The sequence below is a fragment of the Streptomyces griseobrunneus genome (genome assembly GCF_046713465.1).
In the GTDB taxonomy this organism is placed as follows: Bacteria; Actinomycetota; Actinomycetes; order Streptomycetales; family Streptomycetaceae; genus Streptomyces; species Streptomyces microflavus.
In genome coordinates this window covers 57271-172267 of sequence record NZ_CP177081.1, presented here as the reverse complement: position 1 = coordinate 172267, position 114997 = coordinate 57271, and the positions used below count along the sequence as shown (strand labels likewise).

The following is a 114997-nucleotide window of genomic DNA, read 5'->3' as shown; positions in this document are numbered from 1 at the left end:
CGCCTGGGAGACCCGCGAGGGCGCCCGGGCCGACGTCTTCCACTACATCGAGGTCGAGTACAACCGCAGCCGGCTCCGTCGGCACCCCGACCACGGATACGTCACCCCGCTCGAAACGAGAACCCTGCTCAGGCAGAACCTCACCCCCGCAGCGTAAGCATGCGCTGTCCACGGTCAGGGGGGAACTTCAACCCGACGCCGAAGTGTGCGGTGTGGGTGGCGGTCGGTGTGCGTGGGGGGAGTGGCGGGGGCACTCGTCTGAAGCGTCGTGGTGCAGTGTCGATCTGCCAGAACACGGATCGTCCTAAGTGCGTGGGGTGCGGTTGCTGAATGGCCTGGGGGCCTTCGGCGGTGGCTGCCCTGTTGCGTTGGTGCTTGTGTGGGACGCCCGGGGATCGCTCCCCGAGGGTGCCACCGGTGTCAGCCGGTGTCTTCTCGTTTCAGTGCCCGTTGCCCGGGGCCCTTGCGGGCCCTGGGACTTCCAGGGGCTCGGCGAGCGTTTTGGGTCTCCCCTGTATCGGAGGCGACCGTTTTGATTTGTCTGTGCGCTGCGTCAATGATGTTCGCGGTGGTGTTCTCGTGTCGGTGTACGAGCGCGCTGCACGAGGGGCAGTGGAACGTGCTGCACGAGGGGTCGGAGCTTGGGTTTCGCTCCTTGCACTTCGCACAGGTGCCGGTGACGGGCTCGTCCTGGTCGAGGACGACGAGCTGCGAGCCGTACCAGGCTGTTTTGTAGGCGAGCTGTTTACGCAGACTGCCCAGGCCGGCGTCCAGGAGCCGTTGGTTGGAGCGGGCCTGGGCCTTAACGTTTTTGCCGTGCTTGTTCCGGGTGCCCCCGGTCGAGGCGGTGGGATGGGTGAGGGCGTTGATGTCCAAGTCTTCGATCGCCACGTACGTGAAACTGGTAGCCAGCTCCTTGGACAGGCCGTGCAGGAACGAGGCGCGTCGCACCATGATCTGCTGGTGGATGCGGGAGACCCGGGCGGCGGCCTTCTTCCGCCGTCCTGACCCCGGCCGACAACGGGACATCGCACGCTGGGCCTTAGCGAGCTTGGCCAGGCTGTCGGCGTTTGGGCGGGGGTGCTGTACGAGGGCGGTGGCGGGGTTGGTCGGGTCAAGGGAGCTGGACCGCGCTGCCAGGTCGGGGCAGCCGAGGTCGACACCGACAAGCCCGCCGGCGTGTTGGCGGGCGGTGGGCCGGCCGATCTGCTTGACGTGTCCGCCGCTCCCGGCGGCCTGCTCCGCCCCGGTGCGGCTCAAGTAGGGGGTGCGCGTCCCGTCGTCGTGGACGTGCTCCCACAGCATGGGTACGTCCTGCTGCACCTTGGCCAGTACGGAGGCGTACCAGCGGTGGCCGCCGCGGGTGACCGTCACGGACTGGATTACGGCCTGCCCGCGGTCCACGAGCCGCGCGAGGCGCTTGCCGGAGTCGTGGATGCGGATGCTGCCCAGGCCCGGCATCACCAGGCGCCGGTAGCCCTCCAGACGAATGATCGGCCGCTTCACGTCATGGAACAGAGCAAACGATTCTGCGTGACCCTTCTTCTTGAAGCGGGGGTATCCCTGGCGCTGGCCGGCGCGGCGACCGGCGAGCGAGTCCTGCCAGCACTTCCAGGCGGCCTGGGCGCGGTCGAAGCCGGAGGTGAAGCAGTAGACGTTGACCTCGCTCCACCAAGGACTGCCGCCCTCCTCCCTGGGCAGATCCCGGTCCATCCGCCACAGGGCGCTGGTGTCGGCGGACGTCGGCGTACGGAAACCGGCACTGAACGCCCTGGCCTTGAGCGTGTTCACCCTGGCGCGGGCTTCGGTCAGAAGCTCGCGTTCACGGCCGGTACCGACAGCGTCCGCGCGGACCGCGACCAGCCGGCACATCAGGGATTCCTGCCCGGTCGGAGGCTGCATCGTGGGCAGGGGCGGTTTGCCGGCGGTGGTGAGCGCGAGACTCTTGCGGTGGTGGTCCCACACCTTGATGCGGTCGGTGAGCTCGGCGCCGTCGGCCTTGATCCGCTCCTTTGCCTCGGCTTCACTCAGCCCCGCTTCCAGGTAAGCCGTCCGGCGGTCGGCCCATGCTTCATGGGCCCGGGTCTTCTTGGCCAACGCGTAGTTGTAGGCCCACCGGCAAGCACCGGCATAACGGGACAGCGCAGCACGTTCGACCTCGGACGGGTCCAGGGCGAACCGGAACGTCCGCAACACCTCTGTTCTGGGCATAAACGTTCCCCCCCCCCGCAAACATTGGTCACTCTTGGCATGTGCGACGTCGCTCACGGTAAGGCATGGTGGTCACGGTGAGCTACCCAGTGATCACGCATATGGGCTATCCCGGCATATGTCAAAACTGGTAGCGGCGTCTTCGCGTCGAAGCGGAGCATCGATTGGTATCGCCATGTCAGGCCAGCGGCTGCTGGCGGCGCTCCTGCCAAGGCAACCGCGTAATGGGCATTCGCCGCAGGACGGGCGGTGGATTGGTTCCCGAGAGGATTCCTTACCGGTTGGCCTATCCTCCCGCTCGCGGGCGAGGCCCGGCGAGGATTTGCCGGATCAGTTCGGCGAGTGGAGACCTTGGGGTCAAGGCCCCGTCGACAGCTGACCCCAGACGCGGATCGCCACTTTGCGGCTGGTGTCTGAGCTAGGACACCGGGGCCGTGGAGGCGGCCGCCGCGGGTCAGGCGGGCGGCGACGTGCAGCAGCCGGTATCGGGTCCAGGCGAGAAGGTCGATCGCTGCCAGGCTGAGTTCGAGCCAGGCCGCGTTGACGGCGAAGCGGCGGGAGGCATGCGGCCGAATCCGGTGTCCTTGCCGCACCGAATGTGGTCTTCGACAGTGGCGTGTCCGCGGTGGCGGACCTCCAGGAACTGGGTGGAGCCCCCGCCGGAGTAGGGGGTGTCGGTCAGGAACACCTGGTGCCGTGGACCCTCGTCCGTGTCGAACAGGGAGAGTTGGGCGCCGGGGTGCGGCCGCTCGCGGCGCACGATGATGCGGGTGCCGTTCGGAAAGCCGGTCAGCTCGACCATCCCGGTCAGCTCGGCGACCTCGGCGCCGGCACGCAGTGAGCCGGGCTGGTCCAGGGCCGGATGCCAGAGACAGTCGGGCTCGACCATCTCGAACGGGGTGATCCGGTCAGCCCATCGAAATGCCTCGGCGCGAACGCCCCGGCAGTTATTGATCAGAAACTCATGGGGTTCTCGTCCAGGACGTAGCGGACGTGCGGGCCGCCGAAGTAGCCGCGGACCATGTGCGGCTGACGCTGGCGTCTGCGGAAGAAGCGGCGGGTCTCGGCGGCGAGTTCGGCCTGATCGCGAGCTCGGTGCTGCTTGGGCAGGCTGTGCTTGAGGTCCGCGTTGACCAGCTCGTCGGGGTTCAGCTCGGGCGAGTACGGGGGCAGGAAGTGCAGTTCGATGTCGTCGGAGTGGGCGGCGAGCCAGTCGCGGACCTTCTTGGAGCGGTGGGCGGGGTGCCCGTCGACCACGAGGTGGACCTTGTGGTCGAAGTGGCCGGCGAGCCGGTCCAGGAAGCGGCACATCACCTCGGCGGTGAAGCTCTCGGCGAAGACCATGAAGTGCATCCGGCCCTTCGTGCTGATCGCCGACATCGCGTTCACCGAGAACCGGTTCCCGCTCCGCCGCACCACAGGTGTCTTACCCTTCTCACCCCAGGTACGGCCGGTGACCTGGTCCGAGCGGATGCCGACCTGATCGGCGAAGAGGATCTCCCCACCGTCGGCCTTCACCTTCGCCCGGATCTCCGGCCAGGTCTCCTGATGCCAGCGCCGGACAGCATCCGGGTCCTGCTCGACGGCCCGCTTGTCCGGACGCTGGAAGGACAGCCCCCAACGCTTCAGGTACTTGCCCACCCCCACCTCGGTCAGCCGCACCCGGTACAGCTTCGCGATCAGCTCGCCCACCAACCGCCGCGTCCACAGCTGACCGGAAAGCCCCACGTCACAGGGCCGGTGATCGAGTACCGCCTGCCGCACCGCGGCCTGCTCGGCCTCCCCGAGCACCTGGTGCACCCCGACCGGCTTGCCACGCGGACGCATGACCAGCGCCTCCCGCCCGCCGGCCTGCCACTTCGCCCACCACGTGTCGACCGCCTTCAGCGACACCCCGAACACCGCCGCCACGTCCTCGCGGTCCCGTCCCGCTACCAGCGCGGCCACCGCCCGCAGCCGCAGGGCTTCCTGCGCCGACGGCGACAGATGCCGCGCGTCCCCCACCAGATCGCTCACACCCGTCCAACGACCCAGAACCCAAACCGTTTCTGATCAATACCTCGACTGTCCTTGTTATGGCAGCCTGTTTCGGCAGCGGAGCTCCTGGTACTGAGGATGTCTTGGAGGACAAACCTCTTCTGCAGCAGCTCCGCTGCTCGTTCACCAGCCTTGACGAACAGCGCCCACACCTACCTGAACGGCATTGCTCCTAGGGTGCGTTTCAAAAGTAGATCTTGATATGTGAAGATCCACTTCGTGGCGAGGCGCGATCTGACGAATACACAGTGGGCCAGACTGGAGCCGCTGCTGCCGGTAGGCAAGAAGCTCGGTCGCCCGCCGTTGCACACCAAGCGGCAGCTGATAGACGGCATACGCTGGCGCACTCGCGCTGGTGCTCCCTGGCGGGTTGTGCCCGAGCGGTACGGGCCGTGGGAGACGGTCTACGGCCTGTTCCGGCGCTGGCAGCGGGACGGCACCTGGCACGGCATCTTCGAGCAGCTGCAGGCCCGGGCCGACGCCGAGAGACTGATCACCTGGGACGTCTCGGTGGACTCGACCGTCGCCCGCGCCCACCAGCACGCGGCGGGTGCCCGCAAAAAGGGGATCTGCAGGTCGAGCCGCCAGGAGGCGTCTTCACCGAGCCCGACGACCACGGGCTCGGACGCTCCCGGGGCGGGCTGACGACCAAGCTCCACCTGGCCGTCGAGCAGGCTCAGAAGCCGATGTCACTGGTGATCACGGCCGGGCAGCGCGGTGACTCACCGCAGTTTCAGGTGGTCCTGGAGCGGATCAGGGTGCCCCGGCTCGGGCCCGGCCGCCCGCCCAGCCGGCCGGACAAGGTGCGTGCCGACAAGGCGTACGGCTCCCGCGCGAACCGCGCCTACCTGCGCAAGCGCGGCATCCGCTGCACCATCCCGGAAAAGCGCGACCAGATCGCCAACCGCAGGAAACGCGGCTCCCACGGGGGCCGACCACCCAAGTTCGACAAGGCCGACTACAAGCAGCGCCATGCCGTGGAGTGCGGCATCAACCGCCTGAAACGACACCGTGAACCGCCCCGTGTTCGATAGAGACTTGATTCCGTGAAAGGATTGAGTCATGGCGCGCCCTTCCTCCTATCCCCCTGAGCTGCGCAAACGAGCGGTCCGTATGGTCGCCGAGATCCGTGGTGACTATCCGAACGAGTCGGCCGCATTGAGAGCGGTCGCCCAGAAGCTCGGGATCGGTTCGGCCGAGACCCTGCGGAACTGGGTGAAGCGGGACGAGGTCGACTCCGGGAAGCGTCCGGGGACGACCACGGAGGAGTCCGCGCAGATCAAGGCGATGAAGAAGGAGATCGCCGAGCTGAAGCGGGCGAACGACATCTTGAAGGCTGCGGCAAGTTTCTTCGCGGCCGAGCTCGACCGGCCACACACACGCTCGTAGCCTTCATCGACGAGCACCGGGCCCGCTTCGGCGGTGTCGAGCCGATCTGCCGCGTGCTCACCGAGCACGACTGCAAGATCGCCCCCTCCACCTACTACGCGGCGAAGAAGCGCGCCGCCGAACCCTCGGCCAGGCGGGTGCGCGATGCTGCCCTCAAGGAGTTGATCACCGAGGTCCACGAGGCCAACTTCCGCGTCTACGGCGCCAGGAAGGTATGGCGCGAGCTGCACCGCCAGGGCCACCCCGTGGCCCGGTGCACCGTCGAACGCCTGATGCGGGAACTCGGCATCACCGGCGCCGTCCGCGGGAAAAAGATCATCACCACGATCCCGGACAGCGCCGTCGAGCGGGCACCGGACCTACTGGACCGCAACTTCGTCGCGGCCGCCCCCAACCGCTGCTGGGTCGCCGACTTCACCCACGTCAAGACCTGGTCGGCAGTCGTCTACGTCGCCTTCGTCGTCGACACGTTCTCCCGCCGGATCGTCGGCTGGTCCGCCGCCACGTCGAAGGAGACCAGACTCGTCCTGGACGCCCTGGACATGGCCCTGTGGCAGCGCGACCGCGACGAACAGCCCCATCAGCGGGGCGAGTTGATACATCATTCCGATGCCGGGTCGCAATATACGAGTTTCCGGCTCGCCGAGCACCTGGACGCCGCCGGCATCGCGGCCTCGATCGGCTCCGTCGGTGACGCCTACGACAATGCCCTCATGGAGTCTGCGATCGGCCTGTTCAAGACTGAGCTGATCAAACCGGGGCGGCCCTGGAGGACGCTCTCCCAGGTCGAGCTGGCCACCGCGGAATGGGTCGACTGGTACTGCCACCGCCGCCTCCACGGTGAAATAGGGCACATCCCACCCGTCGAATACGAGACCAACTACTACCTCACGACCACGAAAACCCAGGTCACAACCACAATCTGAAGTCTCTACCGAACCCGGGGCGGTTCACCGTGCGGTCGCGACGAGATACGACAAGCTCGCCGTCCGCTACGAAGCCACCGTGCTGGTCGCCGCCATCAACGAATGGCTGTGACTCACAGGTGACTGCCCGGCATTATGGATTCCATGGACACGCCGAGCGCCGACTGGATCACCATCGCGGCCTACGAAAACCTGCCGGGCTGCCTCCGGCCGATGGCGGCCGCGCGCGCTTGACTGCGCGACCGTGGCATCGACTGGACGCCCTTTGAACAGGACGAAATCCGCTGGGGACTTGCCTGCGGCATCGGTCCTGACGGCCACTGGCACGGCTGGTTCGACATCCGAATTCGGGCCGACGCACTACGACGGCTCGGACTGCATCCCGACCAACCCACCGCCAAAGTCATCGGCCCATCCCCGCCCCGCTGGTGGCATGCCGCCGCCGAACGCAACACTCACTAGGACCGCAGAAGATCACTTCTGAAACAAGCCCTAGCTTGATCTTTAACCTGTGCGGCGTGGGCGAGGAGAAGTGGACTTCTTCGCTTTCGGTTTCGTGATGCCCGTTTTGCGGGCTGTGTGGACGTCGTGGCGTGGGGTCGGCCGGGTGTTCTTGCGTCCGGGTGGTCGTCCGGGACCGGGGCGGGAGGGTTTCGGTGCTCCGGCGGGACAGGTGGCCTTCGGGCGGAGGTGCCGGAAGTCGCGGCGGACCCGGGCAGGGGTGAGCCTGTCGGTCGGGGCCGGTTTCTCCCACGGCCGGCGGAGGTCAGCGGCGAGAGGGCGGGCGAGCCGTAGCTGGGTGAAGGCCGCGAGGATCAGCCAGGTCCAGCGGTCGGCGGCTTCCGGGGTGCGGATCTTCGGACAGGTCCAGCCCAGAGTCTGCTTGAACAGGCGGAAGGTGTGCTCGATGTCGAAGCGCCGCAGGAAGGCTTGCCAGAGCAGGTCGACCTGGGCGGTGGTGGCGTCGGTGCCCGACCACCACAGCCATACCGGCTTGGGGGTGGCGCCGCTGGGCAGGCGCTCGACACAGAGAAGGATCACGGTCCCCTCGATCACCGGCAGCGTACCCAGCTGGGCGGTCCAGGCGGAGCGATGGGTCAGCCGCGGGTGGAGCCGGTCCCAGGCCCGGACGGCAGCGGCGCCGTAGAGGCGGGTCTCGGTCAGTGTCTGGGCGTCTGGGGTGTTCCAGGTGGCGGGGTCGCCGAACACGAACTCACCGCCATGGCGGTGCGGGCGGCCCCGCGTGCCGGGCTCACGTGGTGGTGCTGCCCGGCGCAGGACGCGGTCCGAGCGCATCCGGCCCAGCACCTGCACTGGCAGATCCCTGAGCAAGAAGGCCAGGCGGGCACGTCGTAGCCGGCATCGACCACGATCAGGATGTCCGGGTCGCCGTGGTGCCACTGGCCGGCGCTGACGAGCCGCTCGATCAGTTCACGCATCTGCCCGGCGGTGACCGTGGCGGCGTCGTCGCCCGGTGCGAGATGCAGTGCGTCCAGAGGAGCGGTCCACGAACTGCGACCCGTCTCCAGCGCGCAGATCATCGAGTACGGCCAGCCGGGGACGGGAATGTGCTGGTCCTTGCCGCGTCCGTAGGTGTGGCACAGGATCCGCTGCGGTGAGGTGTGCGCGTCGGGTCGCAGCCAGCAGGTGATGTCTGCGGCCAGTACCAGCCGCCCGTCCGCTGCCCGCGGCAACGGCACCGCGGCCAGTGCTCGACGCAGCCGGGCCACCTCCATCCGGCCGGCGGCCAGGGCGTCGTAGAGCCCGCCATGCCCACGACGGTGTTCGCCCACCAGCGACAGCTCCACCAGCGACCGGACCGGACCGTCCGCACACAACACGGCGTCGGTCAGCTCGAACAGAGCATCCGCACGTCTGGTCAGGCAGGAGTAGAACTCGCCCCGGAAGCGTGACAGTTCCGCGAACGGATCCTGTCGGACAGCGTGATGCAGCAAACTCATCCCCACGGCCTTCGTGCTGAGCGTGTGTGTTCCTTGGTCGGAGCACATGCTCAGCCGAAGGCCTCCTGCACGTACGGCAGCTACCAGACCGGGTGATCAAGTACGAGAAGCCGTTCGACGTCCGAGGTTAAAGATCAAGCTAGAACCCAAGGGGCCGCAGGGATGGTGTGGGTGTGTCACATGTCAGGCAACCGCGCAGGCGGTTACGGCTGCCGCGGTGGCGGCAGCTGCCGAGGTAGTGGCCGCGACCGTCGCATTGGCTGAGGTGACCGCCGCCGCGGTGGCGGCCGTTGCAGTGGCGGCCGCCTCGGCCAGTGCGGCGGGAGGGTCGCCGGCGGCGATGGCCGCCTCGACTGCCTTGGCCGCTGCCGCCGCGGCCTCCGCGTCGGTTTTGGCGGCGTCGGCGGCTGCCGCCGCGTTGGCCACGGCAGCCGCGGCAGCCGTGGTGGAGGCTGCGCAAGCCACAGGGTCGGGCAGCGCGCGGCCCGCCTGCCCGGAGCGTGTAGCTGGAGCTTCCGTGCCGGCCCATGCCACAGTGCTGCCGCCGGCCATGAGGGCAGCGGTAGCGAGAGAGACGACAGCCATACGGTGCGGTTTCATGGTGGAACCCCTGTCAGAAGAGAAGGCTGAGCCCACGGGCTCCGGTATGGTCGACCGGATCACTGGACTCACGGAGGCGGAACCGAAACGGCTCCCCCACGAAGCAGAACACCGGGAGCCACCGGTGTCCCTTCGGCAACCGGCCGTCATCCCCGACCGTGAGGACTCCGATCCCTACACCTGACTGCGTCGAAGCGCCTGGTCAGGTGCCATGCCCTCGCCACGGCCGCGCCGTTCGGCCGCCCGCTCAACGGCCCACCCGAATCTCCTCGTACGGGTATCGCCGGAGCGCCAATCTGGCGGCGCGATCGGACCGTGATCTCTCCAGCCAACGCAGTGTCGCGGGCAAAGCCCGCAAAATTGCCTTGTGTCGATGGCGATGAGGGCGGTCGTCGGCCGCTGGCGAACTTACGAGTCGGGGCACTGCTTGAGGTGAGCAGGCGGCTACCGCCGCAGTCGGACGGATCAACCGCCGCAACCGATCGAGACGTGCTCCTCGGGCGGCTCCTGCGGGGACGGGCAGCACTCGCTGGCAGGCTGGGTGCCCGCCCGGGACACCGCACGGCAGCCCTCAACCCGGCAGCTTCTATCGCCGGCGTCGTGCACGCCGCCCTCCTGATGGTGAATCCGGTCACGAACAAGGCCACGGCGTGACGGCCAAGACCACCAGTCGGCCCAGAGCCGATCCGCTGAACGATGGCGACCAGTGCCGGCGGCGCCGCTCGCCGGGGCTCGGCTCGTACAGGGCCCCACCCGCGGGCACGCACTCTCCGAGCTCCGTCACCAGCTTGCGCTCGTGCACTCGTTTGCTGGGTAGCTGGGGCGTGGGCTTGATCCGCTTTGACGGACATTCGAGATCTGGGGTTCTGCCCCGGGAGGATGTCCATCATGGAGAGCATGGGGAAGAAGAAGCCTCGCCGCCCTCGTCGTTCGTTCACGCCGGAGTTCAAGGCCGAGATCGTCGGTCTGTGCCGACGAGGTGACCGCTCGGTCGGGCAGGTCGCCAGAGACTTCGAACTGACCGAGACGGCGGTGCGGGACTGGGTGAAGCAGGCCGAGGTCGACGCGGGCGAGCGCAACGGGCTGACCAGCAGCGAGCGCGAGGAACTGGCCGCGTTGAGGCGGGAGAACCGCCGGCTGCGTGAGGATGTCGACGTCCTCAAGCGGGCCACAGCTTTCTTCGCGAAGGAGACCCGGTGACGGTGCACCCGTTCATCGAGGCGGAGAAGCGCGCAGGTCACAGCGTCAAACGGGCGTGTGAGCTGATGAAGGTCTCCCGGACCGCCTTCTATGCCCGTCGCTCCGGCCTGCCCGGACCCCGCGCGTTGCGGGATGCCGAGCTGACCGAGCAGATTCTCGAGGCCCATGCGAAGTCCCGCGGAACCTACGGGTCCCCGCGCGTGCATGCCGTGCTCAAGCGCGAGGGTGCCGGGTGTGGCCGTCGTCGTGTCGCACGACTGATGCGGGCCGCCGGGCTGCAGGGCCGGCACTGCAGACGACGGCACGTGACCACGATCCCCGATCCCAGGGCTGCCTTCCGTCCCGACCTCATCGTCCGGGACTTCCAGCCCGACCGCGCCGGGCTCGATGCCCGCTGGTGCGGCGACATCACGTACGTCCCGACGGAGGAGGGCTGGCTCTATCTGGCCACGGTCATCGACATCGCCTCCCGGCACGTAGTCGGCTGGGCAACCGCAGATCACCTGCGTACCGAGCTGGTGGCCGAGTCACTGACAGCCGCCTGCCGGCAGCGTCGCCCCACCCACCCCGTAATCTTCCATTCGGATCGCGGCTGCCAAGGCGGATTCAATCGGTCGTCGCAACACCTTCGTGAACTGGGGGTTTGTGATGGGTGTGGGGAATCGGCAGCGGGCGGTGCGGGAGTATCGCGGCCAGATGCCCTCGCCAGGGCGGCCGGGCGTTGCCTGGCGTGAGGACCGGGCCAGGTTCTGGAAGGCGATCGCGCGGGGACTGAGTTCGGTGGACGCCGCAGCCGTCATCGAGGTCTCGCCTGCGGTGGGGTCGCGGTGGTTTCGTCATGCTGGCGGGGTGAATCCGTGCCTCGCCCCGACTGTCTCCGGCCGTTACCTCTCGTTCGCCGAGCGGGAGGAAATCGCTCTGCTGCGTGCGCGAGACTTCGGGGTCCGTGCGATCGCGCGGTGTCTGGGGCGTTCGCCGTCCACGATCTCGCGGGAGCTGCGGCGCAACGCCTCCACGCGGAGTTACCACCTGGAGTACCGGGCCTCGCTGGCGCAATGGCATGCCGAGCGGCGGGCTCAGCGGCCGAAGCCGGCGAAGCTGGTGGCCGACGAGCAACTGCGCGAGTACGTGCAGGACCGGCTGGCCGGGAACGTCGTCCACGCCCAGGACGGCCGGGTCGTCGAGGGTCCCCAGGTGCCGCCCTGGCAGGGAAGGAACAAACCCCGCCGTCAGGACCGCCGCTGGGCGACCTCCTGGAGCCCGGAACAGATATCACAGCGGCTCACGGTGGACTTCCCCGAAGATGAGTCCATGCGCATCTCCCCGGAAGCGATCTACCAGGCCCTTTACGTCCAGGGACGCGGAGCCCTCAAGCGTGAGCTGGTCGCCTGCCTGCGCACCGGACGGTCACTGCGTGTCCCGCGGGAGCGCACCAGGCAGAGCGTCCGCGGCCACGTGACCGCTGACGTGCTGATCAGCGAGCGGCCGGCCGAGGCCGAGGACCGTGCCGTTCCAGGCCACTGGGAAGGTGACCTCATCATCGGCACCGGCCGGTCCGCGATCGGCACGCTGGTCGAGCGCAGTACGCGGTTCACCATGCTGCTGCACCTGCCCCGGATGGAAGGCTTCGGCACCGAACCACGCACCAAGAACGGGCCCGCGCTGGCCGGCCGCGGCGCCGAGGCCGTGAAAGACGCGATCACCGCCACCATCACGACCTTGCCCGAGCAACTACGCAGGTCACTGACATGGGACCGGGGCACGGAACTGGCCCAGCACGCCCAGCTCCGCGTCGATGCCGGACTCCAGGTCTACTTCGCCGACCCCCACAGTCCCTGGCAGCGCGGCACCAACGAGAACACGAACGGTCTGCTGCGGCAGTATTTTCCGAAGGGCACGGACCTGTCGCGCTGGGGCATCGACGAGCTCCAGGCCGTCGCCTTCACCCTCAACAACCGCCCCCGCAAGACCCTCGCCTGGAAGACCCCCGCCGAAGCCCTCAACGAGCACCTACTATCCCTCCAGGAAGCTGGTGTTGCGACGACTGGTTGAGTCCAAGCAATACACCAGCCAGCAATTCGCTTCCCTGGCAGCCCAGTTCGGGGTCAGACTCTCGGTCGGCCGCACCGGCCAGTGCTGGGACAACGCGCTCGCCGAGTCGTTCTTCTCGACCATCAAACGCGAACTGCTCGGCACCTCCGCCTGGCCCAGCCGGGCCGCCGCCCGAACCGCGATCTTCGATTTCATCGAGGGCTGGTACAACTTGCACCGACTGCACAGCAGCCTCGGCTACCTCAGCCCCGCCGAGTACGAGACCGCACTCACAGCCTGACCACCACACCAATGGTGTCCGTCAAAGCGGAACAAGCTCAGGACAGCCTGCCGCAGAGGGTTCGCCGCCACCTTCATTGCCCGGTCGTCGATGAACTGACACCCATAACGTAGAAGCACACCATCGAGGGTCTGGTCATGGGCGCCCCCTGACGGCCGACCGCACGAGCCGGTCCGCGACGGTCTGCCCGCGCCACAAGCAGGAGCAGTCCGGGCCCCGAGGCCAATTTCGCCTGCGTGCGGGTCGGGTCAGCGCAGTAGTTTCAGCGCCGCTGTTGCCAGTCTTCGGGCGATGAGGTGCTGCTCGCCTGCGGGCAGGATGAGGTGGCTGATGGTCATGCGGACGATGACGTCCGCTGCCGTCTCGAGGGTCTCCGCGTTGTGTTGTGGGTACCGTGTGGCCAGCCAGCTCTGCACCAGGCTCTGTCCGGCGTCGAAGATCGGGTCGGCCCGGGCGGTGAGGTAGGGGAGCAAGCTGTCGGAGCCTTGGCGGGCGGCTGTGACCACGGCCCGGATGAGAGGCTGATCGTCAGCCTCGCTGAGGACGTACAGGATGGCGGATTCGAGGCAGGCGTGGGTGTCCGGCAGCCCGGGGTAGAAGGTGTCGGCTACGCCGGTGAGGAACTGCTGGGTCTCCCGGATCACCAGTGCGCGGCCCAGGCCGGCTCGGTTGCCGAACTCCTTGTACACCGAGGGGCGTGAGACTTCGGCCCGAGCCGCGACGGCGGAGAGGCTGACCTGGTCCCAGCCCGCCTCGCAGGTCAGGTCGCGGGCAGCATCCAGTACGCGCACTCTCATCTGTTTGCGCCAGGCGACGCGCGGGGGGTCGGGTGCCGGTCCACCGGTGGGTGGCTCCGTTCTGCTCTGGTGCTCTGCCTCCGCCATAGCGGCAAGTCTGTTAGGAATACCCGGCCCGTTGCTGCGGAGGCCTTGAGGCTGGGTGGGCCGGACGTGCAGTGGTGCCGGTCCCTGGGGGGTGGGACCGGCACCACGTCTAGGCGCTCCTAGCAGAAGGAGAGGTCAGGAGCGCTTGCGCCGGACGGAGAAGAGAATGCTGCCGCCGATGGCGAGGACAACCGCAGCGATGCCCAGCGGGAGGACGGGGCTGGAGCCGCCGGTCTCTGCGAGCGGTTCGCTTTCGCCGTTCGCCTTCAGCCCTGTGTCACTGTCGGTGGCAACTGGGGCTTCCGCGGTCGGCGCGGCACCGGCGTCCGTGTCGGCGGAAGGTTCCCCGGGGGCAGCGCTCTCCTGGCTGGGGGAGGCCGACTCGCTCGCGGTGGGCTCGGATGCCCCTTCCTTCACGCCGTTGCCCTCCGCCGCCTTGACGCTGTAGGCGCCGCGGTCGGGTGCGCCGCCGGACCGGCGTGCTGCGGTGAGGTCGGTGGTCACGGCGGCGAACGGGGTGCCTGAGCCGATGGCGGGGGAGCCCTTGCTCAGCCGGAAGTCGGCCTCAGCCCCGGTACCCGGATTGGTGAGCTTCGGGTCGGAGACGATGTCGTGGGGGCCCTTGACCTCGGGTGCTTTGCCGCCGAAGTAGATGTTGTAGTCGTAGGTGACATCGGTGTTGCGGGACTTGCTGTTGGTGGCCTGGCCGGGGCGGCCGTAGGCGATATTGTTGAGCAGCCGGACGTCGGTGCTGTCGTGCGCGAAGATGTTGGCGTAGCTCTCCATGCGTGTGCTGCGGCCGTTCTTGTACGCCGTGTTGTTGACGATGTCGACGTGCTGGCTCTTGAAGGAGTGGATGCCTGAGCCGCCGTTGTTATAGGACAGGTTGTTGGCAACCAGGACCCTGCTCCGATAGCCGGGGCGGCCGTCGCTGGCTTTGAGGGTGTCGATGATGATGCCGTTACCGTCCGAGTAGCACTTGCAACGCTCCCACTTCACCTTGCTCTCGTTGTCGTGGACCCTGTTGTTGGTGATACGGATCCGGTGCGCTTTCACGTCGCCGCCGTCGACGTCACGTGCGGAGAGGATCGAGATGCCGCTGTTGGCGTAGACGCTGTACCAGGCGTTGGAGTAGACGTGGTTGCGGTCGATGGTGATGTGGTCGATGTCGCTCGCACCGATGCCGCCGCCCGCGCAGTCGTGGACCGTGTTGCCGGTGACTTCGATGTGATGGGGGCGGGTGCCGGAGGACCGGTCCTTGTCGATGGAGACGCAGTTGGTGTTGAACTTGGCGTTCTTGGTGCTTGCGCCGCGTTCGGCGGCGGCGAGACTGAGGTTGGCGTTGTTGCCCTTGACCTCCAGGTTCCGGATGGCGATGTGCGCGGCGCCGCTGACGCGGATGGCGTTCCACGCGGTGACGGCGTGGAGGACCGGGTGGTGCCCGGGGTGTGCCTGGTAGGTGATGGGGGCGCCTGCGCGGCCGGAGCGGGAGATGACCAGCACGTCCGAGCCGCCGGGGCGCTCGGAGTAGGTGCCGTTCATGAGCAAGACGGTGTCTCCGGGGGCGGTGCTGTCGGCGGCCTTCTGGATGGTACGGAAGGGTGCCCCGGCCGAGGTTCCCGGGTTGCTGTCGTTGCCGCTCGGGCTGACGAAGTACGTGCGGCCGGCGGCGTGGGCCGGGCCCGCCGCCATGGTGAGAAGTCCGAGCGGGGCGGACGAAGCGAGCAGTGCTGCGGTCACGGCGAGGGTGCTCGTGCGTTTCATGTGTTGCCTGATCTCCGAGATCGTCCTGGCGGCAGTGGCGAGCGTTCTGCACCGGCGTCAGCCGTGGGCAGAAGTGAAGGCGCCCATGGGCGAGTCGTCCATGGCGCGGCGCCGCGTCAGGGGCGCTGGTCGTCGCGCCCCGAAGTCCGCTGTGAGGGGAGTGAGTTGCGTGAGTGACAGTCGCAGACCCAAAAACCGAATGCAACCCCGATCTCGGTGTAAATATTCTGACGGTACGTCAGTTCAAGGCTGAGGCCCTGGCTGATTGCGCACAGGTGTCAAAGAAGTTCTGCACGGGGGTTGCGGCGCGGCATGCTGGTATACCAGCATGCCGCCATGCCGCAGATCGACTATCCAGTGAACAGCGCGGAAGCTTCGGCCCCCCTCTCACTGCCTCCGCTGCGCGAAGCCGTGTCCCGGACCGGCCGGGTGCGGGACGCATTGCGGCAGGCCATCCTCGAAGGCGTGCTCCCACCGGGTAAGGCGCTGGTCGAGCGGGAACTCGCCGAGATGTACGGGGTGTCCAAAACCCCGGTACGCGAGGCGCTCAAGCAACTTCGCTCGACGGGCCTGGTGGAGATCAACGCCTACCAGGGGGTGAGCGTCCGGCGGCCCGACAACCGCCTGGTCCAGGAGCTCTACACCGCTAGGCCCAATACCGCTGATTTAGGAGACTTTCTGGCGTCTGCTGGTTGCTTTGGTGGGTGGGACGAGTGTGATGGCCCTGGTGGGTGGTTGGGGTGGGTTGCGGTGGTGGGTGTGCTTGAGGTGCCAGTTGCTCATCTTGCGTTTGATGACACGGGGGTTGGAGCGCTGTCTGCGGGGTGGGAGGAGTCGTTCCAGCAGCTCACGGGTGGTGTCGGTCATGGCTCGGCTGAGTCGTGAGGGGGGAAAGTGCCGCTTGGTCGGTGACGTGGCGGCGGGCGATGCGAAGGGTTCGGGTGAAGGACAGCCGGTCGGGGTCGAGGCCGGCTTGCTGAGCTGTGTGGTGCATAACCTCTCGTAATGCGTGGTGCACGAGGAGGAAACCGTAGATTTCCTGCTCGACTCCATCGGGGTACTGGGATCGCAGGACCAACTGGCGGCCGCCCTGGTGGGTCTTGATCTCGTCCAGGGTGTTCTCGATCTCCCACCGCTGGTGGTAGAGGTTCGCAAGGTCGTTGGCAGGCGCCTGGTCCGGGTCGCAGATGGTCGTGATCAGCCGGTAGACCGTCTCGTCGCCGGCTCGGCCGAGGGTGTATTCGATGACGCGGACCCGGGCCGGATCACGGCGGCCACGGTCGCCGGTGCCCACGATCTCGGACAGATACGAGCCGTCCTCGAAGGCTTCGAGGAACGGCAGCACAATGTTCTTCCGGACGCGCCACAACAGGTCCGCGCCCGTGCCTGAAGCGGCCTTCCACAACTCGAAGCCGGTAATGCCGCGGTCAGCCATGAGAAGCGTTCCTGGCTCGAGCCGATCCAGCAAAGCAGGGATGAGCTGTTGCTCGTGGAGCGACAGCGGACCGGTCGCCGCGGCGAACACCGCATGCGTCCCGCACTCCACCAGGGCGGCAACCCTCACCTGCGGATATGCACTGCGCTGCTGTCCCCGGCCGGAGCCGGGACGGCCGAAGAACGTGCTGTTCGCCTCGGTGTCCGGGACGTCGAAGACGGTGCCGTCCACGGCCACCAGCCGCCACTGGCGATACCAGGCGCCTGCCGTGCCCGGGGCGGCCACCGGCAGGCAAACTCGCGCGAACAGGGCCTTCAACGGCTCCGGCCCCAGCCGTCTGCGGGCTCTGCCGATCGCCCCCGTCGTCGGCACCCGCCAGGGCTTCTCCCACTGCCGCACACGTTCCAGCCCCTGCGTCAGCAACCGGGCCACTTCCTCATAGCCCTGACCGGAGAACAGGCACATCGCGAGCACGAAATACACCACCACCCGGGCCGGCAGCAGCCGGGAACGCTGTTCCCGGCGCCCGCACTCCGCGATCACCTCATCCACCACCCCGGGTGGATACACCCGCGTCAACACACCCAAAGCGATCCGGTCCGACAACCGATCACCCGACGACTTCACCTGCCCAGGCCTCGGCACACCACATCCAACGACCAACACAGCTCAAAGTCACCGGTATTGGGTCTAGCGGCCCGACCTGCCGCGGAGAGGCCGTGGCCCTCCTTCCTTCTCCCGTCGTCCGGACCCCGGTCCGGACGACGGGCCGATCTCTTCCCTCTTGTCCCGACGGCGGCCGGAGCCGCCGCCGGGACGTAGCCCTCGCACGGACAGGTCTGCCTTCATGTCGACGTACGGGAACACCGGTCGGATCGCTGCCGTCGAGGCGTTACCCGATCCGCCTCGTGTCGCGTGGCGCAAGGAGATGCGTGAGCGGGTTCTGGGCGCGGCGTACGAGCTGGCCTGTGCGGAGGGCTGGGATCGGGTGAGTCTGTCGGCCGTCGCGTCTCTGGCGCAGGTGTCCCGCCCCTCCGTGTACAAGGAGTTCGGCAGTCGGGCCCGTCTCGGTCACGTGCTGGTGACCCGCGAGGCCCGGCGGCTCCTCGACGACGTCGCGGAGGCGCTGGCCGCCACGGACCGGCACCCCCCGGCAGTCCTGGAGGCCGCTTTGCTGGTCGTTCTCACAGCGGCCGAGCACAATCCCCTGCTTCGGTCCGTCGTCACCGCCGCGCGCCGGGGCTCGGACAGCCTGCTGCCCTACCTGACGGCGCGCACCAACCCGCTCTTCGACGCGGCGCAGGACTTGTTCCGTGCCTGGCTGGCCGAGCGCTTTCCCGCTCGGGGCGCGGAGGACGTCGAGGTGGCGGCCGACTTCGTGGTGCGGATGGCCATCAGCCATCTCGTCCTGCCCGCACGGCCGCCGACGATGGCCGCGGGCCGCTTGTCCCGTACCGCGCTCAGGGTGCTGGGGGAGACCTGAACGGCCTTCCCCGTCACCACGGCCTTCGGCAGGTGAATCCAGCCGTCGGGCTTCGCGAACAGCCGTGCGGCCTGTGCTGCCGGCGCGTGAAGTAGGGTGGCGACCCGTACGGAGGGGGCGTGTGCGTTGGCAGTTCGGGTCACCATGGCCGATGTGGCCCGTGCGGCCGGCGTGTCGTCCGCGACCGTGTCCTACGTCCTGTCCGGTAAGCGGCCCGTCGCCGAGGAGACCCGGCGGGTGGTCGAAGCCGCCATCGCTGATCTGGGATTCACCGTCAACACGATGGCGCGGAGCCTGCGGACCGGCCGTTCGAGCATCGTGGCGCTGGTCGTACCCGACCTGTCGAATCCCTTCTATGCCCAGCTCGCGGCCTCCCTGCAGAAAGAGCTGCGGCCGCTCGGCCTGCACATCATGGTCTGCGACACGAAGGCGGCCCGGGACGAGGAGCGGGCGTTCCTGCGCGAGGCTGTCCAGCAGCGGTTCGCCGGTGTGGTGATCACTCCGTTCCGGCTGGTGGCCAAGGACTTCCTGCCCTTGTCGGCTGCGGGTATTCCGGTAGTCGTCAGCGCCGATCTGCCGTTCGGAGAGGCGGATCTGGTGACGCCGGACGCGCGGGCGGCCATGAGGCAGGCGCTGACGGAGGTGACGAGTGCCGGGCGTCGGCGCATCGCGGTGATCGCCGGTCCCCGGGACGCCACGGGCGGTGATCCCCGGCTGGAACTGCTGCGGGCACTGGCCGTCCAGTTCGGCACCTCGCTCCCCGGCCGGCTGGTCGTCCGGGGCGAACACACCCGGGAGGCCGGCGCGGCAGGCTTCGGACACCTGATGGGCATGAAGCACCGGCCGGACGCGGTCTTCTGCGCGAACGACGCCGTCGCGATCGGCGCGATGGACAAGGCCGAGGAGCTGGGGATCGGCATTCCCCGAGACGTGGCGCTGGTCGGTCACGACGATGCCTCGTTCGCATCCCTCGTCCGTCCGCGCCTGACCACGGTCAGGTATCCGGCCCTCGACGTGGGCAGAGCCGCGGCGCGGCTGCTCATCGAGCGCATCGAGGGGCGAGCGGCGAGGAGGACCGTGTACGTCAAGGCGCAGTTCATCCCCCGCGGGACGGTCTGAAAATCGATTGCTCAGGGCGGTCTGGCGCCATCAGTGCGTAATCGATTACGTCAACGCCCTCGATTGCGCACACAGAGGCATCGCTCTCATATACTCGCAGGTCAGAGCGGTAATCAGCCGGTCGCGGCCCTCGGCTTCCACATCACGAAACGGTCGCGGTAAGCATAGAAGTCCACAGGAACTGTTGACTTTTGTTGATACCTGTTGTGAAGGTGGCCGCCATCGCCTCACTCACCCGTGATGGCCCGGCTCAAGGGAGAGCACCCTCATGGCAGTTCACCAGCGTGGTCCGGTCACCTCGCCCGGCTCGATCACCTCGCGCCGTTCGGCCGTCCGGCGCGGTTCCTTTCCGCGCAGTGCCCTGGTCGGGGGCGTAGTGCTCGCCCTCACGGCCCTGACCGCGTGCGGTGGCGGCTCGGACGGCAACACGGAGTCCTCGGCCGACACGGCCTGCGAGAAGGCCTCTGGCAAGGTCACGCTCGACTACTGGTCCTGGGTGCCCGGCATGCAGCAGGCCGTCGACCTCTGGAACAGCGAGAACCCCGACGTCCAGGTCAAACTCAAGACGACGCCGGCCGGCAACGCCGGCACGTACCAGAACCTCTCCAACGCGCTCAAGGCCGACAAGGCCCCCGACCTGGGGCAGATCGAGTACGACTCACTGGCCAGCTTCCGTCTCAAGAGCGGACTCACCGACATCGCGAAGTGCGACGGGGTCACCGACGCCAAGGCGAAGTTCGTCGACTGGACCTGGTCCCAGGTGGACTTCGGCGCAGGAGGCGAGGACGGCGTGTGGGCGGTGCCGCAGGACACCGGCCCTATGGCGCTCTTCTACCGCAAGGACGTCTTCGACAAGCTGGGGCTGGCCGCACCGACGACCTGGGAGGAGTACGAGGCCGCTGCCCGGAAGATCAAGGCGGCGAAGAAGGGGCAGTACATCACGCACTTCTCCCAGACCGATCCGAACTGGCTCACCGGTCTGCTGTGGCAGAACAAGGCCTCCTTGTTCGAGCGCGAGGGCGACAACTGGAAGGTCACCGTGGACCGGCCCGAGAGCCGTCAGGTGGCCGACTACTGGCAGCGGCTCATCGACGACAAGCTCGTCGCCACGGACCTCCAGGGCTTCTCGCCTGCCCTGTACAAGTCGTGGAACGACGGCGAGGTCGTCAGCTGGATCAGCGCGGCCTGGGGATACAGCACCATCCGTGACAACGCCAAGTCCACCTCCGGTAAGTGGGCCGTCGCCCCGATGCCGCAGTGGGAGAAGGGCGGGCAGCAGGCGGGCAACTGGGGTGGTTCGTCCACCGCCGTCCTCGCCGGCAGCGAGCATCCGGCCGAGGCGGCGGAATTCGCGCTGTGGCTGAACACCGATGCGAAGGCGCTGGAGATCCTCAACCGGGAGGGCGGCCTCTATCCCGCGGCCAAGGCCGGTCTGGAGCTGCCCGCCCTGAAGCAGCCCGTCGACTTCTACGGCGAGCAGAAGATCTTCGACGTCTTCGCCGAGGCATCGGCAGGCGTCGACACCGATTTCACCTGGGGGCCGACCATGACCGACACCTACCGCTTCCTCAGTGACGGAACAGCGAAGGCCACCGGTGGCGGGAGCACGCTCGCCGAAGTCCTGAAGGACACCGACTCCCAGAGCGTCGAATCGTTGCGCAAGCAGTCGCTCGACGTGACGGACTGACCTGTCCAATCGGTCCTCCTCCGTCCCTTGCCCCGCTGGTTGAGCTCGACCCGAAAGTCCTCCGTGACGACCACCCGCACCCCGGTGGCGGCGCCCGCCCGCCGCCACCGCACCCTCGCCCCGTTCGCGTTCCTCGCCCCCTTCCTGATCCCTTTCGTGCTGTTCACTCTCGTGCCCGTCGGCTACGCCTTCTGGCAGAGCCTGCACAAGACCGAGCGCACGGGCGGGACGTTCGGCCGCACCGAGACCGTCTTCGCCGGGTTCCAGCAGTACGCCGACGTCGTGTCCGAGCCGTTCTTCGCGGAGAGTCTGCTGCGCGTGGCGCTCTTCGCCCTGGTGCAGATACCCGTGATGCTCGCCCTCGCCCTGGCGCTCGCCCTCCTGCTCGACTCGGCGGTGGCCCGCCTCAAGCGGTTCTTCCGCCTGGTCTACTTCGTGCCCTACGGCATCCCCGGCGTCGTGGCCGCCCTGATGTGGGCCTTCCTCTACGACCCGCGGCTGTCACCCGTCGTCGACCTGCTCCGCTCGGCGCACCTCGACGTTGATCTGCTCGGCCCGGACGCCATCCTGTGGTCGATCGGCAACGTCGTCACCTGGACCTACACCGGCTACAACATGCTGATCATGTACGCGGCGCTCCAGGCCGTGCCGGCCGACCTCAGCGAGGCCGCCCGGATGGACGGGGCCGGGGCGTGGACCATCGCCCTGCGGATCAAGGTGCCGGTGATCCGGCCGGCGATCGTGCTGACCGGGGTGTTCTCCCTCATCGGTACCTTCCAACTCTTCACCGAACCCCAGGTGTTCCGTGCCATCTCCACCAGCGTGACCAGTACGTACACCCCGAACCTCGCCGCCTACTCGCTTGCCGCGGGTGACCGCTACAGCGAGGCGGCAGCCCTGTCGGTGCTGCTCGCGGTGGCGACGTTCCTGCTGTCGTTCCTGTTCCTCCGTCTCACTGCCAGGAGGCAGGGATGACCCTCCTCACCCGCACCGAGGGCGCGCACGCCCCCGCGCCCGGGCGTCCCCGTCGCGGTCCCGGCCTCTCGTCCGTGCCGGTGTTCGTGTTCATGGCACTGATCGCGGCCTACATGCTGCTGCCTGTCTACTGGCTGCTCATCTCCGCGACCAAGAGTCAGGGCGACCTCGTCAGCACGCCCGGCCTGCTGCCCGCCGACTGGCATCTGGGCGAGAACCTTGCCGCGCTCTTCAGCCAGCAGGACGGTGTCTACCTCCGCTGGCTCGGCAACAGTCTCGCCTACGCCGGATTCGGCGCGGCCGTGGGCACCCTGCTCGCCGCCATGGCCGGCTACGCGCTGGCCGTCTACACGTTCAAGGGCCGCGAGGCGGTGTTCTCAGTGATCCTGGGCGGTGTTCTGGTGCCCGCCACCGCCCTCGCACTGCCGTTGTTCCTGCTGTTCGCCGAAGTGGACGCCACCAACACGTTCTGGGCGGTATTCCTGCCCAGCGTTGTCAGCCCCTTCGGCGTCTACCTGGCCCGCATCTTCGCCGACTCCTCCATTCCCGTGGAGGTGATCGAGGCGGCACGCATCGACGGGGCCGGCGAGTGGACCATCTTCCGCGTCGTCGCGCTGCGCATGATGTCCCCGGCCCTGGTGACGGTCTTTCTCTTTCAGTTCGTCGTCATCTGGAACAACTTCCTCCTCCCGCTGATCATGCTTCAGGACGAGCGGCTCTACCCCGTCACCCTGGGCCTTTTTACCTGGCAGTCGCAGACCAGCCGGGCGCCGGAGCTCCAGACCCTGACCCTGGTCGGCGCGCTCGTCTCGGTGGTGCCCATCGTGATCACCTTCCTCATGCTCCAGCGCTACTGGCGTGCGGGCCTGGCCGCCGGGGCGGTGAAGTCATGACCCGTCCGACGGACATCCCGTCCGACGCCCTGGGAGCGCTCACCGAGCGGCTCGGCGGGATCGCCTACGGGGGCGACTACAACCCGGAGCAGTGGCCCGAGCACGTCTGGCACGAGGACGTACGCCTCATGCGCGAGGCGGGGGTCAACCTCGTCACCGTCGGGGTGTTCTCCTGGTCCCGCCTCGAACCCGTCCGGGGCGCGTACGACTGGTCGCTGCTCGACACCGTCCTCGACCTCCTGCACACCGCCGGCATCGCCGTCGACCTCGCCACCCCCACCGCAGCTCCTCCGCCCTGGTTCAGCCGTGCGTATCCGGACTCGCTCCCGCAGAACGCGTCCGGCGCCCGGCTCACGCACGGCAGCCGGCAAGCGTTCTGCCCGAGCAACCCCGACTACGCACGGGCGGCGGACGCCATGGTGGAGGCGCTGGCGACCCGGTACGCCGCACACCCGGCCGTCGTCATGTGGCACGTGCACAACGAATGGGGCAACCACAACGCACTCTGCTACTGCGACACCAGCGCAGACGCCTTCCGCGCCTGGCTCCGCGACCGCTACAGCGACCTCGGCCGGCTCAACGACTTCTGGGGCACCGACTTCTGGGGCCAGCGGTACGGTGACTGGGCGGAGATCGATCCGCCCCGGGACACCACGGCGTTCCGCAACCCCGGCCAGGAACTCGACTACCGCCGCTTCTCCTCCGACGCCCTGCTCGCCCGGCACCGCGCCGAGAGCGCGCTGCTGCGCGTCCTGTCACCCGGCACACCAATCACGACGAACCTGCTGGGAACCCTGGAGAAAAAGGTCGACGCCCACGCCTTCGCCCGCCACTGCGACATCGTCTCGGTCGACCACTACCTCGTGGCGGCCGATCCCGGCAACCACGTCGACCTGGCGCTCAACGCCGACCTCGCCCGCGGCATGGCAGGCGGCCGCCCTTGGCTCCTGATGGAGCACTCGACGTCGGCGGTCAACTGGCAACCCGTCAACGTCCCCAAGGCACCGGGGGAGATGCGCCGCAACAGCCTTACCCACCTGGCACGCGGCGCCGACGGCATCATGTTCTTCCAGTGGCGGCAGTCCCGGGCGGGCGCGGAGAAGTGGCACTCCGCGATGCTCCCGCACGGCGGCACCGCGACCCGCACCTGGGGCGAGGTCACTGCCCTCGGCACCGAACTCTCCGCCCTGTCCGAGGTGCGCGGCACCCGGGTGCGGGCGGAGGTAGCGCTGATCTTCGACTGGCCCTCCTGGTGGGCCCTGGAGATGGAGGCCCGCCCCTCGGAAGGCCTGCGCCACATGGATCTGGTCAGGGCCTGGTACGGGGCCCTGTGGGACCTCGGCATCACGTGCGACCTCGTCGCACCCGACGCTGACCTGACCTCGTACCGGGTCGTCCTCGCCCCCAGCCTCTATCTGATCACCGACAGGGACGCCGAGGCCCTGCACGCCTATGTGCGCGGCGGCGGCCACACCGTCCTCGGACCTTTCAGCGGGGCCGTCGACGCCCATGACCGGGTACGCACCGGCGGGCACCCCGGGGCGTTCCGAGACCTTCTCGGGCTCGTCATCGACGAGTACGTCCCCCTGCGGCCAGGCGAATCGGCGCTGCTGTCCGACGGCGCCCGCGCACCGCTGTGGACCGAAAAGGTCGAGGCACGCGGCTGCACGGCCTGGTTGCGGTTCGCGGACGGGCCCGAAGGGGGCCCCGCCCGTGGCGGCCCTGCCGTCACCCGGCACGCCTACGGCGACGGCACCGGCTGGTACACAGCGGCGGCCCTGCCCGAAAACTCCCTGCGCGACCTGCTCGGCGCCGTCTGTCAGGAGGCCGGGGCCGCCCCGGCTGCGCCCGTACCTCCCGGAGTCGAGGCCGTACGCCGAGGTACGGACGACCGCTCCTACCTCTTCCTCGTCAACCACACGGACGAAGAGGCGACCGTCCCCCTCCATGGCTACACACGACTCGACGGCTCGGCGCTCCCGGGCCGGGTGAGCATCCCCGCCGGGGACGTCGTCGTGCTGCGCAGGACGGCGGAGGGGAAGCCCACCACGCGGGAACCGGATCCGAGGGAAAGCACGAACGAACGTGCCGAACCCCAGGAGCCGGGCCGGGAAAAGGATCACTGATGTCGCTGATCGAGTCCGACCGCCGCTCGGGGACCGTGCTCCTGCACGCCGCCGATACGTGCTACGCGCTGCGGGTCGACCAGGCCGCCGGAACCGTGCGCACCCTGCACTGGGGAGGCCCCCTCACGCTGAACGACCTGTGCGCGGCCCAGGAGCCGGACGCCGAGACGGACAGCTTTCACGCGTCCCTCGACGCTACGGAGGAGCTGGCGGTCGACGGCCAGGTGCGCTTCGCCCCGCCCGCGATCGAGATCCGGTACGCGGACGGCACGAGCGCCCTCGAACCGGTCGTGAACGGCTACGAACTCCGGGAGGACGCGGACAGCGCGGAACTGTCCGTCAGCCTGAGCGACAGCGGGCGCCCCCTCGGATGGGAGCTGCACTACCGGGTTCGCCGGGACTGCCCGGTGATCGAGCGCTGGACCGTACTCCGGCACACCGGGGAGCACCGGGACACCCCACTGACGCTGCTACGGCACTCGGCCGCGCAGTGGAACCCGCCCGTGCTCCCGGAGTACCGAGTAGGTGCGGTGCACGGTCGCTGGACGGGGGAGTTCCAATTGCGGCGGACCCCGCTCCCCGTCGGCGAGACAACCCTGACCAGCCGACGCGGCCACACCGGCCACCAGAGCAACCCGTGGCTCACCCTCGATGCTGGGGACGCGACCGAGGAGACCGGCGAGGTGTGGACCGTCGCCCTCGCCACGTCGGGCAGTTGGCGCATGACAGCGGTGCGTTCCGCCGATGGCCGGTGCAGTGTGCTGAGCGGCAGTGGCCACGAGGGGGTGGAGGTCGCGCTCGCGCCCGGCGAAAGCTGGACGACCCCGGTGAGCACGGGCCAGTACGCACCCGACGGCTTCGGCATGGCGTCCCGGACCTTCCACTCCTACGTGCGGGACCATGTCCTGCCCGCACCGGACGAGTTGCGGCCGGTGCTCTACAACTCGTGGGAGGCGACCGCCTTCGACGTCACCTTCGAGGGACAGCGGAAACTTGCCGACCTGGCCGCCCGCGTCGGCGCCGAACTGTTCGTCGTGGACGACGGCTGGTTCGGCGCCCGGGACAGCGACCGCGCGGGACTCGGCGACTGGGCGCCCCGACCGGCCGCCTTCCCCGACGGGCTGCGACCGCTCGCCGACCACGTACACGGACTCGGGATGCGGTTCGGGCTCTGGGTGGAGCCGGAGATGGTGAACCCCGACAGTGAGCTGTACGGCGAGCGGCCCGACTGGGTACTGCACCTGCCCGACCGCACCGCCCACCCGCTGCGCAACCAGTTGGTGCTCGACTTCTCACGCCCCGAGGTCACCGACTGGGCCCTCGACTGGCTGATCCGTACCGTCGACACATTCGCGGTGGACTTCCTCAAATGGGACTTCAACCGGTCGTTCACCGAGGCCGGTTCCTCGGGCCGCCGTGCCGACGCACGCCGCGTCTTCGTCGAGCACGCCCTCGGCGCCCACCGGGTCCTCGACCGACTGCGGGCCGCCCGGCCCGCGCTACGGATCGAGACCTGCGCCGGCGGAGGCGGTCGGGTCGACCTGGCGAGCCTGGCCCGCACCGACCAGGCATGGACGTCGGACAACACGGATGCGGTGGACCGCCTGGCCATCCAGCACGGCTTCTCGCAGCTCTATCCCGCCCAGGTGATGGGCGCCTGGGTCACCGACAGTCCCAACCCCTTCACCCACCGGGCCGTCCCCCTGCGCTTCCGCTTCCACAGTGCGATGGCCGGGGCCCTCGGCATCGGCGGCGACCTGACGCGCTGGTCGGCAGCGGAACTGGACGAGGCGGCCGAGCACATCGCCCGCTACAAGAAGGTCAGGGCCACTATTCAGACGGGGCACCAGTACCGCCTTGGCTCCTCGACGGACGGCGGGCACGCGGTTCAGTACGTCGCGAGCGGCGGCGACGAGTCGGTGGTCCTGCAGTGGCGGCCGGGACCGGCGGACCGTGCACAGGTCCCCCGACTGCGGCTGCGCGGCCTCGATCCGCGGGCGGTCTACCGCGTGGCCGACGACGGAGGAACGCTGCCGCCTGACACGGTACGCAGCGGTGCCGCGCTGGCCGCGCACGGCCTGCCGGCGGAGCTCCCGCCCGGCCACTACACCAGCCGCATGCTGACGCTGCGCCGGGAAGGTTGAGCGGGTGGACGGCGCGGCGGACTGAGGCGCGCGGCCAGGGGCGCGGATCGTTCCGTTCGAGCGGACGACCTTGGTTATGCGGTGGCCCTGAACTGCATCCGAAGGTAGGCGTCGAAGACGCGCGCGCCGAGCAGGCGTCGGGTGTAAATGAGCATCTTCGCGGCGGGGGTGACCACGTAGCGGGCCTTGGGGCGGGGAGCGGTGATGGCGCGCTCGATGACCTTGGCGACGGCCTCGGGCGGAGCAGAGAGCAACTTCGAGTCGTAGGACCGGGCCATTTGCTGATCGGCAGCCTTGTTCTGTGCGGCATAGGGGCCGGCCGGGACGGCGGAGCCGGCAAGGCTGTGGGCAGCGGTTTCGCCGAACGCGGTGCGGATGAGGCCAGGTTCGATCAGGCTGACCTTGACGCCGAACGGCGCCGCCTCGAAGCGCAAGGCGTCAGTGAGGGCCTCCACCGCGTACTTGCTCGCGTGGTAGTAGCCGCCGACAGGGAAGACGATCCGTCCTCCCATCGAACCGACGTTGACGATGCGGCCCCGGCCCGCCCGGCGCATGCCCGGAAGGACGAGTTGAGTCATCCGGGAGAGTCCGAAGACATTGATTCCTAATGCGGTCTGTCAAGCCGCGAGCGGTGTGGGCGGTAGGGGTTCGTAGGTACGTCCGTCGCGGAGGAGGGTCCAGAGGACGTTGACTCGGCGGCGGGCGAGTGCGAGGACGGCCTGGATGTGGCGTTTGCCTTCGGCGCGCTTGCGTTCGTAAAACCGGCGAGAGTCGTCGCAGTGGCGGATGCTGAACAACGCGGAGATGTAGAAGACGCGTTGGAGTCTGCGGTTGTAGCGGCGTGGCCGGCGAAGGTTGCCGCTGATCTTGCCGGAGTCGCGGGGGACGGGGGCGACACCGCCGAAGCCGGCGAGTCGGTCTGCGGTGCCGAAGGCAGTCATGTCGCCGCCTGTCGCGGCCAGGAACTCGGCGCCGAGGATGATGCCCATGCCCGGCATGCTGGTGATCACTGCGAAGTCGCGGTGGTCGCGAAACCGGGCCTCGATCGCCTTGTCGACCTCGGTGACCTGCTGGTTGAGCGCCAAAACCTCCGCTGCCAGGGTGTGCACCATCTGGGCGGTGAGCTTCTCCCCGGGCAGGCTGGTGTGCTGGCGTGCGGCAGGCCGCCGGTCCGGTCGCGACCCGGCAGATCGGTGAGGTGCTGGGGCTGGAGGTCGGGGTGCGGGGCAAGCTGGAGCCGCTGCGCGGAAAGCTGACCAAGCTCGCCGACCGCGGCTGGCTGCACAAACGGCCCGACGGCCGGTTCACCGTCCGCCCATGACCCTGGCGGGAGCGCGAACGGCGGCGCCCGGGAGCGTAACTGCAGCGCCCCCGGTAGCCGTTGGGATTGTGTGACGAAAACCAAAGACCGGGCCGGGGGCCTGGTATACCAGTGCCGCCTGCCGCTGTCCACGCGCACCCTGACCTACCTCGCCGACCTGCTGCGACGCCATCTCAAAGCGATACGGTCGAGGTGGCGGACACTGCCACCTGGGAAGACCGCCGTGATCGTCCTGGCCGTACTGCGGCACGACCAGCGCTTGGCCGACATGGCCGGCGGGAACGACATCTCCGCCACCACCGTGCGCCGCTGGCGGGACGAGCTGATCGGCTTGCTGGCCGCGAAGGCCCCACGCCTGGACCGCGCCCTGAAGAAGATCGCCCGGCGGGGCGGCGAGGTCGTCCTGATCGACGGCACCCTCATCCCCACCCAGCGCCGCATCGGGAAGGCGAACCGGCCGAACTACTCCGGCAAGCACCACCGTCACGGCCTGCACGTCCTCGCCCTGACCGACGAGAAAGGCTGGCTGATCTGGATATCCGCTGCCCGGCCCGGCCGCACCCACGACATCACCGCCGCCCGCCGCGACCACCTGCTGGCCCACCTGCGCGCCGCCGGCCTCGGCGCCCTGGCCGACCTGGGCTTCCTCGGCCTGGACGACGATCCGGACAACCCCGTAGTCGTCACCGGATTCAAGGCCACCCGCGCCCGCAAGCTGACCCCCGGCCAGAAGGACGCCAACCGGGCACTTGCCGCCGGACGCGTCCCCGTCGAACGCGGCTTTGCCCATCTGAAGAACTGGCGGATCCTCACCAAGCTCCGTACTGACCCCGCCCGCGCCACCCACCTGTTTCGCGCGCTGCTCGTCCTGACGAACATCGAGGCCACTACCGACAATTGATCTCTACCGCAGGTAGCCCACGATCAGCACATGCCCCCGGAACCGCGTCACCGGGCCGGGATCGGCTGAGTGAGGTTCACCGGGTTGCCGTCGGGGTCCTTAATGTGGGCGACGCGCTGTCCCCACGGCATGTCGTTGGGGCCTCCGCTGACCGAGCCGCCGAGCGCCTCCACCAGGGCGAGCGTCTCGTCGACGTCGTCGACACCGATGCTGAGCAGGATCCGCGGCGCCGCCCCGGTGCCCGGGTTCGCCTTGGCCACCAGCCCGAGGTCGGTGTTGCCGATACGCAGGCCGAGGTAGAAGGCGGCGCCTTCCTCCGGTACCCGGAAGATCTCCTCAGCGCCGAACAATTTCGTATAGAAGCCGAGCAGAACGTCCTGGTCGGCAGTCAGGATCACGGGCTGGATGGTGGACATGGCACTCCTGTCGAGAACGGTCGTGTCGCTGGGTAGACCGTTCGAGGACGGTGAACTCATCGGCAAAAACCACCCCGCCGGACGATCTACAACACAGACTGCCGCCCACGACCAGCACGAGCACCCCGAAACGAGGTCACGCCACCCCGCTGACCAGCCACTTCAAGATGGCGCGGCTTCAGTGAAGACGGCGGTCACTCGCGGCGGAGCGCGGCGAGCAGCAAGAGCCCGACAACGACGGCGGCCAGGCCGAGCACGAGAACGGGCAAGCCAGGACCGGGCATCACGTAGAGCGCAACTCCGGCAAGGCACATCAGTGCTCCTGCAACGACCAAGACGATGCCAGTACGCCGTCTGGCGGAAAGAGTCACGGCGGGAAATCCTCCGGGAAACATCGAGGAACGGGCACACAGCCCCTGAAAACGCCGACCAGACTTCCCGGCACACCCACGCCTAACTTGACGCGTTCCCTACAGGCTATCTGCCACAGCCCGCCTCTGCCTACGCCGCCCTCTCGCACCCGCGCAGCTCGCCCGGCACCCGCCGGACTGCTCCACTGTCCTGGCTGACTTTTTGATCTTTTGATGCAAGTGGCCGGAGGGCACGTCGCGTTGCTCCCCGGTCGCAACCAGGGAATAGCGCAGCATCGGAATGCTGCCTCTTCACCAGTAGGACGGCGGCGCGGAGGCGGCGGAGTACCGGGTGTGGGTGAGGGTGAGGTTGCCCGACCATGTGCGGCCGGTCGACGGCGTCGACTACGACCAAGTCGCCACCGAGCACCTTCCGCCGGCGCCCGCGTCGGTGGTCCGCGAGGTACTCGGGGACCACCGACCTTCGGGCTGAGCGCTGGCGAAGGTACGCGAGGGCCGGGGTGTGCTGCACGCGCCGGACGGCGAGGAAGCACCGCAGGGCGCTCCGCTTCTCGCTGTCGAGCAGCGCTGAACGTCGCGGAGAACCCCGGGACACGGCTGTGCACGCTGTGCGGGTGCGCCCAGGAACTGTCGTGTTCGACAAGCTGTTGCAGCTTCTGCGGTTCGGCTGCTCCTACCAGGCGATCTCCGACACGACCTTCGCGTGTGCTCTGATCAGGTACGGCATAACCCGCAGTATCCCGCGGCATGAACGCCTACGGTCTCGTCGTGCGCGGCGCCACTCGTCCCCGTCGGCATTGTCGCGAGTTTCGAGGCGCCTGTGGTCAGTCCGGCCCGGCGGCTGACGTCATCGAACCGTAAGGGCACCACACCTGGCTGGTCAGAGCGGAGGATCTACAGTCACGTTCATCCCGAGCACACAGGAGATCTCCATGCGCGCCCGCACCGTCCTCCCTGCAGCCCTCGCCGCCGTCCTGTTCACCCTCGCTGGATGCGGTGCCGACAGCGGCGCCGAGGACGCGGCAGCGGACACCTCGCCCTCGAACGCCTCGTCCCCGGCACAGCCGCCTGCCTCCTCCGACGCGGGGGACACCACAACCACCGGGCCCGCGGTGCCGCAGGCGCTTCAGTTCACCGGGACCACGGTGGACGGCAAGTCCTTCAACGCCAAGACGCTGGCGGGCAAGCCGGCCGTGCTGTGGTTCTGGGCGCCCTGGTGCCCCAAGTGCAAGGCCCAGGCCGCCGAGACCGCGAAGGTCGCCGCCGATTACGCGGGCCGGGTCAACGTCGTCGGCGTGGCGGGCCTGGACAAGAACGCCGCCATGAAGGATTTCGTCGCCGACACGGGGACCGACGGATTCCCGCAGTTGTCCGACGAGACGGGCGAGGTCTGGAAGCGGTTCGAGGTCACCGAGCAGAGCCGCTACGTCATCCTCGACAAGGACGGTGAGACCGTCTACGAGGGGGTCCTGCCCGGCGGCAAGGGGCTGGCCGAGAAGGTCGCCGGACTGACCGGCTGAACCGCGATGTCCGACCTGCCCCTCGCTCTCGCGCTCACCGCCGGCATCCTCGCCGCCGTCAACCCGTGCGGCTTCGCCCTGCTCCCCGCCTACCTGTCCCTTCTCGTCCTCGGTGACGACAGCCCCACCCGCGCCGTCGCCGTTGGCCGGGCCCTGACTGCGACCGTCTCGATCACCGTCGGTTTCGCCGCGCTCTTCGGCATATTCGGCCTGGTCATCCAGCCCGTTGCCGGACAGGTCCAGGAACATCTGCCATGGTTCACCATCACGTTCGGCATCCTCATGGCCGCGGCCGGAGCATGGCTGCTGGCCGGCCGCCAGCTGCCCGCCCTGATGCCGAAAGTCCGACGGGCTCCTACCGTCACCCGCTCCGTCCCTTCGATGGCCCTGTTCGGCATGGCGTACGCCATAGCGTCTCTGGGCTGCACCATCGCGCCGTTCCTCGCCATCGTCGTCTCCGCGTTCCGCAGCGGCTCCACGGGCCAGGGCATCATCCTGTTCGCCGCGTACGCGGTAGGCATGGGACTGATCGTCGGCGTCGCGTCCCTGACCGTCGCCCTCACCCGCAGTACCGCCGTCGGCCACCTGCGCCGCGCCGGCGCGCTCGCGCCCCGTATCGGCGGCGGACTCCTGCTCCTCGTCGGCCTGTACGTCGCCTACTACGGCTGGTATGAGATCCGTGTCCAGCGCGACCCCGCCACCACCGACCCCGTCATCGACGGAGCCGGTGCTGTCCAGCGCGCACTCGCGGACACCCTGGACAGTGCCGGACCCGCAGTGATCGCCGGGCTCCTGGGCATTCTGCTCCTGACAGCCTGGGTGATCCGTCGCCTGCGAGCGCGCCACTCCTCTCGTCCCCGGACCGGGCCGACCTCCGCTTCGCGACACACCGACTGACGCTGCTCATCCCTGGCGACACCCCGCAGTACAGGGCACGTGAGCGGGCGCTCACGTGCCCTGCGGCCGTCAGGCCGTCAGTTACGGGGTGGCGCCTCTGGGACGGCGCACCGTGTGAACCAGTCTCTGGCGGGGTGGTCCCCGGGCACGGAGTGATAAAGCTCCGCGAACACGACCGCCAGTGCTCGGTCAGCCGCCTGCCAACGATCTGCGCCATCGCTGTGATGAGTTCCGTCGTTCGGTAGGTGCCGTGCGGTAGTGCGTATGGCCACGCCGAGTGCGTCGACCGCGCCGAGCAGCCGTCCCGCGATGTCGTGAGCTGAGTCAGCGCCGGACTGTTGTGTCACGGCGATGCCGGCCAGCTTCCAGCAGGCATCCGCCACCTCTTCCGCCGCGGAGATGGCGGGGCGGAGGTACTCTGCGGCGTCCGCAGGCTCTTCCGCCGGAAGGAAGACCACAGTCAGTGCCCCGGCTGCACGGCGAGCGTCCGGGAGTCCGCGCTCTCGTCGGCCGTGTCGAGAGGAGCCATGTCGTGAGGGTGGAGAACGCGGAAGCCCATACCTGCCGCCGCTCCGCCGAGGAGGGTGGCGAGCAGATAGATCCAGAGAGCGGACCAGTCGAACAGGCCCGCCATGGCTCCGCCGAGCGCCACAGCAGGGTTGAACACGGCTCCTGATATCCCGCCCACCGTGACCGCGCCCGCCAGTACGGTGAAGCCGATGGCGAGGCCGTAGAACGAGTTGTCGGGATGGCTGGAGCTGGTCGCCACGTTCAGGACGACATAGGCCAGCGCGAAGGCGAAAAGTGCTTCGACCACCAGCGCGGCGGCCAGCCCGCGTCCGGAGAACGACAAGGGTTGTACGGCATCGGCCGACACGGCCCACCGGGCGAGCGGTCCGGCTGCCAGGGCAGCCAGCGACTGGGCGCAGACGTACCCCGCTGCAGTCGCTCCACTGATCCGGCCGCGAAGGAGTACGGCGAGGGTGATCGCGGGGTTGTAGTGCGCGCCGGAGACGTGGCCTCCGGCATAGACCATGACCATCAGGATCGCGCCGATGGCCAACGGGGCTAACGCAGCCTTGGAGAGCACTGCAGTGCCCACGGTGAGGACGAGAAAGAAGGTGCCGATGAATTCGACGGCATACCTGCGCATTAGGGCTCCTCGGAACACGGGTTCGGGGCTGACTCGCAGACACGTCGCGTCCCGGCCAAACGTGTGCAAGAGCACGCTGGGGCCTGAGTGCAAGAACGCGATCGCATCGGAAACGTAGTCACCGCCAAGGCAACGGGCCCAGGGGAGTGCGTCTTACAGAAGCATGACATCGGCCGGAGGGCATCCGCCCGCCACCTACGACGGACCTGGTGCCCGTCGTGCCGACCCTCCTGGGCCGGAAGGACCTGAGCCTGCCGGAGGCCGCACTCGCCGGCTGAGCGGGCGGGTGCTGCCGGCCTGCATGCCAGCCCTGGGGTGGCACCGCGCGCGTGCCGGGGACTCGCGACAGGCGCGTCGAAAGGCCGAAGGAGAGCCGCCGCGTCGCCGCCGACGGCTCCGTTACGGCCCGCCCGCCGGGTCGCTCCTCAGCCGCCGTCCCTCAGCCCAGCTGGTCAAGTGCGGCCAGAATGTCGGCCGGTTCGGCGTGCTTGCCCCTCGTCGATCGATCTGTCCGGCCGCACCACCCTGCGTTACCCGCCCACGCGGGCTCCGTGCCCGGCAGCGAAAGACCGGCACCCGGCGTCGACGGCTGTCTGTCGACCAACATGTCCTGCTCCATCTCGCGCACCTGCAGTTCGGGGACACCTACGGACGGCTCACCGCCGGGTTCAGTATCGGCGTCGCGACCGCGTACCTGTACTCACGTGAGGTGATCGACATCTTGGCCGCCGCACTGACCCTGGCCGAGGCGACGAAGACCGTGCGGGCGAAAGCCTTCGTGATGCTGGACGGCGCCCTGCTGCCGATCGACCGGAACGCCGCCGACACCCCTTACCTACCGCGGAGAACTCCAAGGCCCCGACATGAACGTCCAGGTCTTCACCGACCCGCTCGGCCGACTGCTGTGGGCCCCACCCACATTGTCCGGATCGACCCATGACATGAACGTCGCGTGGCGCCACGGCATCATCGACTCGCTCGCCGAGGCCGACGTCCAGTGCTCGGGCGGGGAGCGGGGGGCCTTCAGGGAGACGACGCATGGTGAGCATTCGCGTACCGCATCCTCCGCCCGCCGGTCACGTGGAAGGCGAGAGCCACCACTAGATGATCGATTCCAAGGGGTCAGTGGTCATTGAAGCTTCCCCGTGATCTTGGACACTCGATGGTTATGCCGCGAGGGTGTGCCGTTGGCGGGTCTCGGTCGGGGTGAGGTAGCCGAAGACCTTGTGTCTGCGTAGTCGGCGCCGGTTGTAGAACGTCTCCATGAAATCGAAGACGTCGGCACGGGCGGTGGCCCGGTCAGGCCAGACGCGGGTGCCGATCTCTTCTTTGAGCAGGGCCCAGAAACTCTCCGCGGCGGCGTTGTCGAAGCAGGACCCGGTGCGTCCGCAGCTCTGGCGGAGTTCCAACTCCCGTATTAGGTCCTGGAATCGGGTCGAGGTGTATTCGCTGCCGCGGTCGCTGTGGATCACGCAGCCGGGTTGCAGTCCACCGCGGCCGTGGGCCATGTCCAGTGCATCGATGACGAGATCGGCGCGGTGGTGATCGGCCATCGAGTAGCCGACGACCTCGCGGGTGGCCAGGTCGAGCCAGCAGGCGAGGTAGAGCCAGCCCTCGCCGGTGGGCAGGGCGGTGATGTCGCCGACCAGTTTCGTGCCGGGCATTTCGGCGTGGAATTCGCGGCCGATCAGGTCCGGGGCCGGCCTGGCCTTCTTGTCCGCTCGTGTCAGCGAACGCCGCTTGCGGCGGGTCACGCCCTGGATGCCGTGCTCGCGCATGAGACGGGCGACCCGTTTACGGTTCACCGCCCGTCCCAGACGCCGCAGTTCGGCATGGACGCGCGGGACGCCATAGGTCTGGCGCGAGCCGACGTGGATCACGGTGATCTCGTGCACCAGGGCCTGGTCGGCGGCCCGGCGGGCGGCCCGGGGCTTTGCCTCGGCGAGTCAGGCATAGAACGAGGAACGGGCCACTTTGAGCAGGCGGCAGAGGAAAGCGACGCCGTGGGTGGTCTTCTCCGCCTCGATGAACGCATACGTCTCGTTCACCGATCGCTCTCCTTCGCGAAGAAGACCGCGGCTTTTCGCAGAACCTCGATCGTCTTGGCCTGCTCGGCGTTCTGCCGACGCAGGCGCTTGAGCTCCTCGCGCTCGGCGGTCGTGAGTTCTCCCGGGGCGCCCTCGCCACGGTCGGCCTTGGCCTGGCGGTACCAGCCGCGCAGGGACTCAGAGCTGATGCCGAGTTCCCGGGCGACGGCGGTGACCGTCTTGCCCGTGGAGTCGACGAGCGCAATGGCGTCCCTCTTGAACTCCGCGGTGTACCGCTTCGTGTACTTGCTTCCCACCTGGTGCTACTTCCTCTGGAACCTCAGGTCCCAGTCTCCAGGTGTCCACGATCAAGGGGAAGGTTCAGCCCGTCCGCGGCCCAGGTTTCAACGGAGAGGTTCAGATGTTGGGCTGCGGGGCCGAAGGTGAAGGAGCGCAGGGACTCATAGGAGTCGGCGAGGGGCGAGTTCGCCCAGACCAGTGCAAGGACGGCGGCGCCGATCAGGAGTGATCCGCTGACCGCGTCCAAACGTAGTGCAGCGGTGATGCGCGAAGCGGCAGACATGAAGGGAGGATCTCCAACGGTGCGAAGGGGCGCATGGCCGTACGCCAGCGCTTACCGGTGGGTGCTGCCGAGAGGATGCGGTGGGCTCAGCCGGAGGTCTGCGGCGGGCAGACGCTCATCATCGCGCCCCAGGTACTGACATAGCCGTTCGTACCGATGGGTCGTCGCTCCAACGACTCGGCGCGACAGAAGCGCGCACCGAGCGGTGAGAGAGGCTCTATGGCGGAACGGTCGCGCATCGTGTCCCCTACCCCTCGCTGTCCTGTGTCCTTACGCAAGCCTAACAACATGCGGTCACCGGTTGGGGAGGCTGCTTGTGCGCTGTTCGCGGGGCTGCCAGACGCGCTCCATGTGCGAGTTGGATCCGGCAGAGTCTTTCGAGCGGTCCCGCCCCTAGGATGGGGAAACGCGCTGCGGTGGGCGCTGGTGTGCCGGGAAGCCTGGTCGGCGTCGGGGGACAGCCGTCTCTCCGTCTGGGCGCACCCCGGGGAGTTCCTCCATGCACGACGATCCGCTGCATCGGCCTTCCGTACACGAGTCCGCATCGCCTTCGTGTCAGTGGCGGGCAGAGGCGAGCGAGTGAAGCCGTTCCGTGCTCGTTGGTCAGCCGTCGCGCTGGGGCTCGCCTTGGTGGTTGCCGCTTTGTGGGCCGGAACGCTCCTGCGGGAAGAGGTACTGCGCATCCTGTGTCTGTGCGGAGCTGCCGTCGGGCTGCGGATGGCTCTGGTCAACACCTGGCCGGGCATTCACCGCCGGTTGCACGGCGGACCGACTCAGAGAATCGTCGCCGGGCGGTCTGTTCTCAGAGTCCTGGCACGGGGTGAGATCACCGGGCCCAGTGGTGCGAGGACTGCCCGCAGGCTGGTCGAGCTGCTCGGTCCTGGAACTGAGCGGATCTGTATGGACTTCCATACGGTCACCGGCCTGAGCGAGGAAGGTGCCCGGGAACTGGGCGGCGTCATCCGCACTGCGCGGCACCAGGGCGTCCTGACGGTCATCAATGGAGCCTCCCCTTCTGTGCGCAGCTCTCTGCGACGGGCCGAGCTCGATGACCTTGTGACCTACGGCGGGCGCAGGCGTACCTGACATCGCCTCGCGGAGCAGGCGCAGCATGGTGAGCGGTTCAGCCAAGGGGAGAACGATGAATGAACGATGCCGTCCGTCGAAGACCTTCGCCGGTTGCGAGGCGTTGATCACGGCGGCCGCGCGGTCGGGAGAGGAGCCGGACGAGAGGCGGTTGGAAGAGCTGCGGTTCTTCGGACAGCAGGCTGCTGCCGATGGGAGGACCCTGCGGAGTCTGGTCGTGGACCACCTCGCTGTGGCGCGTGTCGCGTGGCCGGACGGCGCGGTGGATGAAGACCGGGTGCTGGCGGCGATGCAACAGGGTGTCGAGGCGCTGTGTGAGGGGCATGAGGGGGCGCAGCAGTTCGCGGTGCGGCAACAGGAGGCAGTGCGACGGGAATTCATCGATGATCTTCTGTACGGCCGTAGTGAGCTGGGCCGTCTGGTGGAGCGGGCGGAGCGGTTCGGGCTGCGTCTCTCCTATGCCCACGCGGTCGCTGTCGCTGAAGGCACCGGTGCGTATGTCGAGGGTGATGCTGTATCCCGCCGGGTGGAGCGGGCGGTGACGGGGCGCTTCGGTGAGCGCAGCGTCCTCCTCCGCACCAAGAACGGACGGATGGTCTGCATCGCTCCAGGGGATCAGCACGAGGTTCTGCTGTCTTTTGCCGAACAGACCCATGCCGCGGCCGAGGGCGGGCGAACGGCGGTCGGGCGCCCCCACGCCGGGGCGGGCGGCATCGTCCACTCCTATCAGGAAGCCCTGCAGGTTCTGGACCTGGCCGATCGTCTCGGCTTCGCGGAGCCGGTCCTGCATGGGGCGGATCTGCTGGTCTACCCGGTGCTCGCCCGGGACCGCCAGGCCATGGCAGATCTCGTGCGCATCACCTTCGGTGCGCTGCTAGAGGCGCGCGGCGGCCCGCAGCCCTATCTGGACACCCTCACCGCCTATTTCGACGCGGGCTGTGTCGCAGCGCAGGCTGCACGTCACCTTGCTTTGAGCGTCCGCGCGCTGACCTACCGGCCCAGATGCATTCACCAGCTCACCGGATCCGACCCGACCGACCCTGAGCACCGCTACACGCTGCAGACCGCCGTCATCGGAGCGCGTCTCCTGGACTGGCCTGCGCAGAGTCGGTAGACGGGCCTTCTTCTTCAGTGACCGGCCGAAGGACGAAACAAGTGACGTCGATCTACAAGAGTCCGCAGGCGCAGCAGGACGTTCGCCGTTGGTGCCTGGAGCGGATCGCTCGCTGGGATGTTCCCTGCACCCGCAGGGAGATAGCCACCTCCGCGGGACGCACCAGCACGCTCACCGCCGGCCCGGAAACTGACAGCAGGTCACCGTGCGTCGTCCTGCTGCCGGGAACGAACATGGGCGCCGCGCAATGCCTGGCCGCGGCAGAGGTACTGGCCCGCGTGCGCCGTGTGACGGTCGTCGATCTGCCGGGCCAACCCGGACTCAGCACGCAACAGCGCCCTCGCAGCCGGCGCATGGACTGGTACGGACGGTGGCTGGGCGAGGTGCTCGCCCAGATCGGGAAGGGCCCCGTGGTGCTGGCGGGACATTCCCTGGGCGGCGCGGTCGCCCTCACCGGTGACTCCCCCCGTGTGATCGGCCGAGTGATCCTTTCCAGCGCGGGCATCACCCGCCTGAAGGTCACCACCCCGATCATGGCCGCTACTCTCCCGTGGCTTCTGCGCCCTTCCGTTCCTCGCGCGGCGAGACTGCTGCGTCACATGTCCGACCCAGGGCACTGGCCGTCCAGCGACCTGTGCGCGTGGATGGACCTGGTGGCACGCTCCTGCCGCACCAGCCTCGCCCCGAGCCCCCTGCCTTCGGCTCTGCTCGATCAACGCCGTCGCCAGCCGATCCTGGCTGTCGCGGGAGGGGGTGACCCCTTCCTGCCCCCGAAGACTCTCGCGCCCGCCATCAAGCGTCGCCTGGGCACGGAACTCAGGGTGATGGACGGAGCGGGACATCTCCTGCTGGAGGAGATACCCAATGAGGTCTGCGCCCTGGTGGAGGAGTTCTGCGCCGGTCTGAGACCGCACTGAGGCGTGTGGGACCGCGCTTCCCGAGAGGTCGGGCCCAGCGCATTGCCCATGGGATCACGATGAACCGGCAACAAGATGCCCGATAAACGTAACGGACTATCCGGATAACGATCACGTCACACGCCCAGCACGCATGCCCCCGATAACCACAACTGTGACCCGCATCACTAAATCTTTGGTAAAGGGCGTGGTACAAATGCCCAACTTCGCAGGCGGGTCCACCGTCCCACCGGAGTGTCGGGCCCCGCCCGGCAGCAGGTCAGAGCGATCAGCGTCGTCATCCGTGGAATGGGACATGCCGGGTCCGACCGGATAACGTCGTCTGCTCATCCCCCCATCGCACATCGACCGGCGAAGCCCCCACTCAACCCGCCGCTCCCGCGTCTTCGAGGTAGCCAACGTGTCACTCGACTCCATAACCCAGAACATCGATGACTCTGTCAGCGGGTTCTTCGAGCCCATAGCCAAGTGGCTGGGCGAGATCGTCTTCTACTCCGTCAGTATCGGCGGGGCGGAAGTGCCGCTCATCGTCACCTGGCTGGTAGTGGCCGGTCTCGTCTTCACCGGCTGGTTCGGCTTCGTCCAGGTGCGCAAGTTCCGGCTCGCCCTCGACGTGGTGCGCGGCAAGTATGACGACAAGGACTCGGCGGGCGAGGTCAACCACTTCCAGGCGCTGACCGCCGCCGTCTCCGGCACGGTCGGGCTCGGGAACATCGCGGGTGTGGCCGTCGCCGTCTCGATCGGCGGGGCCGGGGCCACGTTCTGGATGATCCTGTGCGGTCTGCTTGGCATGGCCACCAAGTTCGTCGAGGTCACCCTCGGTGTGAAGTACCGCGAGGTCCACGCCGACGGAACCGTCTCCGGTGGGCCGATGCACTACCTGCCCAAGGGTCTGGCCGAACGCTTCGGCAAGAACGGCAAGATCTTCGGCAAGGTGCTCGCCGTCCTCGCCTCGATCATGATCCTGTTCTTCGGGCTCTTCGGCGGCAACCTCTTCCAGGTCAACCAGTCCTACGCCCAGCTTGTCTCCGTCACCGGTGGCAAGGACGGCGCGATGGGCTCCTCCGGCGGGGCGCTCATCTTCGGCATCCTGGTCGCCGCGCTCGTCGGCATCGTGCTGCTCGGCGGCATCCGCTCCATCGCCTCGGTCACCAGCCGGCTCATCCCCGCGATGGCCGGCATCTACATCGCCGCCTGCCTCGTCGTCATCCTCGTCAACGTCACTGCCGTGCCCGCCGCGATCGGCACGATCATCGAGGGCGCGTTCAACCCCGAAGGTGTCGCGGGCGGTGTGCTCGGCGCACTGATCATCGGCTTCCAGCGTGCCGCTTTCTCCAACGAGGCCGGGATCGGCTCCGCGCCGATCGCCCACTCCGCGGTCAGGACCAAGCACCCCGCCAGCGAGGGTCTGGTCGCGCTGCTGGAGCCGTTCATCGACACCGTCATCATCTGCACCATGACCGCGCTGACCATCGTCATCGCCAACCCGGCCAGCTGGGGCGAGGCCCGGGACGGAGGGTCCATCGGCGGCGTGACGATCACCTCGGACGCCTTCGAGACCGTGCTGCCCTGGTTCCCGTACGTCCTCACTGTCGCGGTGCTGCTCTTCGCGATCTCCACCGTGCTCACCTGGGGTTACTACGGCCTCAAGTCCTGGACGTACCTCTTCGGCCGCAGCCGCACCAGCGAAACCGTCTACAAGAGCCTCTACACGCTCTTCGCCGTCGCCGGGTCCCTGCTCACCCTGCAGACCCTCATCGACCTGGCCGACGCGGTCCTCTTCACCCTCGCCGTCATCAACATCATCGGCCTCTACCTTCTGGCGCCCGTGGTTAAGCGCGAGCTCGACACCTTCCTCGAATACGTCCGCACCAGGAAAGCCGGTGGAACGGACGGGGACAAGGACGACGAGCCTACGAAGGCGACCGTCTGAGGCCGTTTGCCCGGATCTCCGGGGCATGCATGCCCCGGAGATCCGATGACAGGTACGCCGGAGTCACCTTCGCCGTCCGTTGAGCGCCCGTCGTCCGGTCCTATGACGTGCGACGGGCGCCGAGCGTGCGGCGGATGCCGTAGGCGGCTGCTCCGATGGCCAGGACTGCGGCACCGGAGACCACCGAGGAAGCAGGCAAGGCGCAGGCCAGGACCAGACACCCTGCCAGGCCGATGACGGGAATGATCCGTGCGGGGCAGCCCTCGGCGGCGGTGAGTGTCCAGGCTGAGGCGTTCGCGACGGCGTAGTAGGCCAGCACTCCGAAGGAGGAGAAGCCGATCGCCTCGCGAACGTCCACGGTCGCGGCGAGGACTGCCACCACGGCACAGACCGCGAGTTCCGCCCGATGGAGCACCTGGTGCCGAGGATGAACAGCTGCCAGGGCATGTGGCAGGTGCCGGTCGCGGGCCATGGCGAGAGTCGTACGGGACACACCGAGTATCAGCGCCAGCAGCGAGCCGAGCGCCGCCACCGCGGCACCGACGCCCACGACCGGGACCAGCCACTCCGCGCCCGCGACTCGTGCGGCATCCGACATCGGCGCGGTCGCGCCCGCCAGCCTCTCGGGACCCATCACCATCAGGACGGCAACGGCCACCGCGGTGTAGACGACCAGGGTGAGACCGAGTGCGACGGGGATGGCTCGGGGGATCGTACGGGCAGGATCGCGGACCTCCTCACCGAGAGTGGCGATGCGTGCGTACCCCGCGAACGCGAAGAACAGCAGCCCCGCTGCTTGGAGCACGCCGGCGAAATCGGCATCCGAGCCGGTGTTCAGACGAACGGCGTCAGCCTCGCCGGAAGCAAGCGTGGCGACGACCAGTGCTGCCAGGACCGCGAGGACGACCGCGACGATGGCCCGGGTCAGCCAGGCCGACTTCTGCATCCCCGCACAGTTCACCGCCGTCAGCGCCACCACAGCCGCTACCGCGACCGCGTGCGCCTGACCGGGCCACAGGTATGTGCCGACCGTGAGGGCCATGGCCGCGCAGGAAGCGGTCTTCCCGATGACGAAGCCCCAGCCGGCCAGGTAGCCCCAGAAGTTGCCAAGACGTTCGCGACCGTAGACGTAGGTGCCTCCGGAGGCCGGATAGCGCGCGGCGAGCCGTGCTGAGGATGTCGCATTGCAGTAGGCGACCACCGCGGCCAGGCCCAGACCGAGCAGTAGCCCGGCTCCGGCCGCCTCCGCCGCCGGAGCCAGCGCGGCCGAAGATGCCTGCGCCGATCATCGCGCCCAGACCGACGACCACCGCGTCGAGCACGCCGAGCTGGCGCCGCAGCTGCTGCGGCATCGCCACGGCTGACGGCTGCTTGCCCACTGCCCAACTCCTCAGGTGACACAGTCGTATGCAGGCAACGGGTAGCGATATCGGTAGACGATATATGAGGATCGGGATCCGGTTCCGTCACAGGTGCACGCCTCACGACCGGGGCACCCGCTGATTTTGGTCCAGCGGCTGTGGCCGCACCATGCATGTGGTCGCTGACACCCGGTGACGTGAACGCAGCACTCGCGATTACTCTCGGGCGCACACCGAAACAAGAGGGGGCGGTCTCATGGCACGCATACGGCGAGCGAGCAGACTGATAGTGACAGGCATTGCGGTAGTCGCTGTCACCGCAGTGGCAGCGGGTTTGTATCTGTTTCAGCCGTGGAAACTGTGGCAGGACGAGACAGTGCTGGAGTCCTTGCCCTCGCCAGCAGCCACAATGCCCGCAGAGCCGGCCTCGCCCGGTGAGAGCCCGGCGGTACCTGCGGGACCGCTGACCGTTGCTGCGGGAAAGTTCATCAGTCATGAGCACACCACGACCGGGACCGTGAAGATCGTCCGGCTGGTGGATGGCACGTATACGCTGCGGCTGGAGAACCTTGATACCAGTAACGGACCCGACCTTCACGTGTGGCTGACCGATGCGCCAGTGAAAGAGGGCAGGGACGGCTGGGAAGTCTTCGATGACGGCGAGTACATCAGTCTCGGCAAACTCAAAGGCAACAAGGGAAACCAGAACTACACCCTCCCCGCCGATGCAGAGCTCTCCGATTACACCAGCGTGAGTGTGTGGTGCGCCCGCTTCAGCGTCTCCTTCGGCGCCGCGGAATTCACCAAGGTCTGATCGGCAGACGAGAGTGGTCCGGTCGGAAGGGAAGCGCGGCGGTCGCGGCCAGGCTGCGAGGAGAAGGCCGCTGTTCTTCTCACAGAAGGACGAGGCAACTCCAGCCCTCTCCGAGAGGGCTGGAGTTGCGCCTTCCTCATCACGGAGTTCTCCTCGCCGGGACTTCGGGGAGAGGTGACAGGCGGGCCCGGGGCCCGGCCAGTGTCATGACCATCGTCAGGCCTCCTCCAGGGGTGTCCTCAGCAGTGACTGTGCCGCCCATGGCCTCGATGAAACCGCGGGCGACGGCGAGGCCCAGGCCTACTCCGGCACCGCGTGGTGCGTCACCGTGCCTCTGGAAGGGTGCAAACGCCGACTCCCTGGCCTCGGCGGGTATACCGGGTCCGTGGTCCGCGACGCGCACCTCTACCCGATCGCCGACCATGCAGGCCGACACCACGACAGGGGCCCCGTCCGGGCTGAACTTCACGGCGTTCTCGACGATGTTGGCCACAGCCCGCTCCAACAGTCCTCGGTCGACCTCGATCATCGGTAGGGACTCGGGGATGCTCAGGACGACGCTGCCCCCGGGCACACCGCCCAGCACCATGGGCAACACCTCATCCAGGTCGGTCTCCCGCATCAGTGGAATGACGGTTTCCGTCTGCAGGCGTGACATGTCGAGGAGGTTGCCGACCAACAGGTCGAGGCGGTCGGCGCCTTCTTCGATGCCGGCGAGGAGCTCGGCCCGGTCTTCGCACGACCATGCGACGTCATCTGCCCGCAGCGAGGTCACCGCGGCCTTCACCGAGGCGAGAGGGGTGCGCAGGTCGTGACTGACCGCAGCGAGAAGGGCAGTGCGGATCTTGTTGCCCTCGGCGATCCTTCGTGACTCCGCGGCCTCGCCGACCAGCCGTCCGCGGTGGAGTACGACTGCGGCCTGTGAGGCGAAGGCTCCGAGAACGCGTCGGTCCTCGGCAGGGAGGACGCGTCCGGTCAGTGCCATGGCCAGGTGGTCGTTGACGTGTATGTCGACGTCCGCGTCCTCAGGGCGGGAGACGGCCAGGCCGGGACCGACGCTGCTCACACAGACCCAGGGGCCTACGGCGCTCTGCCGTTCGAGGAGAGCCACGGACTCCACGGCGAAGGTCTCCCGCACCCTGTCGAGCAGAGCCTCCAGGCTGTTGCCACCCCGCAGCACGCTGCCGGCCAAGTGCGACAGAGTTTCGGACTCGTTACGCAGCTGGGCGGCTTCCCGGGCCCTGCGTGCGGCTGAGCCCACGATCGACGCCACCGAAACGGCCACAACCAGGAAGACCGCCAAGGCGACGGTATTCTCGGGATCCGCGATGGTCCACGTGTTCAGCGGCGGCGTGAAGTACCAGCTCAGGAGCAGGAAGCCGACGGCGACCGAGGCGAGAGCAGGTGGCAGCCCGCCCAGGAGTGCCGCCCCGATGGTCAGGGTCAGGAAGAGAAGCAGGTCGTTGGCCAGCCCCGGGCCGCTGCCGAACGCAGTCAGAACACCAGTGAGCAGGAGAGGGCCGAGCACTCCGACCAGCCAGCCCGCGAGGACGCGTCGGCCGGTCAGGCCGCGTCGCTGGGGCGAGGGAGGACGCCTGCCCCGGCCGATCGCATCATGGGTGACTATGTGGACGTCCAGATCGGGACCTGACTCCCTGGCGACCGTGGCACTGGTTCCGGGGCCGGAGAGGTTCTGCCAGGAACGACGGCGGCTGGCACCAAGGACGATCTGGGTGGCGTTGACACCTCGCGAGAACGCGAGCAGCGCGGAAGGAACGTCGTCGCCGATGACGTGGTGGAAGGTGCCCCCCAGGTCTTCGACGAGGCTCCGCTGGATCGCCAGCTCCTCAGGGGAGGCTGATGCGAGGCCGTCGCTGCGGGCGACGTAGACGGCCAGTACCTTGCCACCGGCCCCCTTCTCCGCGAGCCGGGAAGCCCTCCGGATCAGCGTCCGGCCCTCGCGTCCGCCGGTCAGTCCCACGACGATGCGCTCGCGAGACCGCCACATCGCCGAGAGCTGGTGGTCCGTACGGTACTGATTCAGGTGCTCGTCGACACGGTCGGCCACCCACAGCAGAGCAAGTTCACGCAGAGCCGTGAGATTGCCGGGCCGGAAGTAGTTCGCCAGTGCAGCTTCGATCTTGTCCGGTTCGTAGATGTTCCCGTGGGCCATACGGCGGCGCAGAGCCTCCGGGGCCATGTCGACCAACTCGATCTGTGCGGCGCGCCGAACGACCTCGTCGGGAACCGTCTCGCGTTGCCGGACACCGATGATCGATGCGACGACATCCCCCAGAGACTCCAGATGCTGGATGTTCGCCGTCGATATGACATCGATACCCGCGGCCAGCAGCTCCTCCACGTCCTGCCAGCGCTTTGTGTTGCGCGAGCCGGGAATGTTGGTGTGGGGCAGCTCGTCCACCAAGGCCACTGCAGGCATGCGGGCCAGGACCGCGTCTACGTCCATCTCGGGGAACGTCCTGCCGCGGTAGTCGATCTCGCGTCGTGGGATCTGCTCCAGGCCGAGCAGCATGGCTTGTGTAAGGGAGCGGCCGTGGTCCTCGACCAAGGCAACCACGCAGTCCGTGCCCCGCTCGACTCGGCGGTGCGCCTCGGCGAGCATGGCGTAGGTCTTGCCGACTCCTGGTGCGGCGCCGAGGTAGATACGAAGCCTGCCGCGTCCCATGCGTGATCTCTCGTGCGGAAGCCGGTGAAGCCCTTTGCCTACCGAGGTTCCCGATCACTCCGTTGCCGACCTGGTTTTTCAGCGCAAGGCCGAGACACGGGAAACATCGAGGCGTACAGGCGAACCGGGGTCCCTATCGAACATCATGTTCGGCACAACTCCTACGCCTGTTGACGGAGCCCATACGGGAATCGCGGCACTCTTGACGCTTTCCATACGAGGAAGAGTTTGGAACGGTGTGGCCTGCCTCGTGTCACAGCGCTTCGAGAGGCCGACCCGGACCGCCTCTACTGGAGTTCGCTGAAGCGTTCGGTAGCCCGGGTGCGTCCGGCGACGATGATGGTGTCGTCCGCTTCCACGACGGTCTCAGGGGTCGCGTAGGTGAAACCCTCACCAGGACGCTTGATGGCGACGACGGTGATGCCGTAACGCGAGCGGACTGCGCTGTTGGCCAGGGGCAGCCCGATGATATCGGCGGGGGGGTTGGTCTTGACCATGGCGAAGTCGTCCTCGAACTCGATGTAGTCGAGCATGCGGCCCCGCACGAGGTGGGCGACGCGCTGGCCCATGTCGTGCTCGGGGTGGACGACGTGGTGGACACCGAGCTGGGTGAGAATGCGGCCGTGAGCCTCGCTGGTGGCCTTGGCCCAGACGTTCTCGATGCCGAAGGAGATCAGCAGCGAGGCGGTGAGGATACTGGCTTCGAGGTCGGTGCCGATGGCGACGACGGCACGGTCGAACTCGTGCACTCCCAGCTGGCGCAGGGCGTCCTCCTTGGTGGAGTCGGCCCGTACAGCGTGGGTGAGAGAGCCGGAGAGCGCCTGGACCACTTCGGCGTCCTCGTCGATGCCGAGGACCTCGGTGTCCTCGTCGACCAGCTCCAGGGCCAGGGCGCGGCCGAAGCGGCCGAGGCCGATGACGACGACGGAGCCCTGGGTGCCTGTACGGCGTTTCTTGGGGGCGGTCTTCCTAGCCAATGATGGGTCTCTCCTCGGGGAGGTCGTACAGGCGTACACGGCTGCGCAGGGCGAGGGCGGAGGCGACGGTGATGGGGCCGAGCCGGCCGATGAACATCAGCGCGATCAGCAAGAGCTGCAGGCCGAGGGGTAGGTCGGCGGTGATGCCGGTGGACAGGCCGACCGTGGCGAACGCCGAGGTGACTTCGAACAGCGACTGGTCCAGGTTGTGGTCGGAGAACACCATGAAGGCCACAGTGGTGCCGGCGACGGCGGCGACGGACAGCAGTACCACGGTCAGTGCCTGACGCTGGAGGTCACCGTGCAGGCGGCGGTTGAAGATGTTGACCGCGCCCTCGCCTCGGATCTCGGCGTATATGACGAAGAAGAGCACGGCGAAGGTGGTGACCTTGATGCCGCCGGCGGTGCCGGCGCTCGCTCCGCCGATGAACATCAGCACGTCCGTGCCCAGCCAGCTCGCTGGGAACATCTGAGAGGTGTCGAGGCTGTTGAACCCGGCGGTACGGGGCATGACGCCCTGGAAGAATCCGGCCAGCAGTTTCCCGGGTACGTTCAGGGGGCCCAGTGTGGCGGGGTTGGACCACTCGATCGCGGTGATGAAGGCACTGCCGCCGATCAGGAAGACACCGGTGGCCCACAGCACGATCTTGGTGTGCAGGGACCAGGCCCGCGGCTTGCGGAAACGGCGGCGCAGCTCGAACAGGACAGGGAAACCCAGTCCTCCGGCGATGACCGCCATCGCGATGGGCAGGCAGATCCAGGGGTCGGTGACGAAGCTCATGAGGTTGTCGGAGTACAGGGCGAAACCGGCGTTGTTGAACGCTGAGACGGCGTGGAAGACCCCCAGCCACGCCGCACGGGGCCAGGGCTCCTCGTAGGTGGTGGCGAACCGCAGGGCCAGCACCAGTGCGGTGATGGCCTCCAGCAGGAGGCTGACCTTGACCACACCGGTCACCACCGAGCGGACGTCGCCCAGGCCCAGGGTTTTGGTTTCCGCGGCGGCTGTCATGCGCGCTTTGAGGCCGATGCGATGGGAGATCAGCAGCACCAGGAGGGATGCGAAAGTCATGATGCCGAAGCCGCCCACTTGGATGAGCCCCAGAATCACGGCCTGTCCGAAACCGCTCCAGTACTCGGGTGTGTCGACCACGATCAGACCGGTCACGCACACGGCGGACGTGGAGGTGAACAACGCCTCCACCAAACCAGCACCACCTGGCCCCGCCTTGGCAACCGGCAGCATCAGTAGCCCGGCACCGGCGATCACGGCCGCGGCGAAGCCGGCCACGACGACTTGGGCCGGGTGCCGAAATCGCGGCCACCAAGGCCTCACCACCGCACACTCCCAGCCGCACGATCAGGAAAGCTGATTGTTGTCACTGGAGGACGATAGATAATCTTGACGTCCTTAGCGACGGCAGCCCCCGCCTTTCGTCCTCTGCGGGATCTAGGCTTGCGTCGTGCTCATCCGAATCAACCCCCACCTCCGCGACCATCCCAGCCCCGTGAGGGCTACCGGGGCGACCGGGTGAGGCGCCCGAACTTCGCCCGGGACCTGCGGCGCACGGAGTACATCCTGGTCTTGGCCGCTGTGGTTCTCATCGCGGCCGGGGCTGCCGGTGAGTCATGGTGGCTGCTGGGCGCGGGCGTGTGGGCCCTGATCGCCGGGGGCCTGATCGAAGTGATCTATCGGCCGTGACAGACTCCGCCGGGCGGTGCGCGCGGCACTGCTCGTAGCGGCGACGAGCCCGCCGCCCTTCCTCGCTTGAACAGGGCTTGATGATTCTGGTCCGCAGCCCTTGCGCCGCGTTAGACGAGATCAGGGGGTTGCTCCGCCTTCTCCTGTCAGGGAACACTGCGCCAGAGCCTCGAGGCAAGCGTCGGACCGTCACTCCTGCTGTGAGTCGTACTGGTCCCGCCATCTGTCGATCAGCGCGGCCATCTCGCGCTGCATGAAGCCGTAGAAGTCCTGCATCTCGTCGAGGCGGCGGCCGACAACCGTCTCCTTGCCCGCGATCTTGATGCCCCCGGCGGCGGCGTCCCACATGCTGGCGAGAAGCGTGTTCTGGTTTCCCATAAGGGTGGCCCAGGCGTGTTCGCGAAAGCGGTAGTGGTCACGGCGGCTGCCGGGAGCCGGTGCACGTTCGATCATGCCGGTAGGGATGAGCTGGTTGACGGCGCCCGACACTGCACCGGAGCTGATCTGCAGGGCGTCGCACAGATCGCCCGCGGTCATGGTTTCCAGCCGGCTGAAGAGCAGGGCCGTCATCACCCGGGCCGTGGTCTTCTGCATGCCGGCCTGGGACAGGGTCAGGGCCAGTCTCTCCGCTTGCTCGCGCAGCTGTGCGTCAGTGTCCCCCGTGTCGCCCACGTCCGGCCTCCTCGATGCGGCAGATCTCCATCATACATATAAACCTTAACACTCAGAGTGTTTATAGATCTCTGAAACTAGGCTATGTTCTGAGCATGGAGAATGTGATCGAGCTCCGGGAGCTCACCAAGACGTACGGCAGCCGCCGCGGCCTGACGGGCCTCAGCCTCGATGTGGTTCAGGGTGAGGTGTTCGGCTTCCTCGGTCCCAACGGGGCGGGCAAGTCCACCACGATCCGCTTGCTCCTCGATCTCATCCGCCCTACCGGGGGCAGCGCCTCCGTTCTGGGGCTTGACCCGAGGAGCGAGGGGGTCGAGCTGAGGCGGCGCGTCGGATACCTGGCGGGCGACTTCGTCTGCGACGGTCGCCAGAACGTTCGTAGTTACCTCCGCTTCCTGGCGCAGCTGCGCGGCGGAGTTCCCCAGGCGCGGATCGATGACCTGGCCGACCGGCTCGGTCTGGATCAGAGCGCGAAGATCAAGAAGCTTTCGAAGGGGAACAGGCAGAAGGTCGGCCTCGTGCAGGCGTTCATGCACACGCCGGAACTCCTCGTCCTCGACGAGCCCAGTTCCGGTCTCGACCCCCTGGTTCAGCAGACCTTCCTCGACATGGTCGGGGAGGCGGCCGCGGGTGGCCAGACGGTTTTCATGTCGAGCCACATCATGAGCGAAGTGGAGGCCGTCGCGGACCGGGTCGGCATCATTCGTGACGGGCACCTCGTGGCCCTCGACGCCGTGGCGAACCTCCGTACCGGCGTCGTCTGTGACATTCAGGTGACCTTCGGGGCGAGCGTGCCGGCGAACGCGTTCGACGGCCTGCCGGGCGGCGAACGCCTGCGGCTGGACGAGTCGGGCACGAAGGTCACGGGCCAGGTTTCGGGCAGCCCCGATGCCCTCGTCAAGGCCCTCGCCCGCTACACGGTCACCAGTCTGCGCGCGTCGGAGCCCGCTCTCGACGAGCTCTTCCACTCGTACTACGAGGGTGCCGAAGCGGCACCGCGTACCGAGTCTGCGCCCATCGCCTGACCAGGCACCAGAACGACGTTGCACTTCGGTATGGAAGGAACCACCCCATGAGCACCGCGATCCTCACCAAAACACTGTCGGACAGCCGCCGGGCGCTGATCGGCTGGGCTGTCGGCACGGCCCTGGTCGGCATGGTGTACGCCAGCACCTACCCGACTCAGCGCGAGAACACCGAGACCATTCCCGAGGCTCTCCGCCAGAGCCTCAACGTCGACGGGACTGCGGCCGGCTATCTGCAGGCGACGGTGTTCGGGATCATCGTCCCCCTGCTTGCGATGATCTACGGCATCACGATGGGAGCCCGAGCCGTGGCCGGCGATGAGGAGTCCGGACAGCTCGACCTGCTGCTCGCCCATCCGATCACCCGGACCCAGCTCGCCCTCCAGCGCTTCGGTGCACTCGTGGCAGGCGCCTTCGGCATTTCGGCCCTGGTCTGGCTCGCTGTCCTCGCTGTCCGCGACAGTGCCGAACTGACCAGTGTCACACCGGTCGACTTCCTGGCCCAGTGTCTGAACCTGGCACTCCTCGCGATCACCTTCGGGGCGTTGGCCCTCGGTATCGGCGCGGCTGTGGGCCGGCGCGCAGTCGTTCTCGTGGTCGCCGCTGTCGTGGGGGTCCTTGCCTACACGGCCAACACCTTCGCCGTCCAGCTCGGTGCCGACTGGCTCGTCCACCTCTCCCCGTTCCACTACTACATCGGCGGCGAACCGCTGAGGAACGGCTTCCAGTGGGGCGACGCGGCAGTTATGGCCGTTGCCTCGCTCGTCTTCGTCGGAGCCGGACTCCTCCGCTTCAACAACCGCGACGTGAACAGCTGACCCATCGAGACACAGGCCGTCCGGACATGTTGCTGGGGTCGAGTCTGGGGCGGACCCGGGTGTGTCTCCGGACAGGCAGCAGTCAAGCTGCCCATGACGTGCCCGACTCCTCAGGCGAGAAAGGTGATGGTGTGTCGGCCATCGACAGCGAGATAGCTCCGCAGCCCAACGTGAACGACCCGGCGATCTACGACTGGTACCGCACCATGCGGGACGACCACCCGGTACATCAGGACCCGGCCACGGGCTGGTGGGTGGTGTACCGCTACTCGGACGCGCGAAATGTCCTGACGAATCCGGGAACCTTCTCCTCGGAAATGCACCGGATGGGGTTCCCCGAATCGGGCCTGGAGAGCCTTCCGCAGATGGACCCGCCCCGTCACACCCGAGTCCGGAGGATCCTGGGCACCACCTTCACGCCGGGTTCCATCGCTGCCTATGAGCCGCAGATCGTACGGATCACCAACGAGATCCTGGACGGCTTCGGCGACCGGGACCGGATCGACCTCGTGGCGGACCTCGCGTACACGGTCCCTATCGCCGTCATCCTGGAGATCCTCGGGCTGCCTGCCGAGGACCGCCACCGGTTCTACGACTGGGCCCGGAAGGTCATGAGCGTCACGCCGGAGGAGATGGCGCAGGAGGGGTATCTGGAAGCTCTGGGTGAACTCCAGCAGGAAGCCATCGGTTACCTCCGTGAGAAGGTGCGCGAGCGCAAGAACAAGCCAGGCGACGACATGCTGACGCGGCTCGCCAACGCAGAGCTCGACGGCGATCGGCTCACCGAGGACGAGACGGTGAACTTCGCCAACGTGATGTTTGCCGGCGGGCATATCAGCACGACGATGACCGTCGCCAATGCAGTGGACCTGCTGGACCTGAACCCGAAGGCACAGGCCGAGGTACGGGCCGACCGCAGCCTGATCGGACCGGCCGTCGAAGAGGTGCTTCGCCACCGGCCACCGATCACGACCGGGCTCAGGGCGTCGACCCGCGAGGTGGAGGTGGCAGGAGTGACCATTCCCGCCAACCAGCACGTCGCCGCCAGCTTCTGTTCGGCCAACCGGGACGAGCGGCAGTTCCCCGACCCGGAGGCGTTCGACATCCACCGCAACAGCGAAGGGCGCCACTTCGGCTTCGGATTCGGCACCCACCACTGCATCGGAAACGCCTTGGGGCGCCTGGAGACACGTCTCGTCCTAGGAGTGCTTTTCGACCGCTTCAAGGACATCGGCGTGGATCGCGACGGTGATCTCGCTTGGGCCATCCCTCCCCAGATGGTCGGCTTCGACAAGCTTCCGGTTGCCCTGAGTCGTGTCTGACACCCACTCAAGAAATGCCCCCCGTGACTGAGCCTTTTCCAACCTGAAGCCGCAGGTCACGGGGGCGTGGGACGGGGCGGGGCGCTCGGGCCGGGCGGGTCCTTGATCGACAGCAGGTGACGGTTCGCCAGCGGGAGAATTGCGCTGACACCTGGATCGTGCTGCTCTTTCGTGTGCCCTACCAGTATGTGGCCGGTCCCGTGACGACCCAGCCGGCGTCGGTGGGCCTGACCCAGAAGCCCAATGCCACCTCGATCATCTGCGCGCGGTAGGTGATCTCAACGTTGACATGACTGCCGGTATGGCCCCAGCGGAAGTCCGCGAGATCGAGTTCGCCGAGCCAGGACAGGTCCTGCTCCCACTCGTCGGCAGCAGGGCTGCCGCTCGCCTCGTCCTCATCGGCGCTCGCTTCGACGGAACCGGTCCACAGCGCCTTGAGCACATGCCGGACGGGGTAGTGATCGATGAGTTGTTCGGCCTCAGGGATCCTCCCGGCTCGGAGCAGGCTGAAGTAGCGGCGAACGACCGCTTCGGCGTCGGTCCTGGCAGGGCGCTCCGTCCAGATCTTCACCGCGAGATCATACGAGTTCGCTGACGCCACTGAGCGGTTTCACCCTGGACATCGCGCGCGGTGGGGGCTGGCTGCCCCTTCGGGCTGTATCTCGGCTGCCCCTCTGTCCCTTGTCTCATACACACAGCCGATGGAGACAGCACTGATCCTCAGCGGCAGCGGGGGCGCGCTGCTCATCTTGATCATCGTCACCGTGCTGCTGCTTGGTGGCCGCCGAGTGCGGCGCGGCCGGAAAGTCGGCCGCTACCCATACCGTGCCAGGCCCAACGGCACCTACGACAACTCGTCGACGGGCAGTCCCCATTGAGCTTTTCCAACCTCCCGCGTCAGTTGGGCAGTTGGCCTGACAGACGGATGAAGCCCCTGGTAGATGGGTTTTCGACCAAGAGAACCGTCTCCACCAGGGGCTTCGCATGCTTGTCTACCTGTACGGCGTCGACGTGTCCAGCTCTGCCCTTCGTTTCCTCGCCGCCCGCCTGAGGGAACGCCGTCGCGCTCTCGGCACCCGATGGCGGCGCCTGAGCGCGGGCCGACAGGCACTGCTCGCCCTCGTCCACCTCCGCAACGGACAGCCCTATGCCCAGCTCGCGGCCGGTTTCGGGATCGGCACCACCACCGTCTACCGGTACGTCACCGAGGCCGTCGAGCTCCTGGCCGCCCTTGCCCCCACGCTCGCCGAAGCCATGCGGGCCGCGTCGATGACGGCGTACCTGATCCTGGACGGGACGCTTCTGCCGATCGACAGGATCGCCGCCGACCGGCCCTTCTACTCGGGCAAACACAAGAAGCACGGCATGAACGTGCAGGTCATAGCCGACCCGAAGGGCCGTGTCCTGTGGACGGCACCGGCCCTGGCCGGTGCCGTCCATGACGTCCGCGCCGCACGCGAGCACGGCATCATCGACGCTCTCGCTGAGGCCGGCATCAACTGCTGGGCGGACAAGGGCTACCAGGGTGCGGGCGGCACGGTCCGTCTCCCTTACCGCGGCCGATGGGACAGCCTTTGGGCCGGGCAGCAGGCCGTCAACCGGTCCCACGCAAGGGTCCGGGCACTGGTCGAACAGGCCATCGCCACCCTCAAGTCCTGGCGGCTCCTCCGTAAACTCCGGTGCTCGACGACCCGAATCACCAGCCTCGTCCAAGCCGTCCTCACCCTCCATCTGGCCAGCTCAGGCTGAGGATGGAAAAGGCTCACTATCTGCGTGTGCGGGTCACTGCCGACGCCGTGCACCGTCATCGCGACTGACGGTCGGTTCCACCGGAGACCGGCCGGGACGACAGCGCGCGGCGCCAGACGTGACCGGCACAGGGAGCCAGGTCCCGTGTCGGCCGTAAACCGAATCGCGGCCCGGATGCCGTAGATCCCGTGGGGCTTCCGTCGGAGAGGCGCACACCGGGGCAGGGGGCGGGAGAGTGCAGTCTGGAGCGTTGCGGTGTGCGTCGACCGGCGAATCCAGGCAGGGTGGTCAGACTTTCAGTTCCGGTGCGCTGCCTGCGCTACCCGCCATGGCCACGTAGATGGTGTTGGTCGAGGTGCCGCCGCGCAGCGGGTTGGGGAACTCCACCACGTGGGCAGCGACGTTCTGGAAGCCGTTGGTGAGGAGGGAGACGAAGTCGTCGTCCGGCGGGTCGTTGGACCACAGGGCGAAGACGCCTCCGGGGTGCAGGTGGCGGGAAAGGGCGCTCAGGCCCTCCGGCTGGTAGAGAGCGGCATGGCTCGGGTGCAGCACGTGACGGGGGGAGTGGTCGACGTCCAGCAGGATGGCGTGGAAGAGGCGGCCCTCGGTCCGTGGGTCCAGTCCGTGGCCCTCCCGCACCATGGCGAAGAAGTCGCCGTGCACCAGTCGGCAGCGGTCGTCCGAGCCGAGCGCGGTGCCGAGCGGTACCAGGCCGCGTCGGTGCCAGTCGATGACCTCGCCGAGGGTGTCGACGACGATCAGGGAGCGGACGGCCGGCTCCCGAAGGGCGGCGTGTGCCGTGTACCCGAGGCCGAGGCCGCCGACGGCGACATCGAGGCCGGGGTGGCGCGCGAGGGGGGCGAGGCCCAGTCTGGCGAGGGCGATCTCGCCCTCGGTGAAGAGGCTGGACATCAGAAACTCGTCCCCGAGCTTCACCTCGTACACGTCGTCTCCCGACAACGGGTCGCGCCGGCGCCGCAGGCTGATGTCGCCGATCGGTGTCGGCTTCCAGTCGAGTTCCTCGAAGCGGGTGGTCATGGTGGGGGTCTCCTCCGGTCGGCGACGCTGTGTCAGGCGTCAATGACGACGGGGATGATCAGGGGCTTGCGGCGGTGGCTGCGGAAGGCCCAGGAGGCGACGGCGCGAGCGATGCGCTGTTCGAGCTGATGGTGGTCGCCGATGCCCTCTTGCGCCGCCGCGGCCAGGGTCTTCTCGATGAGCGGGATCACGGGCTCGAAGGTGGTGTCGTCGTGCTCGAATCCGCGGGCGAGGAAGTCGGGCGCCTCCGCAAGTGCTCCGGTGTCGGCGTCGACGATCGCCACGATGGTGACCACGCCCTCCTCCGCCAGGACGCGGCGGTCCTTCAGGGACGTCTCGGTCGCGCCTCCGACCGTCATGCCGTCGACGTACACGTAGCCGGCCGGGACCTTTCCGGTGATCGAGGCGCGCCCGTCGACGAGGTCGACGACGACACCGTCCTCGGCGATGATCACGCGGTCCGGTGCGACGCCGGTGCGGACGGCGAGGTCGGCGTTGGCCCGCATGTGCTTCCACTCGCCGTGGACGGGCATGACATGGCGGGGCTTGACGATGTTGTAGCAGTACACGAGTTCACCCGCGCTGGCGTGACCGGAGACGTGCACCTTGGCATTGCCCTTGTGGACGACGTTGGCACCCCAGCGGGTCAGCCCGTTGATCACCCGGTAGATGGCGTTCTCGTTGCCCGGGATGAGGGAGCTGGCGAGCAGGACGGTGTCGCCCTGACCGATGCGGATCGAGTGATCGCGGTTGGCCATGCGGGAGAGGGCGGCCATCGGTTCGCCCTGTGAGCCCGTGCAGACCAGGGTGATCTTGTGGTCGGGCAGCTTCTCCAGCTCCCTTGCCTCGACCACGAGGCCCGGCGGCGTCCGCAGATAGCCCAGTTCGCGGGCGATGCCCATGTTGCGGACCATGGACCGGCCCACAAATGCGACCTTCCGACCGTGCTGGTGGGCGGCGTCGAGGACCTGCTGGATGCGGTGGACGTGGCTGGCGAAGCTGGAGACGATGACCCGGCGCGGGGCGGTCCGCATGACGTGCTCGATGGCGGGGTTCAGCTCGCGCTCGGACGTGGTGAAACCGGGCACCTCGGCGTTGGTGGAGTCGGTGAGGAACAGGTCGACGCCCTCCTCGCCGAGCCGGGCGAAGGCGCGCAGGTCGGTGATGCGGTCGTCCAGAGGGAACTGGTCCATCTTGAAGTCACCGGTGTGCAGGACCATCCCGGCACCGGTGCGGATGGCGACCGCGAGGCCGTCGGGGATGGAGTGATTGACCGCCACGAACTCGCAGCCGAAGGGCCCGAAGTCGCGCCGTTCCCCTTCCTTCACCCGCACGGTGACGGGCTTGATGTGGTGCTCCTTGAGCTTGGCCTCAAGGAAGGCGAGCGTCAGCTTCGAGCCGATGACCGGGATGTCCCGGCGCTCTCGCAGGAGGTAGGGCACGCCCCCAATGTGGTCCTCGTGTCCGTGCGTGAGGACCAGACCGACGACATCGTGCAGACGGTCGCGGATCGAGGTGAAGTCGGGCAGGATCACGTCGACGCCGGGCTGGGTCTCCTCGGGGAACAGCACGCCGCAGTCGACGATCAGCAGTTTGCCGGCGTACTCGAAGACGGTCATGTTGCGACCGATCTCACCGAGACCGCCCAGGGCGACGACCCTCAGCCCTCCTGCGACCAGGGCAGGAGCGGGCTTCAGATCAGGATGTGGATGGCTCATACGCTGACGCTACCGGAGAGAGTTACGGCGATGATCCATTATGGGGCGTGACTCAGACTGCCTCACGACCCACGCAAGGGGGAGAGCGCTCGGGACTAACTTGACTCTGTCGGGGATCTTGGAGCCGTCGAGGTCAGGTGCCCAGGGTTCGCCAGGACTTCGGCCGGGGCATTTCGCGCTGGTCGAGGTAGTTCTGGAAGGCAGTCGGTCGGCGAGGTGTGGGTGATTCCTCGGTTGGTGGCAGTTGGCTGAGGCGCTCGATGTTGACGGCGATGGCCGTCAGGACGTGCTGGATGTGGGCCTTTCGCTGTCCTCGGTAGCGGCAGCGCCGCATGCTGTGGCCGTGGGCGAACTCGTTGACCGTGCCCTCCACTCCGGAGCGGAGCGCGTAACGGGTTTTCCATTCGAGGGTCTGTTGTTGGGTGCGGACGCGGAGTTGCAGGTCGCGGAGCTCTCGAGGAGGGAAGCCCACGGTGCGGGCGTTGTCGCCGGTGGTGGTGCACTGGGTGCGGGCCGGGCAGGGGCGGCACTGGCTCTTGGTGAACCTGGCCACGATCAGCGGGGCCGCGGTGGGCGAGGAGGTCGGGTAGGGGCCATGCCAGCCCGCGCTGACCTGGCCCTGGGGGCAGGTGACCTGCTGGAGGTCGTAGTCGATGTGGAAGTCGTCCCGGGCGAAACCCTTGGCCTGGCGATGCTGCCGGGTGGGGTTGGCCGGCAGCGGTCCGGTGACGGTGACCTGGTGTTCACGGGCGGCTTGTTCCAGGTGGGGCAGGGAGGTGTAGCCGGCGTCGACCAGGTGCTCGGCGGGCAGCAGACCGCGGCGGCCCAGACGGGTGTGGATGCCGGGCAGGACCTGGCTGTCGTGGGTGGTGGCCGCAGTGGTGGCCACGTCCGTGATCACGTCGGGGCCGTCGGGAGCGCAGGTCTCGGTCAGGTGCGCGGCGAACTCTTTCCAGCTGATGATGTGTCCGTGTCGTGCGTAGCGGGCCGGGGTGTCGTAGGGAGAGACGACAACCCGGGACGAGGGCGGCAGCCCGGGCCCGGCTTCCTTCTCGGCGGTGCGCCGGCGCAGGCGTCCCGCGGTGTCACGGTCGTAGTTCTGCACCATGATCTGGCGCAGGGCCTGGATGCGGGGACCGGACGTGCGGTCTGCTCCGTGCCGGTAGAGATGTTCCAGGAGCCGTAGGGCGTCGTTTCCGGTGGCGAGGATCCGGGTCTTGGGTTTGGCGGGGTTCTTGCCCAGGCGGACCGGCCGGCCGTAGCGGAGCCCTCAGCCCTCATCGACCAGCTCGTCGAGCAGGTGAGGGGAGGTGCCGGCGGCTTCTTCCAGGGCGGCGCGGACCGCTTCGGTGATCAGCTCCAGGCGGGTCAGGTCGCGCACCGCGGCCAGGACATGGGTGGAATCGGTGCGCTGGGTAGTGCGCTCGTGCACCAGGCCGGCTTCCTTGAGGCGGGCCAGCGCGAGGTCGAGGAGGCGGTCAGCACGGTCTGCTTCGGCAAGACGGTCGCGGAAGTCGGCCAGCACGCTGTTGTGGAACCCGGGGTCGTCCAGCTCCATGGCCATGGCGTACTTGAAGTCGATGCGGCAGCGGACCGCCTCGGCGGCCTGCCGGTCCGACAGTCCGAGCAGGAACTGCAGCGCGCAGACGGTGGCCAACTGGGCGGGCGACAGGCCCGGGCGCCCCTCACGCGGGTACCAGTCGGCGAAGTCATCGTCGTGCCACAGCCCGTCCAGCCGGTCTCTCACCCACATCGTCGTAGTGCCACCCGGGTTGCTCGCCCGCGCGATCTGTGTGGTCAGAGAGGGGACTTGCTCACCGGAACGGGGGCGGAGCGACAACGGGGCACCTCGACGATTCCATCGGTTACTGGAACAGCCCGAGCACGCCCGTTGATCATGCTGCCGCACTGAGGAACTCCAAGATCCCCGACAGAGTCAAGTTAGGCGTGAATGCGCGGAGCTCCATAGGCACCGCCGTGTTCGGCGTGGATCCCCCAGATCTCGGCAACGGTCCGTTTCTCCTCGGCCCGGCGCGTGGCACGGGCTTCCTCGGTGGCAAGGTGCCGGTAGTAGCCGGCGCGGGATACCCCGAGCACCCGGCAGATCAGCTTGACGCCGAAGTCGGCGCGGTTGTCGGAGATGAAGGCCCAGCGGCGGGATCTCACTTCACCTCCCGGGCGAAATAGGCGGCTGCCCGGCGCAGGATCTCGCGCTCCAGCCGCCACTCCTGTTCAGCCTTGAGCAGCCGGGCGCGTTCTCCTCCCGCAGTCGGGCCAGTTCCTCGGCCGCGCTCACGCCGCCGTCGTGGCCCTCGGGCAAGGCCCGGGCTTCGGCCTTGCGCACCCACGTCCGGAGCGACTCCGCTGTAATGCCGAGATCCGCTGCCACCGTCGCGTACGTCCGCTTCCCACCCGTGGCGCGGGTATAGCGCGACCGCGTCGTTCCTGAACTCCTCCGGATACGGAGACTTGCGTCCCACCTGGACATCCCTCCCTGGACCGTCAAGATCCATTGTCAGGGTGTCCACTCCAAAGGATCAGCCTCACGTGATCGTTGCCCCCTGAGGAACAGCCAAGCTGCCCCGGTGACGGTCAGGATGTGCCGAGTCCGCGCACAAGAAGTGGTACTTCAACCTGGAGGTCGAAGGCCTGCGGGGGCCGCTCAGACTTGGAGTGGCCTGGTCGTGGCGGAGGGTGGGGTGCGTGAGAAATCGTGAGATGTGGGAGCGTGAGACGCGTGAGTGAGACAACGACGCAGACGATGAAGTACCAGGTAGATGGCCCTGAAGGCGCCCCATGGCTGGTACTCGGCCCTAGTCTCGGTACTACCAGTTTCATGTGGGACCGCCAGATTCCGGAGCTGGCCCAGCACTGGCGGGTCTTCCGCTACGACCTGCCGGGCCACGGCGGCGCCCCCGCGCACGCGGCGCCTTCCGTCGCCGAACTGGGGGACCGGCTGCTCGCGACCCTGGACGGGCTCGGCGTCCAGCGGTTCGGCTACGCGGGCTGCTCGATCGGCGGGGCGGTCGGGGCCGACCTGGCCCTGCGCCACCCGCACCGGGTGGCCTCGCTGGCGCTGGTCGCCTCCTCGCCCCGGTTCGGGACGGCCGACGAGTTCCGGCAGCGCGGGGTGATCGTCCGCACCAACGGCCTGGAGCCGATGGCCCGCACCGCGCCGGAACGCTGGTTCACCCCCGGCTTCGCCGCCGCGCAGCCCGCCATCGTGGAGTGGGCCGTGCAGATGGTCCGCACCACCGACCCCGGCTGCTACATCGCCGCCTGCGAGGCGCTGGCGGCGTTCGACATCCGCGACCACCTGGGCCGGATCGGCGTCCCGACCCTGGTCCTGGTCGGCGCCGAGGACAAGGTCACCGGCCCCGCCGAGGCGCGCACCCTGGTCGCCGGGATACCGGACGCGCGCCTCGCGCTCGTCCCCGGCGCCTCCCACCTGGCCCCGGTCGAGCAGCCCGCAGCCGTCTGCGACCTGCTGCTGACGCACTTCTCCTCCGCCTGGCAGGACGCGCCCGCAGCCCTCCCGGCGCCGCCGCTCGTCCCCGGGCCGACCACCCCCGCCACCCCGTTCGCCCCCGTCGCCGAGATCGCGGCGGCGCCCCTCGCGCCCGAGGTCGCCGGGCGTCAGCCGGACGACCGGTACGAGCGCGGGACGAAGGTACGCCGGGAGGTGCTGGGGGACGCCCATGTCGACGCGGTGAACGGCTCGGCCGACGCGTTCACCGAGGACTTCCAGGAGCTGGTCACCCGGTACGCCTGGGGCGAGGTCTGGAGCCGGGACGGGCTCGACCGCCGTACCCGCAGCTGCATCACCCTCACCGCGCTCGTCGCCTCCGGCCACCTGGAGGGCCTGGCCGCGCACACCCGCGCGGCCCTGCGCAACGGCCTGACGCCCGCCGAGATCAAGGAGGTCCTGCTCCAGACCGCCGTCTACTGCGGCATCCCGGCAGCAGGCGCCGCCTTCTCCGTCGCGCAGTCCGTGATCCAGGAGGAAACGACCCCGCCCGCGTAGCAGGATGGACCCATGAACGCATCGCCTCTGGCACTCACGCTCACCAAGAAGACCCACTCCTGCGTGCGGATCGAGAAGGAGGGGCGTGTCCTGGTCATCGACCCGGGCGGCTTCTCCGAGGACGACGCGGCCATCGGCGCCGACGTACTCCTGGTCACGCACGAGCACCCGGACCACTTCAACGAGGCGCGGCTGCGGGCGGGCCTGGAGGCCAACCCGGCGGCGGAGATCTGGACGCTGCGCAGCGTGGCCGAGCAGCTGTCGGCCGCGTTCCCGGGGCGGGTGCACACCGTGGGCGACGGTGACGCGTTCTCGGCGGCCGGGTTCGATGTCACCGTGCACGGCGAGCTGCACGCGGTGATCCACCCGGACATCCCGAGGATCACCAACGTCGGCTTCCTGGTGGACGGTTCGGTCTTCCACCCCGGCGACGCGCTCACGGTCCCCGGGCGTTCCGTGGACACGCTGCTGCTGCCGGTGATGGCCCCGTGGAACAAGATCTCCGAGGTCATCGACTACGTACGGGAGGTCAAGCCGCGCCGTGCCATCGACGTCCACGACGCCCTGCTGACCGACCTGGCGCGGCCGATCTACGACAACCAGATCGGCGCCCTGGGCGGCGCGGACCACGACCGGCTGGCCCCGGGAGGCGTCACCGAGCTGTGAGCCCGACGGCCGTTGTCAGTGGGAGCCGCTAGGTTGGCTGCCATGCGCATCGCCACCTATAACGTCAATTCGATCACCGCCCGGCTGCCGAGGCTCCTGGCCTGGCTGGAGAGCAGCGGCACCGATGTGCTGTGTATCCAGGAGACCAAGTGCACGGCGGAGCAGTTCCCCGCCGAAGCCCTGCGCGAGGCGGGTTACGAATCCGCGGTCAACGCCACCGGCCGGTGGAACGGGGTCGCGCTGCTCTCCCGCGTCGGCCTCACCGATGTCGTCACCGGGCTGCCCGGCGGCCCGGAGTACGACGGAGTGGAGGAGCCCCGCGCGATCTCCGCGACCTGCGGCCCGGTGCGCCTCTGGTCGGTCTACGTGCCCAACGGCCGCGAGGTCGAGCACCCGCACTACGCGTACAAGCTGGCCTGGCTGGAGGCGCTGCGGAAGGCCGTGGCGGCGGACGCGGCGGGGACGCTGCCGTTCGCGGTCCTGGGCGATTTCAATGTGGCCCCGACCGACGAGGACGTCTGGGACCCGGCGCTCTTCGCGGGCGCCACACATGTCACGCCCGCCGAGCGTGCGGCTCTCTCCGCTCTGGAGGGGGAGGGGCTGGGCGAGGTCCTGCCCCGCCCCCTCAAGTACGACCGGGCGTACACCTTCTGGGACTACCGGGAGCTGCGCTTCCCCAAGAACAAGGGCATGCGGATCGACCTGACCTACGGCAACGAGCCGTTCACGGCCGCCGTCAAGGACAGCTATGTGGACCGCGAGGAGCGCAAGGGCAAGGGCGCGTCCGACCACGCACCGGTCGTGGTGGACCTCGACCTCTGACAGGCGGCGGGTGCGGACGCCGGCCACAACTGACAACCAAAGGTTGACACTCAATGGGTGTCAACCTAAGGTTGACGCATGACGCAGCCACTTCCTGCCACCCCGACCGTGCGCCTCGACGACCTGATCGAGGCCATCAAGAAGTCCAACCCCGATGCACTGGAGCAGCTCTCCGGTGCGGTGATCGCCGCCGATCACCTCGGCGATGTGGCCGACCACCTCATCGGCCACTTCGTGGACCAGGCCCGCCGCTCGGGCGCCTCCTGGACCGACATCGGCCGGAGCATGGGGGTCACCCGTCAGGCGGCCCAGAAGCGCTTCGTCACGAAGAAGAGCGAGGAAGCGCCCGACCTGGACCCGAGCCAGGGCTTCGGCCGCTTCACCCAGCGCGCCCGGAACGTCGTGATGGCCTCTCACAACGAGGCCAAGACCGCCCACCACGCCGAGATCCTCCCGGGCCACCTGCTGCTCGGCCTCCTCGCCGAGCCCGAATCCATCGCCTCCCGGGTCCTCACCGGCCAGGGCGTATCCCCTGAGGCCCTCCGCACGGCGGCAACCCTTGCCCTGCCGGCCGCGGCCGACGAGGTGCCGGAGCTGATCCCGTACGACGCGGACTCCCGCAAGATCCTGGAGCTGACGTTCCGCGAGGCGCTGCGGCTCGGCCACAACTACGTCGGCACGGAGCACATCCTGCTGGCACTGCTGGAGTTCGAGGACGGCTCGGGAGTGCTGAACGGCCTGGGCGTCGCCAAGGAGGCAACGTCGGCGGCGGTCGAATCGGCGGTGGCAGAAGCGGCCGCCGCTCTGTGGCAGCAGAACTCCTGACGCCCTGTTCGGGCGAGGGCGGCGGGCTTCGGCATACCGAGGGCCCGCCGCCCGGTCGTTGCCGTCCAGGGCTCAGTGAACCGAGAACCCGCCGTCCACGAAGAGTGCCTGCCCGGTGACGTAGGCGGAAGAGCGCCCCGCGAGAAACACCGCAGCCCCCGCGAAGTCCTCCGCCAGCCCGTTGCGCCCGACGAGGGTACGGGCGGCGAGCGAGGCGACCTTCTCCGGGTCGGAGGCGAGCCGTTCGTTGAGCTGGGTGAGCACGAACCCCGGGACCAGGGTGTTCACGGTGACGCCGTACGGAGACCAGGCCTCGGCCTGGGACCGGGCCAGCGACTCCAGCCCGCCCTTGGACACCCCGTACGCCCCGCTGTTCACGAAGGCGCGGTGGGCCTGCTGCGAGGTGACGTGGATGATCCGCCCGTACCCCCGCTCGGCCATCCCGGGCCCGAACCGCTGCCCCAGCAGGAAGGGCGCCTTGAGGTTCACGGCCATGGTGGTGTCCCAGACGTCCTCACCGAGCTCGCCCAGGGGCGGCCGCAGATTGACCCCGGCACAGTTGACGAGAATGTCCGGCTCCCCAAAGGCGGCATCAACCCCGTCCCCCGCCGCGCGCACCCCCTCGGCGGTCCCGAGATCGGCACTCACCCAGGCGGCCCGGCACCCCTCGCCCTCCAACTCCCCGACGGTCGCCTCCAACTCGGCCTCCCGCCGAGCCACCACAACCACACTCGCCCCGGCCCGTGCAAGCGCCCCGGCGATGGCCCGCCCGATCCCGGAACTGCCCCCGGTCACTACGGCGACCCGGCCGACCAGGGAGAACAGGTCCGACACATACGTCTGCGCACTCATGTTCGTACCCTAGAGCTCGCTACCCGAGCGTTGAACGGCGAGGGTTGACCGTGACCGGTGTGGATCTTCGGCCGATCGGCGCGAGGTGATCACGCGCCGATGGGACGCCGTTGAGCGGCCTGCCAGAATGAGCCCCAGGGGTACACCGTTCACTCAGGTTGATACGGCGGGGAGGTCGATCGAGGGTGCGGCCGTGCCAAGCCCTGTGGGCGTTCCAGTAGCTGACGGGGGAAAGTTGATGGAGCCTTTTGTGATCAATACGTTCTGGGATGGCGTTATGGATTTGATTCAATTTTCAGACGGTGACACCAGCATCCGTGTGTCTGTCCTGGGTCGGCAAGGGCCTGGCATTCTGCCGGTGCATGACTTGCTTGACGCAGAGATTGTGGTGAATGGCAGTTTTATCAGTGGGCGCCTCGATATCTGCTTCCACCTCTCGGATCTGGAGAGCTGGTCCACGGCATTGGATGATTTGGAGATCGGGAGAAGTGTCGAATGGCTGGACACTGGAAACGGCCCAGTGATCAGGATTCAATCGGCCGATGATGACTCTGATGTCCCTGTTTTTGTCATCGAGGATGCATCCGGATCCGGGGCATCGGCAATCATTCCGATCGCCGTTGACGGTGGATGGGTCGAGAGGCAGCGAGAGCAACTGCGTGAGGTGGTGCGAATGTGGCCGAGTGAGGTGGTCAAGACGTCACCGGGTGCCTATGAGTGGCGTTCTTGAAAGATCCTCGTCGAAGGCATGAGGATTCGACGAAAATACGAAAAGTGCGGGCAGGGACTCAACGAGGCCCTGCCCGCACTTCATCGCCGGGTCAAGATTGCGGATGTGCTGATGGCGACTCCAGGGCGGTTCGGCAGGAGGAGTCAGCTTCTGCTATTGCATGAACGTCCTGGCCATGAACCAACCGGCGTCATCGAACGCTTCGATCGAAACCGCGAATGGGATATTGCTGCCTGGGCGGTAGAGCGGTGTCGACGAGTACATAATGGTATTGCCGTTGGCGACGTGTTTGGCAATTTCCGACTCGAAAATATTCATCACGCCGTTGTCGATGGTGGCCGTTGTCCTGACGAAGTTCTCCGGCGTATTTCCCGATCCGCCCAGTGCCTTCGGGAGGAGGTGCCCACGCGCGTCCCCGTTGTCTCCACTGACGAAGCCGGGGGGCCGCATTCTGGTGGATGCCTTGTTTCCAGTGCCGATCATTTGCGGTGTGACTACAGCGACTATGCCGGAGCGCCGCCCATCAGTGTCGATGCTGCCATAGTCGATTTCTCCGCAGTTGTGGACGAGGACCGGCGTAGCCTCCGCCATCACGTAGTACGTGTGGGTGTTGGCGACCGTCAGGTTGTGGACCGTCGCACCCGAGCTGGTCCAGCGCTCGACCGCCGTGACCTGAACCTGGGTGCCGGAGCCGGTCTGGAGCCACTGGCCCGACTGAAGGTCCGTGGCGTCGATCCACTCGCCGAGCTCGGGGACCCAGAACGGGTGGCCGTCGGTCGCCGTGACTTCTGCGGACTTCGAGCCGCGGTCGCCGTCGGTGTTGATGGTGACCTTGACCAGGCGCTTGATGCCCTCGCCCTTGATCTCAGCGGTGACCGTCTCGATCCGGGTCTCACCCGTCTCCGGGTCGGTGGCCTTGACCTTGTCGCCGGCCTTCACGTCTTCGATCGGTTTCGCCGAACCGTCGGCCATCAGGACCTTGGTGCCGGGCGTGAAGCTGTTCGTCGTGCAGGAGGCACCCTCGCCGGTCTTCCCCGATCCGCCGCTACCGCTGGTCCCGCCCTTGGAACGGGCCGAGCCACCGGAGGAACCACCAGGCTTGGAGAGGCCCTTCCCGCCGCCCCCTGATGCCTTCTTGACGCTCGCGGCCGAAGACGCCTTCGGGGCTGCCTTCGCCTGCGCCTGCTTCTGGACCGGGTTGCCGGTCTTCTTTGTCTGGTTGACCGCCTTGTTACTGGTGGTATTCGCCTTTTCGGCGGCTTTCTTCTTCGCCGCCTGCGCGGCCTTCTTGGCCTTCTCGATCGCCGCCTTCTTGGCGTCGAGCGCTCTCTTCTCCGCCGCCTTCGCCGCGGCGAGGACGATCTGGGCCGCCTTCTTCGCCGTTCTCCACGCCTGGATCGCGGAGATCGTGCGGTTGACCGCCTTCAGGACGGAGGGGATCTTCCCCAGCTTGGTCCAGGGAATCGCCCCGATGATGAGGCTTCCGCAGGCCCACATGTCACCGCCGAAGCAGTTCATGGCATCGGTGATGCCGATGAAGTCCTTCAGCGCGCCCCAGGCCGCCGAGAGGATCACCGAGGTGAGCGAGCGGCCCATGGCCGCCTGGGCCTGGGAGACCTGTGCGGCGCTGAGGCCCGCGCCGGAGAGGGCCGCGGCCGTCTCCGATGCGGTCAGCGTCACCGAGAGGCCGGTGGGGTCGGACAGGGTGACCGGGTTGTTGTGGGCGTAGGCGTAGCCGTTGGACTGCAACGGGTCGGCCAGGTCCAGGACCGGGTCGGCGGAGAGGAAGCGGCCGACGACCGGGTCGTAGAGGCGGGCTCCGAGTGGTGTGTAGCCGGAGGATTCGTCGCGCGTCGCGCCCAGGAACCCGGCGTGGTTCTGCATGGTGGGCGTGGCCGCGCCGCGCTGGTTGCCGAAGGGGTCCTGCTTGCGGATCCGGACCGGCATCGTGTCGTTGAGGGCGACCTCGGCGTACGGGCTGCCCTGGTGGTCCGTGGCGATGGCGACCAGTTGCTGGGCGCCGGTGCCGTAGCTGTAGCGCAGGACCGAGCCGCCGGGCGTCGCGTAGGAACGCTGGGTGTTGACCAGCACGCCGCCCTTCTGGACCGTGACCTCGGAGTCGCCCAGGTGCAGGGTCGCCTGCTTCCCCTGGACGGTCAGCAGGCGGGTGCCGTCGGGCCCGTAGATGTGACGGGTCTCGTTCTGCGCCTCCCACTGCTGCGCTGCGGAACCGCCGGCGCAGGCCGCCAGCACGATCGGCGTGCTGTTGGCGGTGGCCCCGTCCTTCACGGCGACGCACAGGCCGGACGCCGGGTGGGTGAGCTGCCCGGCCGCGTTGCGCTTCAGCTGCTGGGCGGCCGAACCGTCACACTTCTGCACCTGCAGGGCCGAGCCGGCCGTGTTGGCCGCCGGCTTCAGGCACCAGGCCTCGTGGACGCTCATCGCGCCCAGGTCGGCATCGTTCTGGTTCGGCGTGGCGGAGAAGTTCCACTTCTGCGCGCTCGTCGCGTTGCAGGAGTAAAGCTGCACCGGCCGGCCGGCCGCCGCGACGCCCGACTGCAGGTCGAGGCACTTGCCCGCCAGACCGATGTAGTCGGTCTTGCCGCCGCTGCCCTGGCCGGTGATCCGCTCGACCTGGCCGTCGTAGGTCCAGGTGAGCTCCTGCTTGTCGCCCGTCCCCACGGAGGTGACGGTCTTGGTCTCACCGGTCAGCTCGTACAGCCGCTCCGCCTCGGCGGTGACCTGTGCGCCCTGCGGCGTGACGTACTTCTTCGTCAGCTTGGTGAGGGTGCGCGGCTGACTGCCGTCGGCCTTGCCGTACGTGTAGTCGGTGACGGCGTCCTTGGCGGTGTCACCGGCGAGGTCCTTCTCGGACAGCTTCTTGCGGTTGCCGAGCAGGTCGTACTCGTACTCCTGCCAGTAGCCGGAACCGTCCGTGCCCGCCGTCGCGTTGGACGTGCCGTCAGGACCGGCCGGCCCCGCGGTGCAGGAGTTCTGGTCCTTCGCCGTCCAGGCCTTCGTCAGCTGGCCGAGCGGGTCGTACGTGAAGCACTGCCGCTCCTCGATACCGAGGGAGCGCTCGCGGATGGAGGTGACGCCGCCCGCGTTGTTGTACCAGTAGGAGCGGTGCGAGACGAGGTTGCCGCCGACGACCGAGGTGTCGCCCGTCTTCTCCCGGTAGACCTGCTGGTCGGTGAGTTCGCCACCGGCCTCGTCGTAGGTGGACTGCGTCCACACCCGGTTGGGCTGCGCGCCGAGCGTGGAGCGCAGCAGCTGGCCGTAGGAGGAGTAGACCGCCTCGGCGCCGTACCAGTCCTTGCCGGAGACGGAGAGCGGCAGGCCGTCCTTGTCGTAGCGGACGACGAGCTTCTCGGCGGCGACGTTGCCCGTGGCGGGCAGCGAGGCCTCCTTCAGCTGGCCGGTGTCCGTGTACGTGTAGTCGTACTTGTAGGAGGCGTTGACGCCCCACGTGTCGGCGATGCTCTGCGGCAGCGAGAGCGTCGTGGAGGTGGGCTGGTAGTCGGAGGTGAAGCCGTCGACCTTCAGCTCGTACGGCAGGCCGTCGGTGTACCGCTTGACGGAGGAGGGCAGCCCCTTGCCTCCGGCGGCCTGGTCGTACGCGTACTCGCTGAGAAGGGTGCCGTTCTCGCCGTCGAGCCGCTGCTTCTTGGGCCGGGACAGCTCGTCGTACTCGGTCCAGGTCGTGACGCCACGGGAGTTGGTGACGGTCTTCGGGCGGTCACGGCTGTCGTACTTGGTGACCGTGGTGCCCGAATCGGGGTCGACGGCGGTGTCCAGACGGCCCCGCCGGTCGTAGGTCCAGCTCCAGGGCCGGTCGCGGTCGGCGGAGTGGTCCGCCTTCGACAGCTGGCCCTGCGCGTCATAGGCGTAGCGCATCGAGGTGTACTCGTCGCGCGCCGTGTTGGTGAACGTGTCGACGCGGGCGGTACGGCCCAGCGCGTCCGAGAAGACGCGGTAGGAGGCCGAGCCCGACGGGTTGATCACCGTGGAGTGGTCGGCGGCGTACGTGTACTCGGTTGCCCTGGCCGGCGACTCCGCGCCGCGCAGCAGGGGCGTCTCCTTGAGCACGCGGCCCAGGCCGTCGTAGGTGTAGCGGGTGGCGTTGGGCACGGCCGTCTCGGCGAGCGGCGTGAACAGCTCACCGCTGGGCTTGCCCTCGGAGAAGTAGGCGTTGTTGGTCTGCCACACCTCGCCGGAGCTGTTGTACAGCGTGTCCGTGATCAGACGGCCGCCGCCGGTGGCCTGCTCCTGGCTCTGGCGCTCGCGCCCCAGGCCGTCGTAGAGGGTGACCGAGGTCTCGACGCGGTCCTCGTGACCGCGCGTGGAGGTCGTGATGTACGGGGGCTTGCCCGCCGGCGTGGTGTACGTGGCGTGGAAGTCGGGCACGGCCGAGGCGGACGGCGTACGGCCGGGGCCCCACGCCTCCTTGAGCCGGCCGAGCGGGTCGTACACCGCCTGGCTGACCCGCCCGTTGGCGTCGGTCGATTTGACCGTGGACGCGCGGCCCGGCTCCAGCTCGTCGATCTGCTGGTGTCCCAGGGAGTTCTCGGTGGTGACCTTGAACGCCTGCCCCGAGTCCGGGGCGTAGGTCATCGTCGAGACCTTGTCGTCCGTGTCGGTCTGGCGGACGACACGGCCGACCTCGTCGAAGCCGGTGGTGCCCTCGCTCTGGAAGCCGGTGCCGTCGGCCTTCAGCGACCAGGTCTGCGAGGCCAGTCCGCGGGCGGACTCGGGGAGGGCCGCACCGTACGCCTGGTCGTCGTAGGCGGTGCGTCCGGCGGAGCTCAGGCTGCTCAGATTGTCGAAGTCGGCGTTCGCACACGTGGTGGCCGACGACTTGACCTGCTTGGTCAGGCCGATGATGTTGGCCTTCTCCTGGTGCAGGTACTCCATGACGGAGCAGGACTCGTCGCCGGACTTGCCGGTGTCGCCGAGGAATTCGACCTGCGTGGGCAGCCCGTACTTCGCGTCGTAGGACGTCTTCGTCTCGATGACGCGCTCGGTGCGCTTGTCGTCGCCGGTACCCGAGGACTTGGTGTACGAGACCTGCCGGGGCTCGGTGACACGCCAGGCGCGCAGTGCGCTGAGGCCGTCACCGCGTTCCCGCTTGGCGAGTTCGGTGGCCTTCGGGTAGGTGACGGAGCGGGTGAGCCAGTTGTCGTCGGCGTCACCGACGTTGCTGTAGGTGAGCTCCTCCGCGATCCGGCCGGCGAAGGGCTCCTCGTCCTTGGCTATCTCGGCGCCGCCGGCGTCCTTCACGGACACGTTGTCGCCCATGCCGCGGAAGTACCGGGTGACCGCCTTCGACCGCTTGCTGCCGATCTCGGGGTCGTCGGCCCCGGTGATGGTGCTCACCTGCTCGAAGCCGGCGAACTGGGAGTAGGTGCGGGTGGACTTCTTGGTGAACTCCTGCTCGGCCAGGCGCCATCCGGCGTCCTTGTACGCGTAGGAGGTCAGCGTGGAGAACGCGCCGTCGACGTTGGGGAGCTCCTCGACCTCGCTCACCACGTACTTGTGGAACCAGTCGATGTCCTCCTTCGCCGGGTCCGGGTGCCAGTAGGACGGGTAGCAGAGCCGGGTGTTGGCCTTGAGCTCGGCCGTGTCGCTCTTGCCGGGCAGACCGCTGCCCGTCGCGCACGCGCCTTCGGGCTGCTTGTAGGAGATGACGGTCTCGCCGCCGTATTCGCTGATCACACGGGCGACACGCAGCCGGGAGAAACCGGGGCGGGGATCGTTCTCGCCACGCATGACCCGGTTGGGCATGTCCTCGGCGTTGGACTCGAAGCGCACCGGGTTGAGGGTGACCTTCTCGTCGGTGGTGCCGTTGCGTCCGTAGCCGGTACGGGTGATCGACTCCAGCCAGAGGGCCGTGTTGGCGCCGGTCTTCAGCGTCGGGAAGTGCTGCTTGAGCTGGTACTCGTCCACCACCTGGCGGGCGGTGGTGTCCGTGCGCCGCTGCGCCGACGTGGTGATCTTGTCGAGGCGCTTACGGGTGAAGAAGGCGGGCGCCGCGTTCCAGCACATCTTGCCGGAGGTGCAGCGGAGGTCGGCCGGGGTGTCGTACCAGATGCGGAACTTGCCCGGGTCCTTGGCGGTGAAGTTCTCCTCGGTGCAGGTGAGGGAGCCCTCCTGGAAGCACCGTTCCTCGACAGTGAAGTTGACGCGGGCCGGGGCCGGGGCGGAGAAGATCTTCTCCTTGCGCTGGCCGTAGTCGATCCGGGCGAGGTAGCCGCCGCGGTGGTAGGAGACCGGTGCCTTGAAGTTGAAGTTCTTGGCGTAGTGGTTGGTCTCGCGCGCCCACCACAGGGACATGGCGTTGCCGTGGACGTCCTCGACGTAGTCGAGGGACCAGCGCCACGCCTCGGTGCAGGAGGAGCCCGCGAAGTTGCCCGCCTTGTAGCAGGGCTCGTCGGAGTGGTTGCTGAACACCGGGACGGTCAGCACCGAGTTGGTGACCGGGTCGTCGTCGTCGGTGGTGGCGGTGCCCTTGTCCGACCAGCCGGGCAGACGGTGGCGGCCGAAGTAGTGGGCGGTGCCGTCGCGGGTGGTGACCACCCAGTACTCGCCGTCGGCGTCGCCGTTCTTGAGGTCGGTGTCCTTCTTGAGCTCGACCTTGGATCCGTCACCGTTGGCGGTGACCCAGACCTTCTCGGTCTCGTTCCAGACGAGTTCGGTGGTCATGCCGCCGAGGGACAGCGTCGCGTTCTGGGAGCCCCAGCACAGGTCGCCGGTCCGGTGGGTCGCGTTGTTCGACCCCGCCTTCTTGGAGTCCTGGGTGCAGCCGGCGTAGGTCCGGGTGATCGCACCGGCGCCGTACTCCCAGCCGTCGCCGATCCACGACGCCTGGTTGTTGGTGGCGGAGGTGCGGCCGTCCACGCCCTGCGAGGAGTAGTTGAGGCCGATCTGGGGCGTCAGGCCGCCCCCGGTCTCAGGGGTCTGCACCTGGTACGAGTAGGTGAACGCACCGGAGGAGGAGCCCGCGGACCAGGAGCCCGAGGACAGCAGCGGTGTGGCTGTGTAGTCACCGGCCGCCGAGGCACCGGTGTCCAGCGCGCCGACGACGCGCGAGCCCGACGAGGCCGCGGCGCGCAGGGCGGCGGGGCGCACGGTGGAGCCGGCCGCGTCGGCGGAGGAGTTCTTGCCGGTCCGGGAACGGGCGGAAGCGCCGTCCGCGTCGGTGGCGGAGGCGTCCGGCTCGCCGAGCAGCTGGCTCACGGGCACGGTGCCCGTGACGATGCGGCGGGTCGAGGCGTTCTTGGCGGCCGTGGTGCGGGTGGGCGCGGCCTTGGCGGGCAGCAGCTCCACCTCGCTGGGCAGCGCCTCGAAGGTGTCCTCGCCGGGGGCGGGGGCGGACATCGTCTCCGTACCCTCACCGCCCGCGTCGGGGGTGCAGTCGCCGCTGCCGGGCGCGGTGTACACGCAGTCGGGCAGCAGCATGAGGCCGAAGCGGTCGGCGGCCTGCGGGCCGTACAGGTCGGCGAAGGCGGTGTAGTCGACGCTGAGCGCGACCTCAGCGGCCGGGTCGGCGGTGGCGGGCGGGGTGACCTGCATGATCAACCCGGCGACACCGGCGTCCTGGGAGGTCTCGGGGGCGGCGAGCGCCACGCCCCACTGTCCGGCGAGGGCGGCCGCGTCGCCGCCTTCGGGGACACCGAGGGCGACCGGCAGGTCGGCGACGGGCACGGTGGCGCCGGGCGCCACGCCCGTCAGGTCCGCGGTGCCGCTGTCCGCCTGCCACGGGGTGACGGCCTGCGGCTCGTACGGAACCACCGGGACCTCGTCCGCGGTGGTCAGGTTGGTCTCGGCGCTCTCGTCCTGGCCGATCGGGTCGCTCTCCGGGATGTCCGGCAGTTCGAGCTGCGACTCCTCCCGGTTCATGCCGGGGCCGGGTATCGCCCACGCCTCGGCGGACAGGCTCGTCACCATCAATGTCGAGGACATCAACAGGACGACCGACATGCGGGCACGACGCCGCCGAGCACGGCCTGACGATGTCAGGGCCAGTCGGCCACGTCCCCGCCAGGACAGCGGACCTGCAGCACGCATACGCGTCGACTCCCACCCGGGCGTGAAGAAACAGAGGAATGGAACGAGGTGCGCGAGCACCGGAAAGCACACGCCCGGTGAAAGGCGCATGGGTCGGCACTCTCCGACAGGGACCACCGGTCAATCAAGATCACGGAAGGTGACGGCGGGCGAGTGAGGGTGAATTGGCCCACAGGTCAAGATCCAATAGACCGGTGCGCAGGCCGCCAGACGGCCATATGCATCCGCGTTCGGTCCTCTCAGGTCATAACCACCCGTCAAAGAACCTCAAAAGTGGGGATGCCAGGCGTCACTCTCCTCAACTTCCACACACCTGTAACGAATTAATGAACTTCTTATGGTGGACGCTCCTCCCACTCCCCGTGCGATCGTTTGGCGCTCTCTGCCCCGCGGTCCGCCGAACGGGGCTGTCTGTGTTGTCCCCTTTCCGTCCTGCCCCACGGGAGTAGCCCGCAGTGTCCGCGCCTCGCCTCCTCAGCCCCTTCGTGCGTACGCGCACCAGGCTGACGTGCACCCTCGGCCTCCTGCTGGCCGCACTCACCGCCGCGCTGCTGCCATGGTGGCTGCCCGGAACCGACCGCCCGTCACCCGGCGGGGGAGGCCCCGCCGTCGCCAGGCCGGCGTCCACCCCGCCCCGCGACGAGAGCGCCGCCATGGCCGAGGCCCTGCGCCGCGGCAAGAAGGTCCTCGTCGAGACCGCCACCACCGCCACCTCCCTGACCTGGGCGCTGCCCGACGGGCAGTGGCGTTCCCGCTTCCACGCGCTGCCGCAGCGGGCGAAGGACGCGGAGGGCCGCTGGGGCGACATCGACACCACCCTGGAGCGGAGCGGAAAGGCCGACGACGGGCTGACCGTCCGCCCCGTCAACGCCCCTGTCCCGGTGCGGTTCTCCGGTGGCGCCCCCAAGGGCGAAGGCCGGGCGGAGCGCTCTTACGCCCGGCTCCCGCTGGCCGCTGCGGCGAACCGCGCCCCGGCCGGCGAGAGCGTCCTGGCCGAGGTGGAGGTCGACGGCCACACCATCGCGTACACCTGGCCGGGCCCGCTGCCCGAGCCGGTGCTCGACGGCCCCCGCGCCCTGTACTCCGAGGTGCTGCCCGGTGTGGACCTGCTCCTCGTCGCCCGCGAGGAGGGCGGCTTCGGCCAGCTGCTCATCGTGAAAAACCGGGAGGCTGCCGCACAAGCGTCCGTCAACTCCCTTGCATATGGCCTCCGTTCGAGCACGGCGGTGTTCCGTCGCGACGAGGCCACCGACGGTGTTCTGGTCCTCGACGGGGACACGGGCGAAGAGGTCACCGCGATCCCCACCCCCTTCGGCTGGGACTCCTCCGGCAAGGACCCCGAGACCCCGGACGCCACCCCCCGCACCGCCGTGGCCACCCCCGCCGATGTGCTGAACCTGTCCGGCCTGGGCGGCATCGAGCCGGGCGCACGCCAGAGCCCGCTGGCGACCCGCCTCGACGGTGAGGGCACCGGCACCGCCCGGCTGAGCCTGGATATCGCCGACAGCGGTCTGCTGTCCGGCGACGGTGTCCGCTTCCCCGTCTTCCTCGACCCGACCATCAAAAGCGGCTGGAATGCGTGGACGACCGCATACAAGCCGTACCCCAACACCAGCTTCTACAACGGCACCAACTTCAACTCCGGCACCTCCGACGCCCGGGTCGGATACGAGAGGGACACCGGCGGCACCGCCCGCGCCTTCTGGCGCATGGGCTACTCCACCTCGCTCAAGGGCGCCACCATCACCAGTGCGGCGTTCAAGGTCCTGAACAACTACGCCTGGTCGTGCACCAAGCGTGAGTACGAGCTCTCCCTGACCGGGGCGATCTCCTCGGGCACCACCTGGAACAAGCAGCCGAGCTGGAGCACGTCCCAGGGCAAGCAGTCCTTCGCCTTCGGTTACAACTCCGGTTGTTCCGACGACTACGTGAGCTACAACGTGCAGAACGCGGCGCAACAAGCCGCCGACAAGGGGTACTCGACCCTCACCCTCGGGATGAAGTCCGTGACCGAGTCGGCCAAGGACTCCTACACCTGGCGGAAGTTCTCGGCGAAGTCCGCGGAACTGGAAGTCGATTACAACCGGCCCCCCAACGAGCCGAAGAGCGGCACGACGTCCCCCGGTGGCGCCTGTGTGCCCGGCCCGGGCGCCGGCCGTACCATCGCGAAGACCAACATCGTCCTGGCGGCGACCGCCACCGACCCCGACGGCAACCTGAAGGGTCTGCGCTTCCGCTACTGGAAGCTCGGCGCGACGCCCCCCACGGGAACCCTCGTCACCAGCCTGAGCAGTGGCAAGGGGTCGCTGACCATCCCCACCACCAGCCTGGCCGACAAGACCACCTACTCGTGGGACGTACGGGCCGAGGACACGGCGGGGGACGTGTCGACCTTCTTCCCGGCGGGCACGTCGGAGCCCTGCCGGTTCACCATCGACGCCTCCGCCCCGCCGGCCCCCGACGTCACCAGCGACGTGTTCCCGGAGGCCACCTCCGACGGCGCCACGTGGGCCACGGTCAAGTTCGGCGGCGAGGGCCCCATCTCCTTCAGCGCCAGCGGCGCGACCAAGTTCAGCTACGCCTTCGGGGGGCTCAACCTCAAGGAGGTGACGGCCTCTTCCGGAGCCGCCACCGTCCCCGCCCTGGAGCCCCTGCACTCCGGCCCCAATACGCTCCAGGTGTACGCCTACGACGCGGTCGGCAACCGCAGCGAACGGAGCGACCACCACTTCTACGTGCCGCCCCGGGACACGGCCGACGGGCCCGGCGACACGGGCGGCGACGGCCGGTCCGACCTGCTGATCATCGACGCCTCCGGCAATCTGCGCACCTTCCCCGGCGACGTGGGCGGTGAGCTCTACGGCTCCCTCGCCTCCTCGTACACGTCGGACGGCAAGCTCAACCCGCCGGGCCACTGGTACGACTCCGCCACCGGTAAGGCCGCCCTGATCGCCAAGCACTCGGACGTCTACCCCGGCGACGGCGTCACCGACCTGTTCGCCCGCACCCCCGACGGCGGCTTCTGGCTCTACCCGGGCGACGGCTACGGCAGCTTCAACGTCGACAAGCGGCTGCGGGTGCGGCTGCCGGCGGGCACGCCGGACCCGGCGACGTGGGACGAGATCAAGGCGGTCGGGGACGTGACCGGCGACAAGCTGCCGGAGCTGTTCGTGCGGACCGGGCCGGCCTTCTGGGCGCTGACCGGCTACACCGGCGCCGGCTTCCAGCTGGCGACCCGGATGAACCACGACGCCTGGGCCGTCCGCGAGATCGTCAACGTGGCGGACATCGACCTGGACGGCACCCCCGACCTGCTGTGGCGCAACCGCGACACCGGCTTCATGTACGTCCGCCACGGCAAGCCGGGCACCGTCACGGGCAGCGTGGACCTGGTCTCGCTCACCACGGCGGCCAACTCCCGCGACGGAGACGTCCAGTACGGGAACAACTGGACCCAGGCGAACATCTCGGCGATCGTCAGCGTGCCGGACATGAACGGCGACCGGATCCCCGACATGTGGGCCCGCTTCGGCTCGGACGGCCAGACACGCGTCTACCACCCGTCCAAGACGAACACCAACGGTCCGGTGAAGATCGTCCTGTCCGTCGACTGGAAGACGGTCAAGGCATTCGCCTGAGCCAGGCGATCAACCGGTGAGGGCGCCGTCCGCGAGGACGGCGTCCTCATGGGCTTCCGGCGCGAGGCCCCGGCTTCCGGGAGGGTCCGCGCGCCCTGTGGTGCGGAACGTGGCAAGGATGGGACCCTAGTGGTATGAACATCCCTTTCTTGGACAACTGGCGTAAGCGTCAGGGTGGTACGCAGGGGCACGCGCTCGCAGCCGCCGTCGAGGCAGATCCCGACGGTGTGGCCGAGCTGCTCGCCGAATGCGAACTGCTGCGTGCCCGGGCGGGGCAGCAAGGGCTCGAACTCGACGACACCCCGGCCTCGTTGGCCGCGCTCGACCAGCTGCCGCCCCGCTGGCGCGACGATCCCGAGGAGCTGCCCTGGCTGGGCAACGACGCCGGCCTCTACCTGGGCACCGTCATCGTGCGCACCGTGCCGGGTGCCGCGTGGGACATCTGGCCGAGCGGGCAGCCCGTGGTGCGGCTGGAGTCCGGGCGGGAGATCGATGTCGTCGCCGCCGGGCTGGACTGGGCGATGGCGGGCAGCCCCGAGCTCTCGCAGATGTACGCGGAGTCGGCCGAGAACTGAGACCTTCGCCAGAAGGCTGTCATTTGGAGATAAGCAGCCTTATGCACCATTTGCGCGTGTCGGGTGCGAAGTCCCTTTCCAGGATGGATAGTTTGCGCTGACCTCGACACAGCGACAAGTGGGTAGGGCAGCGCATGGCCGTCGATCCGTTGATCGAACTGAGGGACGTCAACAAACACTTCGGAGAGTTGCACGTACTTCAGGACATCAATCTCACCGTCGGCCGCGGGGAGGTGGTGGTGGTCATCGGCCCCTCCGGCTCCGGGAAATCCACGCTCTGCCGGGCGGTCAACCGACTGGAGACGATCGAGTCCGGCTCCATCCTGATCGACGGCAGACCCCTCCCCGAGGAGGGCAAGGGCCTGGCCCAGCTCCGCGCCGAAGTCGGCATGGTCTTCCAGTCGTTCAACCTCTTCGCCCACAAGACCGTGCTGGCCAACGTCTCACTGGCCCAGCTCAAGGTCCGCAAGCGCAAGAAGGAGGAGGCCGACCGGCGCTCCCGGGAACTGCTGGAGCGGGTCGGTCTCGCCTCCCAGGCCGACAAGTTCCCCGCCCAGCTCTCCGGCGGTCAGCAGCAGCGCGTGGCGATCGCCCGCGCCCTGGCCATGGACCCCAAGGCGCTGCTCTTCGACGAGCCCACCTCGGCGCTCGACCCGGAGATGATCAACGAGGTGCTGGAAGTGATGCAGCAGCTCGCCCAGGACGGCATGACCATGGTCGTGGTCACTCACGAGATGGGGTTCGCCCGGTCCGCCGCCAACCGTGTCGTCTTCATGTCCGACGGCCGCGTCATCGAGGACCGCACCCCGGAGGAGTTCTTCACCTCCCCGAACAGCGACCGTGCCAAGGACTTCCTGTCCAAGATCCTCAAGCACTGACGGGAGGGCTTCCGTGTTGCGTACCAACAGTGACCGTAGGGGCCGCCGGAGTACCGTCCTCGCGCTCTGCCTCCTGCTCGCCGTGCTCGCCGCGGCCTGTGGCAAGGAGGGCAGCCCGCCGGTCAAGGGCCCGAAGGCCGAGGCGCTGCCCGTCTACCAGGTGGACAAGGGCTTCGAACTGCCCGAGTCGGCCACCTGGCGGAAGGCCGAACGGCGCGGCCACCTGATCGTCGGTGCCAAGGAGGACCAGCCCTACCTGGGCGAGAAGGACCCGGCCAGCGGCGTCTACTCCGGCTTCGACATCGAGATCGCCCGGATGATGGCGGCCTCGCTCGGCTTCGAACCGAAGACGGTCCGCTTCCGGACGATCGCCTCCGCCAACCGTGAGACCGCCCTCCAGAACGGCCAGATCGACTACTACGTCGGCACCTACACCATCAACGACATGCGCAAGAAGCTCGTCGGCTTCGCCGGGCCGTACTACCTGGCCGGTCAGGGGCTCCTGGTGCGCACCGACGAGAACGACATCAAGGGTCCCCAGGACCTGGCCGGCAGGACCGTCTGCTCGGCGGCCGGCACCACCCCCTACCAGCGCATCGCCGATGACTACCCGAAGGCGGTCCTCGTCGCCTACGACACCTACTCGGTCTGCGTCGACAACCTGCTGACCTACCAGGTCGACGCCGTCACCACCGACGACGCCATCCTGCTGGGCTTCGCGGCCAAGGCGCCCGACGAGATGAAGGTCGTCGGCAAGTCCTTCTCCGAGGAGCCGTACGGCATCGGCGTGCAGCGCTCCGACAACGCGCTGCGGTTCGCCCTCGATGACGCGCTGGAGGCGAACGAGAAGAACGGCAACTGGAAGAAGGCGTTCGAAGCGACGCTGGGGCTCTCCGGAGTGCCCGCGCCGACCCCGCCGCCCATCGACCGCTACCCGGCGAACTGAGGGGACGGCGCCACCCATGGACGTACTGACAGACAACTTCTCCCTCTACGGCAAGGGCTTCCTCGGCACCGTCGAGCTGACGGTCTACTCCTCGGCCCTGGCCCTCGCCCTCGGCTTCCTCATGGCCTCCTTCCGCGTCGCGCCCGTCGGCTCGCTGCGGGTGCTGGGCACGGTCTGGGTGACCGTGCTGCGCAACACCCCGCTGACGCTGCTGTTCTTCGCGGTCCTCCTCGGCCTGCCCCGGTTCGGCCTAGTGCTGCCCTTCCAGCTCTTCGCGGTCCTGGCGCTCGGCTGCTACACCTCCGCGTTCATCTGCGAGGTGCTGCGCTCGGGCATCAACACCGTGCCCACCGGCCAGGGCGAGGCCGCCCGCAGCCTCGGGATGACCTTCGGCCAGACCCTGAGCGAGGTCGTCCTGCCGCAGGCCTTCCGCTCGGTGATCCCGCCGGTCGGCTCGACCCTGATCGCGCTGGCCAAGAACTCCGCGATCGCCGGGGCGTTCAGCGTCACCGAGCTGCTCGGCACCTACCGGACGCTCAACGAGCTGGGCTACAGCATCATCTGGACGTTCATCTGGATCGCCGTCGGCTACCTGATCATCACCCTCACCATCAGTGCGCTCTTCAACGTGATGGAGAAGCGCTGGGGAGTCGCACGATGACCCAACTCCCCACGGCCACCGCGCTCTACGACATCCCCGGGCCGCAGACCCGCAAGCGGCACTTCCTGTACGGGATCGTCTCGACCGTCGTGATCCTCGCGCTCGTCGGCTGGATCATCTATCTGCTCTTCGACACCGACCAGTTCACCGCCGAGAAGTGGCGGCCCTTCCAGTACAAGGGCATCCAGGAACTGCTCCTGCGCGGCCTCGGAAACACGCTCAAGGCGTTCGCGTACGCCGCCGTCCTCTCCCTCGCCCTGGGCGCGGTCCTCGCGGTCGGCCGGCTCTCCGTGCACCGCCCGGTGCGCTGGATCTCCACCCTGCTGGTCGAGTTCTTCCGGGCCATGCCGGTGCTGGTGATGATCTTCTTCATCTTCGTGGCGCTGAAGGTGCAGGCGCTGCCCGCCCTGGTCGCCGGACTGACCCTCTACAACGGCTCGGTCCTCGCGGAGGTCTTCCGGACCGGGATCAACTCCGTGGACCGCGGCCAGCGGGAGGCCGCGTACGCCCTCGGGATGCGCAAGACGCAGGTCACGACGTTCGTCCTGGCTCCCCAGGCGGTACGCGCGATGCTGCCGACCATCATCAGTCAGCTGGTGGTCGCGCTCAAGGACACCTCACTGGGTTACCTGATCACCTACGAGGAATTCCTCCACGCGGGGAAGCTGATCGCGTCGAATCTCGACTACGATCTTCCCTTCATCCCTGTCGTGATGGTGATCTCTCCGGTCTACATCGGCATGTGCATGTTGCTCTCGTGGTTCGCCACCTGGGTGGCGCGAAGGCAGCGGCGCAATCCGAGGACGGAGGCGGTGGGGGTGGCCCCGGCCGAACCGGGGACGCTGCTGCCAGGAGGGCAGTAGCCGGGCCCTGCCCGCCCGGCAGCAGTCGGTGATCACTTCTCGCGCAGCGGGACCGAGAGATGGCTCGGGTCCGTGGAGGGCGAGGAGAAGGTCAGCTGCGCGCCGGTCGGGTCGGCCTGTGTTGGCTTGACTTAGCTCTAGTTAGCCTCGATGGGCAAGATCTTTCTCCCATTCTTCTCCCATCCGTCTCCCATGGCGGCAAGGGGCGGGCCGGCGAGGTCGGAGACGTCCCCGCCGGTCCGCAGTCGGTCGATCAGCTGTCGCACCTGCGCGTCGGAGGGGATCACTCGACGGGTCGCCCCCGGGTGCCCGGCCTGCGGCAGGCGAGCGGCGCCACCTCGGCTGGCGGGTACTCTCGCTTCCCCTGTCCCGGGTCCCGCGAGCCCCGGCCCCACCGTCTCCGGGTGTGATGGCGTCCCTGCTCACTAGCATCCTCACGCCGTATCGCCGCATCACCCGGTCGAGCTGGAGAACGCCTTCGATGCGCAGTTCACCGCCGATGCCGTGAACCGCTGGAACCTTCTACGGTGTGTCCTCGCTGATGTCCTTGCGGCGCTGTCCAGGCGGCGGGGTCGCGGCCACGAAGTCGGCGCTCAGCACGTTGGCGTACGCAGCCAGATCATCGTGCGCGGCCACCACGGCGCGCACGATCCGGTTGATCGTGTCCGAACGGGCCAGCCGCGTACCTCGGGCGCGGTTGGCCGACCCTGTCAGCAGTGCGCCCCGGGAGGCGAAGGTGCCGTAGGCGGCATTGGTGACGCGGCCGGTCGCCGGGTCGGGCTCGAAGGTTCCGGTGAGGGTGAGCCCGGTGTAGGCGTCGAGCGCGCCGGCGGCGTCCGGCTGATGGTGACGCTGGTGGTCGCGGTCTTCTCGGCGTTCTTGGGCCGAACCTTCCAAGTGGTGCGGATGCCCTCGTTGACGCGGCCCTCCAGGTTGAGGGTCCGGATCGTGCCGGGGCGCAGCTTCTCGTGCCCGAAGTGGCCGTTGAGCAGCAGGTAGATCAGGGCCCGGTCGCGCAGCGCGTCGCGGCCGGTCAGCCGGTCGGCAGCCTGCATCATCCACCTCGGTCCGTCGCCCCTGAGTCCGGTGCGCTTGGGGTCGGCGGGCACGGGGGCTCCGATGAGACGGGCCCGGGTAAGTTCTGCGTCGACCCCGTCGGCGATGCCGTGGTCCAGTAGGTGCTGGTAGAAGCTCGTGACGGCGGAGGCTATCGCGGCCCGGGTGGTCACGGGGTCGTCCTCGTGCTGGTCGGAGATCCACACGCCGATGGCGGCGCGGGCGCAGGTATAGGGGTCCAGGCCGCCGAGGTCGCACCAGTTGAGCCAGGCGGTCGTCCAGCACCGCCGGGGCTGCTCGCCCCTTTCACCACGTTGACGCTGCGGATCGGTGGATGGTCCTGAGGCGCGGGGCCCGGCAGGACCGGGTGTACGAAACCGCATGAGAGCACCTCGGAGAGTTGTGGGAACGGCCACCGTCCCTGACAGTGGGATGATGACCGTCATCCTGCGTCTGACCGGCGTGTACCACGCCGACGGCGGCCTCATCGGCGAACTGAAATACGTGACACAGAAGCTGGTCGGCCGAGGCCACTGCGAGCTCTGCGACGTCACGCACCGCGGGATCCGGACGAAACCCGAGTGGGACGCGTGGGTCCGGTCGCTTCCCGTCCCGTACGACTTGGTCCACCTGAACGAGCGCAGCGCGGAAGTAAGGGAGTTCAGCGACGGTCTGACGCCCTGCGTGCTGGCCCATACCGACCAGGGCCTCCGGCTCATCCTCGATCGGGCCGCTCTCGCCCGTACGGCCGGTGACGTGTCCGCGTACGCCGCCGCACTGTCCGAGGGTGTGCGCGACGCGGGGCTGAGGTGGCCCGAGGGTCATTCCCCAGCGGCACACCGGTACCGGTAACCGTTTGTCGCGGGGCGCCTAGGAGATCGGCGCCCCGCGACAAGCGCTCCTCGCGAGCCTCCCGTCGTGAGGAACGGGACGGCGCCCCTTGCTCAGGTTGCACCTCGGTGCGCGGAACTCTCTCCAGCCCTCCGCGCTCAGCGCGCCCCGCCGAGTCTGCAGCAGGGAGGGCCCGCCTGGTCGATCCGGGGCAAAGACGACCACTCGGTAGCCGTCCCACTTCCAATTCATCGCCAGACTGCCGCGCAACGCCCCCGGGATGGTCTCGCGGGCCGACGCCAGCATCGGCTTGACGGGCGGGACAAGGTGGTGCTCCGTCGCGCTCATCCTCTGTGTCTACCGCCCTCCGTGACGTCAACAACGGCCACAAGTACGCGGTCAACTGCCCTCTCACCTCGGACGAAGCCGTCAAGTGGCCGGTCCAGCTCACTCTTCGCGCCTTGAAGAAGGTCCGAGGTACGGAGTAGCACAGAGGCGGACGCTCGCCAGAGAGGCCCGGACAATTGGGGGTGGGGTCTGCTGCACCGCAGGCTGGTACGTGACTACGAGCATCGGCCCACCTCGGCCGAGTCGAGGGTGTACCGGGCCATAAGCGACCGCATGTCGAGGATGCTGACCGGGATCTCCGCCCCCACCTGGCGCGGCGCATGACCGACGGAGAGCTGACCTTGGGGCGGTGCTGGCGCGCCTGGAGGAGCGGGAGCGGGAAATCGCCGCGCAGGCCGAGACGGCCCGGGGGTAGATCGCCGAGCTGACCGCGCTGCTGGACGGGCTCGGCAGGGTGACCGAGGGATCCGGATCACCCGCAAGACGCTGCTCGAACTGCCCGATCCGCGGCCGTCTGCGCCGCCGACCGCGAAGTTGCCGGACCATCCGGCTTACCACCAGATCATGGCAGTGTTCGCCTCAGCCGACGTCCCGCTGCGGGCGCGAGCGGTGTGCGAGGCGATGGACGTGGAGATCGCGCCCAACAACATCAACAACGTCCGCCTGAAGCTCAAGTGGCTGGTCGGACGCGGAATCCTGGTCGAGACCAAGCAGGGCTTGTTCACCCAGCCGCGGCCATAGCCGCCCAGCGAACCCGCGGCCAGGCCGCTCGCCTTAAGCGAAAGTGCAACACGGGCACCAACTTCACATAGAGCCATCTGAGTTGTCGATCAGTCGATGCGGTCGCTCAGACCCAGCACCTTCGGGTTGTCGCTGGGGAAGTTCCTGGGCATGCCCGGCACGTCGATGGTGCGCCCGTACACGCCGGCCAGGAACTCGACGGCACCGACTGGGAACTCGATCCAGTCGGCATTGTCCGTGCGGACGACCACCGGCCATGCGTCTGGATCCGCAGGGAGTACGTCAATGCCGTTCCCGGCGCGGACGGCGTGGTCGAGGCGATGCTTACCGGGGTGTAGGTGTAGCCGTCCGTCGTGGGGTTCTGCTTGATCTCGACGTACTGCTCGAACCCGCTGCCACTGAGGGCCAAGGGCCTGAAGGCCAAGCAGCGGCGACAACCCGCGCTGGATTACGGAGGACACCGCCACCGGCGCATTCACCCGCAGAACGCCTGGCAGCGGGGCACCGCGGCCGGGCGCTGGAACCACCAGGCACGCCGGGTCAAGGTCGGCTGGAACTACAACCGGTTCGCCAACCGGCCTACCTTCCGCGTGGGCTGGCGCTGGCGCAACAAGCCCCGGCACTTCACCCTCTTCTAACGAAGGATGCCTAACGACATGACCTACCTGCACACCGACCTGGAGCTCAACGCCCGGGACGAGCCGACGGCGCGCGAGCGGGAGCTGGTCGACGCGGTCGACGCGCTCCTCACATCGGCCGACCCCGCCGGGATCATCAGAGACGAGGCCCAGTGGTACCTCGGCACAGCCCTGGAGGGTGAGAACAATCTTGAGCTCGCCCTGCCGCTCGGCTGGGACCGTGAAGTCGCGCTGCGCGTGCTGCTGACAAGCGAGTCGTACACCGTCGGCTGGGGTGGCGAGCTGGGGGAAAGCCCGGTCGTGTCGTCCTTCGCGTCGGCCGTACCCTCCCTCGGGGAAATGACGGCCGCTGTCGAGGCAGAGCTGTACCGGGAGCTCCGGGTATCTGAGCGCCGACGCCTCTTCGGTGGGGCGTCGGAGTTCCACCTCCGCCACAACGATGGCTGGACCGACCTGCTCCGCGGCGGCACCCCGTCGCGTAAGCAAGACCTCAAGCGGGCCTCGCACGAGGCCACGCTGAGGGCGGCTTGACCGTCCGCTCGCACCGCACCGCGGGCCCCGGCACCCTGTGCCGGGGCCCGCGGCCTTGTGCCTGGTCGGCGACTACGAAGCCTTCCCGCCCGCTGCCGCCAACTGATCGCCCTTACGACCCGCGCCAACCCGTCAGGCCCGTCGTGCCGAGTGAACCAGTTCCTTTGCGATTCCCCCTTCGAGCGAAACCCTGGCCCAAGGCCGTTGGCGGGTGGCAGGTACCGCCAGAGGATCCCGGTGCGGTCGACGTAGAGGATGGCGTCCGTGATGCGGCGCACATCGTGCTCGGGCGGGCGGCCGATGTCCAGGCCCTTCCCTCTTCGTTCGGCCCGCCAGGCTGTCAGAGTTGGTCGTAGCAGTTCCCAACGGGCATCGGACAGGCCACACAGGAAGCCGCCCCCGACCGCCGTCCCGGCATCCTCGTCGGCGACTGACCACCGAGCCCCCGGGCAAGCAGTGCTCCGCCACCGCTACCCCGGATAAGCCGATCGGGCGGGTCCCGCGCAACACCGGCATTCCGTTCAGTGGCCCTGTAGCCCCAGGCAGGAGCTCCCGGCTGATCCGGACGCCTCGACCAGTCCAGGACATGACGGTGAACGGGACGGGCAGCCGACCGGGGAGCGGCAGCGGCTGATCGACTGCCGCCGCGATGGCGCTGCGACCGTGGCGTCCCGGCCCGCCAAAGTCATGCCCCCTCGACGGCGGGCTCAGCGCCTGCTCAGCTTGCCGCTGGCCCCGATGGTGCCGCATCCGGTTCACCGGCACCCGCACCTCTGCGCCCCTCCCGGATCCCCCTCCCGTGGGGAGCCGGGAGGGGCGGCGGGCCCTGCCCGCTTCGCAGCGTGAGGCAGGGCCCGACCGGGGTGCGGGAAACGGGGGATCCCGCAGACCCAACGATGCACCCAATCCAGCCACAGCAACAGGGGCGTGACCGAAAAATGCGGGGTGGTCAGCACTTGATCGTCGCGCAGGGCATCCGCTCCGCGTACCCGGAGACCTCCGCACAGATCCGCCGCTGGTGACGGAAGTCCCGGAAGAGCCCATCTCGTACGTGTACCCGGACTGCTCCTGGAAGCCATTACGTCCAGCCCTCGGATCTCCCGTACGTACTCGCCGCCGCGCCACTCGCTGATCCGGGCCCATAGACCGGGGTGCTGGAGGCGTGCCTGTTGCTCGGGCAGCCGTCTGCCCGCGCTGCTGCGCCTGGGCAGTACTCCGCAGGCGATGCCACCGTCGACTCCCCGGTCTTCGTCGAGCCGGTTCGGGTCGCTCGGGTCCCGGAAGGTGATCGGTGTGAAGACCGGAGAGGTGTCGCGGGGGGTAGCTGGACACATCGACGCCGGGCGAGAAGCAAGCACGCGAACGCTTCAATGGAGATGACCTGTGGTGCCCGGCCCGGCATCGGTGTGGTCCACCGGCAGCTCTGAACGCCGGCGCCGGTATCGCGACAGTTGCGGTCCGGGACCGGCGTCGAGGGCTGCGGGGGATGTGTTCAGCGGGCGCCGACCACACCACCGTCTTCCCTGGTGATGACGATCGTGGCCGACCGGGGACGGCCGGTGGGGCTGAAGTCGGGCCAGTTCGAACTCAGCCGGGGGTTCTCGGGCGTACCGGAGTCACCGGGGTGCTGGATGTTCACGAACAGCGACCGGCCGTCCGGCGTGGACGTGATGCCGGTGATCTCGCAGCGCGGCGGACCGACCAGGAACCGGCGGATGTCGCCGGTGTCGGGGTCGGCTGCCAGCATCTGGTTGTTCTGCGCGACGCCGTTGACCGTCGGCTGTGTTCCGTCGGTCTGGATCCACAGGCGGCCCTGCGCATCGAACCAGAGGCCGTCGGGCGAGCCGAAGGCCTGGTCGGGGGGAACGGTGGCGCCGCTGGCCTCGTCCCCGGCGAGCAGGAAGATGTCCCACACGAACTTCTCCGAGCTGGGGTTGCGGTTCTCGTCGATCTTCATGATGTGCCCGAAACGGTTGTTGAGCCGCGGGTTGGGCGCGTTCACCGACTCGGTTCGGGCCGTGTTGTTGGTACAGGTGAAGAACACCGCGCCGGTGCGGGGCTGCACCGAGCACCACTCCGGGCGGTCCATAGGGGTGGCTCCCACGGCATCCGCGGCAAGACGCGCGTGGATCAGCACCTCGGCCTGGTCGGCGAACCCGTCGGCCTCGGTCAGGCCCGGCTTGCCGTGCACCAGCGGCAGCCACCTGCCGGAGCCGTCCTCCTCGAAGCGGGCGACGTACAGGGTGCCCTTGTCGAGGGGGCTGCGCCGACGTTTGAGCGCGTCCTTGATCGGCTCGGCGCCCACGAACTTGTAGAAGTAGTCGAACTGCGTGTCGTCACCCATGTAGACGACGGCCTCGCCGCGCTTGCCGCGCACGACGACGGCGTTCTCGTGCTCCATGCGACCCAGGGCGGTCCGCTTCTTGGGCTTCGACGAAGGGTCGAAGGGGTCGATCTCGACCACCCAGCCGAACCGGTTGTACTCGTTGGGCTCCACCCGCATGTCGAACCGCGGTTCCGTGGTGTACCACGGGTACGGGCTCTCCGATCCGATGCCGTAGCGCTCCTCGGCCGAGCCGGGCGGCGGCGGTTCCTCGTCGTAGAAGAAGTACTTGTTGATCGTTTCTTCGCACGTCAGGTAGGTGTCCCAAGGGGTCGGCCCGCTGGCGCAGTTGTTCAGGGTGCCCAGCACCCGGACGCCGTAGGGGTCCGCGCTGGTGCGTAGCAGCGGGTGGCCCGCCGCCGGCCCCGTGATCTCGGCAGGCGTGGTCATGGTCACCCTGCGGGCGTACTCGGATTCGTTGAGGCGCCACTGGCCGTCGCGGCGCCGCTCGATCTCGACGATCGACACTCCGTGCGCGGCCATCGACTTGGCGGTCTTCTCCGACGTCCAGTCGGTTCGGCCGTCGGTGTGCAGCAACTGCTCGGCCGTGGCCTCGTGGTTCACGCAGAGCAGACCGGAGCGATCGCCCTTGAGGGGGAAGAACCACATGCCGTCGTGCTGGTCACCTGCCTGCTCGGCCTGGTCGGCAGCGGTGTTGCCGGCGTCCTCGGCGAAGGCGGGCCCGGACGGCACGATCGGATGGCCCCAGGGGTAGAGCACCTGGTATCTGTACCCCGGCGGCAGCACGACCTCGTCGGCGTTACTCGGTGAGACCGCGGGGAACCCGAGCAGCGGCTTGCGGCCACCATGAGTCGCCGGGTTTGCCCGGTCGGTAGCGGCTGCCGCGGGCGGGGCGGCGAAGAACGACGCGGCGGCGGTGACGAGCCCTCCGGCCACCACGGCCCTGCGGGACAGGCGACGGTGGGCCAGCTCGGACATCGAAGGTGAAGCAGGTGTGTCGGGGCGCACGTACGGCCTCCAGCCAGGATCAACAACAAGGTTCCCCGGTCAGGGGTTCGCCACATTAGGAAGCCGAGATGGCCCACTCTTCCCTCGAAGGTAAATAGAAGGTCAAGAGAGGAGGCGTCGATAGGGAACTTCTGGGGCGATGAGGGTCATGGCGCGGTCGCGTCCGGCACACCGGAGATGGGCGCCGTGCGGCCCCGGCCCGCCCTACGTCCTGTCCACGAGTGGCGGGGTGCGGGACCTGAGGGGAGAGGCCGGACGCGATGGCGCGGACGGCATGTCCTGGACCGGGTTGGTTACCCGCCCGGTGTTGATGCGCCCCGGAACCGGCGAACACGGCCCGTTCTCGTGCTTCCGGCGGTTCTCGGCGATGGCTATCCGCGACGCCGCCGGCGGTGCCCTGCACGTCAGGACCACGGTCACCACCCGAACGGGACACCGCCGGACCCCTACAGGCCAAGAGCAGGCGGCGGGAACTGTCCTGCCAGGCGAGCCGCCTACTGAAGCAGCCGTCGGTACGTGCTTGACGTACACGAGGAGTCGGTCCGGTACGCGGGCACGGCCCGCCCGTCGACAGGAGATCCCCCAGGGACCGCAGGTACGTGCTCCGCGCGGCGACCGCCATCGGATTGCCCACCGCGGCGGCCGCCGCTGGCGCCATGTCCAGCTCTGGGGGTGAGACCGACCGGCCGCTGCGGGTGCACATCGTGATGGACCTCGCCTGCGGCGCACCGCGGAGGGAAACGGCAGGCTCAGCCGCGTAAGGAATGACGACGTGCAATGGTCTTAACCCTGTGCTCCAGGCGTAGATCATGCCGTTGGCGACCTCGGCGCTCTTGACTTTGCTCGCTATGCCGGTGTGCCGGCGATGCGAAACCCCTGCGTCCAAGATCGTGTTCGAGTCAGCTTCCACATCCTGGGCTGCGACTTCAGCGGTTCGGCGAGCTCGCTACGATGCCGACAGGGGTGTCGGGCGGTGCCGGGCATCTCAGTGGGCGGGGGTCGGGCGCCGGGGCAGATGGATGGCGGTCGCCAGCAGGCCGCGCTCCGCGGTCCAGCGCCCGTCGAATCCGCCGAGGCGTCGACCCTGCACCACGGGGCCCGGAACCAGCAGACGCGCCCGGAGGTCCGTCCGGCCGGAGCGAAGCCGATCTCCGCCTCTGAGAAGTCGAGTTCGCGTCCCGTGAGCGGATACCACACCTTGAAGACACTCTCCTTCGCGCTGAAGAGAAGCCTGCCCAGTTCACCTCGGGGCGACGGGTGGCCAGCGAGACGATGCTGTCCCGTTCGTCGGACAGCGCGATCGCTTCGAGCACGCCCTCGGGCAGCGGCGCGTCCGGTTTCGCGTCGATGCCCAGTCCGACCGTGTCCTGGGCCCCCTCCAGCGCGGCGGCCCGGTAGCCGTCGCAGTGAGTCATGCTGCCGACGATTCCCTCCGGCCACCGGGGGCCCCGGTGGCCGGGCATCAGTGCCACCGGCGGCCGGCCCAGTTCGCGCAGCGCGCGTCTGGCCAGGAACCGTACGGTGGTGAATTCCCGCTGCCGTTCGGGCACCGCCCGTGCGATCAGCGCGCTCTCCTGCGGGAACAGTTCCTCGCCCGGCTCTTGTCCGTCGTCGTAGGACACCGCTGTCACGACCTCGGGAGGCAGCGCGCCGTGGATCACGGACGGCCCGAGCGTTCCGCGCGGGAAGGATCCGGCGCAGGGGCTCCCGTGGCGGGCGCTCACGCCACTCGCGGGGGTAGCCGACCGAGACCTCCTCGAAAGGCACGCCGTCGTGCCGGGTGACCCGGGGGATGTGCAGGTGCCCGTAGACCACGGCGGCGGCGCGGAAAGGCACGTGCCAGTCGGCTGTCAGGTCCGTGCCGCACCACTGGGCGAGCTCCGGGTAGCGCAGGACCCGGGTGGGGCCGCGGACCAGCGGATAGTGGTTGACCAGGACCGTGGGCATGGACGGGGCGACCGCCGCCGGTCGGCGTTCGGTCTCCTCGGCATGTGAGCGGCACCAGGCGGCCCAGTACGCGCAGGCCCGCGCGCAGGAGGACCGCTCGGTGCGCACGGAGGCGTTCGACGTGATGGCGACGGGGGAGTGGGAGCTCGAGGGCGCGGTGTGGCAGGAGACCGACCTGCTGCTGTGGAAGCCGCCCACGTCCTGGTTCAGCGTCAACGCCTTCTTCGTACCCGACGGGGACGGGTGCCAGCTGCGGAACTGGTACGTCAACTTCGAGTACCCCCACCCGCCGCACCGAAGCCGGGTTCGACACACTCGACCTCACCGTGGACCTGGTCGTCGCGCCCGACCTCACCCGCTGGGAGTGGAAGGACGAAGACGAGTACGCCCACGTGCGGCGCCTCGGCATCCTCTCCGACACCGAGCACCGGGCCGTCGACGCCGCCCGCGGCGAGGTCCTGGCGATGCTCACCGAACGCACCGGTGTCTTCGCGCAGGCGGAACGGTGGGCGGCCTGGCGGTGGGATCCGGTTTGGCCCACACCGTGCCTGCCCCGGCCGGTTGCCGCGACGCGACGCTAACGAGGTCGGTGCTCTACGTTCCCGCCCGCTCGGTCCCGCGACCGCGTCTCCACCCGGGAGACCATGCGCGGCCGGGTGGAGAGGACCGTCACCATGACCTTCATCGAGCCCGGCCTGTATGTACGCAACGGCTTCGCCGAAGGGCCGCTCGCCGACGCCGCGCTGTCCCGCGCGGCCCGCGCCGGGCGGCTTCTCGACGAACTGCAGGAGCAGGCGCCCACGATGACCGACGGCCAACTGCGCGACGGCGTGCACCGGGCGCTGTGCCGCTTCACCCAGGAACAGCCGCCCACGTGCCAGGTCGACAGCGTCACCGCGCTGATCCGCCGGGGGGTGCGCATCGACTGGCCCGTCTCCGACCGGCTGCCCTGCGCCTGACGCCGGCGTACGGGAGAGGCCGGACGATCGAGCGTCGCCGGCCTCTCGCTGTCGTTGGCGGCTTGGAGGCTGGTCGGATCAACGATGGTGACGAGCACCTGCTGCGCGGCCGAGTGTACGGCCACGACCACGACCGACCCAACCCCGGCCCGCTCCCACACCAGACGTACGCCGTCCTGGTCGGCGGGCCGCTGGACGGACTGCTGCTCGACATCACCGGCTGGCGGCCGGAGGAGATCGAGGACGGCGTCGCCCTGACGACCGAGCTGGGGCGGCGGCCGGGCGCTGTACGACCGGCTCCCCGGCAAGCCCCGCCCGCCGGGTGGCCCGGGTGTGGTGTGCCGCTTCCACTACTCCGGCGACACACCCTGACGCCCGCTGTCCACGGCTTGCCTTCGGTCAGCTGGCCTGCGGTGTTCTCGATTCACAGCAGCGTCCACTCGACTCCGGCCCGCCACCCCGGCTCCGCGCTTTCGTAGCGGCCTTCGGCGTCGGCGCGGATGCTCGCGGCCAGGGCGCGCAGGTCCTTCTGCAGTCCCTGCCGCTTGGCCGTGTCCATGGCCTGGATCATCTCGTCGGTGATGTCACCGGGTCGCAGTGCGTTCACCGCCCCACCTTGGACGACGGCCCCGCTGATGGCCGTACCTCCAGGCCGCCGACCTGGGACGTGCGGTGGCGATAGCGTCCTGCCCCATGACTACCACCGACACGACCGCGTCCCTGGCTCTGGCCGTTGCGGTCGGTGCTGCTATTGCCGGCATCGGCTCCTGGAGGGCCGCCGTCCGTCGCCGCGACCCACGCTTCCTGGGTGCGACCCCCGATCCGGCCGCCGCGCTCGCCGCGGCTGACGACGACGGCCCTTCGGGTGAGGCCCCGATCATCCTCGGCCCCACCCGACTCTTCAGCGACTGCGGCCGTCCGCGATCGATGACGTCGGTGTGCCCGCCGCAGGTTTGTGCCGAGGCCGGGACTCCGCCGGTGCCCGCGTGCCATCATGTGCGTCCGTTCATCGGTGACATACGGTGGTGAGGCGTCGTGTCTGTTCCCAGCGCTCCGGAGAACCCACCGCCGCCGCCGGTGGCACCGCCTGCCGTACCCGCTGATGATCCGGCGTCCGGGGGCCAGCCGGAAGAACCCACCGTTACAGTCAGCCCGCCTCCTGGTCCACCCGCCCGGCGTCGTACCTTCCAGGCTCTCCTGGACACACTGTTCCCTGACGCGGCTGCCTCGCAGGGGCCGGATCGGCGGAGAAGACTCTGGGTGGCGGCTGCTGTCCTGGCGACGGTCGTCCTGTTCGTGCCGTTACGCGACTGGATCGTCCCCTGGGCCGCGGATCAGTTCTTCGCCGAATCGGCGACGCGCACTCAGAACGCGGTGGACGACAAACTGGACCGTGAAGGGGACGCCTTCACCGTCAGTGTCCGGGACGACACCGACTCAGAACAGCCCATCTACATCCTGGACCGCCCCTTCACCGCCGCGGAGCGGCAGGCCCTGTACGGGCTCGACCTCAGGTCGGACGAGGGGAACCGTGTGTTCGGCAGCCTGGTGGGATCCCGTGCGAAGAAGCTGGCCTATTCGTCGGAGACCGCCAGCGGATTCTCCAAGATCTGGCTCATGGACTTCCACAGCGACCGGGACGCGGAACTCTCCGTCATCGGCCTGCGGGCCAAGAACCTGAGATGCACCACCGCGTCGGCGAAGGTGCTCTTCCTCCTTCCGCAACAGGGCGGGGGCGTCTACGAGGGCATGTTCTTCGACCTGCCGGAGAAGAACACCCCCACCATCACCGGCAATGACAAGAACCGGGGAAAGCCGTTCTTCAGCTTCAAGAAAATCGACCTCGGGGGCTCCGCCACTCCGGGCGGTCTGCGGGTGGAAGTCTCCTCGGGGACCAGCGACTGCCAGTGGGTTTTCGAGGCAACCTACAGCGATTCCGCAGGAACCCGCACACAGGAGATCACCGACGGCGGCAAGCCGTTCGCGATCGACGGTATCCCCGCAGGCGAGGCGCAGAGATTCGTCATCGATCCCGGTGCCCAGCCGGGGCAGCGCTATGTCATCGACTGCGCCGAGACGCAGGATTTTTGCTGACCGGTCACCGCCGCTGATCCGCGCCGGGCAGCCGTCCGCTGTGTGCCGGCCATCCTGCCCACTTCCTGCTGGAGCCGTACCGAACGCATGCATCCCGCCCGCGGTCAGGTCCAGCAGTACGGTCTCCCCGTGACGGAGAGGGAAGCCCGGCGTCCCGGGTTTGCCCGGCGCTTTCCCCAAGCAGGCTGATACCTGGGCTGGGGCGTCCGTCCTCGAGCAGGACCAGAAGACTGGTACGCCATGCACGAGCAGACTCGCGTCTGCCGCCTCTACCTCTCCAACGTGCCGCCAGGGTTCCTCCAGACCCCGGCGTTCGCAACCGCGCTCATGACCCAGATCACCGCCTTCCAGGGCACCCCCGACGGTGTCGCCGAAGCGGTCGCCGCACGCGTCGCCCGCTCCCGGTTCCTCTACGAGGGCGGCCACCGCTACGTCGTCCTCCTTGAGGAGTCCGTCCTGCGCTTCCGCACCGCCGACCCGGAGGTGATGCGCGGCCAACTGCGCCACCTCCTGACCGTGATGCCGCTCGCCTCCGTCTCGCTGGGGATCATCCCGTTCACCGCGCAGCGCACCGTGTGGCCGCTGGAGGCGTTCTACGTCCACGACGACTCCGTGCCGGTGGTGGAGACGTTGACGGCGGAGATCAAGGTGACGCAGCCGCGCGAGCTCGCCGACTACGCCCAGGCGTTTGTCGGCCTCGCGGAGATGGCCGTCTACGGCGACGCCGCCCGCACCCAACCCTCATCCGGGCCGCGATCGATGCCCCGGAGTGAACATCGCGCATTTGACCGCAATCTCGTTGAGGACCAATCCGCCTTCTCCGTAGCGTCGAATGACACCGACGCACCCAGCAACAGAAGGCGGTGCCCATGAGCGCACCCACACCCGCCGGACCCGAACCCGAAGTACGCGGCCTCCAGCCGTCCGACTTCGGCCGGCCTTGCCCGGCGTTTCTGGAACGCGCCGACCGCGGCTACGCCCGCTTCCTCGCCCACACCACCCAGGCCCCGGACGACAACGCCGACGGCCGCGACGACACGGCGAGGCACCGATGAGCAGCACACACCCGGTCCTGCACGATCCCGAAGGACGCCTCGAAGCGGAGTTCCCGCTCGACCGGACTCCCCACGAGTGCCTGATCAAGGCCGTGTTCGGATGGACCGACGATCCCGGCCTGGCGCCCGCGGACCTCCAGCAGATCGCGCTGCTCCTCACCGGCGCCGCCCGCGCCGTGGCCGGCGATGTCCGCCGCGCCGCAGACCTGCTGCCCGACGAACACGCCGCCCGCGCGCTCGCCGACGTCGTCCTCGACGAAGCCGACCGCCGGCTGTCGGTCCGCATGGAAGGCACCGTGCGCTGTGTCCAAGGCCGCGCCCGCCTCGTCCGCGCCCTCTACGAGCGCCTGGACCGCCTCGCCGCCGCCGCCCCTGAGCCCGCCAGTACCCCCTGAGACCACCGCACCCGGGCTCGACACCATCACCGCGTGCCTGGCCCTCGATCCCGCCGACCGGCCCCCCTCGGAGCCGCATCGGCTCGATCTCCAACGCCCGGTCCCCGATCGTGAACTGCCCGCGCGTCTGCTGTTCGACCACGTCCCGCAGCTCGGCGTTTCTGGATTTCGTAAGTATTGAGCCGTTTCCAACCTGACGGGAGGTTGGAAACGGCTCACGGATTGCTGCTGTCCGCCCTGGGTATCGGGTCGATGATCGGCAGTGCGGTCGCGGCCCGGGTTTCCCGGTTGCTCGGAGAGTCCCACGCGGTGGCGGTCGGCGTCGGGGGACTGCTCACCACCATCGCGGCGCCCGGCCTCTCGAACAACGTGTGGGTCATCGCGCTGTTGATGACCACAGGCAGCGCGGTGGGCACGCTCTTCGGGGTGAAGGTCATCTCCATGCGGCAGAGATCCGTGTCGAACGACCTCCTCGGCCGCGTCAACTCCGCGTTCCAGTTCGTCGGGATCGGGTCGGCGCCCCTCGGTGCGACATTTGGAGGGCTGATGGCATCTACGGTCGGTATCCGGCCGGTATTCCTGTGCCTGAGCGCGGTCGCCGCGCTGACCGTCGTCCTGCTCAGGCCATGGCGCCGGGAACCGGTGTCCGTGGCGGCGTGAGTCCCCGCCGCTCCAGCAGCGGCTCCAGGCATGGCGGCCGTCCCGTGAAGGCGGCGTAGGCCGTGAGCGGGTCGCGTGGCGACGATCCGCCGCTGCACGGCTCGTACCTTCGGGAGAGCTGCCTCTGCCATCGACTCACTCTCTCGCCGCGGCGCCCGGGAGGGCACCGTCCGTGCTGGTCAACGACCGGCCGGGGCCAGCGCCCGGTGCGACTTTTCCCTGCGCGTGCCGCCCGCCCACGGGGCGCCGGGACGCACCGGACGGGGCGCCCGAGAGGGCTACCCCGTCCTTGCCAGCTCAGATCGCAGCGCCGGCCGGCATGCCCTGTGGACCGCGCGGGCCGGGCACCATGGCCGTGGCGGCGAGGTCCAGGTCGAGACGGCTGTTCATATCCAGTTCGAACCGGCCGTACGGGTTCACGTGGGTCCAGAACAGCGGAGACAGTCCCCGCCGGTCCGCCGCAGTGAGGACGTCCGCCCACGGGCCTTGGGTCAAGGCCCGACCCTTTTCTCATCTGTCTCCCAGGCGATCCCGGGAGTTCCACTCCGCCGCAGTTCAGTGGCCCTCCCATCCTGGAGTGGGAGTGATCTTCCAGATCTACATCGGCATGTGCATGTTGCTCTCGTGGTTCGCCACCTGGGTGGCGCGAAGGCAGCGGCGCAATCCGAGGACGGAGGCGGTGGGGGTGGCCCCGGCCGAACCGGGGACGCTGCTGCCAGGAGGGCAGTAGCCGGGCCCTGCCCGCCCGGCAGCAGTCGGTGATCACTTCTCGCGCAGCGGGACCGAGAGATGACTCGGGTCCGTGGAGGGCGAGGAGAAGGTCAGCTGCGCGCCGGTCGGGTTGTGCTCGATGTACAGCGGATCGACGGTGTCGATCACCAGGGCGAGCCGGTGACCGGCCGGGACGTCGTAGGCCGTGGAGAACAGCTCCAGGTCGACGGGGAACGGCCGGCCCGGCGTCTGCCCGTGGAACGTGTACGGGGCGTTGCTGACCAGCTTGCCCACGCCGAGCGGGCCGACGTCGTAGAGGTACGCGACGAAGGTGCCGCTCGACTTGCTGCTGGTGACCGTGGTGTGCAGCTCGGCCGTACCCCGGACGCGCTGCTCGGAGCCGTACCTCTCCGACTGCCAGACGCTCGCGAAGGTGCGCGGCAGAAGGGGTACGGAGACCGTGGGCGGCAGCCTCAGGAACTGGTCCAGCGCGTTGGAGAGCAGCGTGATGCCCCCGTTGGCGCCCGAGTCGACGTTCGCCCACACCTTCTTCGTACCGTCGAGCTGTATGCGGTTCTTGGCCGCGCCCACCGACTTCCAGTCCGGGTAGCCCTCATACCCCTTGTCGTTGCGGGACTTGAGCTGGACGGGCTGCTCGGTGTCGATGCCGTTGCGTTCGCCCTTGAGGTAGCGGTCGAACCAGCGGCGGGTGCTCGTCCAGGTGTCGTTGGGCAGCCCGAACAGGCCGGTCAGCTCGGCGGTCGCGTGGTCGCCGGGGCGGAACTCCAGCCGCTTGGGGCCGGCGAGCTTCTCGTAGAACGAGGCGTACTGGTTGGGCGGGAAGATCGTGTCGCCCCAGGCGTTGCCCATCATGATCGCCGCGCCGTTGGCGTTGATCTTGTCGAGGTAGGTCGCGGGGGAGCGCTTGGCGCCCCAGGCGATCATCTCCGGTTCCTTGTCCAGCTTCGAGCCGAGAAAGTCCTTGAGCGTCTGCGACAGTTCGTCGCTGGGGCGGCCGGTGATCAGCCCGGCCCCGCCGAGCAGGGCCGCCGCCTGGAGGTGCTGGGTCCGGCCGCTGTAGATCGAGTCGATCAGGTCGGCCCAGCCGCTGAGCGCCGCCACCGCCTTGATCCGGGGGTCGTGACCGGCCGCCAGCAGGCTGATGCCCGCTCCGTAACTGACCCCGCCCATGCCGATCCGGTCCGGGTCGGCCGAGGTGTTCGCCAGCGCCCAGTCGATGACGGCGGAGGCGTCCGCGATGTCCGGCGGACCCGCCACCTCGATCTTCCCGCCGGAGAGCCAGAAGCCGCGCGAGGTGTAACTCACCACGACATAGCCGGAGTCGGCGAGCTTCTGGGCCTGCGCCAGATACTCGATCTGCGGCATGGCCCAGCTGGTCGGGAAGACGATCAGCGGGTGCTTCGCCCCGGCCGGGGCCGCCTCTCCGGACGGTCTGAACACATTGCCCTTGAGCGTGATGCCGCCGGAGCCGGGGATGTCGTGGAACGTCAGGTTCGGCGCGGAGGCGCTCGCCGAGGTGGGGGCGGGCGCCGCGCCGGCCGCCGGAGCCGCGCCGAGGGCGGCTCCGGTCAGCAGGACGACGGCGGTGGTGATCGAAGCGGTGGTGCGCAGTGCCGGTTTCGGACGTACCACGGGTCACTCCTCACGCGTGTCAGTGCAAAGTGACCCGACGGTAACCCCGGTTGTTTACCGCTGGTAACTACCGGGTGTGTTGCGTGAAGGTAACGATTATTGGACGCCGTGTCAGCAGTGGCTCACTTCAGTGCGCTCTTCGCCTGCCAGTCGGTCCACGACACGTTCCACGCGCCGTACCCGTTGCCCTCGGCGACCGTGCCCTTGGCGTCGGCGCCGGTGATCTCGAACGGGTCGCCCACCCGCACCTGCCCGTAGAGCGCGGAGGCGTTGGCGTCGCTCATGCCGAGACAGCCCGAGCTGCGGTTGGCGTTGCCGAAGTAGCCGGAGTTCCACGGCGCGGCGTGGGCGTACATCCCCGACCAGGTCAGCCGCATCGAGTAGTCGACCATCTTGTCGTACGCGTCGCCGAGGCCCACCGTCTCGGAGCGCATGTTGATCGTGCCCTCCTTCGACATCAGGACGGCCGTGCCCCGCCAGGACGCCTTGTCGCCGCCCGGCGTACCGCCCGACATCGGTGCCTGGAACACCTGCTTGCCGTCGCGGTGCAGGGACAACCGGTGCCCGTCTAGGTCGACCTTGACCACCTGGGCCGCGCCGATGGTGAACGTGGTCGTGTAGTCACGGACGAACCAGCCGCCGTCCGCGCCCGTGTCGATGCCGTTCAGCTCCGCGGCCAGGGTCACCTTCGTCCCCGGCTTCCAGTACTCCCTGGGCCGCCAGTCGACGCGGTCCTTGCCCGAGTAGTCCTGCAGCCAGCCCCAGGAGCCCTCGGTGCTGTTCGAGGTGGACACCTTCAGGGCCTTCTCCACCGCCGCCTTGTTCTTCACCGGGTGGTCGAAGACGACCGACAGCGGCTGGGCGATACCGACCGTGGTGTTCTTGCCCGGTGCGAGCGACAGCTTGTTGACCTTCTCCGCCTCGGCGGTCGTGAACGTGGCCGAGTCGCTGCCGCCGTCCGCGTCCTTCGCCTCGACGGTGTACGCGGTCCCCGGCGCGGCGATCCGCTCGGATATCCAGGTCCGGCCGTCGGCGGATATCTTCCCGGCCAGGGCACCGCCCTCGCCCGCCGTCACCGACACTGTCTTCAGCTTGCCCTGTGCCAGCGTGACCTTCACCGGTCCGCCCGGGGCCGCCGCCTCGCCCCGGAGGTTCACCGAGATGCTGGTCCCCGGCGCCTTGCCGTCCTCGCCGGCCTGCGCGGCGGAACCGGCCGCTCCGCCCGAGCAGGCCGTGAGGGCAGCGGCGAGCAGCGCCGCCGGGACGGTCAGGGCGAGCCGGGCGCTCCGGCCGGCCGGGGCGGTACGACGGATGCGCGGGCGTGCAGAACTCAACGGAAAAACCTCCAGGGCAGCAAGACTCGACAGGTGAGAGGCGTTTTCCCCCCTGTCGGGTTCCGTTTCCCCCATGTCGGGTTCCGCCCGGACTGCCCGCACGATCCGCCCGACCGGCGCCGGACCGCGCGGAGTACTTTCCACCGTCGGCCAGAACCTCGGAACGCGGGAGAGAGCAGTGGGCACGGAGGACTCGCGGATGACGGCCGCCGACGCGCTCACGGAAGAGGCCGGAAAGCCCGATGCGCCCCCGGCCCGGTCCGCCTCCGTCCTGCGCAGCGGGGCCGTGATGGCGGCGGGCTCCGTCGTCTCCCGCGCCACCGGGTTCGTCCGCTCGGCGGTCGTCGTCGCCGCGCTCGGCACCGGGCTGACCGCCGACGGTTTCACGGTCGCCAACACCGTCCCCAACATCCTCTACATCCTGCTCATCGGCGGCGCCCTCAACGCGGTCTTCGTCCCCGAGCTGGTCCGGGCCGCCAAGGAGCACGCCGACGGGGGCGCCGCGTACACCGACCGGCTGCTCACCCTGTGCGCCGTCGGCCTTCTCGCACTCACCGGGCTCGCCGTGGCCGCTGCCCCGCTGATCGTCGGTGTCTACACCGACTACGACGGCCGCCAGGCCGAGCTGACCGTCGCGCTGGCCCGCTACTGCCTGCCGCAGATCCTCTTCCACGGCCTGTTCACCCTGCTCGGCCAGGTTCTCAACGCCCGGGGCCGGTTCGGCGCGATGATGTGGACCCCGGTCCTCAACAACATCGTGATCATCGGGGTGTTCGGGCTCTACATCACCGTCGCCGCGAACTCCGCGGGCACCCTCTCGGACACCGACGCCCAGCTCCTCGGCTGGGGCACCACCGCCGGGACAGCCGTGCAGACCCTCGCCCTGATCCCCGCGCTGCGCGCCGCCCGGTTCCGCTGGCGGCCCCGCTTCGACTGGCGCGGCAGCGGACTGACCCGGCCGATGCGCTCGGCCGGCTGGCTCGTGCTGCTGGTCCTCACCAACCAGCTCGCCTACTGGGTCGTCACCCGGCTCTCCACCACCGCCGGCCAGGAGGCGTTCGAGCAGCATGTGGCGGGCGGGGCGGGCTACACCGCGTACAGCTACGCCTACCAGCTCTGGGTCGTCCCGCAGGGCATCATCACCGTCTCGCTCGTCACCGCGCTGATGCCCCGGATGAGCCGGGCGGCGGCCGACGGGGACCTCGCCGGGGTGCGGCGCGATGTCGCGTACGCCCTGCGGACCAGCGCCGCCGTCGTGGTGCCCGCCGCCACCGCGCTGCTGGTGCTCGCGCCATGGGTGATGGGTTCCGTCTTCGGGTACGGGCGCACCACCGACGCCGACATCACGGTGATGGCCGGAATCATGGTGGCCTTCGCGCCGGGGCTGATCGCCTTCTCCGGGCAGTACGTCCTCTCCCGAGGCTTCTACGCGATGAGCGACACGCGCACCCCGTTCCTGCTCAACCTGGTGGTCGCCGCAGTCAACGCGGGCCTCTCGGCCGCCGCCTACTGGCTGCTGCCCGCCCGCTGGGCCGTGACCGGGATGGCCGGGGCGAGCACGGTGGCCTTCACCGTCGGCTTCGCCGTCACCGGGTACGTCCTGGCCCGGCGGGTCTCGGCCACCGGCACCGGGTCCCTGCTCCGCTCGCCCACCCTCGTCACGCACCTCCGGCTGATCGCCGCCTGCCTGCCCGCCGGTGCGCTCGCCTACGGGGCGGCCCGCGCGGCCGAGGGCGCGGGCGACGTTGCGGCCGCCGGAGCGGGGACCCTCGCGCTGCTGCTCGCCGTCGTGCTGCTGGCCGGGCCGTTCGGGATCGGCGAGATCACCGCGATGGTTGACGGCGGCCGGGCCCGGCTGCGGCGCTGAGCCCGGGCCCGTACGCCTGGTGCTCCTGGGTGCGGTTCAGAGCTCCAGGTCGACGTCGAGGCCGGCGTTCTGGCCCCGCAGCCAGAAGTCGAGGGCGAGCACCAGCTCGGTCCCCGTGCGGTAGCCGGGCCGCGGGTCGTCGGCGGTGGCGGCGGCGAGCGCGCCCTCGTCCAGCAGTTCGCGTACCGGCGAGTCCGGGCCCTCGGTGGCGCGCTTGAGGGAGGCCCGCAGCCCGTCGAGGTAGCGCCGGTCCCGGCTGGTCGGGTACGGGGCCTTCACCCGGTCGGCGATCTCCGGAGGCAGCAGGTCCCGGGTGGCGGCACGCAGGAGGCTCTTCTCCCGGCCGTCGAACGACTTCATCGCCCAAGGGGTGTTGAAGACGTACTCCACCAGCCGGTGGTCGCAGAACGGCACCCGCACCTCCAGGCCGACGGCCATGCTGGCCCGGTCCTTGCGGTCCAGCATCCAGGGCAGGAACCGGGTCAGGTGGAGATAGCCGATCTCACGCATCCGCCGGTCGGCGGCGGACTCGCCGGCCAGCCGCGGAACTTCGGCGAGCGCCTCGTGGTAGCGCTGGGCCCGGTAGCCCTGGAGGTCGATCTTGGCCAGCAGGGCGGGGTCCATCAGGGATTCGCCGGGGCCGCTGCCGGGCCCGGAGATGCCGGTGCCGAACGGCGGCGCGAGCCACGGGAAGGTGTCCGCGGTGAGGGTGTCGGGATGGTTGAACCAGCGGTAGCCGCCGAAGACCTCGTCGGCCGCCTCGCCGGAGAGTGCGACGGTGCAGTGCCGGCGGACCTCCTGGAAGAGCAGGTAGAGCGAGGTGTCGCCGTCACCGAGGTCGAACGGCAGGTCGCGGGCGCGCATGATGGCCTCGCGGGCGTCCTGGGCGAGCAGTTGCCCGGGGGAGAGCGTGACGACCTGGTGGTCGGAGCCGGCGTGCCGGGCGAGCAGCTCGGCGAACGGCGCGTCGGGGGTACCGCGCCAGTCGTCGGCCCGGAAGTCGTCGCCGTGCCGGTCGAAGTCGAGGGCGAAGGACCGGATCGGCGGGGCCCCGAGGGCGGTCCGGTGGCGGGCGGCGAGGGCGGTGATGATGCTGGAGTCCAGTCCGCCGGAGAGCAGCGTGCCCACCGGGACGTCGGCCACCAGCTGCCGGGCGACGATGTCCTCCAGCAGCTCACGGACGCGGCCGATCGTGGTGTCCAGGTCGTCGGTGTGCTCGTGGGACTCCACCGCCCAGTAGCGGCGCAGGGTGCTGCCGCCGCGCCCGACCCGGAGGGTGTGGCCGGGGCGCAGCTCGTGCATGCCCTTGTAGACCGCGTGGCCGGGGGTCTTGGTGAAGCCGAGAAGTTCGGCGAAGCCTTCGGTGTCGATCGCGGGCCGCGCCGAGGGATGGGCCAGGATCGCCTTGGGCTCGGAGCCGAACAGCACGCCGCCGGGGAGCGGCCAGTAGTAGAGGGGCTTGATCCCCAACCGGTCCCGGACCAGCAGCAGTTCCTCGGTGCGGGCGTCCCACAGCGCGAAGGCGTACATGCCGTTGAGGTGTTCGGTGAAGTCCTCGCCCCACTCCAGGTAGGCGTGCAGGACGACCTCGGTGTCGCTGTCGGTACGGAAGCCGTGCCCGCGGATCAGCAACTGCTTGCGCAGTTCCCGGTAGTTGAAGACCTCGCCGGTGTAGCTGATGGCGACGACCGGCTCACCGTCGTGCTCGAAGACCATCGGCTGGCTGCCGCCTGCCGGGTCGATGACGGAGAGCCGGCGGTGGCCGAGGGCCACCGAGCGGCCGAGCCAGAGGCCGTGGGCGTCCGGCCCCCGGCAGGCCATGGTCGCGGTCATGGCGTCGGCCACCGGGGCCGTGACGGGGGCTGCCGGGTCGAAGGAGACCCATCCTGCTGTTCCACACATGGTGATGTGGCCTCTCTCGACGTGGTGGTACGGAGGTCAGACCCGTGCGGCGGACCGCTTGGCCGGCGGCGGGCTGAAACGCTTGAACGTCCAGGTCGTCCACATCACGACGAGGACGAGCAGGAAGCTCGCGGCAGTCGCCCAGGCCATCGCGAGGGACCAGTCGGCCGTGGTCGGCCGGTCACCGGCCACCGTGAAGAACAGCGCCCCGATCGCCGCCACACCGGCGGCGCTGGCGAACTGCTGGGTGGTGGTGAGAATCCCGGAGGCGGTCCCGGCGTCCTGCGGGGGAACGTTGATGAGCGCCGCGCCGAACAGTGCGGGCAGCACCACACCGTTGCCCGCGCCGACCAGGCAGAGGCAGAACACCACCCACGGCAGGCCGACAGCGGAGTCCGAGACTGCCAACGGCACGGCCAGCAGGGCCAGTCCGAGCGCGGTCACCCCGCCGGAGACCACCAGGGCGTTCATCCCCCAGCGTGCCGTGAGCCGGCCGCCGATCATCGAGGTGGCGGTGAACAGCACACCCATCGGCGAGAACATCAGTCCGGCCTCGAACGGGTCCAGCTTCAGCCCGGACTGCAGGAGCAGCGTCAGGGTGAACATGAAACTGCCGAAGTAGAGCATGAACGCCGCGCCCGCGATCACGCCGCCGCGGAAGGAGTCGCTGCGGAACAGCGACAGGACGAGCACCGGATTGCCACCGCGGGCCGCCAGCGCCCGCTCCCAGCGCAGCGTCGCCACCATCACCGGTACGGCCAGGGCCATGCTGACCCAGGTCCAGGCCGGCCAGCCGGAGACATGGCCCATGGTCAGCGGCACCAGCAGCAGGGCGAGCGCGAACGAGACGCCGACCGCGCCGACCGGGTCGAGGCCGGCCCGGATCCGGCTGACGTGCGCGGGGAGCACCCGCAGCGCGGCGAACGCGATGACCAGGCAGAACGGCACATTGATCAGGAAGATGGTGCGCCAGCCGAGCCCGGCGAAGTCCGCCGCGATCAGCGCACCGCCGAGCACCTGGCCGGCGATCGACCCCAGGCCGGCGGCGGCGCCGTACCAGGCCATCGCCTTCCCCTTCTTCTCGTTGGGGAAGTACGCGGTGATGACGGCCAGGACCGGCGGCACCATGACCGCCCCGGCAAGTCCCTGGGCCAGGCGGGCGGCGATCAATTGCCCGGGGTTGACGGCCAGTCCGCACAGCAGCGAGGTGAACCCGAAGGCGAGCGTGCCGATGATGAACAGAAGGCGGTGGCCGTAGCGGTCACCCAGTCGGCCCGCGGTGATCATCCCGGCCGCGTACGCGAACGCGTAGCCCCCGACGATGAGTTCGAGCGCGGCCGGGTCGGCTTTGATGCTGCTCTCCAGCGAGGGAGCGGCCACGTTCACCACGAAGAAGTCGAACTGGGCGAAGAACATCGCCGACAGCAGGACGAGCAGCACCGGCCCGGTGCGCAGCAGGAGGGGAGGAGCCGCCGGCTCGGGCTCGTGCGGGTCGTGAAGCGTGGTCATGGCACTCCTCGGGGCCTGTGCGGCCCGGCGGCTGTGACGGACGGGGGAGGGGGAACCGGTTGCCCGGAGGCTGGCGGGGGCGGTGTCTCGTACGGGCGCGGGACGGGGTCTCTTACGGGGATGGAGCGAGGCGGTACGGGGGCGGAGCAGGGTCTCGTACGGGCGTGGTGCGAGGTTGGGCGCGGGCGGCCGTGACGGCGGGTCAGCCGCGCTTCCGCCTCCCGTGGATCGCACACGTGATCCGTGCGGTGCAGACCCGGCGGCCCGCCTCGTCGGTGATGACGACCTCGTAACTGGCCGTCGTCCCACCCAGGTGCAGGGCCGTCGCCACGCCGGTCACGGTGCCCGAGCGCACCGGCAGGTGGTGGGTGGCGTTGATGTCCACCCCGACGGCGATCCGGCCCTCGCCGGCGTGCAGCGCCGCGCCCAGCGAGCCCAGCGACTCGGCGAGGACGGCGGAGGCGCCGCCGTGCAGCATCCGCTGCAACTGGGTGTTGCCGGTGACCGGCATGGTCGCCACCACCCGCCGGGGGGCGGCCTCCAGGAAGGTCATGCCCATCCGGCCGGCCAGGGTGTCGGCCCCGGCCTCGTTCACCCAGGCGGCGGCGGCCTCCGGGCCCGCCTCGGGTGTGGGCGGCGCGGCGAAGGTGGTCATGCCGAGACCGCCGTAGGGCCGTGATCCACTGCCACCGTTACGGCAACTGCCTTCGGGTCGGCCGGTCGGTACGTCTCCAAGGCGGCGTACTTCTCGCGCAGTTGGCGCTTCAGGACCTTGCCGGTCGGGCCGATCGGGATCGCTTCGGGAGTGGGCGCTATCTCCAGCAGGGCCAGTCGCGGCTGGCCGGCCCGCTCCAGGGCTTCGTTGGCCCGCCGTAACAGGTCCTCTGCCGTTGTCTCCTGACGTAGCGTCACAATGGCTGCCGCTACGGTCCGGCCGCTATCCTTGGCGGCGACCACCGAGCAGTCCGCCAGCTCCTCGACGGCGAGTAGCAGCTCCTCCTCCATCAACGCCGAGTAGCCGTCGCCCGCCTCGGTCCGGATCCGGTCGACCGCCCGGTCCACGTGGAAGAACTCGCCGTCGGCCGAGCGGCGCACCAGGTCGCCGGAGAGCCAGTAGCCGGCGAGCATCGTGCGGTACGTGGTGTCGGAGTCGTTCCAGTAGCCGTGCGCGAGCGCCTCGCTGCGGACCCCGAGCAGACCCACCTCGTCCGCCGCCGCCTCGGTGCCGTCCTCGCGCAGGACCGCGACCTCGGCGATCGGCACCCGGGTGCCGAGATGCCGGGCCCTGGCCGGGGAGTCGGGGGTGAGCACGCGGCGCAGCGCCGCCCAGCCCAGCTCGGAGGAGCCCAGGCCGTCGTCGACGACCGAGCCCGGCGTACGGGTGCCGTCGGGCTCGGTGGTGTGCCCCAGGCGCATCAGCCGGCGCATGTGCGCGTCGTGGCCGCAGTCGCCCAGGTTCACCCACACGGCGACGGAGTCGAAGTCCGCCGGCTCGGGGTCATGTGTCGCCAGGTGCGAAAGCGCCTCGTTGAAGGCCAGCACGACGTTCGGCCGGTGGGTGGCGCAGCCGCGTGCGATGCCGGGGCCGGTCGGGTCGGACCAGCCGACCGTGGGCGCCCCGGCCAGCAGCGAGTAGAAGGTGAACGCGATGGCGCTGGAGTGCGACTGCGGGGCTCCGGCGAGTACGAGTGAGCCTTCCCGCTCCGGGTGGTTGATCAGCCGGTAGCGGGCGCCGGCGACGCTCTGCCGGTGCGCCCAGACGACCGGCTTGGGATTGCCGGTGGTGCCGGAGGAGTGGCAGATCACGACCGGGTCGTCGTCCCCGTGCCGGTACAGCTGGGAGGGCTTCGGGGCGCGGGCGCCGAGGGTGCCCACCTCCTCGTCCAGGGCGGTCCAGCGCAGCTCGGGAAGCCCGCGCTCACGTCCGGCGAGCAGGGCGAGTCGCTCCCCGTCCGTGAACAGGCCCACCGAGCCGGTGCGCCCGACCAGGCCGAGGGCGAGTTCGGGCCGCATCCGGCCGTTGATCAGCACGCCGATCGCACCGATGCGGGCCAGCGCGGTCAGATGCACCTGGTATGCGAAGGTGTCCGCCAGGTAGACCGACACCCGGTCGCGCGGCCCCACCCCCCGGTCCAGGTACCAGGCCGACCAGGCGTCCGCCAGGGCGTCCAGGTCGCGCAGGCTGAACTCCGAGCGAGGGGTGCCGTCCAGGCCTGCCAGCGGCCGGTCGGCGAGCAGCACCGGCAGGTCGGCGGCGGGGTTCGTCTCCACGGCGATCCGCCAGGCGTTGCCACCGCCGAGACCGGGGAGCTCCGCCAGCCGGAGACGTGCTTCGGGGGACAGCAGCGTTGTGGACGTGAGCGGCATCGATTCCCCTGGCCTCGGTCGGACGAGCTCTCTGGACTGACGGCGAAGTCCGCCGTGCGACGCGTGTCGGCCCACGCACCGGCACCTCCGGAGCGCCGGTCCGTCACGGCAGCGCGTGCAGAAGTTACAAGGGGTCTCTCCGCCATTGCCATCGCCCGCCGAAAGTGCGTCAGGTCGACTTCGGTGTAAAGGCGTTGTGCCAGAAATGCTGTGTAATGCCTTGTTCCTTAGCCCCGTTGTGGTCGACTGATCGGCCGAAAGGTATCTGTGCACGGCTGAAACGGACTTGACGAACTCAGTGCCGTGGCGCTGACGGGCCGAGGCCCGCCCGGCTACGTTCCTGCCGAATTCCTCCGGAGCCGACCGGAAGCCGTGGTTGCCGGCCGTCGTGCAGCCCGACAAGGAGCGCGTCGCGTGTCGCCTGAACGGATATCCGATGCCGTGGAGCGGCTGCGCCACATCGTGGCATCCGTCCTCGAACTGGACCTCGCGGAGGTGCCTGCCGAGGCCTCCTTCCACCGCGATCTGAAGATGGACTCGCTGGAGAAGGTCGAGTTCGCGGCCCGGGTCGAGTGGGCCTTCGGTGTCGCGCTGAGCGACGAGGAGGCGAGCGGTATCGACAGCGCCCTCGCCGCCGCCGTCCTGCTGGACGCCCGGTTCCCGCTCCCGGCGGGTGCGGGTATCGCGGGCTCGGCCCCGGCGGCTGCCCGGTCCGCTGGGGGCCCGCCTGCCGGGCTTCGGTCGGCACCGTCCTCGCCCGCCCCCTCTCGGCACCCCGCGCCCCGGTCCGCCGCACCTGATGTCTCCGCGCCACCCGGCCGCCCGGCCACGGCCCCCGCCTCCGCCGGCATCGGCCTGTCCACCGGCGTCGACCTGCCCGCGGCCATCGACCTGGTGGACAGGCTGACCGGCCGCCACCTCGCCTCCGGCCACGGAGACCGAACCGCCTACCTCGATCCCGACCTCGGCCCCGTCTCCTACCGGGCCCTGCACGAAGCCGCCCGAGGCTACGCCGGTGCGCTGCTCGCCCAGGGCATCACCCCCGGCGCCCGCGCCCTCGTCGTCGCCGAGGACTCCGCGGCCACCGTCGCCGCAGTCCTCGGCCTCTGGTGGCACGGCTGTGTACCCGTCCCGGTCAGCCCGATGCTCGACGAGGCCGGCCTCGACCTCGTCGCCGCCGACTGCGCGGCCGAGGTCATCCACCTCGACACCGCGCCGGCCGACCCGCCCGCCGGAACGGTGCTGCTCACGGGTGACGCCGTACGCACCGGCATCCGCACCGGTCACCCCAACGCGGCGAACCGCCCCGACCTCGCCCGGCCCTCCACCGGACACCTCCCCGGCCGGACCGCGCTGATCCAGTACACCTCCGGCAGCACCGGCCGCCCCAAGGGCGTCCGGCACGCCACCTCCGCGATCACCGCCATGCTGGACGGCTTCGGCTCCCTGCTCGCCCTGCGCGCCGACGACACCGTGCTCTCCACCGCCCGGATGTCCTTCGGCTACGGATTCGGCAGCTCCGTCCTGTGCGCCCTCGACGCCGGGGCCGCCACCGCACTGATCCGCGGTGCCGTCGACCCGCACACCGTCCGGGCCGCGCTCCGCCGCCACCGCCCCACCGTGCTCTGCTCCGTCCCCCGCCTCTACGCGGCCCTCCTCGACTCGCTCCACCCCGGGGACGACGCGGTCGCCGCGCTGCGCCTGTGCCTGACCGCCGGTGAGAACTGTCCGGCCGACCTCAACCACCGTATCCAGGAAGTCTTCGGCGCCCCGGTGATGAACTGCCTCGGCGCCACCGAGGTCATGCACGTCGTCGTCGCGACCCCACCGGACCGCCCGATGCCCGGACGGGCCGGTCTGGCCGTCCCCGGCGCCACCGCCACCGTCCGCGACGAGCACGGCCGGCCGGTGCCCGACGGCACCGAAGGGCGCCTGCACATCGCCGGACCCACCGTCGCGCTCGGCTACCTCGACCGCCCCGACGACGACCGGACCACCTTCGCCGACGGCGGTGCCTACACCGGCGATCTGGTCCGCCGTGAGGCCGACGGCACCCTGACCCACCTGTGCCGGGCCGACGACATCCTCAACCTCGGCGGCTACAAGGTGCCACCCGCCGAGATCGAGACGGTGATCCGTACCGTCGCCGGCATCCGCGACTGCGCCGTCGTCGGCGGCCCCGACGCCGACGGCCTGGAATGTGCCGTTGCCTTCGTCGCCCCGGAGACCGGAGCCGACCAGGAAACCATTCGCCGCGCCCTCCGGGCAGCGGTCCGCGCCGACCTCGCCCCCTACAAACGCCCGGCCCGGGTCGAGTTCGTCAGCGCACTGCCGGCCACGGCCACCGGCAAGGTGGCCGCCTACAGATTGCGTGAGCAGGCATCATGACGTGGGACATCACAGGGATGGGAGCGGTCGCCTGCAACGGCACCACCCCGTCGGAGATCTTCGACGCGCTCTGCGCGGGCCGCGACGGCCGAGGACCGCTCCAGGTCTTCGACCACGACAAGTACCGTGCCCGGAACGCCTACGAGATCACCGACCGGGCCCGCCCGGGCGTCGACGAACCCGGCCGCGCCACCCGCTGGCTCATCACCGCGATCGACCAGGCCCTCGCCGACGCGGGCCACCCGCGCGATCTCGCCGATGTGCCGGTCCTGGTCGGCACCACCCTCCAGGAGCAGCGCAGCGCCGAACTCTGGTGGCGCCACGGCACCGCCCTCGATCCCGCCGACCTGCACTTCGGCACCGCGCTGCGGGAGGAGTACGGAGCCGCCCGCACCTACACCTTCGCCAACGCCTGCGCGGCCAGTCTGTACGCGCTCGCCATGGCCACCGACCTGATCGAACTCGGCGAGGCCGACACCGTCGTGGTGGCGGGCACCGACGCCATCGGCGAGAGCGCCTTCGGCACCCTGGACCGGGTCCAGAACGACGTGCCCGACGCGCTGCGCCCCTTCGACCGCTCCCACCGCGGCATGCTGATGGGCGAGGGCGCCGTCGCCGTGGTGCTCACCCGCGCCGCCGCCCCCGGCCGCCCGGTCCATGCCCGGCTGCGCTCCGTAGGCGTCAACTGCGACGCCCAGCACTCCACCGCCCCCGACCCGGAGGGCATCACCCGCGTCCTGCGCGACGCCTACCGGCTGGCCGGGGCCGCACCCGAGGAGATCGACCTCGTCATGCTGCACGGCAGCGGCACCCCGAAGAACGACTCCACCGAGGCCGCCGTGCTCGCCCGGATCTTTCCTCCCGGGAGCGGGCCGCTGATGACCGCCGTCAAGTCGATGACCGGCCACACCCTCGGAGGCTCCGGCCTGCTCAGCCTGACGATGGCCGTGCTCGCCCTCCAGCGGGGCCAGGTGCCGCCCGTACTCGGCCTCACCGACCCGATCGAGGAGGCGGAAGGCCTGCGACTGGTACGTGAACACGCTGCCATTTCCGCGCAATTGACGCTGGCTCAGGTCGACGCGTTCGGTTTCGGCGGGATCAACGCCGCCGCGATCCTGGAGGCGGCCCGATGAGCACGGCGCACCCCGCCACCGCGTCGCCGCCCCGCGTGGCCGTCCTCACCGGCGTAGGCCTCGCCGTCCCCGGCCTGACCCTGCCCGACGAACTCCTCGGCACCGTCCGCGACGGCGGTTTCGACCCCGTCACCGGTCTCGTCGGGCGCGACCTGCGGCACAAGGACCGCGCCTCCCGGCTCGCGCTGCGTGCCGCCGCCCCCGCGCTGAAGGACGCCGGCCTGTTCATCGACGGCAGCTACCACGGCGTCGGTGACACCACCGCCGTGGTGGTCAGCACCAACGTCGGCATCCTGGAGAACGTCTGCTCCTTTGCCGACACCATCGCCCGCGACACAGTCCTCGGCCTCAGCCCGCTCGGGCTGCCGCAGACCTCCAGCAACGTCATCGCCGGCTCGGTCGCCATGGCCCACGGCCTGCGCGGCCCCAACGTCACCCTGTGCAACGGCCCCACCAGCGGCCTCGACGCCCTCTACTGGGCCCGCGCCCTGATCGTCACCGGACGGGCCGACACCGCCGTCGTGATCGGCGTGGAGCCGGCCGGCGACATCGTCACCAAGCTGCTAGGCACTCCCGCCCTGGACGGCGCCGTGGCCCTGGTCCTGGAGTCGGCCGCCCGCGCCGCCGAACGCGGCGCCACGGTCCGCGCCACCGTGGCCGGCTGCGCCCGCGCGGCGGATCTGGCCGGTGCCGTCGCCCGTGCCGGAGGCCTGACGCCCGACCTGTGGCTGACCGAGGCGGCGGACGACCCGGCCGGGCCGCGCGCGAACGCCATCCTGGACCCCGCCGCCGGGCTCGGCGCCGCCTCCGGTGCCCTCGGCCTGCTCCAGGCCGCCGCCGCCATCGCCCACCTCGACGAACACGGCGGCCACACCGTCCTGGCCACCTGCGGCGGGCCCGAGGACGACGGCGTGGCCGCGGTGTTCCTCACCGGCCCGCACCACACCCCGTGAAAACCCGACCCTTCGAACAAGAGGAGTACCCCATGGCCGCCCACACCGACCAGGCCTTCGACGCCGAGGAGCTGCGCGCAGTCGTCGCCCAGGCGCTGGAACTGCCCGTCGAGGAGGTCACCGACGACGCCCGCTTCAAGGAGGACCTGGAGGTGGACTCACTGATCTCGCTGGAGATCGCCGTCCGGGTCGAGGAGCGGTACGGCGTGAAGATCGACGAGTCGCGGCTGGCCGAGATCGGCAGCTTCCGGCTCGTGCGGGAGCTGATCGAGGCCGAGCTGAACGGCGCGTCCGCCGCATGAGCGGCACCGAAGCCGCCGAGTCGTCCACCCGCCCGGTCGCCCTGGTCACCGGCGGCTCCCGGGGCATCGGACGTGCCGTCGTCGCCCGCCTGGCCGAGGACGGGTACGACATCGCGTTCTGCTACCGCTCCGACGCGGAGGCCGCCGAGGAAGCGGCCCTGACTGCGGAGAAGGCCGGGGCCCGGGTCCTCCACCGGCGGGTGGACGTCGCCGACGCCGCGCAGGTGAAGGAGTTCGTCACCGAGGCCGAGGCGGAGCTCGGCCCGCTGGCGGCCGTCGTCACCTCGGCCGGCATCACCCGGGACCGGCCGCTCGCCCTGATGGCCGAGGAGGAGTGGCGCTCGGTCATCGACACCAACCTCGACGGCACCTACAACGTCTGCCGGGCCGCCGTGTACCCGCTGATGCGCCGCCGCCGGGGAGCCGTCGTCACGCTCTCCTCCATCGCCGGCGTGCACGGCAGCGCGGGCCAGACCAACTACGCGGCCTCCAAGGCCGGGATCATCGGCTTCACCCGCTCCCTGGCCCGGGAGTGCGGCCGTTACGGCATCCGTGCCAATGTCGTCGCGCCCGGCCTGATCTCCACCGACATGACGGCCGACCTGCCCGCCGAGGTCGCCGAACGCCACCTCAAGAGCATCCCGCTCGGCCGGGCCGGCACCCCGCAGGAGGTCGCCGACCTGGTCTCCTTCCTGGTCTCGGACCGCGCCGCCTACATCACCGGCCAGGTCGTCGAGATCAACGGCGGCCTGCCGAGCTGATGAGCGCGAGGCCTCGGCGCCGGGTTCGGGCGCGCTCAGCTGCCCGCCCGGTGGGAGGCCGGGGGTGTCGCCGGTGCGGGCGTCTGCGCCGCGCGGGTCACATCGCCGACCACCTCCACCACATCGGGACCGTACGCCTGGGAGTTGACCACCTTGAGCAGCAGCGCGAACGACCTGTTGCCGTGCTTGCGGAGCAGCTTCTCGTAGTGGCGCGACACATAACGGGTCGCCGCCTGGTTGGTGATGGCCCGCTGCCCGCAGAACAGGAAGACCGGGCGCGCGTCCTGACCACCGGTCAGCCGGGCGAGCAGAACGTACTCGGAGGTCCCCGGCTCCAGCCGGTAGCGCTCCGAGCCGATCTGGAAGGCGACCCGGTCCGGGCCCGGGTCCGGCTCGGTGTTGATCCGAACGCCGGGGAGCAGGGTCCGCAGATGGGCCGCCATCCGCTGGTTGGACGTCGGACCGCCGACGCAGAACTCCGTACGCTCCCCGAAGCCCTGCTGCGCCACATCGTGCGTCACGATCTGGGCGTGCGCCGCACAGTCCTTGATCAGCGCGGAGAGTTCCAGCAGTGCGAAGACGTCGTAGCGGTGCACGGACCCCTCGGCGCCCGCGTACCGGTTGACGACCAGCAGGCACTCGGAGTGGGCCGGCAGGCCGAAGAACGCCTGCTTGCGGTGGAGCCTGCGCCGCAGGAGGTAGGTACGGGCCAGCCAGCCCAGTGATCCGCTGACCCCGGCGGCTATCACGCCCAGCACGATGTTGCGCACGTCGTCCGTCATGGGCGGGCATGTTATCGGTCATTCGGGTAACCGTTCGAGGCGGTCCTGACGATCCGGGTGCTCCGGGGCTAACCTGCGCGGAGATCCGTTGACTGGAGGTTCGTATGCACCGTTCCGTCGGCCGGAACATGTCGATAGTGGCCGCGCTCGCCGTGGTCGCCTCGCTCGGGGTCGCCGTCCCGGCGGGTTCCGCGGAGTCCGCCCAGCGGCACCTGGCCCCACCCAAGTCCCCGGTGGCGGTGGGTTACGGGGGAGCGGTGGCCAGTGTCGACCGGGACGCGTCGGCGGCCGGGATCGAGGTGCTGCGCAAGGGCGGCAACGCGGTGGACGCGGCCGTGGCGACCGCCGCGGCGCTCGGTGTGACCGAGCCGTACTCGGCGGGCATCGGCGGCGGGGGCTACTTCGTCCACTACGACGCCAAGAAGCGCACGGTACAGACGATCGACGGCCGTGAGACCGCACCCCGCAGCGCGGACGCCTCCCTCTTCCTGGAGAACGGCAAGCCCATCCCGTTCGAGGAAGGGGTCACCAGCGGTCTCGGCGTCGGCAACCCCGGCACCCCGGCCACCTGGGAGCGGGCACTCGACACCTGGGGCTCCAAGTCCCTTCGTACGCTGCTGAAGCCGGCCGGTCGCCTGGCGCGGGACGGCTTCGTGGTGGACGGCACCTTCCGCTCGCAGACGGCGTCCAACCAGGCCCGGTTCGCCGACTTCCCGGCCTCCGCGAAGCTGTTCCTGCCCGGCGGTGAACTGCCCGTCGTCGGCTCGGTGTTCAAGAACCCCGACCTGGCACGTACGTACGAGGAGCTCGGCCGCAAGGGCGTCGGGGAGCTGTACCGGGGCGAGTTGGCGGACGACATCGTCCGTACGGTCCGCAAGCCGCCCGTCGATCCGCGCTCCACCCGGACCGTCCGCCCCGGCGACCTGACCCGCAAGGACCTCGCCTCCTACCGCACGCTCAAGCAGAACCCGACGAAGGCCGGCTACCGGGGCCTGGACGTGTACGGCATGGCGCCTTCCTCGTCCGGCGGTACGACGGTGGCCCAGGCCCTCAACATGCTGGAGCCCACCGACCTTTCGCGGGCGAGCGAGACCCGCTACCTCCACCGGCTCATCGAGGCGAGCCGGATCGCCTTCGCCGACCGGGGGCGCTGGGTGGGCGACCCCGCCTTCGAGGACGTCCCCACGAAGGAGCTGCTGAGCCAGCGGTTCGCCGACTCGCGCGGATGCCTGATCAAGGACGACGCGGTGCTGACCAGTCCGGTGGCACCGGGCGACCCGCGAAACCCGGCGCGGTGCGGAGGCGGCGGCACGGCCGCGCCGACGACGTTCGAGGGTGAGAACACCACGCACCTGACGACGGCCGACAAGTGGGGCAACGTCGTCTCCTACACCCTGACGATCGAGTCCACCGGCGGCAGCGGCATCACGGTTCCCGGCCGCGGCTTCCTTCTCAACAACGAGCTGACCGACTTCTCCTTCGCCCCGGCCAACCCGGCGGTGCACGACCCGAATCTGCCGGGTCCGGGCAAGCGGCCCAGGTCGTCGATGTCACCGACCATCGTCCTCCAGCACGGCAGGCCGGTCCTCGCCCTCGGCTCGCCGGGCGGCGCCACGATCATCACCACCGTGCTCCAGTCCCTGACCGGCCACCTCGACCGCGGCCTGCCGCTCGTCGAGGCGATCGCCGCGCCGCGCGCCAGCCAGCGCAACGCGGCCACCACCGAGATCGAGCCGGACCTGTGGAACAGCCCGGTCCGCGGCGAGCTCGAAGCGCTCGGCCACGCCTTCCGGCAGAACCCGGAGATCGGCGCCGCCACCGGCGTACAGCGGCTGCCCGACGGCCGCTGGCTCGCGGCGGCGGAAAAAGTGCGGCGGGGCGGTGGCTCGGCCATGGT

94 protein-coding genes and 17 pseudogenes (2 of these 111 running past the window's edge) are annotated in these 114997 nt (G+C 69.0%); 66 read left to right on the top strand and 45 right to left on the bottom strand.

Features of this window, described 5'->3' with window-relative positions; genetic code table 11:
* Positions 1-157 carry the end of an IS3 family transposase gene (locus ACK8N7_RS38185; RefSeq protein ID WP_500446227.1) on the top strand. It extends 734 nt beyond the left edge of the window, so only the last 157 of its 891 coding nucleotides appear in the window; its start codon lies beyond the left edge, outside the window; the stop codon is at positions 155-157.
* A gap of 263 nt (positions 158-420) precedes the next feature.
* Here ACK8N7_RS38185 and ACK8N7_RS38180 read toward each other — a convergent pair whose 3' ends face one another.
* The 3 genes and pseudogenes from ACK8N7_RS38180 to ACK8N7_RS38170 form a co-directional block, all read right to left on the bottom strand.
* Positions 421-2211 carry a transposase gene (locus ACK8N7_RS38180; RefSeq protein WP_500446180.1) on the bottom strand — a complete coding sequence of 597 codons (1791 nt, stop codon included), beginning with the start codon at positions 2209-2211 and terminating at the stop codon, positions 421-423.
* A gap of 401 nt (positions 2212-2612) precedes the next feature.
* A pseudogene (locus ACK8N7_RS38175) lies at positions 2613-3079 on the bottom strand (IS1380 family transposase); the annotation flags it as partial.
* A gap of 86 nt (positions 3080-3165) precedes the next feature.
* Positions 3166-4227, bottom strand: a complete 1062-nt coding sequence (locus ACK8N7_RS38170; RefSeq protein WP_500440406.1) for an IS630 family transposase — start codon at positions 4225-4227, stop codon at positions 3166-3168.
* A gap of 240 nt (positions 4228-4467) precedes the next feature.
* Between ACK8N7_RS38170 and ACK8N7_RS38165 the strand changes: the two are divergent.
* The 3 genes and pseudogenes from ACK8N7_RS38165 to ACK8N7_RS38155 form a co-directional block, all read left to right on the top strand.
* Positions 4468-5261 (top strand): annotated as a pseudogene (locus tag ACK8N7_RS38165) (IS5 family transposase); the annotation flags it as partial.
* Positions 5262-5310: 49 nt separating this feature from the next.
* A protein-coding gene (locus ACK8N7_RS38160; RefSeq protein ID WP_403220033.1) for an IS3 family transposase occupies positions 5311-6563 on the top strand; the annotation gives its coding sequence in 2 pieces (ribosomal slippage) (positions 5311-5593 and positions 5593-6563; 1254 coding nt in all).
* Between the two features lie 249 nt (positions 6564-6812).
* Positions 6813-7025: a hypothetical protein gene (locus ACK8N7_RS38155; protein ID WP_500446225.1), complete on the top strand. Its 213-nt coding sequence runs from the start codon at positions 6813-6815 to the stop codon at positions 7023-7025.
* A gap of 42 nt (positions 7026-7067) precedes the next feature.
* Here the strand turns inward: ACK8N7_RS38155 and ACK8N7_RS38150 are convergent.
* Positions 7068-8524: pseudogene (locus ACK8N7_RS38150) on the bottom strand (NF041680 family putative transposase).
* Between the two features lie 183 nt (positions 8525-8707).
* Positions 8708-8989 carry a hypothetical protein gene (locus ACK8N7_RS38145; RefSeq protein WP_398812668.1) on the bottom strand — a complete coding sequence of 94 codons (282 nt, stop codon included), beginning with the start codon at positions 8987-8989 and terminating at the stop codon, positions 8708-8710.
* A gap of 1023 nt (positions 8990-10012) precedes the next feature.
* On the opposite strand from ACK8N7_RS38145, the gene ACK8N7_RS38140 reads away from it, so the two are divergent.
* Genes ACK8N7_RS38140 through ACK8N7_RS38125 form a run of 4 tightly spaced genes read left to right on the top strand, consistent with a single transcriptional unit; the run spans position 10013 to position 12656 of the window.
* The gene (locus tag ACK8N7_RS38140) at positions 10013-10324 is read left to right on the top strand and encodes an IS3 family transposase (protein ID WP_032774357.1); all 312 of its coding nucleotides are present in this window, start codon (positions 10013-10015) and stop codon (positions 10322-10324) included.
* A complete protein-coding gene (locus ACK8N7_RS38135) occupies positions 10321-11058 on the top strand; it encodes an IS3 family transposase (protein ID WP_500446178.1) in 738 nt (245 codons plus the stop codon). The genes ACK8N7_RS38140 and ACK8N7_RS38135 overlap by 4 nt, the downstream gene beginning before the upstream one ends.
* Positions 10973-12376 (top strand): IS30 family transposase, encoded by a 1404-nt coding sequence (locus ACK8N7_RS38130; RefSeq protein WP_500446176.1) that lies wholly within the window; start codon positions 10973-10975, stop codon positions 12374-12376. The genes ACK8N7_RS38135 and ACK8N7_RS38130 overlap by 86 nt, the downstream gene beginning before the upstream one ends.
* The gene (locus ACK8N7_RS38125; RefSeq protein WP_500446175.1) at positions 12360-12656 is read left to right on the top strand and encodes a transposase; all 297 of its coding nucleotides are present in this window, start codon (positions 12360-12362) and stop codon (positions 12654-12656) included. Before ACK8N7_RS38130 ends, ACK8N7_RS38125 begins: the two co-directional genes overlap by 17 nt.
* Before the next feature lie 248 nt (positions 12657-12904).
* On the opposite strand, the gene ACK8N7_RS38120 is transcribed toward ACK8N7_RS38125, so the two are convergent.
* Entirely contained in the window at positions 12905-13447 is a 543-nt protein-coding gene (locus tag ACK8N7_RS38120) for a TetR/AcrR family transcriptional regulator (RefSeq protein WP_403213975.1), read from the bottom strand.
* A 228-nt stretch (positions 13448-13675) separates the two neighbouring features.
* Positions 13676-15304, bottom strand: coding sequence for a right-handed parallel beta-helix repeat-containing protein (locus ACK8N7_RS38115; protein ID WP_500446173.1), 1629 nt, complete (start codon positions 15302-15304; stop codon positions 13676-13678).
* A gap of 336 nt (positions 15305-15640) precedes the next feature.
* On the opposite strand from ACK8N7_RS38115, the gene ACK8N7_RS38110 reads away from it, so the two are divergent.
* Complete coding sequence (locus ACK8N7_RS38110; RefSeq protein WP_500446171.1) at positions 15641-16189, top strand: GntR family transcriptional regulator; 549 nt, start codon at positions 15641-15643, stop codon at positions 16187-16189.
* On the opposite strand, the gene ACK8N7_RS38105 is transcribed toward ACK8N7_RS38110, so the two are convergent.
* Positions 16152-17384 carry an IS4 family transposase gene (locus ACK8N7_RS38105; RefSeq protein WP_500441916.1) on the bottom strand — a complete coding sequence of 411 codons (1233 nt, stop codon included), beginning with the start codon at positions 17382-17384 and terminating at the stop codon, positions 16152-16154. The two genes, ACK8N7_RS38110 and ACK8N7_RS38105, sit on opposite strands and share 38 nt — an antisense overlap.
* 283 nt (positions 17385-17667) lie before the next feature.
* Here ACK8N7_RS38105 and ACK8N7_RS38100 point away from each other — a divergent pair, with 283 nt between their 5' ends.
* The 7 genes from ACK8N7_RS38100 (at position 17668) to ACK8N7_RS38070 (ending at position 27166) form a co-directional block, all read left to right on the top strand.
* Positions 17668-18222: a TetR family transcriptional regulator gene (locus tag ACK8N7_RS38100; RefSeq protein ID WP_500446169.1), complete on the top strand. Its 555-nt coding sequence runs from the start codon at positions 17668-17670 to the stop codon at positions 18220-18222.
* A gap of 126 nt (positions 18223-18348) precedes the next feature.
* The gene (locus tag ACK8N7_RS38095) at positions 18349-19341 is read left to right on the top strand and encodes a LacI family DNA-binding transcriptional regulator (protein WP_500446168.1); all 993 of its coding nucleotides are present in this window, start codon (positions 18349-18351) and stop codon (positions 19339-19341) included.
* 268 nt (positions 19342-19609) lie between these two features.
* Positions 19610-21028: an ABC transporter substrate-binding protein gene (locus ACK8N7_RS38090; RefSeq protein WP_500446166.1), complete on the top strand. Its 1419-nt coding sequence runs from the start codon at positions 19610-19612 to the stop codon at positions 21026-21028.
* A 63-nt stretch (positions 21029-21091) separates the two neighbouring features.
* Positions 21092-22003: a carbohydrate ABC transporter permease gene (locus ACK8N7_RS38085; RefSeq protein WP_500446164.1), complete on the top strand. Its 912-nt coding sequence runs from the start codon at positions 21092-21094 to the stop codon at positions 22001-22003.
* Positions 22000-22896, top strand: coding sequence for a carbohydrate ABC transporter permease (locus ACK8N7_RS38080; protein WP_500446162.1), 897 nt, complete (start codon positions 22000-22002; stop codon positions 22894-22896). The genes ACK8N7_RS38085 and ACK8N7_RS38080 overlap by 4 nt, the downstream gene beginning before the upstream one ends.
* Positions 22893-25022: a beta-galactosidase gene (locus ACK8N7_RS38075; protein WP_500446160.1), complete on the top strand. Its 2130-nt coding sequence runs from the start codon at positions 22893-22895 to the stop codon at positions 25020-25022. Before ACK8N7_RS38080 ends, ACK8N7_RS38075 begins: the two co-directional genes overlap by 4 nt.
* Positions 25022-27166, top strand: coding sequence for an alpha-galactosidase (locus ACK8N7_RS38070; protein ID WP_500446158.1), 2145 nt, complete (start codon positions 25022-25024; stop codon positions 27164-27166). Before ACK8N7_RS38075 ends, ACK8N7_RS38070 begins: the two co-directional genes overlap by 1 nt.
* Positions 27167-27240: 74 nt before the next feature.
* On the opposite strand, the gene ACK8N7_RS38065 is transcribed toward ACK8N7_RS38070, so the two are convergent.
* Positions 27241-27768 (bottom strand): SDR family NAD(P)-dependent oxidoreductase, encoded by a 528-nt coding sequence (locus ACK8N7_RS38065; protein WP_500446223.1) that lies wholly within the window; start codon positions 27766-27768, stop codon positions 27241-27243.
* A 15-nt stretch (positions 27769-27783) separates the two neighbouring features.
* Positions 27784-28326: pseudogene (locus tag ACK8N7_RS38060) on the bottom strand (transposase); the annotation flags it as partial.
* On the opposite strand from ACK8N7_RS38060, the gene ACK8N7_RS38055 reads away from it, so the two are divergent.
* A complete protein-coding gene (locus tag ACK8N7_RS38055) occupies positions 28320-28487 on the top strand; it encodes a hypothetical protein (RefSeq protein ID WP_500446156.1) in 168 nt (55 codons plus the stop codon). The pseudogene ACK8N7_RS38060 and the gene ACK8N7_RS38055 overlap by 7 nt on opposite strands.
* 70 nt (positions 28488-28557) lie before the next feature.
* Positions 28558-29388: a transposase family protein gene (locus tag ACK8N7_RS38050; RefSeq protein WP_500446155.1), complete on the top strand. Its 831-nt coding sequence runs from the start codon at positions 28558-28560 to the stop codon at positions 29386-29388.
* Between the two features lie 47 nt (positions 29389-29435).
* Here the strand turns inward: ACK8N7_RS38050 and ACK8N7_RS38045 are convergent, their stop codons facing one another.
* Positions 29436-29804 (bottom strand): VOC family protein, encoded by a 369-nt coding sequence (locus ACK8N7_RS38045; RefSeq protein WP_500446153.1) that lies wholly within the window; start codon positions 29802-29804, stop codon positions 29436-29438.
* Between the two features lie 672 nt (positions 29805-30476).
* Here ACK8N7_RS38045 and ACK8N7_RS38040 point away from each other — a divergent pair.
* The 4 genes and pseudogenes from ACK8N7_RS38040 to ACK8N7_RS38025 form a co-directional block, all read left to right on the top strand.
* Positions 30477-30808: pseudogene (locus tag ACK8N7_RS38040) on the top strand (DUF6233 domain-containing protein); the annotation flags it as partial.
* Positions 30805-30894: pseudogene (locus ACK8N7_RS38035) on the top strand (IS5/IS1182 family transposase); the annotation flags it as partial. The pseudogenes ACK8N7_RS38040 and ACK8N7_RS38035, both read left to right, overlap by 4 nt.
* 213 nt (positions 30895-31107) lie before the next feature.
* A complete protein-coding gene (locus tag ACK8N7_RS38030) occupies positions 31108-31695 on the top strand; it encodes a redoxin domain-containing protein (RefSeq protein ID WP_500446151.1) in 588 nt (195 codons plus the stop codon).
* 6 nt (positions 31696-31701) lie between these two features.
* Entirely contained in the window at positions 31702-32592 is an 891-nt protein-coding gene (locus ACK8N7_RS38025) for a cytochrome c biogenesis CcdA family protein (protein WP_500446149.1), read from the top strand.
* Positions 32593-33052: 460 nt separating this feature from the next.
* On the opposite strand, the gene ACK8N7_RS38020 is transcribed toward ACK8N7_RS38025, so the two are convergent.
* Positions 33053-33745 (bottom strand): MIP/aquaporin family protein, encoded by a 693-nt coding sequence (locus tag ACK8N7_RS38020; protein WP_500446148.1) that lies wholly within the window; start codon positions 33743-33745, stop codon positions 33053-33055.
* Positions 33746-33908: 163 nt separating this feature from the next.
* Here ACK8N7_RS38020 and ACK8N7_RS38015 point away from each other — a divergent pair, with 163 nt between their 5' ends.
* Positions 33909-34685 carry a transposase family protein gene (locus ACK8N7_RS38015; protein WP_500446147.1) on the top strand — a complete coding sequence of 259 codons (777 nt, stop codon included), beginning with the start codon at positions 33909-33911 and terminating at the stop codon, positions 34683-34685.
* Positions 34686-34911: 226 nt separating this feature from the next.
* On the opposite strand, the pseudogene ACK8N7_RS38010 reads toward ACK8N7_RS38015, so the two are convergent.
* From ACK8N7_RS38010 to ACK8N7_RS38000, 3 genes and pseudogenes are all read right to left on the bottom strand, one after another.
* Positions 34912-35664 (bottom strand): annotated as a pseudogene (locus ACK8N7_RS38010) (IS3 family transposase); the annotation flags it as partial.
* 125 nt (positions 35665-35789) lie between these two features.
* Complete coding sequence (locus ACK8N7_RS38005; protein ID WP_073772198.1) at positions 35790-36089, bottom strand: transposase; 300 nt, start codon at positions 36087-36089, stop codon at positions 35790-35792.
* Positions 36090-36154: 65 nt separating this feature from the next.
* Positions 36155-36355, bottom strand: a pseudogene (locus ACK8N7_RS38000) (Na+/H+ antiporter NhaA); the annotation flags it as partial.
* Positions 36356-36511: 156 nt separating this feature from the next.
* On the opposite strand from ACK8N7_RS38000, the gene ACK8N7_RS37995 reads away from it, so the two are divergent.
* The 4 genes from ACK8N7_RS37995 to ACK8N7_RS37980 all read left to right on the top strand — a co-directional run bounded on the left by ACK8N7_RS37995 (position 36512) and on the right by ACK8N7_RS37980 (position 41405).
* Complete coding sequence (locus ACK8N7_RS37995; RefSeq protein ID WP_500446145.1) at positions 36512-37441, top strand: STAS domain-containing protein; 930 nt, start codon at positions 36512-36514, stop codon at positions 37439-37441.
* A 55-nt stretch (positions 37442-37496) separates the two neighbouring features.
* A complete protein-coding gene (locus tag ACK8N7_RS37990; RefSeq protein WP_500446143.1) occupies positions 37497-38555 on the top strand; it encodes a PucR family transcriptional regulator in 1059 nt (352 codons plus the stop codon).
* A 41-nt stretch (positions 38556-38596) separates the two neighbouring features.
* Positions 38597-39472 carry an alpha/beta fold hydrolase gene (locus ACK8N7_RS37985; RefSeq protein WP_500446141.1) on the top strand — a complete coding sequence of 292 codons (876 nt, stop codon included), beginning with the start codon at positions 38597-38599 and terminating at the stop codon, positions 39470-39472.
* Between the two features lie 400 nt (positions 39473-39872).
* A complete protein-coding gene (locus ACK8N7_RS37980) occupies positions 39873-41405 on the top strand; it encodes an alanine/glycine:cation symporter family protein (RefSeq protein WP_500446139.1) in 1533 nt (510 codons plus the stop codon).
* A 100-nt stretch (positions 41406-41505) separates the two neighbouring features.
* On the opposite strand, the pseudogene ACK8N7_RS37975 reads toward ACK8N7_RS37980, so the two are convergent.
* Positions 41506-42757 (bottom strand): annotated as a pseudogene (locus ACK8N7_RS37975) (APC family permease).
* Positions 42758-43022: 265 nt separating this feature from the next.
* Between ACK8N7_RS37975 and ACK8N7_RS37970 the strand changes: the two are divergent.
* Entirely contained in the window at positions 43023-43580 is a 558-nt protein-coding gene (locus ACK8N7_RS37970) for a DM13 domain-containing protein (protein ID WP_500446137.1), read from the top strand.
* Positions 43581-43719: 139 nt separating this feature from the next.
* Here ACK8N7_RS37970 and ACK8N7_RS37965 read toward each other — a convergent pair whose 3' ends face one another.
* From ACK8N7_RS37965 to ACK8N7_RS37955, 3 genes are all read right to left on the bottom strand, one after another.
* Complete coding sequence (locus ACK8N7_RS37965) at positions 43720-46266, bottom strand: ATP-binding protein (RefSeq protein ID WP_500446135.1); 2547 nt, start codon at positions 46264-46266, stop codon at positions 43720-43722.
* Positions 46267-46553: 287 nt separating this feature from the next.
* Entirely contained in the window at positions 46554-47243 is a 690-nt protein-coding gene (locus ACK8N7_RS37960) for a potassium channel family protein (protein WP_358376541.1), read from the bottom strand.
* Positions 47236-48447 carry a TrkH family potassium uptake protein gene (locus ACK8N7_RS37955; protein WP_500446132.1) on the bottom strand — a complete coding sequence of 404 codons (1212 nt, stop codon included), beginning with the start codon at positions 48445-48447 and terminating at the stop codon, positions 47236-47238. Before ACK8N7_RS37955 ends, ACK8N7_RS37960 begins: the two co-directional genes overlap by 8 nt.
* A gap of 324 nt (positions 48448-48771) precedes the next feature.
* Between ACK8N7_RS37955 and ACK8N7_RS37950 the strand changes: the two genes are divergently transcribed.
* Positions 48772-48942 carry a hypothetical protein gene (locus ACK8N7_RS37950; protein ID WP_500446130.1) on the top strand — a complete coding sequence of 57 codons (171 nt, stop codon included), beginning with the start codon at positions 48772-48774 and terminating at the stop codon, positions 48940-48942.
* A 189-nt stretch (positions 48943-49131) separates the two neighbouring features.
* Here the strand turns inward: ACK8N7_RS37950 and ACK8N7_RS37945 are convergent, their stop codons facing one another.
* On the bottom strand, positions 49132-49536 hold the full coding sequence (locus ACK8N7_RS37945; protein ID WP_500446221.1) for a GbsR/MarR family transcriptional regulator: 405 nt from the start codon (positions 49534-49536) through the stop codon (positions 49132-49134).
* Between the two features lie 173 nt (positions 49537-49709).
* Between ACK8N7_RS37945 and ACK8N7_RS37940 the strand changes: the two genes are divergently transcribed.
* The 3 genes from ACK8N7_RS37940 (at position 49710) to ACK8N7_RS37930 (ending at position 52779) form a co-directional block, all read left to right on the top strand.
* The gene (locus ACK8N7_RS37940; RefSeq protein ID WP_500441237.1) at positions 49710-50639 is read left to right on the top strand and encodes an ABC transporter ATP-binding protein; all 930 of its coding nucleotides are present in this window, start codon (positions 49710-49712) and stop codon (positions 50637-50639) included.
* 47 nt (positions 50640-50686) lie between these two features.
* Complete coding sequence (locus ACK8N7_RS37935) at positions 50687-51457, top strand: efflux permease Rv1217c-related protein (RefSeq protein ID WP_500441235.1); 771 nt, start codon at positions 50687-50689, stop codon at positions 51455-51457.
* Positions 51458-51588: 131 nt separating this feature from the next.
* Positions 51589-52779 (top strand): cytochrome P450, encoded by a 1191-nt coding sequence (locus ACK8N7_RS37930; protein ID WP_500441233.1) that lies wholly within the window; start codon positions 51589-51591, stop codon positions 52777-52779.
* 178 nt (positions 52780-52957) lie between these two features.
* Here ACK8N7_RS37930 and ACK8N7_RS37925 read toward each other — a convergent pair whose 3' ends face one another.
* The gene (locus ACK8N7_RS37925; protein ID WP_403217745.1) at positions 52958-53350 is read right to left on the bottom strand and encodes a hypothetical protein; all 393 of its coding nucleotides are present in this window, start codon (positions 53348-53350) and stop codon (positions 52958-52960) included.
* A gap of 130 nt (positions 53351-53480) precedes the next feature.
* Between ACK8N7_RS37925 and ACK8N7_RS37920 the strand changes: the two genes are divergently transcribed.
* Both ACK8N7_RS37920 and ACK8N7_RS37915 read left to right on the top strand, forming a co-directional pair.
* On the top strand, positions 53481-53657 hold the full coding sequence (locus ACK8N7_RS37920; protein ID WP_500446128.1) for a hypothetical protein: 177 nt from the start codon (positions 53481-53483) through the stop codon (positions 53655-53657).
* 106 nt (positions 53658-53763) lie between these two features.
* Entirely contained in the window at positions 53764-54528 is a 765-nt protein-coding gene (locus tag ACK8N7_RS37915) for an IS5 family transposase (RefSeq protein WP_500446127.1), read from the top strand.
* Positions 54529-54816: 288 nt separating this feature from the next.
* On the opposite strand, the gene ACK8N7_RS37910 is transcribed toward ACK8N7_RS37915, so the two are convergent.
* The 5 genes and pseudogenes from ACK8N7_RS37910 to ACK8N7_RS37890 form a co-directional block, all read right to left on the bottom strand.
* The gene (locus tag ACK8N7_RS37910) at positions 54817-55566 is read right to left on the bottom strand and encodes a polyamine aminopropyltransferase (RefSeq protein ID WP_500446125.1); all 750 of its coding nucleotides are present in this window, start codon (positions 55564-55566) and stop codon (positions 54817-54819) included.
* A 32-nt stretch (positions 55567-55598) separates the two neighbouring features.
* Complete coding sequence (locus ACK8N7_RS37905; protein WP_403217742.1) at positions 55599-57284, bottom strand: ribonuclease J; 1686 nt, start codon at positions 57282-57284, stop codon at positions 55599-55601.
* A 133-nt stretch (positions 57285-57417) separates the two neighbouring features.
* Complete coding sequence (locus ACK8N7_RS37900; protein WP_500446123.1) at positions 57418-58392, bottom strand: transposase; 975 nt, start codon at positions 58390-58392, stop codon at positions 57418-57420.
* Positions 58393-58554: 162 nt separating this feature from the next.
* Positions 58555-59031, bottom strand: a complete 477-nt coding sequence (locus ACK8N7_RS37895; RefSeq protein ID WP_500446121.1) for a transposase — start codon at positions 59029-59031, stop codon at positions 58555-58557.
* 197 nt (positions 59032-59228) lie between these two features.
* Positions 59229-59764, bottom strand: a pseudogene (locus ACK8N7_RS37890) (transposase); the annotation flags it as partial.
* A 281-nt stretch (positions 59765-60045) separates the two neighbouring features.
* Between ACK8N7_RS37890 and pcaDC the strand changes: the two are divergent.
* The 4 genes from pcaDC to ACK8N7_RS37870 all read left to right on the top strand — a co-directional run bounded on the left by pcaDC (position 60046) and on the right by ACK8N7_RS37870 (position 63621).
* The gene (gene pcaDC, locus ACK8N7_RS37885) at positions 60046-61308 is read left to right on the top strand and encodes a bifunctional 3-oxoadipate enol-lactonase/4-carboxymuconolactone decarboxylase PcaDC (protein ID WP_500446219.1); all 1263 of its coding nucleotides are present in this window, start codon (positions 60046-60048) and stop codon (positions 61306-61308) included.
* A 12-nt stretch (positions 61309-61320) separates the two neighbouring features.
* Positions 61321-61974, top strand: a complete 654-nt coding sequence (locus tag ACK8N7_RS37880; RefSeq protein WP_403217739.1) for an MBL fold metallo-hydrolase — start codon at positions 61321-61323, stop codon at positions 61972-61974.
* Positions 61975-62016: 42 nt separating this feature from the next.
* Positions 62017-62796, top strand: coding sequence for an exodeoxyribonuclease III (locus ACK8N7_RS37875; RefSeq protein WP_500446120.1), 780 nt, complete (start codon positions 62017-62019; stop codon positions 62794-62796).
* Between the two features lie 78 nt (positions 62797-62874).
* Positions 62875-63621, top strand: a complete 747-nt coding sequence (locus ACK8N7_RS37870) for a Clp protease N-terminal domain-containing protein (RefSeq protein ID WP_500446119.1) — start codon at positions 62875-62877, stop codon at positions 63619-63621.
* 72 nt (positions 63622-63693) lie between these two features.
* Here the strand turns inward: ACK8N7_RS37870 and ACK8N7_RS37865 are convergent, their stop codons facing one another.
* Positions 63694-64473 carry an SDR family NAD(P)-dependent oxidoreductase gene (locus ACK8N7_RS37865; RefSeq protein ID WP_500446118.1) on the bottom strand — a complete coding sequence of 260 codons (780 nt, stop codon included), beginning with the start codon at positions 64471-64473 and terminating at the stop codon, positions 63694-63696.
* Positions 64474-64723: 250 nt separating this feature from the next.
* Between ACK8N7_RS37865 and ACK8N7_RS37860 the strand changes: the two genes are divergently transcribed.
* Positions 64724-65203 (top strand): DUF5959 family protein, encoded by a 480-nt coding sequence (locus tag ACK8N7_RS37860; protein ID WP_500446116.1) that lies wholly within the window; start codon positions 64724-64726, stop codon positions 65201-65203.
* A 153-nt stretch (positions 65204-65356) separates the two neighbouring features.
* On the opposite strand, the gene ACK8N7_RS37855 is transcribed toward ACK8N7_RS37860, so the two are convergent.
* On the bottom strand, positions 65357-73270 hold the full coding sequence (locus tag ACK8N7_RS37855; RefSeq protein WP_500446114.1) for a ricin-type beta-trefoil lectin domain protein: 7914 nt from the start codon (positions 73268-73270) through the stop codon (positions 65357-65359).
* A 455-nt stretch (positions 73271-73725) separates the two neighbouring features.
* Here ACK8N7_RS37855 and ACK8N7_RS37850 point away from each other — a divergent pair, with 455 nt between their 5' ends.
* The 6 genes from ACK8N7_RS37850 (at position 73726) to ACK8N7_RS37825 (ending at position 80831) form a co-directional block, all read left to right on the top strand.
* Positions 73726-76908, top strand: a complete 3183-nt coding sequence (locus tag ACK8N7_RS37850) for a DNRLRE domain-containing protein (RefSeq protein ID WP_403217733.1) — start codon at positions 73726-73728, stop codon at positions 76906-76908.
* A gap of 134 nt (positions 76909-77042) precedes the next feature.
* Positions 77043-77483, top strand: a complete 441-nt coding sequence (locus tag ACK8N7_RS37845) for a DUF6278 family protein (RefSeq protein ID WP_403217732.1) — start codon at positions 77043-77045, stop codon at positions 77481-77483.
* 134 nt (positions 77484-77617) lie between these two features.
* Positions 77618-78361 (top strand): amino acid ABC transporter ATP-binding protein, encoded by a 744-nt coding sequence (locus ACK8N7_RS37840; RefSeq protein WP_403217731.1) that lies wholly within the window; start codon positions 77618-77620, stop codon positions 78359-78361.
* Positions 78362-78374: 13 nt separating this feature from the next.
* Positions 78375-79307 carry a glutamate ABC transporter substrate-binding protein gene (locus tag ACK8N7_RS37835; protein ID WP_500446112.1) on the top strand — a complete coding sequence of 311 codons (933 nt, stop codon included), beginning with the start codon at positions 78375-78377 and terminating at the stop codon, positions 79305-79307.
* A gap of 16 nt (positions 79308-79323) precedes the next feature.
* Entirely contained in the window at positions 79324-79968 is a 645-nt protein-coding gene (locus ACK8N7_RS37830) for an amino acid ABC transporter permease (protein ID WP_032753858.1), read from the top strand.
* Positions 79965-80831, top strand: a complete 867-nt coding sequence (locus ACK8N7_RS37825; protein ID WP_500446109.1) for an amino acid ABC transporter permease — start codon at positions 79965-79967, stop codon at positions 80829-80831. The genes ACK8N7_RS37830 and ACK8N7_RS37825 overlap by 4 nt, the downstream gene beginning before the upstream one ends.
* A 522-nt stretch (positions 80832-81353) precedes the next feature.
* Here the strand turns inward: ACK8N7_RS37825 and ACK8N7_RS37820 are convergent.
* Complete coding sequence (locus tag ACK8N7_RS37820; protein WP_500446107.1) at positions 81354-81479, bottom strand: hypothetical protein; 126 nt, start codon at positions 81477-81479, stop codon at positions 81354-81356.
* A gap of 62 nt (positions 81480-81541) precedes the next feature.
* Entirely contained in the window at positions 81542-82270 is a 729-nt protein-coding gene (locus tag ACK8N7_RS37815; RefSeq protein ID WP_500446105.1) for a hypothetical protein, read from the bottom strand.
* A 52-nt stretch (positions 82271-82322) separates the two neighbouring features.
* Between ACK8N7_RS37815 and ACK8N7_RS37810 the strand changes: the two genes are divergently transcribed.
* The 3 genes from ACK8N7_RS37810 (at position 82323) to ACK8N7_RS37800 (ending at position 83807) form a co-directional block, all read left to right on the top strand.
* On the top strand, positions 82323-82739 hold the full coding sequence (locus ACK8N7_RS37810) for a hypothetical protein (RefSeq protein ID WP_500446103.1): 417 nt from the start codon (positions 82323-82325) through the stop codon (positions 82737-82739).
* Positions 82740-83071: 332 nt separating this feature from the next.
* Positions 83072-83206, top strand: a complete 135-nt coding sequence (locus tag ACK8N7_RS37805) for a hypothetical protein (RefSeq protein WP_403217726.1) — start codon at positions 83072-83074, stop codon at positions 83204-83206.
* 424 nt (positions 83207-83630) lie between these two features.
* Positions 83631-83807 carry a hypothetical protein gene (locus ACK8N7_RS37800; RefSeq protein WP_403217725.1) on the top strand — a complete coding sequence of 59 codons (177 nt, stop codon included), beginning with the start codon at positions 83631-83633 and terminating at the stop codon, positions 83805-83807.
* A gap of 89 nt (positions 83808-83896) precedes the next feature.
* Here the strand turns inward: ACK8N7_RS37800 and ACK8N7_RS37795 are convergent, their stop codons facing one another.
* On the bottom strand, positions 83897-84058 hold the full coding sequence (locus ACK8N7_RS37795; protein ID WP_403217724.1) for a hypothetical protein: 162 nt from the start codon (positions 84056-84058) through the stop codon (positions 83897-83899).
* 102 nt (positions 84059-84160) lie between these two features.
* On the opposite strand from ACK8N7_RS37795, the gene ACK8N7_RS37790 reads away from it, so the two are divergent.
* Together ACK8N7_RS37790 and ACK8N7_RS37785 are read left to right on the top strand one after the other, a co-directional pair.
* Positions 84161-84445 (top strand): hypothetical protein, encoded by a 285-nt coding sequence (locus ACK8N7_RS37790; protein WP_398813403.1) that lies wholly within the window; start codon positions 84161-84163, stop codon positions 84443-84445.
* Positions 84446-84463: 18 nt separating this feature from the next.
* Positions 84464-84976, top strand: coding sequence for a hypothetical protein (locus tag ACK8N7_RS37785; RefSeq protein WP_403217723.1), 513 nt, complete (start codon positions 84464-84466; stop codon positions 84974-84976).
* Positions 84977-85188: 212 nt separating this feature from the next.
* On the opposite strand, the pseudogene ACK8N7_RS37780 reads toward ACK8N7_RS37785, so the two are convergent.
* The 5 genes and pseudogenes from ACK8N7_RS37780 to ACK8N7_RS37760 all read right to left on the bottom strand — a co-directional run.
* Positions 85189-85365 (bottom strand): annotated as a pseudogene (locus ACK8N7_RS37780) (transposase); the annotation flags it as partial.
* 1103 nt (positions 85366-86468) lie between these two features.
* Positions 86469-88328 (bottom strand): PhoX family protein, encoded by a 1860-nt coding sequence (locus ACK8N7_RS37775; protein WP_403217722.1) that lies wholly within the window; start codon positions 88326-88328, stop codon positions 86469-86471.
* A gap of 1167 nt (positions 88329-89495) precedes the next feature.
* Positions 89496-89768: pseudogene (locus tag ACK8N7_RS37770) on the bottom strand (hypothetical protein); the annotation flags it as partial.
* Positions 89768-89878, bottom strand: a pseudogene (locus ACK8N7_RS37765) (4'-phosphopantetheinyl transferase); the annotation flags it as partial. The pseudogenes ACK8N7_RS37770 and ACK8N7_RS37765, both read right to left, overlap by 1 nt.
* Before the next feature lie 130 nt (positions 89879-90008).
* A pseudogene (locus tag ACK8N7_RS37760) lies at positions 90009-90323 on the bottom strand (metallophosphoesterase); the annotation flags it as partial.
* 278 nt (positions 90324-90601) lie between these two features.
* Between ACK8N7_RS37760 and ACK8N7_RS37755 the strand changes: the two are divergent.
* The 3 genes and pseudogenes from ACK8N7_RS37755 to ACK8N7_RS37745 all read left to right on the top strand — a co-directional run bounded on the left by ACK8N7_RS37755 (position 90602) and on the right by ACK8N7_RS37745 (position 91606).
* Positions 90602-90856, top strand: coding sequence for a DUF402 domain-containing protein (locus ACK8N7_RS37755; RefSeq protein ID WP_403217721.1), 255 nt, complete (start codon positions 90602-90604; stop codon positions 90854-90856).
* Positions 90857-90949: 93 nt separating this feature from the next.
* Positions 90950-91234 (top strand): hypothetical protein, encoded by a 285-nt coding sequence (locus tag ACK8N7_RS37750; protein WP_403217720.1) that lies wholly within the window; start codon positions 90950-90952, stop codon positions 91232-91234.
* A gap of 77 nt (positions 91235-91311) precedes the next feature.
* Positions 91312-91606: pseudogene (locus tag ACK8N7_RS37745) on the top strand (hypothetical protein).
* Positions 91607-91658: 52 nt separating this feature from the next.
* On the opposite strand, the gene ACK8N7_RS37740 reads toward ACK8N7_RS37745, so the two are convergent.
* Positions 91659-91841 (bottom strand): hypothetical protein, encoded by a 183-nt coding sequence (locus ACK8N7_RS37740; protein ID WP_403217719.1) that lies wholly within the window; start codon positions 91839-91841, stop codon positions 91659-91661.
* A gap of 653 nt (positions 91842-92494) precedes the next feature.
* Here ACK8N7_RS37740 and ACK8N7_RS37735 point away from each other — a divergent pair.
* From ACK8N7_RS37735 to ACK8N7_RS37715, 5 genes and pseudogenes are all read left to right on the top strand, one after another.
* Positions 92495-93328 carry a hypothetical protein gene (locus tag ACK8N7_RS37735; protein WP_403217717.1) on the top strand — a complete coding sequence of 278 codons (834 nt, stop codon included), beginning with the start codon at positions 92495-92497 and terminating at the stop codon, positions 93326-93328.
* Between the two features lie 228 nt (positions 93329-93556).
* Positions 93557-94101, top strand: a pseudogene (locus ACK8N7_RS37730) (Scr1 family TA system antitoxin-like transcriptional regulator); the annotation flags it as partial.
* 96 nt (positions 94102-94197) lie between these two features.
* Complete coding sequence (locus ACK8N7_RS37725; protein WP_403217716.1) at positions 94198-94383, top strand: hypothetical protein; 186 nt, start codon at positions 94198-94200, stop codon at positions 94381-94383.
* Entirely contained in the window at positions 94380-94778 is a 399-nt protein-coding gene (locus ACK8N7_RS37720; RefSeq protein ID WP_403217715.1) for a restriction endonuclease, read from the top strand. The genes ACK8N7_RS37725 and ACK8N7_RS37720 overlap by 4 nt, the downstream gene beginning before the upstream one ends.
* A gap of 222 nt (positions 94779-95000) precedes the next feature.
* Positions 95001-95438: a hypothetical protein gene (locus tag ACK8N7_RS37715; RefSeq protein ID WP_500446097.1), complete on the top strand. Its 438-nt coding sequence runs from the start codon at positions 95001-95003 to the stop codon at positions 95436-95438.
* Positions 95439-95735: 297 nt separating this feature from the next.
* Here the strand turns inward: ACK8N7_RS37715 and ACK8N7_RS37710 are convergent, their stop codons facing one another.
* The gene (locus ACK8N7_RS37710; RefSeq protein WP_500446234.1) at positions 95736-95933 is read right to left on the bottom strand and encodes a transposase; all 198 of its coding nucleotides are present in this window, start codon (positions 95931-95933) and stop codon (positions 95736-95738) included.
* Between the two features lie 67 nt (positions 95934-96000).
* Between ACK8N7_RS37710 and ACK8N7_RS37705 the strand changes: the two are divergent.
* Positions 96001-96168, top strand: a pseudogene (locus ACK8N7_RS37705) (amino acid ABC transporter permease); the annotation flags it as partial.
* A gap of 32 nt (positions 96169-96200) precedes the next feature.
* Here ACK8N7_RS37705 and ACK8N7_RS37700 read toward each other — a convergent pair.
* Entirely contained in the window at positions 96201-97802 is a 1602-nt protein-coding gene (locus ACK8N7_RS37700) for a CocE/NonD family hydrolase (protein ID WP_403217712.1), read from the bottom strand.
* A gap of 122 nt (positions 97803-97924) precedes the next feature.
* Positions 97925-99136 (bottom strand): L,D-transpeptidase, encoded by a 1212-nt coding sequence (locus ACK8N7_RS37695; protein ID WP_500446095.1) that lies wholly within the window; start codon positions 99134-99136, stop codon positions 97925-97927.
* A 199-nt stretch (positions 99137-99335) separates the two neighbouring features.
* Between ACK8N7_RS37695 and murJ the strand changes: the two genes are divergently transcribed.
* Entirely contained in the window at positions 99336-101003 is a 1668-nt protein-coding gene (gene murJ / locus ACK8N7_RS37690) for a murein biosynthesis integral membrane protein MurJ (RefSeq protein WP_403217710.1), read from the top strand.
* A 36-nt stretch (positions 101004-101039) separates the two neighbouring features.
* Here murJ and asnB read toward each other — a convergent pair whose 3' ends face one another.
* The 4 genes from asnB to ACK8N7_RS37670 form a co-directional block, all read right to left on the bottom strand.
* On the bottom strand, positions 101040-102905 hold the full coding sequence (gene asnB / locus ACK8N7_RS37685; protein WP_403217709.1) for an asparagine synthase (glutamine-hydrolyzing): 1866 nt from the start codon (positions 102903-102905) through the stop codon (positions 101040-101042).
* Between the two features lie 36 nt (positions 102906-102941).
* Positions 102942-104414 carry an MFS transporter gene (locus ACK8N7_RS37680; RefSeq protein ID WP_403217708.1) on the bottom strand — a complete coding sequence of 491 codons (1473 nt, stop codon included), beginning with the start codon at positions 104412-104414 and terminating at the stop codon, positions 102942-102944.
* 202 nt (positions 104415-104616) lie between these two features.
* Positions 104617-105069: a hotdog fold thioesterase gene (locus ACK8N7_RS37675; protein WP_403217707.1), complete on the bottom strand. Its 453-nt coding sequence runs from the start codon at positions 105067-105069 to the stop codon at positions 104617-104619.
* Positions 105066-106781 (bottom strand): class I adenylate-forming enzyme family protein, encoded by a 1716-nt coding sequence (locus ACK8N7_RS37670; protein ID WP_500446092.1) that lies wholly within the window; start codon positions 106779-106781, stop codon positions 105066-105068. Before ACK8N7_RS37670 ends, ACK8N7_RS37675 begins: the two co-directional genes overlap by 4 nt.
* Positions 106782-107195: 414 nt before the next feature.
* Between ACK8N7_RS37670 and ACK8N7_RS37665 the strand changes: the two genes are divergently transcribed.
* From ACK8N7_RS37665 to fabG, 5 genes are read left to right on the top strand one after another with little or no spacing between them, the layout of a single operon-like run.
* Positions 107196-109169 (top strand): AMP-binding protein, encoded by a 1974-nt coding sequence (locus tag ACK8N7_RS37665; RefSeq protein WP_500446090.1) that lies wholly within the window; start codon positions 107196-107198, stop codon positions 109167-109169.
* Positions 109166-110302: a beta-ketoacyl synthase N-terminal-like domain-containing protein gene (locus tag ACK8N7_RS37660; protein ID WP_403217704.1), complete on the top strand. Its 1137-nt coding sequence runs from the start codon at positions 109166-109168 to the stop codon at positions 110300-110302. The genes ACK8N7_RS37665 and ACK8N7_RS37660 overlap by 4 nt, the downstream gene beginning before the upstream one ends.
* Positions 110299-111255 (top strand): beta-ketoacyl synthase N-terminal-like domain-containing protein, encoded by a 957-nt coding sequence (locus ACK8N7_RS37655; RefSeq protein WP_500446088.1) that lies wholly within the window; start codon positions 110299-110301, stop codon positions 111253-111255. Before ACK8N7_RS37660 ends, ACK8N7_RS37655 begins: the two co-directional genes overlap by 4 nt.
* 32 nt (positions 111256-111287) lie before the next feature.
* Entirely contained in the window at positions 111288-111557 is a 270-nt protein-coding gene (locus ACK8N7_RS37650) for an acyl carrier protein (RefSeq protein WP_500446086.1), read from the top strand.
* Positions 111554-112318 carry a 3-oxoacyl-[acyl-carrier-protein] reductase gene (fabG, locus tag ACK8N7_RS37645; RefSeq protein ID WP_403217701.1) on the top strand — a complete coding sequence of 255 codons (765 nt, stop codon included), beginning with the start codon at positions 111554-111556 and terminating at the stop codon, positions 112316-112318. Before ACK8N7_RS37650 ends, fabG begins: the two co-directional genes overlap by 4 nt.
* A gap of 35 nt (positions 112319-112353) precedes the next feature.
* Here fabG and ACK8N7_RS37640 read toward each other — a convergent pair whose 3' ends face one another.
* Positions 112354-113100, bottom strand: coding sequence for a hypothetical protein (locus ACK8N7_RS37640; RefSeq protein WP_403217700.1), 747 nt, complete (start codon positions 113098-113100; stop codon positions 112354-112356).
* 104 nt (positions 113101-113204) lie between these two features.
* Between ACK8N7_RS37640 and ggt the strand changes: the two genes are divergently transcribed.
* Positions 113205-114997: the 5' portion of a gamma-glutamyltransferase gene (gene ggt / locus ACK8N7_RS37635; protein WP_500446084.1), read on the top strand. The gene runs 25 nt beyond the window's last position; the window shows 1793 of its 1818 coding nt (coding positions 1-1793); it begins with the start codon at positions 113205-113207; its stop codon lies off the right edge, out of view.

Bases quoted from the DNA above. Each gene is read 5' to 3' on its own strand.
- ACK8N7_RS38180 (WP_500446180.1), bottom strand. From the start codon at position 2,211: ATGCCCAGAACAGAGGTGTTGCGGACGTTCCGGTTCGCCCTGGACCCG.
- ACK8N7_RS38140 (WP_032774357.1), top strand. From the start codon at position 10,013: ATGGAGAGCATGGGGAAGAAGAAGCCTCGCCGCCCTCGTCGTTCGTTC.
- ACK8N7_RS38130 (WP_500446176.1), top strand. From the start codon at position 10,973: ATGGGTGTGGGGAATCGGCAGCGGGCGGTGCGGGAGTATCGCGGCCAG.
- ACK8N7_RS38115 (WP_500446173.1), bottom strand. From the start codon at position 15,304: ATGAAACGCACGAGCACCCTCGCCGTGACCGCAGCACTGCTCGCTTCG.
- ACK8N7_RS38110 (WP_500446171.1), top strand. From the start codon at position 15,641: ATGCCGCAGATCGACTATCCAGTGAACAGCGCGGAAGCTTCGGCCCCC.
- ACK8N7_RS38100 (WP_500446169.1), top strand. From the start codon at position 17,668: ATGCGTGAGCGGGTTCTGGGCGCGGCGTACGAGCTGGCCTGTGCGGAG.
- ACK8N7_RS38090 (WP_500446166.1), top strand. From the start codon at position 19,610: ATGGCAGTTCACCAGCGTGGTCCGGTCACCTCGCCCGGCTCGATCACC.
- ACK8N7_RS38080 (WP_500446162.1), top strand. From the start codon at position 22,000: ATGACCCTCCTCACCCGCACCGAGGGCGCGCACGCCCCCGCGCCCGGG.
- ACK8N7_RS38075 (WP_500446160.1), top strand. From the start codon at position 22,893: ATGACCCGTCCGACGGACATCCCGTCCGACGCCCTGGGAGCGCTCACC.
- ACK8N7_RS38070 (WP_500446158.1), top strand. From the start codon at position 25,022: ATGTCGCTGATCGAGTCCGACCGCCGCTCGGGGACCGTGCTCCTGCAC.
- ACK8N7_RS38045 (WP_500446153.1), bottom strand. From the start codon at position 29,804: ATGTCCACCATCCAGCCCGTGATCCTGACTGCCGACCAGGACGTTCTG.
- ACK8N7_RS38030 (WP_500446151.1), top strand. From the start codon at position 31,108: ATGCGCGCCCGCACCGTCCTCCCTGCAGCCCTCGCCGCCGTCCTGTTC.
- ACK8N7_RS38025 (WP_500446149.1), top strand. From the start codon at position 31,702: ATGTCCGACCTGCCCCTCGCTCTCGCGCTCACCGCCGGCATCCTCGCC.
- ACK8N7_RS38020 (WP_500446148.1), bottom strand. From the start codon at position 33,745: ATGCGCAGGTATGCCGTCGAATTCATCGGCACCTTCTTTCTCGTCCTC.
- ACK8N7_RS38015 (WP_500446147.1), top strand. From the start codon at position 33,909: ATGACATCGGCCGGAGGGCATCCGCCCGCCACCTACGACGGACCTGGT.
- ACK8N7_RS37995 (WP_500446145.1), top strand. From the start codon at position 36,512: ATGGGTCGTCGCTCCAACGACTCGGCGCGACAGAAGCGCGCACCGAGC.
- ACK8N7_RS37990 (WP_500446143.1), top strand. From the start codon at position 37,497: ATGAATGAACGATGCCGTCCGTCGAAGACCTTCGCCGGTTGCGAGGCG.
- ACK8N7_RS37970 (WP_500446137.1), top strand. From the start codon at position 43,023: ATGGCACGCATACGGCGAGCGAGCAGACTGATAGTGACAGGCATTGCG.
- ACK8N7_RS37965 (WP_500446135.1), bottom strand. From the start codon at position 46,266: ATGGGACGCGGCAGGCTTCGTATCTACCTCGGCGCCGCACCAGGAGTC.
- ACK8N7_RS37945 (WP_500446221.1), bottom strand. From the start codon at position 49,536: ATGCAGAAGACCACGGCCCGGGTGATGACGGCCCTGCTCTTCAGCCGG.
- ACK8N7_RS37940 (WP_500441237.1), top strand. From the start codon at position 49,710: ATGGAGAATGTGATCGAGCTCCGGGAGCTCACCAAGACGTACGGCAGC.
- ACK8N7_RS37935 (WP_500441235.1), top strand. From the start codon at position 50,687: ATGAGCACCGCGATCCTCACCAAAACACTGTCGGACAGCCGCCGGGCG.
- ACK8N7_RS37920 (WP_500446128.1), top strand. From the start codon at position 53,481: ATGGAGACAGCACTGATCCTCAGCGGCAGCGGGGGCGCGCTGCTCATC.
- ACK8N7_RS37915 (WP_500446127.1), top strand. From the start codon at position 53,764: ATGCTTGTCTACCTGTACGGCGTCGACGTGTCCAGCTCTGCCCTTCGT.
- ACK8N7_RS37910 (WP_500446125.1), bottom strand. From the start codon at position 55,566: ATGACCACCCGCTTCGAGGAACTCGACTGGAAGCCGACACCGATCGGC.
- ACK8N7_RS37905 (WP_403217742.1), bottom strand. From the start codon at position 57,284: ATGAGCCATCCACATCCTGATCTGAAGCCCGCTCCTGCCCTGGTCGCA.
- ACK8N7_RS37900 (WP_500446123.1), bottom strand. From the start codon at position 58,392: ATGGTGCAGAACTACGACCGTGACACCGCGGGACGCCTGCGCCGGCGC.
- pcaDC (WP_500446219.1), top strand. From the start codon at position 60,046: ATGAAGTACCAGGTAGATGGCCCTGAAGGCGCCCCATGGCTGGTACTC.
- ACK8N7_RS37880 (WP_403217739.1), top strand. From the start codon at position 61,321: ATGAACGCATCGCCTCTGGCACTCACGCTCACCAAGAAGACCCACTCC.
- ACK8N7_RS37875 (WP_500446120.1), top strand. From the start codon at position 62,017: ATGCGCATCGCCACCTATAACGTCAATTCGATCACCGCCCGGCTGCCG.
- ACK8N7_RS37870 (WP_500446119.1), top strand. From the start codon at position 62,875: ATGACGCAGCCACTTCCTGCCACCCCGACCGTGCGCCTCGACGACCTG.
- ACK8N7_RS37865 (WP_500446118.1), bottom strand. From the start codon at position 64,473: ATGAGTGCGCAGACGTATGTGTCGGACCTGTTCTCCCTGGTCGGCCGG.
- ACK8N7_RS37855 (WP_500446114.1), bottom strand. From the start codon at position 73,270: ATGCGTGCTGCAGGTCCGCTGTCCTGGCGGGGACGTGGCCGACTGGCC.
- ACK8N7_RS37845 (WP_403217732.1), top strand. From the start codon at position 77,043: ATGAACATCCCTTTCTTGGACAACTGGCGTAAGCGTCAGGGTGGTACG.
- ACK8N7_RS37840 (WP_403217731.1), top strand. From the start codon at position 77,618: ATGGCCGTCGATCCGTTGATCGAACTGAGGGACGTCAACAAACACTTC.
- ACK8N7_RS37830 (WP_032753858.1), top strand. From the start codon at position 79,324: ATGGACGTACTGACAGACAACTTCTCCCTCTACGGCAAGGGCTTCCTC.
- ACK8N7_RS37825 (WP_500446109.1), top strand. From the start codon at position 79,965: ATGACCCAACTCCCCACGGCCACCGCGCTCTACGACATCCCCGGGCCG.
- ACK8N7_RS37815 (WP_500446105.1), bottom strand. From the start codon at position 82,270: ATGCGGTTTCGTACACCCGGTCCTGCCGGGCCCCGCGCCTCAGGACCA.
- ACK8N7_RS37810 (WP_500446103.1), top strand. From the start codon at position 82,323: ATGACCGTCATCCTGCGTCTGACCGGCGTGTACCACGCCGACGGCGGC.
- ACK8N7_RS37800 (WP_403217725.1), top strand. From the start codon at position 83,631: ATGGCAGTGTTCGCCTCAGCCGACGTCCCGCTGCGGGCGCGAGCGGTG.
- ACK8N7_RS37785 (WP_403217723.1), top strand. From the start codon at position 84,464: ATGACCTACCTGCACACCGACCTGGAGCTCAACGCCCGGGACGAGCCG.
- ACK8N7_RS37750 (WP_403217720.1), top strand. From the start codon at position 90,950: ATGACCTTCATCGAGCCCGGCCTGTATGTACGCAACGGCTTCGCCGAA.
- ACK8N7_RS37725 (WP_403217716.1), top strand. From the start codon at position 94,198: ATGAGCGCACCCACACCCGCCGGACCCGAACCCGAAGTACGCGGCCTC.
- ACK8N7_RS37720 (WP_403217715.1), top strand. From the start codon at position 94,380: ATGAGCAGCACACACCCGGTCCTGCACGATCCCGAAGGACGCCTCGAA.
- murJ (WP_403217710.1), top strand. From the start codon at position 99,336: ATGACGGCCGCCGACGCGCTCACGGAAGAGGCCGGAAAGCCCGATGCG.
- asnB (WP_403217709.1), bottom strand. From the start codon at position 102,905: ATGTGTGGAACAGCAGGATGGGTCTCCTTCGACCCGGCAGCCCCCGTC.
- ACK8N7_RS37680 (WP_403217708.1), bottom strand. From the start codon at position 104,414: ATGACCACGCTTCACGACCCGCACGAGCCCGAGCCGGCGGCTCCTCCC.
- ACK8N7_RS37675 (WP_403217707.1), bottom strand. From the start codon at position 105,069: ATGACCACCTTCGCCGCGCCGCCCACACCCGAGGCGGGCCCGGAGGCC.
- ACK8N7_RS37670 (WP_500446092.1), bottom strand. From the start codon at position 106,781: ATGCCGCTCACGTCCACAACGCTGCTGTCCCCCGAAGCACGTCTCCGG.
- ACK8N7_RS37660 (WP_403217704.1), top strand. From the start codon at position 109,166: ATGACGTGGGACATCACAGGGATGGGAGCGGTCGCCTGCAACGGCACC.
- ACK8N7_RS37655 (WP_500446088.1), top strand. From the start codon at position 110,299: ATGAGCACGGCGCACCCCGCCACCGCGTCGCCGCCCCGCGTGGCCGTC.
- ACK8N7_RS37650 (WP_500446086.1), top strand. From the start codon at position 111,288: ATGGCCGCCCACACCGACCAGGCCTTCGACGCCGAGGAGCTGCGCGCA.
- fabG (WP_403217701.1), top strand. From the start codon at position 111,554: ATGAGCGGCACCGAAGCCGCCGAGTCGTCCACCCGCCCGGTCGCCCTG.
- ACK8N7_RS37640 (WP_403217700.1), bottom strand. From the start codon at position 113,100: ATGACGGACGACGTGCGCAACATCGTGCTGGGCGTGATAGCCGCCGGG.